At 72.0% G+C, this 92,630-nt stretch carries 75 protein-coding genes and 10 pseudogenes (1 of these 85 running past the window's edge); 44 read left to right on the forward strand and 41 right to left on the reverse strand.

Features of this window, described 5'->3' with window-relative positions:
• Positions 1-416 carry the 3' portion of a Dyp-type peroxidase gene (locus tag ABZ154_RS00890; RefSeq protein WP_356827730.1) on the forward strand. 802 nt of this gene lie to the left of the window's left edge, so only the last 416 of its 1,218 coding nucleotides appear in the window; its start codon lies off the left edge, out of view; its stop codon occupies positions 414-416.
• Here ABZ154_RS00890 and ABZ154_RS00895 read toward each other — a convergent pair.
• Positions 347-568, reverse strand: a pseudogene (locus tag ABZ154_RS00895) (ABC transporter ATP-binding protein); the annotation flags it as partial. The gene ABZ154_RS00890 and the pseudogene ABZ154_RS00895 overlap by 70 nt on opposite strands.
• A pseudogene (locus ABZ154_RS00900) lies at positions 564-1,120 on the reverse strand (AraC family transcriptional regulator); the annotation flags it as partial. The pseudogenes ABZ154_RS00895 and ABZ154_RS00900, both read right to left, overlap by 5 nt.
• Positions 1,121-1,376: 256 nt before the next feature.
• On the opposite strand from ABZ154_RS00900, the gene ABZ154_RS00905 reads away from it, so the two are divergent.
• Positions 1,377-1,910 (forward strand): EF-hand domain-containing protein, encoded by a 534-nt coding sequence (locus ABZ154_RS00905; protein WP_356827732.1) that lies wholly within the window; start codon positions 1,377-1,379, stop codon positions 1,908-1,910.
• Positions 1,911-2,011: 101 nt separating this feature from the next.
• Here the strand turns inward: ABZ154_RS00905 and ABZ154_RS00910 are convergent, their stop codons facing one another.
• The 6 genes and pseudogenes from ABZ154_RS00910 to ABZ154_RS00935 form a co-directional block, all read right to left on the reverse strand.
• The gene (locus ABZ154_RS00910) at positions 2,012-2,428 is read right to left on the reverse strand and encodes an acyl-CoA thioesterase (protein ID WP_356827734.1); all 417 of its coding nucleotides are present in this window, start codon (positions 2,426-2,428) and stop codon (positions 2,012-2,014) included.
• 331 nt (positions 2,429-2,759) lie between these two features.
• Positions 2,760-3,635 carry an aldose epimerase family protein gene (locus tag ABZ154_RS00915; protein WP_356827736.1) on the reverse strand — a complete coding sequence of 292 codons (876 nt, stop codon included), beginning with the start codon at positions 3,633-3,635 and terminating at the stop codon, positions 2,760-2,762.
• A gap of 45 nt (positions 3,636-3,680) precedes the next feature.
• Complete coding sequence (locus ABZ154_RS00920) at positions 3,681-4,709, reverse strand: LacI family DNA-binding transcriptional regulator (RefSeq protein WP_356827738.1); 1,029 nt, start codon at positions 4,707-4,709, stop codon at positions 3,681-3,683.
• A gap of 66 nt (positions 4,710-4,775) precedes the next feature.
• Positions 4,776-5,411: pseudogene (locus ABZ154_RS00925) on the reverse strand (ABC transporter permease); the annotation flags it as partial.
• Between the two features lie 123 nt (positions 5,412-5,534).
• Positions 5,535-6,866: pseudogene (locus ABZ154_RS00930) on the reverse strand (LamG-like jellyroll fold domain-containing protein); the annotation flags it as partial.
• 5 nt (positions 6,867-6,871) lie between these two features.
• Positions 6,872-7,318, reverse strand: a pseudogene (locus ABZ154_RS00935) (alpha/beta hydrolase); the annotation flags it as partial.
• Between the two features lie 75 nt (positions 7,319-7,393).
• On the opposite strand from ABZ154_RS00935, the gene ABZ154_RS00940 reads away from it, so the two are divergent.
• The 5 genes from ABZ154_RS00940 (at position 7,394) to ABZ154_RS00960 (ending at position 12,767) form a co-directional block, all read left to right on the forward strand.
• Positions 7,394-7,999 carry a sigma-70 family RNA polymerase sigma factor gene (locus tag ABZ154_RS00940; protein ID WP_356827740.1) on the forward strand — a complete coding sequence of 202 codons (606 nt, stop codon included), beginning with the start codon at positions 7,394-7,396 and terminating at the stop codon, positions 7,997-7,999.
• A 106-nt stretch (positions 8,000-8,105) separates the two neighbouring features.
• Positions 8,106-8,522 carry an ATP-binding protein gene (locus ABZ154_RS00945; RefSeq protein ID WP_356827742.1) on the forward strand — a complete coding sequence of 139 codons (417 nt, stop codon included), beginning with the start codon at positions 8,106-8,108 and terminating at the stop codon, positions 8,520-8,522.
• Positions 8,523-8,603: 81 nt separating this feature from the next.
• Positions 8,604-10,967 carry an ATP-binding cassette domain-containing protein gene (locus tag ABZ154_RS00950; RefSeq protein ID WP_356827744.1) on the forward strand — a complete coding sequence of 788 codons (2,364 nt, stop codon included), beginning with the start codon at positions 8,604-8,606 and terminating at the stop codon, positions 10,965-10,967.
• A gap of 9 nt (positions 10,968-10,976) precedes the next feature.
• On the forward strand, positions 10,977-11,744 hold the full coding sequence (locus tag ABZ154_RS00955; protein WP_356827746.1) for a hypothetical protein: 768 nt from the start codon (positions 10,977-10,979) through the stop codon (positions 11,742-11,744).
• A gap of 6 nt (positions 11,745-11,750) precedes the next feature.
• Positions 11,751-12,767, forward strand: coding sequence for a serine/threonine-protein kinase (locus ABZ154_RS00960; RefSeq protein WP_356827748.1), 1,017 nt, complete (start codon positions 11,751-11,753; stop codon positions 12,765-12,767).
• Here the strand turns inward: ABZ154_RS00960 and ABZ154_RS00965 are convergent.
• Positions 12,764-14,071 carry a streptophobe family protein gene (locus tag ABZ154_RS00965; RefSeq protein ID WP_356827750.1) on the reverse strand — a complete coding sequence of 436 codons (1,308 nt, stop codon included), beginning with the start codon at positions 14,069-14,071 and terminating at the stop codon, positions 12,764-12,766. The genes ABZ154_RS00960 and ABZ154_RS00965 overlap by 4 nt on opposite strands.
• A 181-nt stretch (positions 14,072-14,252) precedes the next feature.
• Between ABZ154_RS00965 and ABZ154_RS00970 the strand changes: the two genes are divergently transcribed.
• Positions 14,253-15,575: a DUF6777 domain-containing protein gene (locus ABZ154_RS00970; protein ID WP_356827752.1), complete on the forward strand. Its 1,323-nt coding sequence runs from the start codon at positions 14,253-14,255 to the stop codon at positions 15,573-15,575.
• A 38-nt stretch (positions 15,576-15,613) separates the two neighbouring features.
• Here the strand turns inward: ABZ154_RS00970 and ABZ154_RS00975 are convergent, their stop codons facing one another.
• From ABZ154_RS00975 to ABZ154_RS00990, 4 genes are all read right to left on the reverse strand, one after another.
• Entirely contained in the window at positions 15,614-15,967 is a 354-nt protein-coding gene (locus ABZ154_RS00975; RefSeq protein ID WP_356827754.1) for a YkvA family protein, read from the reverse strand.
• Positions 15,968-16,015: 48 nt separating this feature from the next.
• On the reverse strand, positions 16,016-16,273 hold the full coding sequence (locus ABZ154_RS00980) for a WhiB family transcriptional regulator (protein WP_356827756.1): 258 nt from the start codon (positions 16,271-16,273) through the stop codon (positions 16,016-16,018).
• 81 nt (positions 16,274-16,354) lie between these two features.
• Positions 16,355-17,479 carry a PP2C family protein-serine/threonine phosphatase gene (locus tag ABZ154_RS00985; RefSeq protein WP_356827758.1) on the reverse strand — a complete coding sequence of 375 codons (1,125 nt, stop codon included), beginning with the start codon at positions 17,477-17,479 and terminating at the stop codon, positions 16,355-16,357.
• A gap of 69 nt (positions 17,480-17,548) precedes the next feature.
• Positions 17,549-18,382: a Scr1 family TA system antitoxin-like transcriptional regulator gene (locus ABZ154_RS00990; protein WP_356827760.1), complete on the reverse strand. Its 834-nt coding sequence runs from the start codon at positions 18,380-18,382 to the stop codon at positions 17,549-17,551.
• Positions 18,383-18,550: 168 nt separating this feature from the next.
• On the opposite strand from ABZ154_RS00990, the gene ABZ154_RS00995 reads away from it, so the two are divergent.
• Positions 18,551-18,961 carry an ATP-binding protein gene (locus tag ABZ154_RS00995; RefSeq protein ID WP_356827889.1) on the forward strand — a complete coding sequence of 137 codons (411 nt, stop codon included), beginning with the start codon at positions 18,551-18,553 and terminating at the stop codon, positions 18,959-18,961.
• A 65-nt stretch (positions 18,962-19,026) separates the two neighbouring features.
• Here the strand turns inward: ABZ154_RS00995 and ABZ154_RS01000 are convergent, their stop codons facing one another.
• On the reverse strand, positions 19,027-19,734 hold the full coding sequence (locus ABZ154_RS01000) for a ribonuclease H (RefSeq protein ID WP_356827762.1): 708 nt from the start codon (positions 19,732-19,734) through the stop codon (positions 19,027-19,029).
• A 252-nt stretch (positions 19,735-19,986) separates the two neighbouring features.
• On the opposite strand from ABZ154_RS01000, the gene ABZ154_RS01005 reads away from it, so the two are divergent.
• Positions 19,987-21,876, forward strand: coding sequence for an ABC transporter ATP-binding protein (locus ABZ154_RS01005; RefSeq protein WP_356827764.1), 1,890 nt, complete (start codon positions 19,987-19,989; stop codon positions 21,874-21,876).
• 16 nt (positions 21,877-21,892) lie between these two features.
• Here ABZ154_RS01005 and ABZ154_RS01010 read toward each other — a convergent pair whose 3' ends face one another.
• Entirely contained in the window at positions 21,893-22,153 is a 261-nt protein-coding gene (locus ABZ154_RS01010) for a hypothetical protein (protein ID WP_076966994.1), read from the reverse strand.
• A 162-nt stretch (positions 22,154-22,315) separates the two neighbouring features.
• Between ABZ154_RS01010 and ABZ154_RS01015 the strand changes: the two genes are divergently transcribed.
• Positions 22,316-23,023: a class I SAM-dependent methyltransferase gene (locus tag ABZ154_RS01015; protein ID WP_356827766.1), complete on the forward strand. Its 708-nt coding sequence runs from the start codon at positions 22,316-22,318 to the stop codon at positions 23,021-23,023.
• Between the two features lie 558 nt (positions 23,024-23,581).
• Entirely contained in the window at positions 23,582-25,051 is a 1,470-nt protein-coding gene (locus ABZ154_RS01020; RefSeq protein WP_356827768.1) for a SulP family inorganic anion transporter, read from the forward strand.
• A gap of 384 nt (positions 25,052-25,435) precedes the next feature.
• Here the strand turns inward: ABZ154_RS01020 and ABZ154_RS01025 are convergent, their stop codons facing one another.
• The 3 genes from ABZ154_RS01025 to ABZ154_RS01035 form a co-directional block, all read right to left on the reverse strand.
• Positions 25,436-25,870, reverse strand: coding sequence for a DUF2267 domain-containing protein (locus tag ABZ154_RS01025; RefSeq protein ID WP_356827770.1), 435 nt, complete (start codon positions 25,868-25,870; stop codon positions 25,436-25,438).
• A gap of 97 nt (positions 25,871-25,967) precedes the next feature.
• The gene (locus tag ABZ154_RS01030) at positions 25,968-26,363 is read right to left on the reverse strand and encodes a DUF2267 domain-containing protein (protein ID WP_356827772.1); all 396 of its coding nucleotides are present in this window, start codon (positions 26,361-26,363) and stop codon (positions 25,968-25,970) included.
• Positions 26,364-26,473: 110 nt separating this feature from the next.
• Entirely contained in the window at positions 26,474-26,905 is a 432-nt protein-coding gene (locus tag ABZ154_RS01035; protein WP_356827774.1) for an Hsp20/alpha crystallin family protein, read from the reverse strand.
• A 128-nt stretch (positions 26,906-27,033) separates the two neighbouring features.
• Between ABZ154_RS01035 and ABZ154_RS01040 the strand changes: the two genes are divergently transcribed.
• Positions 27,034-27,717: an HSP18 transcriptional regulator gene (locus ABZ154_RS01040; protein WP_356827776.1), complete on the forward strand. Its 684-nt coding sequence runs from the start codon at positions 27,034-27,036 to the stop codon at positions 27,715-27,717.
• Positions 27,718-27,771: 54 nt separating this feature from the next.
• Here ABZ154_RS01040 and ABZ154_RS01045 read toward each other — a convergent pair whose 3' ends face one another.
• The 5 genes from ABZ154_RS01045 to ABZ154_RS01065 all read right to left on the reverse strand — a co-directional run bounded on the left by ABZ154_RS01045 (position 27,772) and on the right by ABZ154_RS01065 (position 32,618).
• Positions 27,772-28,557 carry an SAM-dependent methyltransferase gene (locus ABZ154_RS01045; protein ID WP_356827778.1) on the reverse strand — a complete coding sequence of 262 codons (786 nt, stop codon included), beginning with the start codon at positions 28,555-28,557 and terminating at the stop codon, positions 27,772-27,774.
• 404 nt (positions 28,558-28,961) lie between these two features.
• Positions 28,962-29,444, reverse strand: coding sequence for an NUDIX domain-containing protein (locus tag ABZ154_RS01050; RefSeq protein ID WP_356827780.1), 483 nt, complete (start codon positions 29,442-29,444; stop codon positions 28,962-28,964).
• Positions 29,445-29,473: 29 nt separating this feature from the next.
• Positions 29,474-31,066: an apolipoprotein N-acyltransferase gene (gene lnt, locus ABZ154_RS01055; RefSeq protein WP_356827891.1), complete on the reverse strand. Its 1,593-nt coding sequence runs from the start codon at positions 31,064-31,066 to the stop codon at positions 29,474-29,476.
• Positions 31,067-31,194: 128 nt separating this feature from the next.
• Entirely contained in the window at positions 31,195-31,785 is a 591-nt protein-coding gene (locus ABZ154_RS01060; protein WP_356827782.1) for a hypothetical protein, read from the reverse strand.
• Between the two features lie 47 nt (positions 31,786-31,832).
• A complete protein-coding gene (locus ABZ154_RS01065; protein ID WP_356827784.1) occupies positions 31,833-32,618 on the reverse strand; it encodes an aspartate/glutamate racemase family protein in 786 nt (261 codons plus the stop codon).
• A 58-nt stretch (positions 32,619-32,676) separates the two neighbouring features.
• Between ABZ154_RS01065 and ABZ154_RS01070 the strand changes: the two genes are divergently transcribed.
• Entirely contained in the window at positions 32,677-33,876 is a 1,200-nt protein-coding gene (locus ABZ154_RS01070; protein WP_356827786.1) for a glycosyltransferase, read from the forward strand.
• A 40-nt stretch (positions 33,877-33,916) separates the two neighbouring features.
• On the opposite strand, the gene ABZ154_RS01075 is transcribed toward ABZ154_RS01070, so the two are convergent.
• The 3 genes from ABZ154_RS01075 to ABZ154_RS01085 all read right to left on the reverse strand — a co-directional run bounded on the left by ABZ154_RS01075 (position 33,917) and on the right by ABZ154_RS01085 (position 36,816).
• Positions 33,917-35,251, reverse strand: coding sequence for a TerD family protein (locus ABZ154_RS01075; RefSeq protein ID WP_356827788.1), 1,335 nt, complete (start codon positions 35,249-35,251; stop codon positions 33,917-33,919).
• A 74-nt stretch (positions 35,252-35,325) separates the two neighbouring features.
• Positions 35,326-36,006: a 2-phosphosulfolactate phosphatase gene (locus ABZ154_RS01080; protein WP_356827790.1), complete on the reverse strand. Its 681-nt coding sequence runs from the start codon at positions 36,004-36,006 to the stop codon at positions 35,326-35,328.
• A gap of 183 nt (positions 36,007-36,189) precedes the next feature.
• On the reverse strand, positions 36,190-36,816 hold the full coding sequence (locus tag ABZ154_RS01085; protein WP_356827893.1) for a hypothetical protein: 627 nt from the start codon (positions 36,814-36,816) through the stop codon (positions 36,190-36,192).
• A 319-nt stretch (positions 36,817-37,135) separates the two neighbouring features.
• On the opposite strand from ABZ154_RS01085, the gene ABZ154_RS01090 reads away from it, so the two are divergent.
• The 4 genes from ABZ154_RS01090 (at position 37,136) to ABZ154_RS01105 (ending at position 41,798) form a co-directional block, all read left to right on the forward strand.
• The gene (locus ABZ154_RS01090) at positions 37,136-37,624 is read left to right on the forward strand and encodes a DUF6643 family protein (protein WP_356827792.1); all 489 of its coding nucleotides are present in this window, start codon (positions 37,136-37,138) and stop codon (positions 37,622-37,624) included.
• Between the two features lie 71 nt (positions 37,625-37,695).
• Positions 37,696-38,520, forward strand: coding sequence for an MOSC N-terminal beta barrel domain-containing protein (locus ABZ154_RS01095; RefSeq protein ID WP_356827794.1), 825 nt, complete (start codon positions 37,696-37,698; stop codon positions 38,518-38,520).
• Between the two features lie 36 nt (positions 38,521-38,556).
• Positions 38,557-39,147, forward strand: a complete 591-nt coding sequence (locus ABZ154_RS01100) for a hypothetical protein (RefSeq protein WP_356827796.1) — start codon at positions 38,557-38,559, stop codon at positions 39,145-39,147.
• 209 nt (positions 39,148-39,356) lie between these two features.
• Positions 39,357-41,798 carry a right-handed parallel beta-helix repeat-containing protein gene (locus ABZ154_RS01105; protein WP_356827798.1) on the forward strand — a complete coding sequence of 814 codons (2,442 nt, stop codon included), beginning with the start codon at positions 39,357-39,359 and terminating at the stop codon, positions 41,796-41,798.
• Here ABZ154_RS01105 and ABZ154_RS01110 read toward each other — a convergent pair.
• Positions 41,768-44,206 (reverse strand): hypothetical protein, encoded by a 2,439-nt coding sequence (locus ABZ154_RS01110; RefSeq protein ID WP_356827800.1) that lies wholly within the window; start codon positions 44,204-44,206, stop codon positions 41,768-41,770. The two genes, ABZ154_RS01105 and ABZ154_RS01110, sit on opposite strands and share 31 nt — an antisense overlap.
• Positions 44,207-44,480: 274 nt before the next feature.
• Between ABZ154_RS01110 and ABZ154_RS01115 the strand changes: the two genes are divergently transcribed.
• The 4 genes from ABZ154_RS01115 to ABZ154_RS01130 all read left to right on the forward strand — a co-directional run bounded on the left by ABZ154_RS01115 (position 44,481) and on the right by ABZ154_RS01130 (position 48,337).
• Positions 44,481-45,341 (forward strand): DeoR/GlpR family DNA-binding transcription regulator, encoded by an 861-nt coding sequence (locus ABZ154_RS01115; RefSeq protein ID WP_356827802.1) that lies wholly within the window; start codon positions 44,481-44,483, stop codon positions 45,339-45,341.
• Positions 45,342-45,421: 80 nt separating this feature from the next.
• Entirely contained in the window at positions 45,422-45,877 is a 456-nt protein-coding gene (locus tag ABZ154_RS01120; protein ID WP_356827804.1) for an SRPBCC family protein, read from the forward strand.
• Positions 45,878-46,212: 335 nt separating this feature from the next.
• On the forward strand, positions 46,213-47,799 hold the full coding sequence (locus tag ABZ154_RS01125) for an SDR family oxidoreductase (protein ID WP_356827806.1): 1,587 nt from the start codon (positions 46,213-46,215) through the stop codon (positions 47,797-47,799).
• A 58-nt stretch (positions 47,800-47,857) separates the two neighbouring features.
• A complete protein-coding gene (locus ABZ154_RS01130; protein WP_356827808.1) occupies positions 47,858-48,337 on the forward strand; it encodes an SRPBCC family protein in 480 nt (159 codons plus the stop codon).
• A gap of 15 nt (positions 48,338-48,352) precedes the next feature.
• Here ABZ154_RS01130 and ABZ154_RS01135 read toward each other — a convergent pair whose 3' ends face one another.
• Positions 48,353-49,498: a PLP-dependent cysteine synthase family protein gene (locus ABZ154_RS01135; protein WP_356827810.1), complete on the reverse strand. Its 1,146-nt coding sequence runs from the start codon at positions 49,496-49,498 to the stop codon at positions 48,353-48,355.
• Between the two features lie 261 nt (positions 49,499-49,759).
• Here ABZ154_RS01135 and ABZ154_RS01140 point away from each other — a divergent pair, with 261 nt between their 5' ends.
• Positions 49,760-50,077: a hypothetical protein gene (locus ABZ154_RS01140; RefSeq protein ID WP_030574987.1), complete on the forward strand. Its 318-nt coding sequence runs from the start codon at positions 49,760-49,762 to the stop codon at positions 50,075-50,077.
• Between the two features lie 256 nt (positions 50,078-50,333).
• Entirely contained in the window at positions 50,334-50,852 is a 519-nt protein-coding gene (locus ABZ154_RS01145) for an ATP-binding protein (RefSeq protein WP_356827812.1), read from the forward strand.
• A 53-nt stretch (positions 50,853-50,905) separates the two neighbouring features.
• Here the strand turns inward: ABZ154_RS01145 and ABZ154_RS01150 are convergent, their stop codons facing one another.
• Positions 50,906-52,120 carry an ROK family protein gene (locus ABZ154_RS01150; RefSeq protein ID WP_356827814.1) on the reverse strand — a complete coding sequence of 405 codons (1,215 nt, stop codon included), beginning with the start codon at positions 52,118-52,120 and terminating at the stop codon, positions 50,906-50,908.
• A 214-nt stretch (positions 52,121-52,334) separates the two neighbouring features.
• Here ABZ154_RS01150 and ABZ154_RS01155 point away from each other — a divergent pair, with 214 nt between their 5' ends.
• From ABZ154_RS01155 to ABZ154_RS01165, 3 genes are all read left to right on the forward strand, one after another.
• On the forward strand, positions 52,335-53,459 hold the full coding sequence (locus ABZ154_RS01155; RefSeq protein ID WP_356827895.1) for an MFS transporter: 1,125 nt from the start codon (positions 52,335-52,337) through the stop codon (positions 53,457-53,459).
• Between the two features lie 37 nt (positions 53,460-53,496).
• The gene (locus tag ABZ154_RS01160) at positions 53,497-54,279 is read left to right on the forward strand and encodes a maleylpyruvate isomerase family mycothiol-dependent enzyme (protein ID WP_356827816.1); all 783 of its coding nucleotides are present in this window, start codon (positions 53,497-53,499) and stop codon (positions 54,277-54,279) included.
• A 101-nt stretch (positions 54,280-54,380) separates the two neighbouring features.
• Positions 54,381-54,698, forward strand: coding sequence for a DUF6332 family protein (locus ABZ154_RS01165; RefSeq protein ID WP_356827818.1), 318 nt, complete (start codon positions 54,381-54,383; stop codon positions 54,696-54,698).
• A gap of 18 nt (positions 54,699-54,716) precedes the next feature.
• On the opposite strand, the pseudogene ABZ154_RS01170 reads toward ABZ154_RS01165, so the two are convergent.
• Positions 54,717-55,091, reverse strand: a pseudogene (locus ABZ154_RS01170) (TetR-like C-terminal domain-containing protein); the annotation flags it as partial.
• A gap of 1 nt (position 55,092) precedes the next feature.
• On the opposite strand from ABZ154_RS01170, the pseudogene ABZ154_RS01175 reads away from it, so the two are divergent.
• Positions 55,093-55,194 (forward strand): annotated as a pseudogene (locus ABZ154_RS01175) (deazaflavin-dependent nitroreductase); the annotation flags it as partial.
• Here ABZ154_RS01175 and ABZ154_RS01180 read toward each other — a convergent pair.
• Both ABZ154_RS01180 and ABZ154_RS01185 read right to left on the reverse strand, forming a co-directional pair.
• On the reverse strand, positions 55,178-55,903 hold the full coding sequence (locus ABZ154_RS01180) for an alpha/beta hydrolase (protein WP_356827820.1): 726 nt from the start codon (positions 55,901-55,903) through the stop codon (positions 55,178-55,180). The pseudogene ABZ154_RS01175 and the gene ABZ154_RS01180 sit on opposite strands and share 17 nt — an antisense overlap.
• Positions 55,904-55,914: 11 nt before the next feature.
• The gene (locus ABZ154_RS01185; protein ID WP_356827822.1) at positions 55,915-57,129 is read right to left on the reverse strand and encodes a geranylgeranyl reductase family protein; all 1,215 of its coding nucleotides are present in this window, start codon (positions 57,127-57,129) and stop codon (positions 55,915-55,917) included.
• A gap of 195 nt (positions 57,130-57,324) precedes the next feature.
• On the opposite strand from ABZ154_RS01185, the gene ABZ154_RS01190 reads away from it, so the two are divergent.
• Positions 57,325-58,689: a dipeptidase gene (locus ABZ154_RS01190; RefSeq protein WP_356827824.1), complete on the forward strand. Its 1,365-nt coding sequence runs from the start codon at positions 57,325-57,327 to the stop codon at positions 58,687-58,689.
• 132 nt (positions 58,690-58,821) lie between these two features.
• A complete protein-coding gene (locus ABZ154_RS01195) occupies positions 58,822-59,511 on the forward strand; it encodes an MBL fold metallo-hydrolase (RefSeq protein ID WP_356827826.1) in 690 nt (229 codons plus the stop codon).
• Positions 59,512-59,789: 278 nt separating this feature from the next.
• Here ABZ154_RS01195 and ABZ154_RS01200 read toward each other — a convergent pair whose 3' ends face one another.
• Positions 59,790-60,827 (reverse strand): NUDIX domain-containing protein, encoded by a 1,038-nt coding sequence (locus ABZ154_RS01200; RefSeq protein ID WP_356827897.1) that lies wholly within the window; start codon positions 60,825-60,827, stop codon positions 59,790-59,792.
• A gap of 466 nt (positions 60,828-61,293) precedes the next feature.
• Between ABZ154_RS01200 and ABZ154_RS01205 the strand changes: the two genes are divergently transcribed.
• A complete protein-coding gene (locus tag ABZ154_RS01205) occupies positions 61,294-61,440 on the forward strand; it encodes a hypothetical protein (protein ID WP_356827828.1) in 147 nt (48 codons plus the stop codon).
• A 71-nt stretch (positions 61,441-61,511) separates the two neighbouring features.
• Here ABZ154_RS01205 and yicI read toward each other — a convergent pair whose 3' ends face one another.
• Both yicI and ABZ154_RS01215 read right to left on the reverse strand, forming a co-directional pair.
• Positions 61,512-63,779, reverse strand: coding sequence for an alpha-xylosidase (yicI, locus tag ABZ154_RS01210; protein ID WP_356827829.1), 2,268 nt, complete (start codon positions 63,777-63,779; stop codon positions 61,512-61,514).
• Entirely contained in the window at positions 63,776-66,718 is a 2,943-nt protein-coding gene (locus tag ABZ154_RS01215; protein ID WP_356827831.1) for a glycoside hydrolase family 3 C-terminal domain-containing protein, read from the reverse strand. The genes yicI and ABZ154_RS01215 overlap by 4 nt, the downstream gene beginning before the upstream one ends.
• Positions 66,719-67,128: 410 nt before the next feature.
• Between ABZ154_RS01215 and ABZ154_RS01220 the strand changes: the two genes are divergently transcribed.
• From ABZ154_RS01220 to ABZ154_RS01250, 7 genes are read left to right on the forward strand one after another with little or no spacing between them, the layout of a single operon-like run.
• Complete coding sequence (locus ABZ154_RS01220; RefSeq protein ID WP_356827833.1) at positions 67,129-68,802, forward strand: extracellular solute-binding protein; 1,674 nt, start codon at positions 67,129-67,131, stop codon at positions 68,800-68,802.
• Between the two features lies 1 nt (position 68,803).
• Positions 68,804-69,829: an ABC transporter permease subunit gene (locus tag ABZ154_RS01225; protein WP_356827835.1), complete on the forward strand. Its 1,026-nt coding sequence runs from the start codon at positions 68,804-68,806 to the stop codon at positions 69,827-69,829.
• A 5-nt stretch (positions 69,830-69,834) separates the two neighbouring features.
• Positions 69,835-70,770, forward strand: coding sequence for a carbohydrate ABC transporter permease (locus ABZ154_RS01230; protein WP_356827837.1), 936 nt, complete (start codon positions 69,835-69,837; stop codon positions 70,768-70,770).
• A 55-nt stretch (positions 70,771-70,825) separates the two neighbouring features.
• Positions 70,826-73,075, forward strand: coding sequence for a 1,4-beta-glucanase (locus ABZ154_RS01235; protein ID WP_356827839.1), 2,250 nt, complete (start codon positions 70,826-70,828; stop codon positions 73,073-73,075).
• Positions 73,076-73,116: 41 nt separating this feature from the next.
• Positions 73,117-75,093 (forward strand): beta-galactosidase, encoded by a 1,977-nt coding sequence (locus ABZ154_RS01240; protein ID WP_356827841.1) that lies wholly within the window; start codon positions 73,117-73,119, stop codon positions 75,091-75,093.
• The gene (locus ABZ154_RS01245; RefSeq protein WP_356827843.1) at positions 75,090-77,309 is read left to right on the forward strand and encodes a glycoside hydrolase N-terminal domain-containing protein; all 2,220 of its coding nucleotides are present in this window, start codon (positions 75,090-75,092) and stop codon (positions 77,307-77,309) included. The genes ABZ154_RS01240 and ABZ154_RS01245 overlap by 4 nt, the downstream gene beginning before the upstream one ends.
• 33 nt (positions 77,310-77,342) lie before the next feature.
• Complete coding sequence (locus ABZ154_RS01250; RefSeq protein ID WP_356827845.1) at positions 77,343-78,050, forward strand: hypothetical protein; 708 nt, start codon at positions 77,343-77,345, stop codon at positions 78,048-78,050.
• Positions 78,051-78,181: 131 nt separating this feature from the next.
• Here ABZ154_RS01250 and ABZ154_RS01255 read toward each other — a convergent pair whose 3' ends face one another.
• Positions 78,182-79,189: a LacI family DNA-binding transcriptional regulator gene (locus ABZ154_RS01255; RefSeq protein WP_356827847.1), complete on the reverse strand. Its 1,008-nt coding sequence runs from the start codon at positions 79,187-79,189 to the stop codon at positions 78,182-78,184.
• A gap of 912 nt (positions 79,190-80,101) precedes the next feature.
• Between ABZ154_RS01255 and ABZ154_RS01260 the strand changes: the two genes are divergently transcribed.
• The 3 genes from ABZ154_RS01260 to ABZ154_RS01270 all read left to right on the forward strand — a co-directional run bounded on the left by ABZ154_RS01260 (position 80,102) and on the right by ABZ154_RS01270 (position 84,609).
• Positions 80,102-82,057 (forward strand): family 43 glycosylhydrolase, encoded by a 1,956-nt coding sequence (locus ABZ154_RS01260; RefSeq protein WP_356827849.1) that lies wholly within the window; start codon positions 80,102-80,104, stop codon positions 82,055-82,057.
• Positions 82,058-82,508: 451 nt separating this feature from the next.
• Positions 82,509-82,775, forward strand: a complete 267-nt coding sequence (locus tag ABZ154_RS01265; protein WP_356827851.1) for a hypothetical protein — start codon at positions 82,509-82,511, stop codon at positions 82,773-82,775.
• Positions 82,776-82,938: 163 nt separating this feature from the next.
• Positions 82,939-84,609: a DUF262 domain-containing protein gene (locus ABZ154_RS01270; protein ID WP_356827853.1), complete on the forward strand. Its 1,671-nt coding sequence runs from the start codon at positions 82,939-82,941 to the stop codon at positions 84,607-84,609.
• Between the two features lie 688 nt (positions 84,610-85,297).
• Here the strand turns inward: ABZ154_RS01270 and ABZ154_RS01275 are convergent.
• Positions 85,298-86,983: a cellulase family glycosylhydrolase gene (locus ABZ154_RS01275; RefSeq protein WP_356827855.1), complete on the reverse strand. Its 1,686-nt coding sequence runs from the start codon at positions 86,981-86,983 to the stop codon at positions 85,298-85,300.
• A 977-nt stretch (positions 86,984-87,960) separates the two neighbouring features.
• Here ABZ154_RS01275 and ABZ154_RS01280 point away from each other — a divergent pair.
• Positions 87,961-88,137 (forward strand): hypothetical protein, encoded by a 177-nt coding sequence (locus ABZ154_RS01280; protein WP_356827857.1) that lies wholly within the window; start codon positions 87,961-87,963, stop codon positions 88,135-88,137.
• A gap of 76 nt (positions 88,138-88,213) precedes the next feature.
• Here the strand turns inward: ABZ154_RS01280 and ABZ154_RS01285 are convergent, their stop codons facing one another.
• Positions 88,214-89,143: an ROK family protein gene (locus tag ABZ154_RS01285; protein WP_356827859.1), complete on the reverse strand. Its 930-nt coding sequence runs from the start codon at positions 89,141-89,143 to the stop codon at positions 88,214-88,216.
• A gap of 239 nt (positions 89,144-89,382) precedes the next feature.
• Between ABZ154_RS01285 and ABZ154_RS01290 the strand changes: the two genes are divergently transcribed.
• Positions 89,383-90,411, forward strand: coding sequence for a LacI family DNA-binding transcriptional regulator (locus tag ABZ154_RS01290; protein ID WP_356827861.1), 1,029 nt, complete (start codon positions 89,383-89,385; stop codon positions 90,409-90,411).
• A gap of 9 nt (positions 90,412-90,420) precedes the next feature.
• Here the strand turns inward: ABZ154_RS01290 and ABZ154_RS01295 are convergent.
• Positions 90,421-90,620 (reverse strand): annotated as a pseudogene (locus ABZ154_RS01295) (alpha/beta hydrolase); the annotation flags it as partial.
• Between ABZ154_RS01295 and ABZ154_RS01300 the strand changes: the two are divergent.
• A pseudogene (locus ABZ154_RS01300) lies at positions 90,618-91,002 on the forward strand (ABATE domain-containing protein); the annotation flags it as partial. The pseudogenes ABZ154_RS01295 and ABZ154_RS01300 overlap by 3 nt on opposite strands.
• Positions 91,003-91,067: 65 nt before the next feature.
• Here ABZ154_RS01300 and ABZ154_RS01305 read toward each other — a convergent pair.
• Positions 91,068-92,366, reverse strand: coding sequence for an aldolase/citrate lyase family protein (locus ABZ154_RS01305; protein WP_356827863.1), 1,299 nt, complete (start codon positions 92,364-92,366; stop codon positions 91,068-91,070).
• Between the two features lie 163 nt (positions 92,367-92,529).
• A pseudogene (locus ABZ154_RS01310) lies at positions 92,530-92,630 on the reverse strand (electron transfer flavoprotein subunit alpha/FixB family protein); the annotation flags it as partial.

Raw genomic sequence — 92,630 nt, forward strand, 5'->3', positions numbered from 1 at the left:
CCCTCGGCGAGCAGGAGCGGATCTTCGGCCGCCGCAAGTCGACGGGGGCGCCGCTCGACGGACGTGAGGAGAGCGACCTGCCGGACTACGGGCGGGACCCGGAGGGCCGGGTCACCCCGCTGGACTCGCACATCCGCCGGGCCAATCCGCGGACTCCCGGAAGCGAGGACTCGGTGCTGCTGCGCCGGAGCTACAACATCGACCGGGGCCTCGCTCCGGACGGCACACTCGACGTCGGGCTGGTCTTCTGCTGCTACCAGCGGGATATCGCCCGGCAGTTCGCGACCGTGCAGAAGCGGCTGGAGGGTGAGCGGTTCGCCGACTTCAGCACCGCGACGGGCGGCGGCTACTTCCTCGCGCTGCCGGGCGTGACCGGCTCCTCGGACTGGTACGGCTCCGCGCTGCTCGGCTCCTGAGGGCGCGGCCTCTCCCGCACGTGGTGGCGGCCGATCGGGAGCATCGGGGGCCGGCCGGAGACCGGGTCCTCGATGACGTGGCTCCCCAGGCCGAAGACCACGCGGACGGTCTCCTCGGTCAGCACCTCGGCCGGGGAGCCGGCGGTGTGGATCCTCGCGGACCGCGTCCGCGACGGGGCGCAGGAGGCCTGAGGCGGGCACCTGTAGGAGCAGCTCGCGGGGCGACGGCGCGAGGACGTCGAGCACCAGCGCCTCGGTCGCGGCGCGGGAGGAGGGGGCGAGGCCGGGTTCGCCGAGCCGTTCCAGCAGGAGGCGCAGCAAGGGGGGTGATCTCGACGGTGACCGGGGTGCCGGAGATCGACGACGTCGTGCGGAAGCCGAAGAAGCTTGCGCGGAACCAGGTCCCCGCCGTCGCCGATCCGGAGTGCGGGGTCCCGGCGGGCATCCACAGGCCGAGGGCGGGGTGATCGTCCAGATGCGTTCGCCGACCACCGCCGAGAGACGCCCCGCTCGTTCCGGAGCAGTTCGAGTTCGTGGAAGGGGTGGGAGTGCGCGTCCCAGAGGGTGCCGTGGGAGACGACCTCGTCGTAGCCCTTGGTGACGAAGGGGGTGTCGACCGCACCGGGCGCGTGCGCGGGCAGCGACCGTATCTCCCTGGTCGTGGACGGTACGGCCTCTCCGGTCGCGGCGGGCATCACTCTCATCCGGCCAGCCCAGAAGGTGGGCGCTCAGGCGGGTTCCCCGCTCCCCCGGTACGACGCGGTCGTCCACGGCCCGTGCCGGGGCGTGCGGGGCGCTGGGCCCCGCTGTCTGCCTCAACTCGACGTTTACGCGGGGGCGGTTACGTCCTTCAGGTGAAAGGGATACGGCTTTCGCCGTGCCCGCCGCCCTTCGGGCGGACAGTGGGTGGGCCGACCGGGCTCCGGTCGGCGGGACCGTACGGCGAAAGGTGACGGATTCATGACCACTGAGGCCACCCGGCGGGTCGCGCTCGTCTTCTCCCTGTTCGATGCCAACGCCAATGGGGTCCTGGAGGCCGACGACTTCGAGCTCATGGCCGACCGCGTCGTGCGCGAAGCGCACGCATCGGACCAGGCGGCGAAGGACGCGATGCGGGGAGCGTTCCGGCGGTACTGGACGACCCTGCTCACCGAGCTCGACGCCAACGGGGACGGCGAGATCAGCTTCGAGGAGTTCACCGCCTGTGTGCTGTCGCCGGAGCGGTTCGACGCGACCGTCGCCGTGTTCGCCGAGGCGCTCGCCGCACTCGGCGACCCGGATGGCGACGGCCTGATCGAGCGCCCCCTGTTCATGGCGCTGATGACGGCGATCGGGTTCGAACCCGCGAACATCGACGCGCTCTTCGACGCGTTCGAGCCGACGGACGGAGACCGGATCCGGGTGGAGACGTGGGTCGCCGGGATCAAGGACTACTACGCGCCCGGCAAGGCCGGCATCCCCGGCGACCACCTCGTCGTCGGCACCCCCGTCTGACCGGAGGCTCCTGACCGGTGAGCGGGGTCATGCGCAGGTCGCAACACGCTGCTCGTGGACGCCCCGCCCATGGGGAAGGGCGTCCGCCCTCCCCGCCCTGCTCAGCCGGTCAGCAGGTCCGGGTTGCCCGCCAGTGCGGCCAGGCGGCCCTGCGGGTCCGGGACGAGGCGGCGTTCGGTCAGGTCGAGGACGCCGGCCACCCCGGTGATCTCGGCGGCGACCGTGCCGTCCTCCTTGATGACCTGCTGGGCCAGGGTGAACGTCTTCCCCGTGCCGTAGTCGAAGCGGCAGGTGACCCGTACCCGCTCCCCGCCCCGCAGCTCGCTGCGGTACTTCACGGTGACCTCCAGCTGCACCGGGCCGATGCCGTCCGCCAGCAGCTTCTCCTGGGGAAGCCCGGCGGCCCGCAGCAGCTCCCAGCGGGCGTGTTCGGCGTACTGGAGGTAGACGGCCTGGTTCAGATGGCCCTGGGTGTCGAGCTCGTAGCCGCGCACGGTCACGTCAACGGAGAAGGTCATGCCCGTGCGAACGCCTCCGCCCGGCGGTCCATTCCGACGAACCGGTTCTGCCCGATCCCTTCACGGGCCTGTCATGCACCGGTTTGCAGCAATGTTCCGGCAGGGCTTTCCGCCGGATCGTGTTCACTCGCCCGAAACTCGAGGCGCGTCCGGGTTCTCCGGCGGGACCGCCATCGGCAGCCGCCGGGGCCACCCGCCCGCGGCCCCTCCCCTCGAGACACGCCTGAGAAGGCTCAACCAGGTGCGGCGCGCGGTGCCCGCGCTGCAGACGGGCCAGTCGGCCTGTCTGCTGGTCCGGGAAGTAGATCAAGGGGCTGCCGGGAGCCGCAAACTATCTCTCTTCCGGGCGCAGGTGCGGAAAGCGCCATTCGGTGCGGCTGCGCAGGGTTTCGCCGGGGCGCAGCACCGTGCTGGGGTGGGCGGGGCGGTTGGGTGAGTCGGGCAGGTGCTGGGTCTCCACGCAGAGCGATCCGTGGCGCTCGTGGCGGCGGCCTGTGCCGTCGGTGAACGCGCCGTCGAGCTGGTTGGCGGTGTAGACCTGGATCCCCGGCTCGGTGGTCCAGAGCTCCAGGGTGCGCCGGTCGCCGGGGGCGGTGAGGCGGGCTGCCCTGCGGAGAGTTCCGGGGGCCGGGTCGCGCAGCACCCAGCAGTGGTCGAAGCCGCCGGCCGGGGTGACTTGGGGGTGCGGTCGGGTCAGGCGCTCGCCCACCGGCTGCGGGGCGGTGAGGTCGAAGGGTGTGCCGGCCACGGGGGACGGAGAGCCTTCGGGGATGGAGTCGGCGTCGACGGGGAGGTAGTGGTCGGCGTCGACCTGGAGGGTGTGGCCGAGATTGGTGCGGTGCCCGGCCGCCTCCCAGACCCTGGTGTGGAAGCCGTCCGGGCCGCCGTGCAGGGCGTGGCCCCGGTCGTTGGCGGGGATGCGGTGTGTGGTGCCGTCAAGGGTGAAGCGGCCGTGGGCGATGCGGTTGGCGTACCGCCCGACGACGGCCCCGAAGTAGCGGTTCTTGTCGGTGTGGTCGTCGAGGGCGGGCAGCGAGCGGACGACCGGGCCCGGGGCGCCGGCGGTGTCCGGCACGGTGAGGCTGTGCAGGATGCCGCCGTAGTTGAGGATCTCGGCCCGTACCCCGGTGCCCGATGCGAGGGTCCAGAGGTCGATCTCGCTCTGCCCGTGGGCGTGGCCGAACGGTTTGCGGTGCACGGTGGGCATGCGGAGTTCCTTGGGGATGGGTAAGGGAAGGAGGGGCCTCGGGCCTCAGCAGGGTCCGGAAGCCTGACGGGGCGCGGTGGATTCGCGGACGACGAGGCGGTAGCCGGGGCGCGGCCGCCGGGGTGCGGCGACCGAGGTGCCGGCGAGGCGCTCGACGAGGCTGTCGACGGCGAGCCGGGCGATGGCCGCCTTGTCGGGCGCGATGGTGGTGAGGGTGGTGGTCCCGTACCGGCTCTCCTCGATGTCGTCGAAGCCGACGACGGCGATGTCGCCCGGGATGGTGAGGCCGCGCTCGGTGATGGTGCGCATGGCGCCGATCGCGATCATGTCGTTGTACGCGAACACGGCGTCGGGCCGCTCGCCCCGGTCGAGGAGCGAGGCCATGGCGGCCGCGCCGTCCTCCCTCCCGTAGCCGTCGGTGACGACGACGAGGGACTCGTCGGGGGTGATGCCGGAGGCGGCCAGCTCCTCGCGCCAACCGCGCAGCCGGAGGTGGGCGGGCTGGCGTTCCTGGCCGGTACGGGAGCCGAGGAAGGCGATCCGCCGGAGGCCGAGGGCGATGAGATGGGCGACGGCCTGGCGGGCGGCGGCCACGTTGTCGATGGCGATGTGGTCGTACGGGGCCTCGTACTCGCGCTCCCCGAGCAGCACCAGCGGTGCCGTCTCCGTACGGGCCATCAGGTCCTCGGTCTCCAGGTGGATGGGGCTGAGGATGAGCCCGTCGATGACATGGGACCGGAACCCCTGGCTGACCAGCAGCTCCTTCTCGCGCAGGCCGCCGGTGTGGTCGACCAGGACGGTGTAGTCGTGCCGGGCGGCCGCGTCGACGACCTCACCGGCGAGCTCCGCGAAGTACGGGTTGCCGAACTCGGGCACGGCCAGCGCGATGATGCCGGTGCGGCCCTTGCGCAGGTGGCGGGCGGTGAGGTTCGGCCGGTAGCCGAGTTCGTCGATGGCCTGCTGCACCTTGGCGCGCATCTTGGGGGTGACGTGCTGGTAGTTGTTGACCACGTTCGAAACGGTCTTGATGGACACGCCCGCCCGTTGAGCCACGTCCTTGAGGCTGACGCCCACGGCACTCCTTGTACTCGGTTCGACTCGCCCCTGTCCGGCCCGTCCGGCCCGTCCGGCCCGTCCGGTTCAGGTGGTTCTCCGGCTTGGCGCGAGGTAACGCTGCGCCACCACGACAACGATAAGGAAGCCGCCGCTGACCACCGACTGGTACGAGGAGTTGAGCGAGCCGATCTGGTTGATGAGATTCTGGATCACGGCGAGCAGCAGGATGCCCCAGAGGGTGCCGCTGATCGATCCGGCGCCGCCGATGAGGAGGGTGCCGCCGATGACGACCGCGGAGATCGCGTCCAGCTCCATGCCGACACCGACGATGGTGACCCCGGAGGAGAGACGGGCGGCGTTGAGCGCTCCGGCGAGTCCGGCGAGCAGTCCGCTGAGGGTGTGGACGAGGATCTTCGTACGGGCGACGGGCAGGCCCATGAGGGTGGCCGCGTCGCTGCTGCCGCCGACGGCGAAGGCGGAGTCCTTGGGGACCACGCAGGTGGTGGCGCCCTCGTCGGTGAAGGCGAGCAGGATGCCGCGCGCCGCGAGGAGGGAGGCGAGCGTGACGATGAACGGCGCCATGTTCGCGCGGGCGATGAGGAGGCCGTTGACCAGCCCGATCGCGCCGCGGACCACGAGGGGTACGAGCAGAGCGGCGAGGAAGCCCCATTGCGAGGCCCAGGCCGCCAGGACGCCCCCGAGGGCGAAGACGGAGCCCAACCGCTCGTGCGGGGCAATCCGCCGATCCGGTCCCGGCGCGGACCGCGACGACGACGACGTAACTGCACGCGGACAAGGGCTACGACTGCGATCACCTGCGGGAGCGGACCGATTCGCCTCCCGCTACGGCTGCCGGCCGCCGTGCAGGGCCGTGACCTCATCGGCCGTCAGGCCTTGTCGTACACCCCCACCTGGTCGACGGACCCGTTCCAGAAGTCGCCCTTCGCCCCGGCGTACTGGGCCCGGCCGACGGAGAGCGGGCCGGTGCTGACATTGGCGGGGCCGGCCTCGGTGGTGGCGGCGAGCTTCCCGTCGACGTACAGCTTCGCCTCGTCGCCCTGCCGCACCCCGACCAGGTGGTACCACTTCCCGGCCTCCGGCGTGATCTCCAGGCGGGCTCGCTTCCCGCCCGGGGTGGAGAAGGCGAACGCGCCCTGCCCGTACTGGAGATAGAAGGGGTTCTCGGTACGCCGGCCGTCCTGGCTGACGACGGTGGCGTAGTTGCCGGGCAGGGCGTCCATCGAGGCCCACGCCGAGTCGGTGTAGTCCTTGGTGGTGTCCACGACGGGTGCGGTGCTCTGCGCGTACTGGCCGTCCCCGGTGCACTTCAGCGCCGAGCCCGCGACGCCCGGCGTCCAGGACGCGCCGCCCTCCAGGGCGAGGTGGGCCTGGTTGGGGCCGCTGTCGCGAGCCGTGCTGCCCTTGTTCTCGTCGAGCGACCAGGAGCCGCCGCCCTTCAGCTCGTCGCGCTGACCGGTGTTCGCCCCGGCGGCGATGACCTGGTGGTTGATCTCCCGGACCTTCTTCGGGTCGGCCTTGATCTCGCGGCGATCGTACGTCCAGAGCCCGTTGAGCTCGTTCTCCAGGTCGCTGACCTGGGTGTGGACGGAGCCGGACAACTCGGCGCCGGCGGCGGCGAGGTAGTACGTACGGGTGTTGTCGACGTACTTGGCGGTGAGGGCGGCCTTGTCAGCGACCCCGCTGTAGATGCCCCTGGAGCGCATCGGTGATGTCGGCGCTGAACCCGGTTTAGCCGCAGGTGTGTTCGGCGACCTTGGTGCCGTTGACCCAGACGGTGGACCTGTAGTCGACGGCGTCGAAGTTGAGCTTGAGCCGCCTGTCCTTGCCGGACTCACCGGACTTGCCCTTGCCCTTGCCGACCGACCAGTTCTTCGGCACGGTCACGAGCTTGCGGTAGAACATGTGGTCCTCGTCGCGCTCCAGCCCGGAGAGCTGGGACTCGACCGGGAACGGCACGATGATCCGCTCCCCGAGCTTCCTGCCGAAGACCGGCTTCTCGCCCTCGGTGGCTCCGGCGTACTCCCAGGGCCCGTTGAGGTTCTTCCACTGCTCGCGGACCTGCTGCGGGCGCGGGTACTCGGGCAGCGGGTCGTCGACGTCCAGCTTGTCGCCCCAGGTGGTGGTGAGGCGGTGCGTGGAGAGGTTCTTCGCCGTGGGGCGGCGGGGAACCACGGCTCACCCTTCCGCCGCAGCGCGAGCGCGCGGCGCATCTCCCCGTCGACCTCCACGCCCACCGCCCGCACGCCGGGGCCGATCAGGGCGAGCCTGCCGACCCGCTGCGGGTGCCGGGCTACGTACCGCATCGCGAGGTTCGCGCCGCCGGAATGGGCCGGCAGATCGACCCGGGCGAGCCCGAGGTGCTCCCGCAGGGCTTCGACGTCCGCCACCTGACGGTCGCAGCGGTAGGAGGCGGCGTCTTCAGGCAGCGCCGACCGACCGGTGCCGCGCGGGTCGAGGAGGACGAGCCGATGATGTGCGGAGAGGCCGCCGAGATCACCCAGGTAGCGGGAGTCGGCGGGCCCGCCCGGGAGGCAGATCACCGGGTCGCCGTCGTCGGTGAAGCGATAGGAGAGCCGGGTTCCATCAGGTGCGGTGAAAGTCGTCATGGCAGCCATGATGATCCTCATAACCAGGTTGTACAACCTGGTTATGAGGATCGGGACGTGCGGTATAACCGAGCTATGACAGACAAGGGCGACGACCCATTCCCTTCCCGTTTCCTCAGCGAGGACCAGGCCGTACGCATGTTCGCCACCATGAACGAGGTCATCCGGGCGGGCGAGGAGATGCGGCAGCTGCGCAGCGAGATGGTCGCGCTGTTCGCCGGATCGGGCTGGACCCAGGAGCGGATCGCCCGGCTCACGGGCATGAGCCAGCCCGCCGTCTCCAAGCAGGTGACGAAGCACGCGCCGGGGAGCCCGCCACCCCCGGCGGAGTTCGCGCTCGACCAGTACGACACGCCCTGGCTCGAAGGGCGCCTGTGGGGCCTGGCCGAGGGAATCTCCGAGTCCCTGCGCCACGAGGCCCGCTGCACACGTTTCGTCGAGGCCCTCGGTCGGGGAAGGAAACGCTTCACACCGCCGAACGTCGACGCGCTGCGACGCCTCGTCGAGGAGGACCTGAGGCGGCACCGGGCGGACCTCCCCGGCGCCTACCGATCGGCGTACGACACCATCAGCCGCGGCCTCGACGTTCCCGACCGGGCGACCACAGCCACCGGTTCCGCCTCGGTGCGCCGCACCCTGGCCCACCGCATCCAGCGGGACCGGCTCGGGGGCGGGACCTGAGGGGTGACGGGGCGGTTCACCCATCCCCCGCGGCCACTTTCCATGAAATGCCGTTCCGGGGGTATCCGGACTGCAGCCAGAAAGCTCACGCGACGGGGTGACCGCCATGAACGACCGCATGCTGATGACACTCTCGCCGGACGGGGAGACCCGCACGGACTACGTCTGCAGGCCGGAGAAGGCCGCCGAAGCGCGGGACGCGGTCAGCAGCTTTGTCGCACGGCTGCACCCGGCGCCGGCCGCGCACGTGGTGCAGAACCTGCTGCTCCTCGTGACGGAGCTGGTCACCAACGCCCTCCGGCACGCGGGAACGGTTACGGCGCTCAGGCTGACCGCGGACCGCACGGGCGTCCATGTGCGGGTCACCGATCCCAGTCCGGCGCACCCGCAGAACCGCACGCCCGACCTGACGGGCCGCACCGGCGGCTTCGGCTGGCCGATGGTCCAGCGGCTGTCCCAGGAGATCACGGTGCGCGATTCGGCGGACGGCGGGAAGGTCATCCTCGCCACCGTGGTCCGCTGACAGCGAGGGCCCCGGACGGCGAGAGCCCGTCCGCCCCGGCCGCAACGGGCGCCGATCGTGACGTCTCGATAGAATTCGGACATGGCAGAGCGGCCCGCAGCGCCGACGGCGCCCGAGCTCGTCCTGGAGACGGATATCGGCTCCACGGTGATGAGTCCGAGCCGGGACTACCATGTCGGGCGCGACCCCGAGAGCGACATCGTCATAGACGACGACCGGGTCTCCTGGCACCACGCGGTTCTCCACCCCGAGGCCGGTCACTGGACGCTCCACGACGAGGACAGCACCAACGGCACGTACACCGGCGGTCACCGGATCCATGAGTCGGGCGTCGGCGCCGGCAGCATCATCCACTTCGGCAACCCGAGCGACGGCCCCCGCGCCGTCCTGCGGGGCCGGGAAGTCCCCGCTCGCCCCGCCGCCGCGGACCGGCCGTCCGCCGTCTCGATGCCCGCCGCCACCGGCACCTTCCGGCAGCCGACCACCGTACGGCCGCTGCCCGCGAAGACCGTGCGCATCGGCCGTGACAGCGGCAACGACCTCGTCATCGACGACCTCGTGGTCTCCCGGCACCACGCCGAGCTGCGGGCGCTTCCCGACGGTCGGCACGAGATCGTCGACCTCGGCAGCCACAACGGCACCTTCCTCAACGGGCAGCCCGCCGCCCGGGCCGTCATCGGCGCCGGCGACATCGTCGGTATCGGCCACTCCGCGTTCAGCCTGGTCGGCGATGTGCTCCAGGAGTTCGTGGACACCGGTGAGGTGTCCCTGGACGTCCAGGACCTGGAGGTCACCGTCGGCAAGGCGGGCAAGGGCGGCAAGACGCTGCTGGACGGCGTCTCCTTCCCCGTCGGCGAGAAGTGCCTGCTCGGCGTCGTCGGGCCCAGCGGCGCCGGGAAGTCGACGCTGCTCAACGCCCTCACCGGGCTGCGGCCGGCCGACACCGGCACCGTCCTCTACGACGGCCGTGACCTCTACCGCGACTTCGCCGAGCTGCGCCAGCGCATCGGCCTCGTCCCGCAGGACGACATCCTCCACTCCCAGCTGACCGTACGCAAAGCCCTCGGGTACGCCGCGGAACTCCGCTTTCCGCAGGACACGGCGAAGGAGGAACGGGAGGCCCGCGTCCTGGAGGTCATCCATGAACTCGGCCTGGAGCAGCGGGCGAACCAGCCGATCCACAGCCTCTCCGGCGGACAGCGCAAGCGGGTGAGCGTGGCCCTGGAGCTGCTGACGAAGCCCTCGCTGCTCTTCCTGGACGAACCGACCTCGGGACTCGACCCGGGGATGGACCGCTCCGTCATGCACATGCTGCGCGGCCTCGCCGACGACGGCCGTACGATCGTCGTCGTCACGCACAGCGTGCTGAGTCTGGAGGTCTGCGACCGGCTCCTCGTCCTCGCGCCGGGCGGGCGCATCGCCTACTACGGCCCGCCGGCGGACGCTCTTGCCTTCTTCGGCTTCGAGGAGTGGCCGGAGGCGTTCGAAGCCTTCGAGAACGACCGGGAGCGGGACTGGGCGGCCACCTACGCGGACTCGCCCTTCCACCAGCAGTACATCGTGAACGCCTCGGCGCAGCCCCAGCTTCCCCCGGCCTCGCCCGGGGCGTCCGTCGCCCCGCCGCCGAAGACCCGTAACTGGGGTGCGCAGCTGGGCACCCTGGTCCGCCGCTACGCCTCCGCGCTCGCCGCCGACCGTACGTTCCTGATCATCATGATCGCGCTGCCCTTCGTCATGGGGGCGATGGCCCGCGCCCTGGCGGGCAGCAGGCTCACCCAGGAGACGGCGATGAACGCGCTGCTCATCCTGTGTGTGGGCGGCGTGCTGACCGGCGCCGCCAACGCCGTGCGGGAACTGGTCAAGGAGCGGGTGATCTACCAGCGCGAGAGAGCGGTCGGCCTCTCCAGATCCGCGTACCTGATGTCGAAGATCGTGGTGCTGGGGACCATCACGGTCCTCCAGGCCATCGTGCTGACCCTGGTGGGCCTGGTGGGCGTCGACCTCAACGCGCCGGGCGGCGAAGGAGTGTTCCTGCCACCGCTCGCGGAGATCACCCTGGAGGTCGCCCTGTTGTCGTTCACGGCGATGATGCTCGGCCTCCTGGTCTCCGCGCTGGTGCGCAAGGAGGAGGTCACGATGCCGCTGCTCGTCCTCCTCGCCATCGTCCAAGTGGTCTTCTGCGGGGCCCTGCTCAAGCTGAACGGGGTGCCGGGGCTCGAGCAGCTGTCCTGGCTGATCCCCTCCCGGTGGGCGCTGGGGGCGATGGCCGGCACGATCGATCTGTCCCGCATCGTGCCGGGCGAGCTGACGTCCGACCCGCTCTTCGGCCACTCCGCGGGCGTCTGGCTGCTCAACATGGGCATGCTGGTCGTCCTCTCCGCCCTCTTCGGTTACGTCGTCGCGAAGCTGCTGCGGCGCCATGAGCCCGCGGTCATGCGGAAGTAAGGCGGTTCCATGGCGACCCCGGAGTTCCGCCCCACCCATGTCGTCCCCCCGGACGGGCTGCCCGCCTGGGAGGCGCCCGATACCGCCCGGCCCACCGACCCCCTGGACGCCCTGCTGCCGGTGCAGCTGGCGGAGCGGCGCGGGGACTGGGCGCACGTCCTCTGCTCCAACGGCTGGGCGGCCTGGGTCGACGGGCGGCTCCTCGTCTCCGTACCGCGCACTCCCCCGGCTCCCGGTCAGCCGCTCGCCCGCACGGCGGACCCGCGGCCCCTGCTCGCCCGGGCGGAGGAGGCCCTCAACCAGTACCGGCGCGCCGCCCAGGACCTGGCCGAGGGCCGCGGCGACGGAGAGAGCTTTCAGCAGCGGACGCGGGGAATGCGGGTGGGCCTGGTCGTGGACGGGGAGTCGGTGTGGCTGTACGACGCCGAGCACGAGCGGTGGGTCTTCTGCGACGGGACACAGCTCAGTACGTACGCGGCGGAGGCGGGGCCGGGATCGGGGGCGGCGTTCACGGGGGCGGGCGCGGGACCGGAGCCGACGCGGGCGGCTGGTGCGGAGGGGCCGCCGGAAGCGACCCGCGTGGTCACCGCGGACGGGCCACCGGAGGCAACGCGCGCAGTCGCCGCGGACGGGCCGGAGCCGACTCAGGTGGTGACGCCCGACGGGCCCCGGCCCACCCAGGTGATGACGCCCGACGGACCCGGGCCCACCCACGTGATGGCGCCCGAACCGACTCGCCCGGTCACACCCGACGATGCGTCGGACGACAGGGGGTGACAGGCCGTGGCACCTCCCCCGCCTCCCCCCTCGCACGAAGCCGGGCTTCCGGCCGGCCGGGACGACGAGCTGATCGGCCAGCGGATCGCGGGGTATCTGGTGGAGGCCGAGATCGGCCGCGGGGGCATGGCAGTGGTCTACCGGGCCAAGGATCTGCGGCTGGACCGGATCGTCGCGCTCAAGCTGCTCGCCCCGGAACTGGCCCGCAACGACACCTTCCGTCAGCGGTTCACCCATGAGTCGCGGGTGGCGGCCGCGATCGACCACCCCCACATCGTGCCGGTCTTCGAGGCCGGCGAGACGGAAGGTCTGCTCTACATCGCGATGCGCTACGTGGCCGGCGCCGACCTGCGCGTGCTGATCGACCGGCGCGGGCCGCTCGACCTCACCGCCGCCGTCCGGATCGGCGGGCAGGTCGCGTCCGCGCTGGACGCGGCGCACGACCACGATCTGGTGCACCGCGACGTGAAGCCGGGCAACATCCTGGTGGCGGCGGGGACCGACAGCGACCATCCGGAGCATGTGTATCTGACGGACTTCGGGCTGACGAAGAAGTCACTGTCGCTGACGGGGTTCACCACTGTCGGCCAGTTCGTCGGGACGCTCGACTACGTGGCGCCGGAGCAGATCTCGGGGAAGCCCGTGGACGGCCGGTGCGATGTGTACAGCCTGGCGTGCGTGGTGCAGGAGACCCTCACCGGAGCCCCGCCCTTCCAGCGGGACGACGACATGGCCCTGTTGTGGGCCCACCAGTACGATCCGCCGCCTCCGCCGACCGGGCAGCGGCCGGATCTGCCGGGCGCGGTGGACGGCGTACTGGCGAAAGCGCTGGCCAAGTCGCCGGACGACCGCTACGACACCTGTCTGCGGTTCGTGGCGGCGCTGCGGGCGGCGTCGTCGGGGGTCCCGGCCGGACGCCGCGCGCCGACCCGGGTGGACGCGCGGGCCGGTTCCTGGTCCGCGACGCCGGAGCCGCCGCCCCGGCCCCCGCGCTGGGCCCGCCCGGTGTTCTCCGAGCCTTAGGGGGTGTCCGGCGGAATCTCGCCGCGCCGGTGCATCCGGGAGGCGGCGAGCGCGCCCAGGAATCCGGCGACCAGGCCCCACAGGAAGGCGACGCCGAGCGCGGTCCACAGCCGGGGTCGCAACGAGAGCTCGCCGCCGAGACCGCCGCCGAGGTCCCCGATGCCCAGGAGGGACAGGCCGTACCGGGCGGAGACCGCCGCGGTCAGGCCGATGAGGAGCACGGTCAGGGTGAGCGCGACCGCCAGGTGCAGGGCGTGCTGCCAGGGCCGCATGCGGGCGGGCGACCGGACCGCCATGAGGAACGCGGCGGCGAGCACGAGCAGGGCGGTGACGACGAGCAGCCACCAGACGCGCCCGTCCTGGGCGGCCAGGGTGCGCAGGTTGACCGTGGAGAGGTCCGGCGTACGGAGTACGGAGTCGAGCACCTGGGGCATCGGCAGTCCGAAGGGGCCCTGCACCTTGCCCTCCCAGGAGGCGCCGAGGCCCAACGTGAGCGCGAGCCAGACCAGGTTGGGCAGTCCGAGGAGGATCACCGCCACGGTCTGGGCGGGATGTCCGCGCACGACCATCACGACGAGTCCGGCGACGACGCCCAGGGCGACGGAGGCGAGGAGCAGCGCCACCATGGCGGACGCGGCCGGGCGCACGGTCTCCTGGAAGCGCACCAGCCGGGCCGGGAGGGGGGCCCGGCGCGAGACGAGGAGCGCCAGCACGAGGACGCCGGCCAGCCACACCAGGCCGATGACCACCGTCAACGGGATGTCGGCCCGGAAGCCGACCCGCGCCGAGTCGCCCATTACGTCGCCGAAGGCGTCACCGGTTCCGTCCCCGCTTCCGTCCCCGGTGAGGCTTTCGGCCGGGAGAGTGAACGTGTGCCGGGCCAGAAGCGAGAGGACGACCAGTACCGCGGCCCAGACGACGGCGACGCGGCCCGCCCGGCCCGCCAGCTCCCGGCCTCCGGCGACGGCCCGGTGGCGCAGGGGGCGGAGAAACCCGTAGGCGATGGGGAGCGCACCCGCCAGGGTCACCGAGAGCGGGAGCACCGAGAGGCCCGCCTGCGCCCCCACCAGGGAACCGGCGTCGCCCGCCAGCCCGACGGAACCGCCCGCCGCCATCACGACGACGGCCGCGACCACACGGGGGAAGGCGCCGCCGGGCAGCCCGGCCGCACCGGCGGCCCACAGGCCGAGGGCGGCCGTCACCAGCATGGCCAGGGTTCCGGCCAGGATCGCCACGAGGGCGTCGCGCCAGCCGTGCGGTGCGCGCGTCGCGCTGTTCGTGTCGTTGCTCGCCCGGACGTTCACGCTGCCACGCTAAGCAGCGGCCCGGCACTTCGCTCCCCGGGGAAAACGGTCGCTCCCTCCGCTTGCGGGGAGCACGCGGGCGGCACACACAATGAGTGCGATAAAGCCCGGATTGCCCAGAGATCCCCCAGCGATGGGAGCGGCGGTCCGGGACGGGTCCCAAACTCGGGGAGCAGAGCCCGTGAGTGAACAAACGCCGTCCTCCGGCCGCCCCACGGGACCGCCTTCCGGTCCCCTCTCGGGCCCCTCCCGGTCCGGGCCGACGCCCCCGCCCCCCACAACCGTGTCCGGCGCGCCGCCCGGTCCACCGAGCGGTGGTGACCACGGCGGCTCGCAGGGCCCGGGCGGTTCGGGCGGCTCCGGTGGTTCAGGAAGCGGTGCGGGAGGCGGCTCCGGCTCCGGTGCCGCCCCCGGCTCCGGTCCCGGGCGCCCCTGGTGGCGGTCCGTGCCCCGGATCGCCGCGATCGCGACGGCCCTGGTCGTGGCCGTGGTGCTGGTCGTCTTCCTGACCCGCCCCGACGACGGCGGCGGTTCGAAGGCGGGCGGCGAGGTGTTCCTCCAGGCGGCGGGCTCCTCCGGCCCGGACCCGTTCACGGAGTCCACGGCGCGCGAGAACGACACCGAGCCGGCGACCGCCTCCCCGTCCGCGGTCCCGAGTTCCTCGGCTACGGGGTCGCAGGTGACGCGTGGGGTGGACGGTGCGGCGCCCGGTCTCTACGGGGGCACCCGTAAGGTCGCGAGCTGCGATGTGGAGAAGCAGATCAGCACGTTGCGGGCGGCTCCGGACAAGAACCGGGCGTTCGCCTCGGTCCAGGACATCGAGCCGTCGGCCGTACCGGACTATCTGCGCGCTCTCACCCCCGTACAGCTGCGTATGGACACCCGCGTGACCAACCACGGCTTCCGGGACGGGAAGGCGACGTCCTATCAGGCGGTGCTCCAGGCCGGTACGGCGGTGCTCGTCGACGACCGCGGGGTGCCCCGGGTGCGCTGCGCCTGCGGGAATCCGCTGGTGCCGCCCGTCGCCCAGGAGGCGCCCAAGCAGACGGGGAAGGCCTGGCCGGGGTACCGGGCGTCGGACGTGGTCGTGGTGGAGCCGGCGTCGAAGCCGGTGGACGAGTTCGTGATGGTCGATCCGGAGAGCGGTGACTGGTTCACCCGTCCGGCGGGAGACACCGGCGGCAAGGACAAGAAGACCGATCCGCCCAAGGACAAGAAGAAGGGGGAGTCGCCCTGCCCGCCGGGATCCGGCGACGACGGCTCCTGCCGTCCGAGCCCGGGCGAATCGCGGCCCGAAGGCGAATCCCCGCCGCCCGGCGAATCCCCGCCCCCTGCCGACGACGGGGTGACACCGCCGCCGGACAGTCCGCCCGCCAGCGACCCTCCGCCCCCCGACAACCCGCCCGGCGACTCGCCCGACTCCCAGCCCGCCCCGCCTCAGGAGCAGCAGCCGGAAGAGCAACCGCAGCAGCAGCAACCTCAGGAGCAACAGCCCAACTCTTAGCGCACGCGCGAACAACTGGCGCACGCGAACGCGAACGCCTAACGCACCGCGTCCGGCCGGGGCCTGGCCGTCTTCTCGGGCTTCGGGATCTCCACCGGGGCACCAGCCCCCTTGGCCCGTCCCAGTCCGGCCGACGCTGCGGCGGCGTGCAGGGAGCGCAGCGCCAGCAGCAGGAAGCCGATGTCGTCGAGGTAGACGGGGTCGGGCAGCAGGTCGACCGGGGAGACGGTGTAGACGACGGCCGCCCAGACGAGCGCCTTGTCGCGCAACGGGATCCCGGCGTCGACCAGGAGCTTCCTGGCCTTGAAGACGCGCGCCAGCAGTACGGCGGCCAGGGCCAGCATGACCAGTGCGGCGACGGCGGCGACAACGAGCCAAACGGTGGTGTCCATGGCTCATCGTCTACCCACTCGGCCGTCGATGACGGGATTACGGGGAAGTCAGCCGGCGGTGTTCCTGGTACGCCGGCGGCTGCGCCGCTTCAGGGCGCGCCGTTCGTCCTCGGCGAGGCCTCCCCAGACGCCGGAGTCCTGGCCGTTCTCCAGGGCCCACTCCAGGCACTGGGCCTGGACCGGGCAGGTCCTGCAGACCGCCTTGGCCTCCGCGGCCTGGACGACGGCGGGCCCGGACGTCCCGATGGGGAAGAACAGGTCCGGGTCCTCGTCGCGGCAGGCCGCGTGCGTGCGCCAGTTGTCCATGCTGCTCACTCCCGGTGTCGGATGCGTGCCGTAGGCGCCTGCCGTACGGCCGTAACGTCCGGGTGACCGACGATCGGCACCTCAAACACCTGGCCGCCGGGGAACCGGGGCGGCTTTCGGGGCGGGGCGGTGCAGGGCGAGGAGCGCCTGGTCGTCCTGGACCCGGCCGCCGGTGTGGCGCCCGACGTCCTCGATCAGCAGCTGGAGGATCTGCGCGGGGGCCGGCGGGCCGCCGACGAGCGAGCGGTGGCGCAGGAGGCGGGGCAGCCGTACGGCCGCGTCGTAGAAGACGCCGGCCTCGTCGCGGGCCTCGGTGACACCGTCCGTGTAGCACAGGAGCGTGGAGCCCGGCGGGAAGGGGAACGTGTCGACCGGGAACGACCAGGTGCCCAGAGCCGCCATGCCGAGCGGGGGCGCCTCCTGGGACGGTTCCAGGACGGTGGCTGTGCCCTCGGCGTCCAGCAGCACCGGGGGCGGATGGCCGCGGTTGACGATCCGTACGGCGTCCAGGCCGGCGGTGAACTCGGCGATCAGCGCCGTGGTGAACCCCTCGTCCTGCTCCTGGCCGCCCCGCCGCCCGCCCTCGCGCAGCAGAGCCCCCTCCAGCGCGGTCACCAGGCGGGGCAGGTCCTCCGCCTCATCAGCTGCGTACCGGAAGGCACCCAGGTCCGCGCAGACCGCGCTGACGGCGCCCAGCCCCTTGCCCCGGACGTCCCCGACCATGACACGCACCCCGTGCGGGGTCTCCTGCACGACGTAGAGGTCGCCGCCGATCATGGCCTCGTCCTCGGCGGGGATGTAACGGGCGGCGATCTTGAGGTCACCCAGCCGTGACGGGGGCCGGGGCAGTACGGCGGCCTGCGCCACAGCGGCGACCTGGCGGGCGCGCCGCATCCGGGCGCTCTGGCCCTCCAGGGTGCGGTGGATGAGGACGGCGAGCACGGTTACGGCCAGAAGGGTGAGCTGGTTGGCGACGCCCCGGTGCCAGCCGAAGGTGCCGTCGACCCAGGCGAGGACCGCGTGGACGGCCATCGAGAGGGCACCGACCGCGATGATGCCGGGCAGCCGCAGCAGGGGTGCGGCTGCGACGGGCGCGGCCATCAGCAGGGGCGCGGAGGTCACGTCCGTCGGTGTCGCCAGGTCGATCAGGACAGCCAGCACGATCACCCCGACCGGGATCCACCGGGCCCTGCGCAGCTGCACCACTCCCCCACGCTGGACGGCCCGGGCGCGCACCGCATCCCGACGGCGCCCGTCCGGGCCCGGGGCCGGGCTTCAGAGCGGCAGCGGGGTCCCCGGGGGCGGGGCGGCGGCGCACGCGGCGTCGAGCCGGATGCGGTGGGCCATCACGGCGTCCGGGTCGTCGACCAGGTCGACGCGGACCCCGGGCGTCTCCAGGACCGCCTGGTCGCCGATCTCCGGGACGGGCACCCGCAGCAGGTGCAGGGGCGGCATGGCGGTCATGGCGTGCGGCGGATGGTCAAGCGGCACCACCTGGACGGTGATGTGCGGCTGTTCCATCGCCTCGGCCAGCGCCCGGTGCTGCCCGGCCATGGTCTCCGCGTCGCCCACCCGGGTGTGCAGGGCGGCGGCCGGGAGCAGGGCCCACAGGGCGGTACCGCGCTCACCCAGCCGGCGCCGGCGCTCCCGCAGCAGCTCCAGGCGGCGCTCATGACGGGCGGGGGTGTCGTCGGCGTACCGCATCCGGTACAGCCCGGCGGCGTAGGCGGAGGTGCGCAGCAGCTCGGGCACGAGGGCGGGATGCCAGGTACGCACCAGGCTGGCCGAGGACTCGACCCCGATGACGTCCTGCTGCCAGCTCTCCATGGCGTCCCGCCAGTGGTGCCACCAGCCGGGCAGGTTCGCGGCTCCGAGCCCGGTCAGGATCGGCTCGGCGACGGCGGGCGGAGCCCCGTAACAGCGCAGCAGCGCGGCGACCTGCCGGGCGTCGAGCCGGGTCTCGGCCCGCTCGATCCGCCGTACGGTCGCGGGGTGCGCGTCCAGCGCGTCGGCGGCGGCCCGGAGCGTGACGCCGGCCTGTTCCCGCAGTATCCGCAGCCGGGCCGCCAGGACGCGGTGCTGCACCGTGGGGCCGGAGCGGGGTCGCATGCTCGTACCTCGTTCGTCGAGCCCCGGGGCGGAGCCGTGGACACTCTGTCGCTTGCAAAGTATGCACTTTGCGCCGAGAGTACATACATGTCGGAAATAGTCAGTTGCGCGGAACGCGCTACGGAAGGCGGGGGAGTCAGAGGTGCACACAGCTGGTGGGTCCCCCGGCTGCCCGGGGGCGTTCCCGAAGCCCGTCACCGGGTGCAGGAGGCGATGCACGCGTGGGGAGAACCCGCGGAACGCATCGAGGCCGCGGCGCTGATAGTGACCGAACTGGTCACCAACGCCGTCCAGCACACCAGCACCCGCCGGATCCGCTGTCGGCTTCTCCGCTCGGCCGAGGGGGTCCGGATCTGCGTGTGGAACCGCGGCCGGGCCCGTATCCCGGCGCCGGCGTCCCCGGCCGACTCCGCGGGACTGCCCGTCGAGGCGGCTCCACCGGCGGACGGCCCCGACGGTGACGATTCACTCGACTGTCTGACCGAGGACGGCAGAGGCCTCCTGCTCGTGGACGCCCTGGCGGCCCGCTGGGGTACGCGCGCGGCGCTGGCCGGCCGGCTCGTCTGGGCCGACCTCTGACGCTCCCCGCGCGATCAGGGAACGGACTTCCCCACATGGCCGGAGTCCGAAGCTCCCCCACCTGATCAGGCAGGGGCGGTACGGCACTCCGGGTGACCCCAGCCGTTCGGGTTCTTCGCGATCGGCTCCTTCGCCGCGTACGTCTTCCCGCAGTGGCATCGCCCTGCGAACCGCGCCTTGATCGTGCCGTTGGACCGCCCGGTCCGGGTCGCGCCCCCCGCGGCCCCGGCCTCACCCGCGCCGCCGCCCGTCTCCGTACGCCCCTTCGTGGAGCGCGCCTGGGCCGGTACGGGCAGGGCGGTCGCGCCGTGCGCCGTACCGGCCGGCCGCTGCGCCACCGCCGCCTCGCTGGCGGCCTGGTCGGCGAGCGCGTTGAGCGGGTCACCGTCCACCTGGTGGGCGGGCACATAGCGGAACGTCACCGTACGGGCGGTGAGCAGGGCGTCGATGCGGGTGACCAGCTCCCGGTTGGCGACCGGCTTGCCCGCCGAGGTCTTCCAGCCGTTGCGCTTCCAGCCGGGCAGCCATTTGGTCACGGCGTTCATGGCGTACTGCGAGTCCATCCGCACCTCGACGCGGACCGCCGGGTCGGTGGACTCCAGCAGTTCGGCCAGGGCGGTGAGCTCGGCGACGTTGTTCGTCGCGGTGCCCAGCGGACCCGCCTCCCAGCGCTGCGGGCTGCCCTGCGCGTCGGCGACGACCCAGGCCCAGGCGGCCGGTCCGGGATTCCCCTTGGACGCTCCGTCACACGCGGCGATAATGCTCTCGTTCATCCCCCGATCATGCCAGCCCCGCATGACCGCTCGGACCGGTGGCCGGGACACCCCCGTCCAGGGTCGAGTCGACCTCGGGGCACGATCGGGTCGCCGGATGCCGCGCGGGCCGCCGTGCGCACGCCCGGGCTCGCACCGGCCGGGCGGCGGCGCCCGACGGGGTGCGGCGCGCCCCGTTGACCTCAACCAACCTTGAGGTTCTAGTGTTCTCAGAAGTCCGCACACCCAGGTCAGCAGAGTTCGGAGCGCCCCATGGACATGGAAGTCACCGCATGGACATCGCTGCACAGCGCGATGAACGCCGAGCAGGACCGGCGGCCCTTCTCCAAGGCGACGCTACGGCGCATCCTGGTCTTCGCCCGACCCCATAGGAGCCGTATCAACCGGTTCCTCCTGCTCAGCATCGTCACCGCGCTGCTCGCGGTGGCCACCCCGGTCCTCGCCGGGCGCGTCGTCGACGCCATCGTGCGGGGATCGGACTCCGGGACGGTCACCCGGCTCGCCCTGCTGATCGCCCTGATCGCGGTCGCCGAGGCCGGGCTCGGGCTGCTCACCCGCTGGTTGTCGGCCAACCTCGGTGAGGGGCTGATCCTCGATCTGCGGACCGCGGTCTTCGACCATGTGCAGCGGATGCCGGTCGCCTTCTTCACCCGTACCCGGACCGGCGCCCTGGTCAGCCGGCTCAACAACGACGTGATCGGCGCCCAGCGCGCATTCAGCAACACGCTCTCCGGTGTCGTCTCCAACCTCGTCACCCTGCTGCTGACGCTCGCCGTGATGCTCACGATCTCCTGGCAGATCACGCTGCTCTCGCTGGTCCTGCTGCCGGTGTTCGTCGTGCCGGCCCGCCGGATGGGGGCCAGGATGGCCGGACTCCAGCGGGAGGCGGCCAATCACAACGCCTCGATGGGCACCCAGATGACCGAGCGGTTCTCCGCCCCCGGCGCCACCCTCGTCAAGCTTTTCGGCCGCCCGTCGAGGGAGTCCGCCGAGTTCGCCGAGCGGGCCCGCCGGGTGCGGGACATCGGGGTCCGCTCCGCCATGGCCCAGTCCACGTTCATCACCGCCCTCACTCTGGTCTCCGCCCTTGCCCTCGCCCTGGTCTACGGCCTCGGCGGCCACTACGCGCTGCGCGGCACGCTGGAACCGGGGGCCGTGGTGGCGCTGGCCCTGCTGCTGACCCGGCTGTACGCCCCGCTGACCGCGCTGGCCGGGGCCCGGGTCGAGGTGATGAGCGCGCTCGTCAGCTTCGAGCGGGTCTTCGAGGTGCTGGACCTGAAGCCGCTGATCGCCCAGAAGCCGGATGCCCGCGAGGTGCCGGAGGGTCAGGTCTCGGTCGAGTTCGAGAAGGTCTCCTTCGGTTACCCGTCGGCGGAGAAGGTCTCGCTCGCCTCACTTGAGGAGGTCGCCACGCTGGACAGCCGGGGCGGCACCCCCGTCCTGCACGAGGTGTCCTTCCGCGCCGAACCGGGTCAGATGATCGCCCTGGTGGGCTCCTCGGGCGCGGGCAAGTCGACGATCGCCCAGCTCCTGCCCCGGCTGTACGACGCGGACGCCGGTGCCGTACGGCTGAACGGGATCGACGTACGCGATCTGAGCGCCGACTCCATCCGCGACACCCTGGGCATGGTGACCCAGGACGGGCACCTCTTCCACGAGTCCGTACGCGCCAACCTGCTGCTCGCCCGGCCCGACGCCTCTGAGGACGACATCTGGGACGCCCTGCGCCGCTCCCGCCTGGAAGAGCTGATCGCCTCACTGCCGGAAGGCCTCGACACAGTGGTCGGCGAGCGCGGTTACCGGCTCTCCGGCGGTGAGCGCCAGCGGCTCACCATCGCCCGGCTGCTGCTGGCCCGTCAGCGGGTCGTCATTCTGGACGAGGCGACCGCGCACCTCGACTCCACCTCCGAGGCCGCCGTCCAGGAGGCCCTGGCCGAAGCACTGGAGGGGCGGACCGCCGTGGTGATCGCCCACCGGCTCTCCACCGTACGGGCGGCCGACCAGATCCTGGTCGTCGAGGCGGGCCGGATCGTCGAGCGCGGCACCCACAGCGAACTGCTCGCGACCGGGGGACGTTACGAGGAGCTGTACCGCACCCAGTTCGACCGGCCGTCGGCGGACGAGGCACAGCCGGTCGGCTGAGCCGGCCCGGCGTACGTCAGCGGCGGACGAGGCGGAGACGTTCCGTGGTGCGCAGGCGCCGCAGGGCGTCTCCGCCGCAGCTGCGCCACTGCTTCGGCGAGACCCGGGGGCGGTTGGTGCCATTGGTGACGAGCGCGTTCACCGAGGTCATGGGGTCCGCCGCCATGGACTTGGCCAGGAGCACACCGACCACCAGCGGCAGCAGCGTGACCGCCAGGGCGGTGCCTGCGGTGGTGACGTGCTGGATGCGGGGGCGGCGCTGCGCTGCGGAGTCCATGGCCTCATTCGAACAGCGGGCGGGCGGCGGGACATCGGGGCGGGTACTCAGCGGTGCAGGCCGCGCATACTCAGGCGCGCGTACGGGGACGCTGGGGGCGCGGCCCCGAACGGCGGGGACACGGCCGCTGGACGGCCGCCGGGCTACGGAAGGACCACGCCGATGAGCGAGCACCACGGACAGCCGGCGGAGCGCCCGGACGGGGTCCCGGCCGAAGAACCGAGCGGGGTCCCGGCCGCGCATGAGGCCCATGGCCTCTCCGCCGCGACGGTGTTCGACGCGCTGGGGGCCGAGTATGAGCGCGCGTTCGCCGGTTCGGCCGCCCACCGCGCCTCGCTGGACCGGCTTCTGGCGCACCTCGCGCCGGGCAGCCGGGTCCTGGACGTGGGCAGCGGGACAGGGGTGCCGACCGCGCGGCGGCTGGCGGCGGCCGGACACCGGGTGGTGGGCGTCGATGTCTCCCCGGTGATGAGCGCCCTGGCGGCGCGGCAGGTGCCGGACGCCGAGTTCCGGTGCGGCGACATCCGGGAGCTGCCGTGGGCGGACGGGGAATTCGACGCCGTCTGCGTCTACTTCTCACTGCTGCAGATGTCACGCGGTGAGCAGAGCGAGCTGCTGGGCCGACTGGCGCGGGCGGTGAAACCGGGCGGCCGTCTGGTGGTGGCCACCGTGCCGGTGGACGTGGCGGACGTGAGCGCCGTGTTCATGGGGCAGCCGGTGGTGGTGTCGAGCTTCGGCGAGGAGGAGTTCGCCTCCGTGGTGGCCGGGGCCGGGTTCGCGGTGGAGGAGCGGCACAGCGTGCTGTTCACCCCGGACCACCCGGCGGGCACACCCGAGCCGCATCTCTTCCTGCACGGCCGTCGCATCTGACGCCCCTGCCCCACATTCTTTCGCAATCACAAAGAACAAGCCGAACGAATGACAAGAATGGCGCATTCGCGTTCCTTCACGAGAAGGTAATGCGATAGCAAAGTCCTGGTCTATATGCTGAGCTGTAGTCGTATCCGTCCAGACGCGGACCGCGCGTCCGGACGGGCCATATGTTCGGAAGAACGCGAGGTGGAACACACTCTCCCCTCCGAACATTCGTACGGATTCAAGCAGCGCATTCGCCAATATGACCCGACCACACCGCTCCCCGGCCCCGCCGGATGCAGGAGGCAGGCCACCCATGAAGTCCCTTGTCGCATTCGCCCGGACTCTCCCCGAGCACGACACCGCGAACGCAAAGGAGGCCGGGCTCCCCACACACGCCCGGCCCCCGAGACCTTTCCGTGCGAGCCGCGGCGTGATGCACCCCGGCTCGATCAGCGTTCACCGGCCGGAAAGCGGCCCGTCGTGCGGCCGCCTCTGACGGCTTCCCGCCCCCACCCATCCGCGCCCGGTCCCGGCCGGGCGCGGATCTGACCCTCAAGGGAATCGTCACCCGTGATCTCCGTGAAGGAACTCAAGAACCCCCACGTCGTACGACGTGACCTGCTGGCGTCACTCGTCGTCTTCCTGGTCGCCCTCCCCCTCTGCATCGGCATCGCCGTCGCCTCCGGCGTACCGGCCGAACTCGGCCTGGTCACCGGCATCGTCGGCGGCATCGTCGTCGGCCTGCTGCCGGGCAGCAGGCTCCAGGTCAGCGGCCCCGCAGCCGGCCTCACGGTGCTCGTCTACGAGGCGGTCACAGAATTCGGTCTCGGCACGCTGGGGCCGATCGTCCTGGCCGCCGGTCTGCTCCAGGTGGTGCTGGGCGTGGCGCGCTTCGGCCGCTGGTTCCGCGCCATCTCCGTCTCCGTGGTGCAGGGCATGCTCGCCGGCATCGGCCTGGTCATCGTGCTGGGCCAGGTGTACGCCATGGCCGACACCGAACAGCCGGGCACCGCGCTGGCCAAGCTCGCCGGACTTCCGGGCCTGGCGGCCGAGATCGCCACGGACAACGAGGCCCTGACCGCCTTCGGCTTCGGCGCCGGGACCGTGGCCGTGCTGCTGCTCTGGCCGAAGCTCCCCGCCGCCGTACGGATCGTCCCCGCGCCCCTCGCCGCGGTCGGCCTGGCCACCGCCGTCGCCGCCCTGACCGGGCTGCGGCCTCTGGTCGCCGATGTGAACGGACTGCTGCAGGCCATCGACCTGCCCGGCGCGGCGGAGTTCGGCAACCTGGCGAACGTGGCCGTCGTCGGCACCGTCCTCGCCTTCGCCCTGATCGCCTCGGCCGAGAGCCTCTTCAGCGCGGCTGCCATCGACCGGATGCACGACGGGCCCCGAACCGACTATGACAAGGAGCTGGTCGCGCAGGGCGTCGGCAACACGATCTGCGGGGCGCTCGGCGCACTGCCCATGACCGCCGTCATCGTCCGCAGCGCGGCCAACGTCCAGGCCGGGGCCACGACCGCGCTCTCCCGGGTCGCCCACGGGCTGTGGCTGCTGCTCTTCGCCGCGCTGCTGCCCGCCGCCATCGGCATCATCCCGCTCGCCTCGCTCGCCGGGATCCTGGTGCACGCCGGGTGCAAGCTGGTACCCGTCAAGGAGTTCGGCCCGCTGTGGCGCGAACACCGCGGAGAAGCAATGCTGTTGGCGGTCACGGCTCTGGCCATCGTGGTGACCAACCTCTTCGAGGGCGTGGTGCTGGGCCTGCTGCTGGCCGTGGTCAAGTCGGCCTGGGAGACCTCCCACGTACAGCTCTCCAGCCGCCAACTCACCGGCGGCCGGGTCGTGGTGACCCTCACCGGCAACGCGACCTTCCTGCGACTGCCCCGCATCCTGGAGCAGTTGGAGAAGCTGCCGCAGGACCAGCCCATAGAGCTGGACCTCAGCGGCCTGCGCCATCTCGACCACGCCTGCCGGGTGGCGCTGGAGAACTGGGCGCGTCGGCACAACGACGCGGAGACCGACCCGGTGACGATCCGCCGGTAGCCGGGTCCGCTCCTCGGAAGGTCCAGGCCCGTCCTGCCTTGCGACGGGTCCCTGCTCGGTGGGGCAGATCGGCCCCACCGAGCAGCACCGGAACGTGGGTGCGAGAGCCGGTGATGCGGGCGCACTGCGGTCTCGGGGGCGGGTCCGGCGTCGGGCTTCCGAGACCGGCGTCGGTCCGCCGTGGTCCACCGAGGCGTTTCCGGACACGGCCGACGACGTACGGCAGTCCCTGCGGCAGATGACGAACAGTCCGTTCGTCCCGCGCGCCCGACCGGGTCTGCGGCTTCGTCCTCGATGTCGCCACCGGGCGCCGCGACGCGGTCGGCTGACTGCCGGGGCGGCGGCCGCCGCCCTTGGCGACGGCCGCTGACCGGGTCGGCCCGCTCAGGCCGCCGTGGTGAGCTGCGCGCGGCCGAAGAGCAGGGCGTAGCCGGTCGGCAGGGCCTCGATGATCCGCGTGACCAGGGCCGGGTCCATCAGCGCGCCGACCGCGGCCAGTACGGTGCCCGCGTCCCAGCGGGCGGTCGCGGGCGTGCCGCCGGTCCGCACGGCCAGGTCGTCGACGAACCGGGCGGCCGGGGACGGGTGGATGCCGGGGACCTGGGCGGCGAACACCCCGGCGGCCTCTCTGGGGAGCGCGGCGGCGAACGCGACCCGCTCCTCGCCGGTGAGCTGGGCTCCGAGGCCGCCCAGTACGGCACGGAGAGCTTCCTCGGCCCGCTCCCGGGTGGGGTAGGCGCCCTCGTATCGGATCTTCTCCAGCAGCCGGTCGAACGTCATGGCCTTCGGGGCGGCGATGGTCCGAGGCTCAGGAATCATGGCGGCGGCAGCCCTTCTTGTCGTCGTGCGGTGTCGGTTGTCTCTGGCTTCTTCTCCGAAAGAGCCGCCGTACACCCCCTGGGGGGGTACCCGGTGCTCACAGGAGCTGCGGGCGGCCGAAGAGCAGGTCGTACCCCGTCGGCAGCTGCATCAGGACGCGGCGCAGGAGGTCCTCGCCCGCCGCGTCCGCGGCGACGCTGAGAACGGCTCCCACGTCCCACATGGCGGTCCGCTCGGTGGCGCCCTCGATCCAGGCCGCCGTGGCGCGGACGAAGCGCTCGGGCGAGAGCGGTTCGGCGGCCTGCAGCGGGCTGAGCAGGATCAGGGCCATGGTCTCGGGGAGCCGGGCGGCCAGTTCGGCCCGCTCCGTGCCCACCAGATGTGCGCCGAGAAGGGCCAGCACGACGCGTGCGGCGCGCTCGGCCTCTTCCCGGCTCTCGTACGTGCCGCGCTCCTGGACCCGGTCCAGGAACGCCTCCCATCGCAGGGTCACGGTGACCGCTCCCTCGGGCTGTCCCCCCTCGGGCGGGGACGGGCGCCGGGCCGGGAAGGGGAGAAGGGGAGGTCCGGCCCGGCCCCCGTCACGAAAACGGGCGTACCGGTTCAGCCCTTGATCTGCTTGCGCGAGGAGTCCCCGCCGATGGAGATCTTGCGGGGCTTGGCCCGCTCGGCGATCGGGATGCGCAGGGTCAGTACACCCGCGTCGTAGCCGGCGTCGATGCGCTCGGTGTCCAGGGTGTCCGCCAGGACGATCTGCCGGGAGAACACACCCAGCGGACGCTCGGAGAGCTCCATCTGCACGTCGTCGGTGTCGACGGCCGGCCGGCGCTCGGCCCGGACGGTCAGCATGTTGCGCTCGACGTCGATGTCGATCGCGTCCGGCGAGACGCCGGGAAGATCGAACGCCACCACGTAGTCCTCGCCCTGGCGGTACGCGTCCATCGGCATCGCCGAGGGCCGCGACCATGTGCCGGGGCGCAGGATCTGCTCGGTGATCCGGTCGAGTTCACGGAAGGGGTCGGTACGCATGAGCATGGCGGAAACACCTCCGGTCGGTCGGGCGGTAGCCCGCGCGTTTCACCTGAATCTGTTGTAGCATGTCATCCATTCGATGACAAATGGAATGTCACCGAAAGGATGACAGTCACGACGGAGGAGCGACCGTGGCAGCAGCGGAACAGCCCGATCCGGCCCACCACCGCGATCCGGACGCCGTCTCCCTCCTTGCCGCCGCGGCGGCGCTGGGGGCCATCGACGACGCGGTCCGGGGGGCCAGGGCCGCCACGGCGGGTCGGCCCGACGGTTCGGCGGCCGATCCCGACCGGGCCCAGGCACTGGCCTCGCTCCAGCTGCTGCGGGAGGTGCGGGAGCGGCTCGCGGGCTGGGAGACCGGGCTGATCGAGGCGGCCCGCGCGGCGGGGGCCAGCTGGGCCGACCTGGCGGACCCGCTCGGCGTCGCCAGTCGGCAGGCGGCCGAGCGCCGCTATCTGCGCCTGCGCCCGGGCTCCCTCGGCTCCACCGGGGAGCAGCGGGTCAAGGCCACCCGGGACCGCCGCGCCGCCGACCGCACCATCATCACCTGGGCCAGGGAGAACGCGGCCGAACTACGCTCGCTCGCCGGCCAGGTCACGGCCCTGACCGGCCTCCCCTCCCCCGCCGACCCGCCGCTGGACCGTCTGCGCCGGGCGCTCGCCGCCGACGACGCCGCCCTCCTCGTCGCCCCGCTCACAGCGGTCCGGCCCCATCTGCGGTCGGGGCATCGGCAGTTGGCCGACCGGATCGACTCGCTCACCCGTCTCACCGGCGAGCTGCGTGAGGACACCGCGGCCCGGCGGCAGAACAGCTGAGCGGCGGAGGGCTCCGGGAGCCTCCGCCGCTCAGTACACCGCCCGGGTCACCGCCTACGGCTTGCGGGCCACCAGCCCCCACTGGTCGACCAGCACCGGGTCGTCCTCCTCGGGGCGCCACAGCGCGATCGACAGGAAGCCCGGCTCGATGATCTCCAGGCCCGCGGCGCAGCCGGTGATCTCCTCCGGCTCCCGGACGAGGTACGGCGGGTTCTCGCCGGAGTCGTACGCCTCCTGCGCGGCCAGCGTCTGCGGTGTCGTCACCGTGTCGCAGAGGACCAGGTAGCTGCCCGACGGCATCCGGGCCATGTACCGCTGGACCACATCGATGCCATCCGCCGGAGGCAGGTGCCCCAGCGTCGAGAGCAGGAGGACGGCGACGGGCTCGGACAGGTCGAGCGTCTTCGCCGCCTCGTCCACCACCGTGTCCGTGTCGGACAGGTCGGCGTCCACGTAGGCCGTCCGGCCCTCCGGGGCGCTGGTCAGTAGAGCGTGGGCGTGGGCGAGGACGATCGGGTCGTTGTCCACGTAGACGATCCGCGCGTCGGGCGCGATGCCCTGTGCCACCTCATGGGTGCTGTTCGCCACCGGCAGGCCGGTGCCCACGTCCAGGAACTGGCGGACGCCCAGCGAGGCGAGGTGCCGGATCGCGCGGGCCTGGAACGCACGGGAGGCGCGCGCGATGTCGACCATCTGCGGGTAGGCCGCGCTCACCGCGTCGGCCAGCTCGCGGTCCACCGGGTAGTTGTCCTTGCCACCCAGCCAGGCGTTCCACACCCTCGCCGAGTGCGGGACGTCGGAGCGGATCCTGCGGCGGAACTCGACGTCGTCGACGCTCATGTCTCTCCTCTACTCACTGTCCGTGCAAGGCCGTTGACCACACAACCGCCGGTGAAAGCCTTGAGCTGACCGTACATCGCCATCCCGGTTCCCGCCGACCGCCCCTTGCTCGGACCACGTCCGCGTCCAGACCGGTCAGGAGCGCCGACTCCTCCCGCAGCATCCCCGGCACCCAGACCGTCCGGCCCGCAGCCGTCAGGTGCTTGAGGATCATGGCCGTGGTCGGGCTCGGTGGGCCGTCCTCATCTGCGTGGGCCTGGTGCTGCTCCAGGAGCTGCTCCTGGTCTGCTTCGCGCTTCGCGGGTACGGCGGCCTCGACCGATCGGTCTGGTGGCCCACCCCTTCCTGCTCCACGAGACGGCGGGGCGGCCGCCGCGCGGCGGGGGCGGGACAAGCAGGAGGGGTCAGGCCTCGACCGACGTGGGCTGGAACCAGGCCGGCCCCTCCGTGAGCGCCTGCTTGATCCGGAAGAGGGCGAACTCGGCGAGCGGTGGCAGCCCGTCCAGCGGGAACCAGCCCACCTCCAGCGACTCGTCGTCGTTGACCCGGGCCTCGCCGCCGGTCGCCCGGCAGCGGAAGGTGATGTCGACGTACTGGCAGCGGTCGCCGTTGGCGTACTGCACGGGCTGCAGTGCCTGGGTGAGCACGAGCCGCTCGGCCACGCAGTGCACGCCGGTCTCCTCCAGCACCTCGCGCTCCGCCGTCCGCGCGGGCTCCTCCCCCGGGTCCGAGATGCCGCCGATCACCGACCACTTACCGGTGTCCGCCCGCCGCCCCAGCAGGACGCGGCCCTCGTCGTCGAAGACGATGGCGGTCACCCCGGGCAGCAGTAGCAGCTGGTGTCCGGCGGTGGCGCGGATGGTGCGGATGAAGTCGGGGGTCGCCATGGATCCGAGCCTACGTGGCCGGTCCGGGCCTACCTCACGGTCCCCCGCACCCTCCGCGCCCGTGCCGCCGACACGCCCGCCCAGCCCAGACCCGCCACGGCCAGCAGGGCGATGATGCCCTCCGGCAGCGGGCCCATCCGGGTGGCGGGGGTGAGCGAGGAGCGCAGCGGGACCTCGGCGACCAGTGCGTCGGGGGTGAACATGCCGCTCCGGTCGGTGATCGTGCCGTCGGGCCGGATGACCGCGCTGACACCGCTGGTGACGGGGACGACGACGGACCGCCCGTGCTCGACGGCCCGGACCTGGGACATCGCGAGCTGCTGGTAGGTCATCTCGCTGCGGCCGAAGGTGGCGTTGTTGCTCGGCACGGCGATCATCTGGCCGCCGTGGAGGACGGTGTCGCGGGCGGCGTCGTCGAAGGCGGCCTCGTAGCAGGTCACCAGCCCCACCTTCGTACCGGCGAGGTCGAAGACGCCGACCTCTGTGCCGGGGACGAACTCGCGCTGTACGCGGTCGACGTCCTCGCTGAAGAAACGGGCGACCTTGCGCATCGGCATGTACTCGCCGAACGGCTGGATGTGCCGCTTGTCGTAGGTGGCGACGGGGCCCTTGTCCGGGTCCCATTCGATCAGGGTGTTGCGCAGACTGTCCGAGCCCTTCTCGACCACCGAGCCGACGACCGTGGGAACGCCGATCGCCTTCACCGCGTCGTCGATGACCCGGCGGGCGTCGGCGTTGAGGTACGGGTCGAGGTCGGAGGAGTTCTCCGGCCAGAGGACGAAGTCGGGCTGCTTCGCCTTCCCGGCCCTGACCTCGTCGGCGAGCTGGGTGGTGCGCTTGGCGTGATTGTCGAGGACGGCGCGGCGCTGGGCGTTGAAGTCGAGGCCGAGACGGGGCACGTTGCCCTGGATCGCGGCGACGGTGGCGGTGCCGTCCTCGGCGGAGTCGTCGACGAGCGGGAGCGAGGCGAGCGCGGCCACGACGGGCACGAGGACGCAGGCGGCCGCTCCCGCGACCGCGGCGCGGGGCACCGCGCCGGTGGAGCGGTACGTACGGAAGCGGCGCACGGCCTCGTAGAGCCCGAAGCCGCACAGCACGACGGCGAAAGAGAGCAGCGGGGTGCCGCCGAGCGCGGCGAGCGGCAGGAACACGCTCTCCGCCTGACCGAAGGCGACCTTGCCCCAGGGGAAGCCGCCGAACGGGATCCGGGCCCGGACCGCCTCGTCCAGGGTCCAGACCGCGGCCGCCCAGAAGGGCCAGTACGCGAGCCGGGTCACGGCGGCGATCCCGAGGCAGCCCACCGCGATGAAGAGCGCCTCGGCGGTGGCGAGGGCGAGCCACGGCACCGGGCCGACGTCCTCGCCGGTCCAGTGCAGGAGCGGGAGCATGAAGCCGAGCCCGGACAGAAGCCCGAGGCCGAAGGCGGCGCGCAGCCTGCGCCCGTACAGGACCCAGCCGAGCAGGGCGAAGCCGGGCAGGACGAGCCACCAGAGCGGCCGGGGCGGGAAGCTCGCGTAGAGCAGCACCCCGGAGAGGGCTGCGGCGGCCGGGCGCAGGAGCCGCGGCAGCAGTCCGGCGGTCGGGGGCGTCGGCGCGGGCTGCGGGTCGTCGACGGGGGTCATAGTGGCGCTCACCTGGCGGAGTCTACGGTGGGCGGCTGTGGGCGGGGGCCCGGCCTGCGGGGCCGGGGCGGTTCTGCCGGGGCCTTTCGCCGGGCGGGCTCCCGGCCGGGGGCACCGGCCCGGGGCTGTCAGGAGCCTGCGGTGCGTCCGCGTGGCCGGTCCCGGTCCCGCTCCGCGGCGGCGGCCAGGTGCATGCGTTCACGGATGAACCGTACGGCGCTCTCCGCGTGGTCCACCGTGACGGTGAAGGTGCGGCCGTCACCGAGCCGGAGGGCCACGCCCTCGCCCTTGCGCACCACGACGGCGGTGCCCTGCTCGGGGCGCCAGCGGTAGCCCCAGCCACCCCACTGGCGCGGGTTGACCTTGGCGACGTAGTCCGCGCCGACCACATGGGTGAGCAGGATCCTGCGGCGCGGCAGCCCGGCGTGGCCGCAGCGGACCTCCAGGGCGTCCCCGTCGACCTTCACGGCCACATGGACGAAGGCGAGCGTGCCGAAGAGGATGAGCAGTCCGGCGGCGAGGCAGCCGATGACGGACATCAGCAGCGGGGCGAACCCGGAGGACCAGGTCGAGCCGACGGCGAGCTCGATGCCCAGAGCCATGCAGCCCGCGCCCGCCAGGGCCAGGAGCCATTGGATGCGGTTGGTCGCGCGGCCGGTCCAGACGGTGGACGGTGCCTGCGACGAGCCGTGGTGCGCGCTCTCGGGGTGGTCCGTCATATGCGCAGCGTACCCACGTTCGGGCCGCCCGGCCCGGGGCTGCGGGGTCAGCGGGCGGGGGCCGCGGCCTGGAGGGCGCGGCCTTCCGCGTAGGCCAGAGCGGGCTCCGGCAGGGTGCCGGGGCGGCCGGCGAGCAGGACCGTGAGCGTGCCGGACGGTTCGGCCGTCGGGGCGGCCTCGGCGCCGATCCGGCGCAGCGCCTGTGCGGCCACGGCCCCGGCGGAGCCGTGCAGGACCAGCGGCGGATGGCCGGGCCGCTGAACGGCGGCGCGGATGCGGGCGGCGACCAGCTCGTAGTGGGTACAGCCGAGGACCACGGCCCGTACGCCCGGCGGAGTGAGGGCGGCGGCAGCGGCGACGGCGCGGTCGATGCCCGACTCGTCGCCGTGCTCGATGGCGTCGGCGAGTCCGGGGCACGGGACCTCGGTGACGTCGACGGAGCCGGCGAACTCGGCGATCAGCCCGCGCTGGTAGGTGCTGCCCGTGGTGGCCGGGGTGGCCCAGATGGCCACGGGACCGCCGCCCGCGGCCGCGGGCTTGATGGCGGGGACGGTGCCGATGACCGGCAGCGCGGGCTCCAGCGCGGCGCGGAGCGCGGGCAGGGCGTGGACGGAGGCGGTGTTGCACGCGACGATCAGGGCGTCCGGCCGGTGGGCGGCGGCGGCGCGGGCCACGGCCAGCGCGCGGGCGGTGACGTCCTCGGGGGTGCGCGGGCCCCAGGGCATGGAGCCGGGGTCGGAGGAGACCACCAGTTCGGCGTCGGGCCGCAGTCGGCGAACGGCGGCCGCTGCCGCCAGCAGGCCGATTCCGGAGTCCATGAGCGCGATCTTCACCCGGTCACCCTAGCCGACACCCCTTGCGGACCGGGCTCGGTGGGGCAGACTGCGGCCAATGAGCGCCGTTGCCTGGATCGCCGTGGGTTCACTGATCGCATGGGCGTGGCTGCTGCTGGGGCAGGGCTTCTACTGGCGGACCGACCAGCGGCTGCCCCGGCGCACCGACCCGGCGCGCTGGCCGTCGGTGGCGGTGGTCGTACCGGCCCGCGACGAGGCGGACATGCTGCCGGTGAGCCTGCCCTCGCTGCTGGTCCAGGACTACCCGGGCGAAGCCCGGATCATCCTGGTCGACGACTGCTCCGGCGACGGCACCGGGCAGCTGGCCCGGGAGCTGGCCGCCCGGTTCGGCGGCCTTCCGCTGAGCGTCGTGGAGCCCGGGGAGCCGGAGCCCGGCTGGACGGGCAAACTCTGGGCCCTGCGGCACGGCATCGCGCTGGCCCGGCTCCAGAAGCCGGACTTCCTGCTGCTGACCGACGCGGACATCGCGCACGAGCCGGACAGCCTGCGGGACCTGGTGGCCGCGGCGGGGACCGAGGGCCCGGACGGCTTCGACCTGGTGTCGCAGATGGCACGGCTGCGGGTGGAGAGCTTCTGGGAGCGTCTGGTGGTGCCCGCCTTCGTCTACTTCTTCGGGCAGCTCTACCCGTTCCGCCGGGTGAACCGGGCCCGTTCGCGGACGGCGGCCGCGGCGGGCGGCTGCGTGCTGCTGCGGACGGAGGCGGCCGAGCGGGCGCGGGTCCCGGAGTCGATCCGGCAGGCGGTGATCGACGACGTGTCGCTGGCCCGTGAGGTGCGGCGCGGCGGCGGCCGGATCTGGCTGGGGCTCGCGGACCGGGTGGACAGCGTGCGGCCCTATCCGGGGCTGAGGGACCTGTGGCGGATGGTGGCGCGGAGCGCGTACGCGCAACTGCGGCACAGTCCGCTGCTGCTGGCTGGGACGGTCCCGGGGCTGCTGCTCGTGTACGTGGCTCCGCCCGCGACCCTGGTGGCCGGACTGCTGACGGGGGACGCGGCGGCGGCCTGGGCGGGTGGCGCGGCCTGGTCGGTGATGACGGTGACGTACCTGCCGATGCTGGCGTACTACCGGCAGTCGCCGTGGCTCGGGCCGCTGCTGCCGTTCACGGCGGTGCTGTACCTGCTGATGACGGTGGACTCGGCGGTGCAGCACTACCGGGGGCGGGGGGCCGCATGGAAGGGCCGTACCTACGCCCGGCCCGATCCGGACGGAACGCCCGGGGCCGCGCCCGGCCGGTGACGCCACGGGGGCGCCTGTTCCGGCCGGGCGGGCTCGCCGGTCACTTGCGGCCGGGGGTCCAGTTCATGCCCCAGCCGTAGGCGGCGTCGATGGTGCGCTGCGGGCTGACGCCGCGGTCGGGCACGAGGTAGCGCGCCTCGCGCTGCACGGTGAGGTCGCCGCCGTTGTTGGTGATCAGTGCGAGCGCGCAGACCGTGGAGGGCACGGTGCACTCGTCGAGGGAGAAGTCGATCGCCGCGCCGTTCTGCGGCTGGAGGGTGACCGTGGCGTGCAGGTCGGCGAAGCTCCGGGCGCCCTCGTAGATGGTGACGAAGATCAGGACGCGGCGGAGCTGGTCCTTGCGGTCGAGGTTGACGGTCATGTTCTCACCGGTGGAGAGCGCACCGGTGCGGTCGTCGCCGTCGAGATGGATGAAGGGCGGCTGGGCCAGTGAGCCGAAGGCGTTGCCGAGGGCCTGCACGACTCCCTTGCGGCCGTCGGTCAGTTCGTACAGTGCGCAGAGATCGAGGTCGAGATCCCCGTGCATCGCGACGGCCCGGCCGAGTTTCGCTCCCCAGCCCTTGAACTGCTTGCGCACCTCCCAGTTGAGGTTGACGCGAAGCGTGCCGGAGGTCCCGCCCTGCTTGGCGAGGGAGACGGACGGGGCCTCCTTGGTCAGCGTGACCTTGGACAGCCGCACGGGCTGCGGGGGCGCCGGGGCGGGTGGTACGGGAGGCGCCACCGGGGCGGGCGGGGCAGCGTGGACGACGGGGGCCGGTGCGGGCGCCGGCGGCGCGGGGGCAACGGGAGCGGGCGCCGCGGTGACCGGCCGTGACGGCGCGGGCGCGGGTGCCTGCTGCGGTTCGTCGACGGAGATGCCGAAGTCCGTCGCCAGCCCCTCGAGCCCGGTGCTGTAGCCCTGCCCGACCGCACGGAACTTCCACGCTCCCTGGCGCCGGTACAGCTCACCGAGGATGAACGCGGTCTCGATCGTGGCGTCCGTGGCGTCGAAGCGGGCCAGCTCGGCGCCGCCGGCCGCGTCCACGACCCGTACGTACAGGCCGCTCACCCGGCCGAAGCCGCCACCGTCCGCCGAGGCCGCCACGACGATGCGGTCGACCGCGGGCTCCACCCGGCCGAAGTCGACGAGGAGGGTGTCGGTGACTCCGTCACCGACGGTCCGCCTGCCCTCGTGGCGGACGGCGCCGGAGGCGTGGGCCGGCTGGTTGTAGAAGACGAAGTCGGCGTCGCCGCGCACCTTCCCCGACACCAACAGGAGTGCGGAACCGTCGACATCAGGGGTATTCGCGGCGGCACGCCACCCCAGTTCGACGCGCACGGTGCCCGCCGGCACCGGAACGTTGGTTCCCTTTTGCATGGTCATGCTCGCCCCCATCACACTTCCGGCTGCCCGCAGGCCTTCCTCACAACCTAATCCCTCCGTCGAGCGGTCAACGGAAGGGTCGACGGCTACCTGTCGCCCGTGTGGGGACGCAGGACCATGAGGGAGTCCTCCGAGGTCGCCACCATGGCGAACGGGAACCGGTCGAGTTCGAGACAGAGGGCGATGTCATCAGGATGCACTCCCCGACGCACGCCCTCCGCCAGCTCGCGGGCGGCGCGCGATGTGCCGGCCCGGCGGAGGAAGCCGTCCGCCTCCGTCCCGTCCTCGGTGACCCTCCGGGCGATGTACTGGGCGCACGCGAGATCTTCATCGGCGCGCCCGTCCTCGCCCGTGACCACGAACGTGACGCTGTCACCGCCACGTGCGCGCAGGAGCCGGGCCGTGGCCTCCGCCACGACGAAGCCCGCGCACAGCACCAGCGACGCCTCCTTGACCGCGAGGGCGCCGACCGTCCCCGCCGTGGTCTTCTGCACGACGGTCCGTCCGCCGAGGCCGACGGAGCGCAGCAGGCCCGGCGAGTTGACGGCGTCGAACCCGGGCGCGGGAGGACCGTCCTTGAGCGCCACCCAATCCGGATGACGGGTCTTGAGCGCCAGGGCCTCGTCCAGCGACTCGGCGAGAACGATCTTCTCCGCCCCCTGGGCGAAGGCCCAGGCGGCCACCGTGTAGGCACGCATGACGTCGACCACGACCGCCACGGGCGGAGTTTCGGTCAGTTCGGGGATGCCGAGGAATCGAGTTTTCATCCGATCATGATCGCGGACACCCGAAGCAGCAGGACGGCTGCGCGGCAGTTCACCGGCTGGGCATTCAAATCAGGTCCCTATTCAACGAAGTCGAGCACGCCGACGTCGGCGCCGTCCTTCGGTTTGCCGGCCGGGACCGGAGAAGTGCGGTGAACAAGCCCTGGCTCGAAGCCGCGTGACTGTCTATGAGTTCGGCAGCCGCAAGCCGAGAACGCGGGCGAGGGCGACTGTCACGGGAGCGCGATGGCCGGGCAGATACCTCGCGGCCCAGACGGCCGCCAGGGCGAGGAAGCCGGCGAGGTCCCGCTCGACTCCGGCCAGCAGGCGACGGAGCTCGGATGCGGACAGCTCGATCACGGGACTGTCGCACTTCTCCGCGTCGACGGTGAGCCGGACCGTGTCGCCGAAGCGCTCGGCGACCGGGGACACCGGGTCGTGGCCGAATCCGAGTCGGCCGCCGTGGTCGGCCAGCCGGTGCCAGTCGCGCCGGTCCCCCAGCCCGTCGCAGCAGCCGGACAGAAAGGTGACGCCCGTGGAGTGGTCGGTGACCCGCAGGCCGCCGGCCGCGAAGAGGTCGTCGAAGGTCAGCAGTCCGTGGAGGAACGAGCCCGGAGCTGTGGCCGGCCTGGGCGGGCGGTCGCCGTCGGGGTCGATGTCGATGTCGATGCAGCCGGCGATGGCCATCACCGCCGTCCCCACCTCGGCGGACGAGAGCTCACCGCCGAGAGGCAGAAAACCTGACGGCGTGGTCCCGGCCACCGGCCACAGGCCGAAGCCGTCGGGTGCGGGTACCTCCAGGACGGGCTCCATCGTGATCACCCGGCGAGGTGTTCCGCATCCCGCACCCCAGTCGCCTCCCGGATACTCGGTCGCCACCCGAAAGCACCGCACGCCCGAACGGGCGTGACCGGCCGAGCCTGACCGCTCTTCCCCGAAGCGGGCCTGCTGTCGCCCTTTGTGACCCGCCCGCCACTTCTCGTCGGCAATGGCCCCGCGGAGAGGGAATGCCTGCGATAGGGGAGGGATTAGCGGCGTTCTGGTGGTCCCGGCCGACAGAACGGGCGTAAAAACGGATGACCCTAAGATTGGGGCTCCCCAACCGGCACATCGTGGGCTTAACTTAGGTGCCATGACCTCCCCTCGCTCCGCCTTCGGCGGCGGCTACTACGCCGCGTCGTTCCCCGACACTCCGATCTACGACTCCCTGGTCGCGGAGCGGGGCACCCCGCAGATCGCACCGATCCGCGTCCCTGCCGCGTACGACACGTCCAGCAGCTATCTGCCGGCCCTGCCGTCGGCGCTGCCCGCCCTGCCCGCGGCACCCTCGCAGCCCGCCGGTTCCTACGGCTACCCGCAGCAGCACCAGCCGATGCCGCAGTACCAGCAGGCCCCCGCGCAGCAGGCGCCGATGTACGCGGCCGGACTGCAGAACGCGCCGGCGCCGTACATCCCGCAGCAGCCCTCGGCGGTCCGCGGCTATCCGCAGCAGCCCCAGCCGCAGCGCCCCGCGCCCGCCACCGGGTACGAGTCGATGCGCCCGGCCTCGCCGCGGCCCGCGCCGGCTCCGTCGCCGTACGAGGACCCGTACAACCGGCCTTACCAGAGCCGGGGGTACTGACCCGTCCGCTCCGGCGGACTCGGCGAACAAACCGTGCGTACGCGTGGATAAGTGGCTGGCAGGATGGGCACATGGCCTTCTCCGTGCTCCGGTCCGTCCACCTGTATCCGGTCAAATCGCTGGGCGCCCAGACATCCGACGAGGTTGCCGTCGAGCCATGGGGACTCGACGGCGACCGCCGCTGGATGCTGGTCGACAAGGCGGCCCGGGTGATCACCCAACGTCAGCAGCCGTTTCTGGCGCGGATCTCCGCCGTGCCGCTGTCCGGCGGCGGGATCGCCCTCTCCGCCCCGGGCCACCCGCCGCTGCGGGTGGGGGTGCCGGGGCCGGAGCGACTGGTCGGCGTGGAGCTGCACCGGGACACCGTCACGGTCGCCGAGGCGGCCGGCGAGGCGCACGCCTGGTTCAGCGAGGTCCTCGGCTCGGAGGCCCGGCTCGTACATCTCGACGATCCGGCGCGCCGCAGACCCGTCGACCCCGCGTACGCGCGCCCCGGCGACATGGTCTCCTTCGCCGACGGCTATCCGCTGCTGCTGACCACCACCGCTTCGCTCGACGCCCTCAACGCCCTGATCGCGGCGGGCGTCCGGCCGCACGAGGGGCCGTTGCCGATGGACCGCTTCCGGCCGAACGTCGTGATCGACGCCACCGAGGCATGGGCCGAGGACGACTGGCGGCGGATCGCCATCGGCGATGTGCCCTTCTCCGTGGTGAAGCCCTGCGGCCGCTGCGTGATCACCACCACCGACCAGCGGACCGCCGAGCGTGGCAAGGAACCGCTGCTCACGCTGGCCCGCCACCGCCGGGTCGGCAGTCAGCTGCTCTTCGGCCAGAATCTGATTCCGGACGGGACGGGGGTGATCCGGGTCGGGGACCCCGTCAAGATCCTCGACTGAGGACGCGGGGGACCGGGGGGACCAGGGGGGAAGAACATGGGACTCGGAGTCCTGCTTCGGCGGCGCAATCCCCTGTGGCGCGCCACCGACCGCCGCGAGGCATGGGTGACGCTCGGCGCGCTGGTGCTCCTGGCGCTGGGAGCGCCGGCCGCCGGATGGGCGGGCGGCGCGCTCGCCGACGCCTCGCTCCGGCAGGAGATACGGGCCCAGCACGAGGAGCGGCGGCCCGTCACCGCGGTCGTGGTCGGACCGGTGCCGAAGGTGCGGCGGTTCGCCGGCGACCCGGGCGCCGGGTCGGGGCGGAGCTCACTGGTGGCGGCCTGGCGGGCGCCGGACGGCACCCCGCGCACCGGAGAGGTCACCACGTCCGGGGCCCGGGAGCCCGGTGCGCCGGTGCGGATCTGGACGGACGCGTCGGGGCTTCCCGTACCGCCGCCGATGGACGCGGGCGCGGTCCGTACGCACGCGGTGCTCGGCGGGGTCGGCGCCTTCCTGCTCGCCGCCGGGTGTGTCGAGGCGGGCAGGCGGCTGATCGTGGGGCGCATGGTGCGACGGCGGTACGCACTCTGGGACCGGGAGTGGGCCGAGGCGGGCCCGGACTGGGGCCGGACCGGAACGGGCAGCTGACAGCGGGCGTCCGCCTCGGCCACGCACCGCAGGCGGCAACATCACCCCGGCGGCCCGAGTCGTCAACTCCCGCACCTCCCGCGCGCTACGGTGGTCCGACCGCGTCCGCCTCCTCGACAGGCGGACGGACGGACCCAGGGCATCACGGACCCGGGGCATCACAGCACGACCCGAGGCAGCACAGCACGAGGTGGGGGCAGAGCAACTCCATGGCACAGGGCACGGTCCAGGTGACGCACACCGGCACATCGAGATGGCGCCGCCGCACGGGCGAGTACGCCTCCCTCTCCGCGGCCCTGGAAGCGGCGGCCGACGGGGATGTCCTCACCGTCGCGCCCGGGACCTACCGGGAGAACCTCCTCCTCCACCGCGCGGTGACGCTGCGCGGCCCCGAAGGCTCGGTCGGCTCCGTGCGGATCGCGCCGGTCGACGGCGTACCGCTGACGGTGCGCGCCTCCGCGATCGTCCAGGATCTGCACATCGAGGGGCAGGACTCCGCCGCCCCGGCCGTGCTGGTGGAGGACGGCACCCCCGAGTTCTCGGATCTGCGGATCGTGACGCGGTCGGCCGCAGGCATCGAGGTGCGGGGAGCGGCCCGGCCCACCGTGCGGCGCTGCACCGTCGACAATCCGGCCGGCGTCGGCATCGCCGTACTCGACGGTGCGGGCGGAGTCTTCGAGGAATGCGAGATCGTCTCGGCCGGGCAGTCCGGCGTCTCGGTCCGGGACGGCGGGCACCCCCGCCTCGACCGCTGCCGCATCCACCACTCCTCCGGTGCGGGCATCGGTGTCACCGGCGAGGGCAGCGGTCTGGAGGCGATCGGCTGCGAGGTGTACGAGATCAAGGGCAGCGGCGTCCAGGTCACCGCCCGCGCCACCGCGCACCTCACCGACTGCACCGTGCACCGCACCTCCGGCGACGGCGTCACGCTGGACACCGACGCGGTGCTGACGCTCGCCGACTGCGACATCCACGACATCCCGGAGAACGCGATCGACCTGCGGTCGCGTTCGGTGCTCACGCTGACCCGTTCCACGGTCCGCCGCTTCGGCCGCAACGGGCTCTCGGTCTGGGACCCGGGCACCCGCGTGGACGCCAACCAGTGCGAGATCCACGACAGTACGGGCGACTACCCGGCGGTCTGGGTCAGCGACGGGGCGACGGTGATACTGGACGCCTGCCGGGTCCACGACGTGCCGGACGCCCTCTTCGTCCTGGACCGGGGATCGCGCGCCGATGTGGTGGACAGCGACCTCTCCCAGATCCGCAACACCGCCGTCTCCGTGAGCGACGGCGCCACCGCCCAGCTGGACGACTGCCGGATCCGGGAGGCCTCCACCGGCGCCTGGTTCCGCGACCACGGCAGTGGCGGCACGCTGAACAACTGCACCATCGACGCGGCCCAGACCGGGGTCATCGTCACCAAGGGCGCCGACCCCGTCATCGAGCGGTGCACGGTCACCAACCCCGCCGAGGCCGGGTTCTACGTCTCCGCCGAAGGGCGCGGCACCTTCGACAGCTGCCGGGTGACGGGCAGCGAGGGGTACGGCTTCCACGTCATGGACGGCTGCCGCACCACGCTGACCCGCTGCCGCACCGAGCGGTGCGCGCGCGGCGGTTACGAGTTCCCCGAAGGCTTCGCCGGGCAGGCGGGCGACGGTTCGGGGGGCTCCGGCCCGGTGGTCACGGACTGCACGAGCGACGAGAGCGGACTGCGTACGGCACCGGCTCCGGCCCCCGCCGTGCTGACGGCCACGCAGGCGACGCCCGGCCTGCTCTCCACCATGCCCGGCCAGCGGGCCGTGGAGCCCGAGCCGGTGGCTCCGGCGGCCGAGCCCGCCCGTGACTCCGCGGCGGTCCTCGGTGAACTGGACGCGCTGGTGGGCCTGGAGAGCGTCAAGCGCGAGGTGCGGGCGCTGACCGACATGATCGAGGTGGGCCGCCGCCGCCAGGAGGCCGGGCTCAAGGCCGCCTCCGTCCGCCGCCACCTCGTCTTCACCGGCTCCCCCGGTACGGGCAAGACCACGGTCGCCCGGCTGTACGGGGAGATCCTGGCCTCCCTCGGGGTGCTGGAGCGCGGCCACCTGGTCGAGGTGTCCCGGGTGGACCTGGTCGGGGAGCACATCGGCTCGACGGCGATCCGGACCCAGGAGGCGTTCGACCGGGCGCGCGGCGGGGTGCTCTTCGTGGACGAGGCGTACGCCCTCTCCCCCGAGGACTCCGGCCGCGACTTCGGCCGGGAAGCCATCGACACGCTGGTGAAGCTGATGGAGGACCACCGGGACGCGGTGGTGGTGATCGTCGCCGGGTACACCCACGAGATGGAGCGGTTCCTCACCGTCAACCCCGGGGTCGCCTCCCGCTTCTCGCGGACCATCACCTTCCATGACTACCTCCCCGAGGAGCTGCTGCGGATCGTCGAGCAGCAGGCCGAGGAGCACGAGTACAGCCTGGCGGAGGGGACCGGGGAGGCGCTGCTGAAATATTTCACCGCTCTCCCCAAGGGCCCGGCCTTCGGCAACGGCCGCACCGCCCGGCAGACCTTCGAGTCGATGGTGGAGCGGCACGCGGGCCGGGTCGCCCAGCTCGCCGAGACGAGCACGGACGACCTGACCCTGCTCTACCCGGAGGATCTCCCCGAGCTCTTCTGACTCCCCTGGCCCTTCTGGAGCTTCCCCTCTCCCTCCGTCTGCCGGGGCAGCCGCGGTCCGAGCTCTTCGAGGAGGGCGGCCCGTTCCTTCGCGAAGACCGGGTCGGCCTGGTAGTCGGAGTGGCCGAGGATCGGTTCGGGCAGCGGGAGCGCGGTGGTACGCCCGTACGCCAGCGGGTCCTTCAGCGGCCCCCGGTCGACGCCGGGGTCGGGGTCGGCGCTCAGCCGGACGGGCCCGCCGATCGGGTCGGTGGCCCGGAAGAGGTTGCGCCAGCAGTGCACCGAACGGTTCAGCCCGAGCAGGGGTACGGCTCCGAAGTAGGCCGGGAACCAGCGCCCGTACAGGCGCTCGATCGGGGAGCCGTAGGTGAGCAGGCCGACCCGGCGGCGGGCCGTGTCGGGGAGCTGCCAGACCGCGGCGGCCGCGAGGACGCTGCCCTGTGAGTGGCCCGAGATGATGAGCCGGCCCCGGGTGGTCGCCGTCCAGGCGCACATACGCGATGCCAGGTCGGGGACGGCGCGCTCGGCGTAGCAGGGGGGCGCGAAGGGGTGGGCGGCACGCGGCCAGAAGGTGCCCACGTCCCAGAGGATGCCGATGGTGCGCCGGGCGGAGGCATCCCGGTAGGCGCGGCGCCCGCCCGCGACGAACAGTATGAAGCCGAAGCCGATCAGCCAGGAGCCGGTCGACTGGGCGGCCTCGACGAGGGATTCGACGGGAGCTGCGGCCCCGTCCGTCGCGAGGCCGGGCACTTCGCCGCTGGTCCAGGAGCCCGCGACGGCCGCCGCGCCGAGGAGCAGGGTGGCGGCGGAGACCACGCCGACGATCCAGGGGGCCGAGTCGGTGAGGGCGGCGGTGGCGCGGATGCGGGCGATCCGCCGGGTGCGGGCGGGATCGGGCGGCTCGGGAGCGTACTCCGCCTCGATGTCCGGGCCCATGCGGCGGGCACGGCGCGCGGTGCGGACGGTCAGGAGGACGACCGGGACGAGCAGCAGGAGCAGGAGTACGGGGATGACCGAGGCCTGCCAGCTGAGCAGGACGGGCGGGCCCTCGATGATGGAGCCGCGTCCCATGCCCGGCGTGCCGGGGCCGTCCAGCCAGTCCGCGACGCGCTGGGCCAGGCCGCCGGTCATCACGCCGCCGAGGGCGCAGGCGAGCATGGCGACGGACGGGCCGCCGAGGCCGTACAGCGTGGTGCGGGGTTCGGGGGTGCGCCGGTAGAGGCTGCGGGCGACCAGGGCGAGGATCACCACGAGGAGGCCCTGCCCGAGGGCGAGGAGCCGGAAGGCGGTCTCGCCGGGGAGGCTGCCGGTGGACTGCCACGCGGGACGCGACCAGCCGGCGTGGAGGACGGCGAGGCCGAGCAGGGTGAGGGCGGAGCCGGGCAGGTACGTGATGAGGGCGCCGTCGACGCGGGTGTCCCGGACGCTCTCGCTGCGGCCCCGGCGGCAGATGACCCAGACGGTCACCGCCGCACAGAGCACGAGGGCCCCTTCGATGACCAGGCCGAACACCTGCGGCACCGGGCTGTCGGCGGTCCGGTCGTGGCGGGCGGCGGCGCCGGTGACGGCCGCGGCGACGGTGAGGAAGCCCGCGGCGGTGTGCGCGGCGCGGAGCCGGGCGACGAGCCGGCGGCCGTACCAGAACCCGGGCCTGCTGAGCGCGGGCGGCACCGGGCGCGCGGACTCCGGGTCGTCGGCGTTGTCCGGGGAGCCCGGCCCGTGGACCTCCTCCGTCCCGTCGGGGTCGCAGGCGTCGTCGTCCGTGGCGTCCAGGGGGCTCTGGGACTCGTAGGCGCTCCAGGTCCGGTTGGAGAGGTACCACAGGAGGCCCACGAGGGCGGCGGGCACGGTGGCCGCGAGCGCGAGCCGGCGCCCGGGCTGGGACCACCAGCCGCCCTGATGACTCGACAGGAACCCGAGCCAGGAACGCCTCTGGGAGCAGTCGGGTGTGCCCGCGCACTGCCAGGCCACCAGGTCCAGCGCCACCTCGCAGGCGGCCGCGGTGAGCAGCACGGTGAGGCTGAGCGCGACGAGCCGCACGACCACTCCGTACAGCCGGACCGCGCGGGTGCGGCCGGAGGCTGTGGGGCGCATCCAGTGAGCGAGGTTGACCACCATGAACGGCAGGAGCAGCAGCCACAGGGCGCGGGAGCCGTTGCCGGAGGTGAGCCCCGACCAGCAGTACGCCTCGGCGACGGGCTCGTCCCGGTAGCGCTCGGGGTGCTTCTCGCCGTGGGCGTCCTCGGTACGCCGGTACACGGCGGCGGTCGCGTCCCCGGTGACCCGGACGGTACGGGGATCGCCGAGCATCTCCTGCGGGGTGGCGCCTCCGACGCCGTGGACCAGCAGTTCCAGCGCTGCCCCGGTGTTCTGCGGAGGTCGCGGCGGGGGCGGGATGGCAGGGGCCAAGGCGGCACTCTCTCTCGGGCGCGCCGGCCGCACGGGCCGACGAAGACATGACAGGGGCGGGCGAGGGCGTGGCAGGGGTCGGGCAGAAGGGATCTCGGGAGCCGTGGACTGCGGCCCGTGGCCCGGCCCCAGAATCCCGGAGGCGCGGCGTGTGCGTGAGCGGTCTCACGGAATCTCCCCAGGCGGTACGCCGGACATGCCTGCGTGGCAGGATGAGCGTGTCTCGCAGGCCGCTGCGGACCTTGGGAGCAGAGGGAAGGACCGGGCGACCGCCTTGAGCGAGAACCAGAACCTGCTCGCCGAGCAGCGACGTGCCCTGATCCTCGACGAGGTGCGCAGGCGCGGCGGGGTCAGGGTCAACGAGTTGACCCGCAGGCTGAACGTGTCCGACATGACGATCCGTCGGGACCTGGACGCGCTGGCCCGGCAGGGGGTCATCGAGAAGGTCCACGGCGGTGCCGTCCCCGTGGTCGAGGCGAGCACCCACGAGCCCGGCTTCGAGGTGAAGTCGGCGCTGGAGCTGAGCGCCAAGGAGGACATCGCGCGGACTGCGGCGGCGATGGCCCAGCCCGGCAGCGCGATCGCCCTCTCGGGCGGTACGACGACCTACGCTCTCGCCCGGCATCTGCTGGACGTACCGGATCTGACAGTGGTGACCAACTCGGTGCGGGTGGCGGACGTGTTCCACGACGCGCAGCTTCCGGCAGCCGGGCGGCAGGCGCGCCCGGGGACGGCGACGGTGGTGCTGACGGGCGGGGTGCGGACGCCTTCGGACTCGCTGGTGGGGCCGGTCGCGGACCGGGCCATCGACTCCCTCCACTTCGACCTGCTCTTCCTCGGCGTGCACGGGATCTCGGCCGAGGCCGGTCTCTCGACCCCCAACCTCGCCGAGGCGGAGACCAATCGCCGCTTCGTCCGGTCGGCCCGCCGGGTCGTAGTGGTGGCCGACCACACCAAGTGGGGCACGGTGGGGCTGAGTTCCTTCGCCACGCTGGACGAGGTGGACACCTTCGTGACGGACGCGGGGCTGGCCCCCGGGGCACGTGAGGAGATCGGCGAGCATCTGCCGGGCCTGGTGGTGGCGGGCGAGTCGCCCGAGGAAACCGTCTTCCCCGGCCGACCAGGACGCGGCTGACCGCTGAACCAGTGACCGGGATACGGCTGTCCGGATTCCGTTCAGGTCGCTGTAGCGCCGTGACGTCCTAGGATCGAAGAATGGCCGTCTTCCGGATCGAGCGCTTCTCCCCCCTCCCCCCAGCCGAGGCCTGGCGCCGGGTGACCGACTGGGAACGGCACACCGACCATGTCCCGTTGACCGCCGCCTCGGTAAAGGGCGGGGCGCCGACCAGGGTCGGGACAGTGTTCACGGCGCGTACGGGGGTGGGCCCGCTGGCCTTCGACGATCCGATGGAAGTGGTCCGCTGGACGCCGCCCGCCGGTGGCCGGGCCGGGATCTGCCTGCTGGAGAAGCGCGGGTCCGTGGTGCTGGGCCGGGCCTCGATCGACGTGCTGCCGACGCATGCCGGTTCCCATGTGGTGTGGGTGGAGGAGCTGCGGGTGCGGCTGGTGCCGCGGTGGGGCGACCCGCTGCTGGCCTCCGCCGGGCGGCGGCTGTTCGGCGGGGTGCTGGACCAGCTGCTGGCCTCGCCGGGCGGCCGGGAGAGTGGCTGAGCATCGGCAACGGCCCGGCGGGCGTCTGGGGAGTGCGGCAGCGAACGGGCAGCCGGCCCGGTGTGGGCGATGCGACCGCCACACGATGGACGCGTATGACGCTCCCCGCCAGGCCCCCGGAAGGCACCGAACTCATGCCGACCCTGCAACCGCAGTAACGCTCCGCGGCCGCACGGAGCGGTTGCCTGGGCGTACGACAGGGCCACCGGCCCGATGCGGGGCGCGGCGGGCGGCCCGACTCCGGCGGCGGTGCGATCAGCCGCCGATCACGCGCGCTCCGCCGTACGGAGTCCTCGTTCCGCCCTCGTGGACGATCCGGTGCGAGACTCGGACAGGTGACAGATCTTCCTGAAGAACCCGGCGTACATGGTTCCTCCGACGAGCCTTCCGGCCAGGCCGAGCTGCGCTGCCTGGTCACGGGTGCCACCGGGTACATCGGCGGCAGACTGGTGCCCGCTCTGCTCGACGCCGGCCACCAGGTCCGCACGCTGGCCCGGACGCCGCAGAAGCTGCGCGACCACCCCTGGGCGGACCGGGTCGAGGTGGTGCGCGGCGATGTCACCGACGCCGGCTCGCTGACGGAGGCGATGCGGGACGTCGATGTGGCGTACTACCTGGTGCACGCCCTGGGCTCCGGTTCGGACTTCGAGGAGACCGACCGCCGGGCCGCCCGGAACTTCGGCGAGAAGGCGCGCGCGGCCGGGGTGCGGCGGATCGTCTACCTGGGCGGGCTGACCCCTGCGGGGGTGGACGAGAAGGAGCTGTCGCCGCATCTGCGTTCGCGGGCCGAGGTGGGGCGGATCCTGCTGGACTCCGGGGTGCCGACGGCGGTACTGCGGGCGGCGATCGTGATCGGTTCGGGGTCGGCCTCGTTCGAGATGCTGCGCTATCTGACCGAGCGGCTGCCCGTGATGGTGACCCCGAGCTGGGTCTCCACCCGGATCCAGCCCATCGCCGTACGGGATGTGATCCGGTACCTGGTGGGCAGCGCCACCCTGCCGCCCACGGTGAACCGGACGTTCGACATCGGCGGCCCGGACATCATGACGTACCGGGACATGATGCAGGGCTACGCCCGCGTGGCGGGGCTGCCGCGGCGGGTGATCGTGCCGGTCCCGGTCCTCACCCCGACACTCTCCAGCCACTGGATCGGGCTGGTCACCCCGGTCCCCCGGTCGATCGCCCGGCCGCTCGCGGAGTCGCTGCGCCACGAGGTGGTCTGCCGGGAGCACGACATCATCCGGTACGTCCCCGACCCGCTGGAAGGGCCGATCAGCTTCGACCGGGCGCTGAGCCTCGCCCTCCAGCGGATCAAGGAGGCCCGGGTGGACACCCGCTGGTCCTCCGCCTCGCTGCCGGGCGCGCCTAGCGACCCGCTGCCCACCGACCCCGACTGGTCGGGCGGCAGCCTCTACCGGGACGAGCGGGAGCTGACCGTGCCGGTGGACCGGGCGGACCTGTGGCGGGTGATCGAGGGCATCGGCGGCGAGAACGGCTGGTACTCCTTCCCGCTCGCCTGGGCGGTGCGCGGCTGGATCGACCGGATCGTCGGCGGGGTCGGGCTGCGGCGCGGGCGGCGGGACGCCCACCGGCTGCGGGTGGGGGACTCGCTGGACTTCTGGCGGGTGGAGGAGATCGTGCCGGGCGAACTGCTGCGGCTGCGGGCGGAGATGCGGTTGCCGGGCGCCGCCTGGCTGGAACTGTCGGTGGCCACCGACGACCAGGGGCGCACGCTCTACCGCCAGCGCGCCCTGTACCACCCGCAGGGGCTGCTCGGCCATGCGTACTGGTGGGGCGTGTCGCCCTTCCACGCGGTGGTGTTCGGCGGGATGGCCCGCAACATCGCGGGGGCCGCCGGGACCGCCGCCCGGGCGCGGAAGGAGGGCCGGGAACCGGTGGCCGGCAGTGGTACAGACAACTGACGCCCCGGCCGCTATGGTGTGCCTCCCCATAAGCGCAGACCACCGGGAGGTGCACAGGATGGCACGCCGACTCCGTACCGTAGGAATGGAGTTCACCGACTCGGCGCCGATACGTCTGGTGTTCGCCGCCGAGGTGTCCGCGCCCCCGGACGTGGTCTACCGGGCGCTCGCGGACGATGTCGCCTCCTGGCCCTGCTGGTTCACCGCCGTCACCCGGGCCACGCCCACCGGCGGGGGCGCGGGCCGGGAGGTGCGGCTGCGCGGCGGGGTCCGCTTCCGCGAGACGGTCGTGGCCGCCGAGCCGGGCGAGCGGTACGCCTACCGGGCCGACGAGACGAACGCCCCCGGCCTGGGGGCCCTGGTGGAGGAGTGGCGGCTCACCGCGGACGGGACCGGGACGCGGGTGCAGTGGACCTTCGCCGCCGACGGGACGGGCCTGTTCCGCTCGGTGCTGGGGGTCGCGCGCCTGGGGATGGGCCGGTCCTTCCGCGACGCGGTGCGCCGGCTCGACGGGCGGCTGACCGCGCCGGCGGCCTGAGCGTCCCCCGGCGCCTCAGCCGGCCAGGGTTCCGGTGGCGAGGAAGCCGTCGATCGCCGCGCTGTACGGGGCGATGTCGAGGCTCTGCTCCTCCAGCCAGGAGTCGGAGTAGTACTTGTCCAGGTAGCGGTCGCCCGGGTCGCACAGCAGCGTGACGACGCTGCCCCTCTCCCCCCGCTCCACCATCTCGGCGATCAGCTTGAAGGCGCTCCACAGCCCGGTGCCCGTGGAGCCGCCCGCCTTGCGGCCGATGGCCCGCTCCAGGGCACGTACGGCGGCGACGCTCGCCGCGTCGGGCACCTTCATCATCCGGTCGACGGCACCGGGCACGAAGCTCGGTTCCATGCGGGGGCGGCCGATGCCCTCGATCCGGGAGCCGCAGTCGCTGCTCGCGTACGGGTCGTTGCGGGTCCAGCCGTCGAAGAAGCAGGAGTTCTCCGGGTCGGGCACGCAGACGCGGGTGTCGTGCTGGAGGTAGTGCACGTAGCGGGCGATGGTGGCCGAGGTGCCGCCGGTCCCGGCGGTGGCGACGATCCAGGTGGGTTCCGGGTAGCGCTCCAGCTTCAGCTGCTGGTAGATCGACTCGGCGATGTTGTTGTTGCCGCGCCAGTCGGTGGCGCGCTCCGCGTAGGTGAACTGGTCCATGTAGTGCCCGCCGGTCTCGGCGGCGAGGGACGCGGACTCCTCGTACATCTTGCGGGAGTCGTCGACGAAGTGGCACTGCCCGCCGTGGAATTCGATGAGCCGGCACTTCTCCGGGCTGGTGGTGCGCGGCATCACGGCGATGAACGGCACACCGATCAGCTTGGCGAAGTACGCCTCCGAGACGGCGGTCGATCCGCTGGACGCCTCGATGACCGGCTTGCCCGGCCGGATCCAGCCGTTGCAGAGCCCGTAGAGGAAGAGCGAGCGGGCGAGCCGGTGCTTGAGGCTGCCGGTGGGATGCGTCGACTCGTCCTTGAGGTAGAGGTCGATGCCCCACTCCTCGGGCAGGGGGAAGCGCAGCAGGTGGGTGTCGGCCGAACGGTTGGCGTCGGCCTGGACCTTGCGGACGGCTTCCTTCAGCCAGGCCCGGTACTCCGGGTCGCTGCGGTCGATGTCCACCGTCTCCACGACCGCCCCCGTGGCCCCGCGGTCACGTCCCAGCTCATCGGTGCCCATCGCCGTGCTCCTGTTCGTCCGCCATGCGTCGTTGCCCGTCCGCGCTCGTCCGCCCGGTGCTCCTGCCTCCACGATATGCCCCCGACCTGCACAAACCTTGACTTTGATGGTCCATAGCCCTGCCTTTGACCAGGCCTTTCGGGGCAGTTGGGGCGGACGGTGCGAGCAGCCCGCACCGCGCTTCCGCGCCCTCTGGCGGTCGGGGGCGCGGCCGGGCACACTGCAACAGGAGAAGTGGTGACGAAGGGGGGCGAAGCCGCGATGGCGGACGCCGAGTTCAGTGCGTCGGGGGTCAGGATCGAGCGGTTCACCCGGTCGCTGACCAGGGCCGGTCAGGTGGTCGTCAAGGACGGCCGGCTGTCCCTGCTGATGAGTAACGGGCGGGAGATCGACAGTGCCCCGGTGGGCACGGTCAGTGCGGGGAAACGGTGGTTCTTCGCGGCGGATTCGGCCATCGCCCGGGTGAACGGCGTGCGCTACCGGTTGACGATGGGGCAGCGCAACCGCAGACGTGACGGGGCGGCTCCGCTGCGCCGCTTCCTGGAGGCGCTGCGCAGCGCGGGCGGCCGCCGGGGCTGAGTCCAGGGACCCGTCCGTCGGGCGCCCCTACGCGGCTCCGCGAGTTGCGGAGCCGCTCCGGCTGGGCCACGCTGAACCCACGTCACTGAAGGTGCATCATCGGTGACAGAGCGATCCACTCCTTCGGGACACCGCGGGACCGGATCGTGCGACACGAGCAGACACGACAAGAGCAGAGCGGATTCGGCAGTCAGTCGTCCCGCCGGCTCCGTTCGTCCGTCTTCTTCTTCCGGACCTATTTCGGGGAGTCGCAGCCGTGATCAGCGAGCCAAGCAGGCACTGCACGGTGGAGCTCCAAGCCCTGCCGTCGCGGATCGGTCAGGTCCGCAGAATCATCTCGGCGCAACTGCGCTACTGGCATCTCGATCCCCTGATCGACCAGGCAGCCCTGGGCGTCACCGAACTCCTGACCAATGTCCACCGGCACGCACAGCCGGACAAGTCATGCACCGTCGACATCGAGCTGCTGCTCGACCGGTTGACGGTCTCCGTCCACGACCACGACCCCCGTGTCCCCACGGTGAACGAGGCGGATTCCTTCGCCACCTCGGGACGGGGTCTGGCCCTGATCGCCGCGGTCAGCGAGAGCTGGGGCGTACGGCCGAGCGGCGCGGCCGGAAAGGCCGTCTGGTTCACCTTGCCGGCGGTCTGCGACACCTCGACCCTGCCGCCGCTCGCGGTCTACGGGTCGACGACCGACGGGCCGTTCGGGTCCGTCCCCATCAGCCCCGAGGCCGTAGCGGCCGCCCCTGCCCGGTCTGCTGTCGTCGGCTGACGAGCCGGGTGCGGCGGTGCGGTGAGCGTGATGCCACACCGGCCGCACCCGGCTCAGGCGAGGACGGCGAGCGGGTCGTCGAGGACCGGCTGCCAGGCCAGTTCGGCCGCGCCGACGAGGCTGTTGTGGGACAGAGTGCAGGGCAGGATCGGCACGCTGCCGCTGCGGCCCCACAGGCTGCGGTCGGCGACGACGGCGCGCAGTCGCTCCGGGTCCGCCTCCAGCAGGTCGCGGTGGAGCCCGCCGAGGATGATCCGGTCCGGATTGAGGATGTTGACGAGCCCGGCGAGGCCCAGACCCAGGCGGTCGATCAGCGCCTCGGCGGCGTTACGCACGTCCGCGTCCTCGTACTCCGTGCGCAGCAGATCGCCGGCCTGCTTGAGGAGCGACTCCTCCGGGCCCGGGTCGCGGCGCGCGGTGGTGAGGAAGGCGAGCGGGTCGGTCTCCACGTCGAGGCAACCGCGTCCGCCGCAATGGCAGGGCCGCCCCTCGGGGTTCACGGTGAGGTGTCCCACCTCCAGCGCCAGCCCCGAACTCCCGCTGTGCAGGCGGCCGTCGAGCACCAGGGCCCCGCCGACGCCCCGGTGGCCGGTGGCGACGCAGAGAAGGTGCTGGGCGCCGCGTCCGGCACCGTGCCGGTGCTCGGCCAGGGCGGTGAGGTTGACGTCGTTGCCGGTGAAGGCGGGACCGGCGATGCCCGCGTCACGGACGCAGGCGGCGAAGATGTCACGGACCGGCGAGCCCGCGGGCCAGGCGAGGTGGAGGGGGTTGAGCGCGGTGCCTTCGGGTTCGGCGACCGCCGACGGTACGGCGAGCCCGGCGCCGACGCAGCGCAGCCCGCTCGAGCGCAGCAGCTGTGCCCCCGCGGCCACCACCTCGCCGAGCACCTGCGCGGGGTCGGCCATCACCGCGACGCAGCCCGGCGATGTGGCGACGATCCGGCCGCCGAGCCCGACGAGGGCGGCCCGGAAGCCGTCGGCGTGGACCTGGGCGGCGAGGACGACAGGGCCGGCCTCCAGGACGGAGAGCCGGTGCGAGGGGCGGCCCTGCGAACCGGCCGCGGAACCCGGGCGGGAGTCGACCCGGATCAGCCCGAGCGCCTCCAGCTCCGCGGCGACCGCCCCGGCGGTGGCCCGGGTGACGCCGAGCTCGGAGGTGAGGACGGCGCGCGTGGGGGCGCGCCCGGTGTGGACCAGCTCCAGTGCGGGCCCGAGCGCGCTGCGGCCCCTCTCCAATTTCGTCCGGGTGGTGGTCGCCTTGCCGTTCATGAGGGCGAGTCTCCCATGATCCGGAGGCGTCCCGGACGCCGAGGGAGCCCGCCGGGACCGGCGGAACCCGCCTTTGTCAGCCATGTTGCGTCCGCTCTCCGCCCGCCCCTATGCTGAGTTTGTGCCGCAACTAAACAAACTGCGGACGGCCCTACCCGTGGGACCTGGCGGAGACACCGCCCCACCCTCGGCCCGCCTCCGTACCGCGCTGACCGTGTTCTTCGCCCTCGACGGTTTCCTCTTCGCCGGCTGGGTGGTCCGTATCCCGGCCATCAAGCAGCAGACCGGCGCCTCCGCCTCCACCCTCGGCCTCGCCCTGCTCGGTGTCTCCGCGGGCGCCGTGATCACCATGATGCTCACCGGCCGCCTCTGCCGCCGCTACGGCAGCCACGCCGTGACCGTGGCCTGCGGGGTCCTGCTCCCGCTGAGCATCGCCCTGCCCGCGCAGACCCATTCGGCGCTCTCGCTCGGCCTCGTCCTGCTCGTCTTCGGAGCGGCGTACGGCGGCATGAACGTGGCCATGAACAGCGCGGCCGTCGACCTGGTCCTCCAGCTCCGCCGGCCGGTGATGCCGAGCTTCCACGCGGCGTTCAGCCTCGGCGGCATGGTCGGTGCCGGACTCGGCGGCCTGGTGGCGGGCGGCCTCTCCGCCTCGACCCACCTGTTCCTGCTGGCCGCGACCGGCCTGCTCGTCACCGCGGTCGCGGGTCCCGCGCTGCTGCGCCACCGCCCGTTGCCTACGGCCCCCGAACCGCACACGTCTCAGGCGCAGCCCCAGCAGAAGCTCGCCCCGCGAGCCCGCCGGATCGTCGTGCTCTTCGGCGTGATCGCCCTGTGCACGGCGTACGGGGAAGGCGCGCTCGCCGACTGGGGCGCGCTCCACCTGGAGCAGGACCTGGACGCCGCCCCCGGCCTCGCCGCCGCCGGATACGCGCTGTTCGCCCTGACGATGACCGTCGGCAGGCTCACCGGGACGCTGCTGCTGGAACGGCTCGGCCAGACCCGCACCCTGGTCCTCGGCGGTGCGGTCGCCGCGGCCGGAATGCTGCTGGGCGCACTGGCACCGACCGTCTGGCTCGCGCTGGCCGGGTTCGCGGTCACCGGCCTGGGGCTGGCCAACATCTTCCCGGTCGCCGTGGGCCGGGCCGGCGAACTGGCCGGACCGAGCGGGGTGGCCGCCGCCTCCACGCTGGGCTACGGCGGCATGCTGCTGGGCCCGCCCGCGATCGGCTTCCTGGCCGACTGGTTCTCGCTGCCGATGGCGCTGACGACCGTGGCCCTGCTGGCTACCGCGGCCGCCGTCCTGGGGTACGGGGCCCGCAACGCGACGCACGCCTGAGCGGAGGCCGGCTTCCCACCCCTGGCACAATCCGGCCATGGAGATCACCGAGCACATCGTGTCCCTGTCCGAGGAAGGGCGGCTCCTCGCGGCGGCCGCCGAACAGGCGGGCCCCGGGGCCTCGGTCCCGACCTGCCCCGGCTGGCAGATACGCCACCTTCTGCGCCACACCGGCATGGTGCACCGCTGGGCCGCCGGGTTCCTCACCGAAGGGCACACCACGCCCCAGCCGGACGGCGGGGAACCGGATCTCGACGGCGCCGAACTCCTCGACTGGTTCCGGGCGGGCCACCGCCATCTGGTCCGGTCGCTGGAGGCCGCCCCCGGCGACCTGGAGTGCTGGGCCTTCCTGCCCGCCCCCTCCCCCCTGGCGTTCTGGTCCCGTCGCCAGCTCCACGAGACGACCGTGCACCGGGTCGACGCGGAGTCGGCGCTCGGCGGGCCGTTGACGACGGTGGGCGCCGACCGGGCGGCCGACGGCATCGACGAGCTCCTGACCGGCTTCCACGCGCGCCCCAGGAGCCGGGTGCGCTCCTCCGTCCCGCGCACGCTGCGGGTGCGGGCCGTGGACTGGGACGCGGTGTGGACCGTACGGATCTCTGACGAGCCGCCGCAGGCTGTACGTACGTCCGTCACCGGCGGCGGGAAGGGCCCGGCCGCCGACCCCGACAGCGGCGCCGACCGCGTGGACTGCGAGCTGAGCGGGACGGCTCAGGGGCTCTACCTCACGCTCTGGAACCGTCTGCCGCTCGCCGCCGTGACCCTGCGCGGCGACCGCTCGGTGGCCAGGCTCTGGACGGACAACTCCGCGGTCACCTGATGGACTGGGCGGACGCGGGAAATGGGGTCGGGCGGCCGGTGCGGGCCGGGGACGGGGCCGTACGCTTGCCGGGAGCGCGGCGGGCCTGTGACACTGCGGACATGGGGGAACGGCGGACGCAGGCGGAGCGGGACGCGATGACGGTCGAGATCGGCTATGCGCTGGTCAGTTCCGCCGTACTGGCCGGTCTCACCTTCGCGGCAGCCTCCGCACCCGCCCTGCTCCTCTTCGACCCCGGCCGCACAGCACGGACGATGGTCCTCGGCCTCGCCACCGCGGCCGCCGTACTGGCCTTCGCCGTGCGGGTCGTGCATGTCCTGTGGCGCTTTCCGCGGCGGGAGGGCCGCCGCCTGGGCGGCCCGCCCCCGGACAGGCCGGGCCACTTCGGCTCCGCCGACTCCGCCGACTCGGCTACGTAGGACGCCGCATACCGCGACTCAGCCGGCTGCCGGGCCCCCGCGCAGACCGACCGAGCGGGCGAGCTCCCCCGCTGCCTGGCTAAAGAGCTGCTCGCGCGCCTCGACCATCCGGTCGAACTGGCCGAAGAGCTCGAACGAGATCAGGCCGAAGAGCTGGGCCCAGGCGGCGACGAGGGCGAGCGCGGCGGCGGGCGGTAGGTCCGGGGCGATGTCGGCGGTGATCCGCTCGGCCTCGGGACGCAGCTCCGCCGCGAGCGGCGGCACCGCGAGACCGTCGGCCCAGAACGCGTCGCGTACGAGGCCGATGAGGACCAGGCCGACCCGGGAGGCGGGGCCCACCGTGTCCCTGGGGGCGCTGTAGCCGGGGACGGGGGAGCCGTAGACGAGGGCGTAGGTCGACCAGTACTTCCAGGGCGTCACCGCGAAGTCCACGGACGCCGAACTCCTGGCCGCCTGCCCGGACCACCCGGTCTTCCGCCTCACGTTCGAGAGCTGACCGCGCCGAGCAGCTCCGCCACCAGGTCCACCACGAGCGCGGGCCGGGACACGAACGGCGAATGGCCCGTCCGCCACTCGCGTACACCGGTGCAGCGGGCGGCCAGCGTCCGTTGCAGGGCGGGATCGACCGCCCGGTCCCCGGCGCAGACGACATAGGTCGACGGGGTCCGCTTCCAGCTGTGGTGCACCGGGACACCCCGCCCGCACCCCGGGGCCTGCGGCCGCAAGAGACCGACCGCGCGGGCGGCGAGAGGTTCGGGGCAGTCGTCGTAGAGGACCTCGGCCGCCCGGCCGGAATCCAGACGCGTCGTGCCCTCGGGCCCCTCCCCCGGCACGACCGCGTCACGGAGCTGCGGGGACGCCCCGCCCAGAGCGGCTGCGCTCTCGCCCACGTCCGGTACGAAGGCCGCCAGATAGACGAGGTGGCGCGCTCCGCGCACCCCGGTGATCACCGACCCGCCGTAGGAGTGGCCGAGCAGGAGCGGAGGCTCCGCCAACGCGTCGACGGCGGCCTGGACCGCCGCCGTATCCGCGGCCAGGGAACCTCGGTGGAGCTCGGGAACGGCCACCTCGACCCCCTGCGCCCGCAGACCGTCCGCGACCGGGGCGAAGTGGCCGGGACGGTGGTAGAGGCCGTGGACGAGCACCGCCGTGGGCCCTCCGCCCGCGCCCCTCACCCCGCCGACCGCACGCCTCTCGCCCCCCACCGACCCGTCGCTCAGCGGTCCATCGCGCTCAACGCCCGCTGCGCCAGCGGGTGCGTACGGACGAGCTCGGCGAGCGACGTCGTGCCCCGGGTGATCCCCGCGAACGCCTTCCAAGCCGGCCGGAAGCCGGTCAGCACCGCGTGCAGCACCCCCGGACGGCGCTCGAACAGCTTGAGCATGCGGCGGCCCACGCCCATCTCCACGCCGAGACCGGCCTTGACGGCGAAGGCGTAGTTGAGGGCCTGGCGGCGGGCGTCCACCGCGTCGTGCGCCTCGGCGATCCTGACGGCCCATTCGCCCGCGAGCCGGCCGGAGCGCAGCGCGAAGGAGATGCCCTCCCGCGTCCACGGCTCCAGGAGCCCGGCCGCGTCGCCGCAGACCACGACCCGGCCGCGGGAGAGCGGAGAGTCGTCGCTGCGGCAGCGGGTCAGGTGGCCGGAGGAGATCGACGGCTCGAACCCGGCGAGGCCGAGGCGGGCGATGAAGTCCTCCAGATACCGCTTGGTGCCGGCGCCGTCGCCGCGCGCCGAGATCACCCCGACGGTCAGCGTGTCGCCCTTGGGGAAGACCCAGCCGTAACTCCCGGGCATCGGACCCCAGTCGATGAGGACCCGGCCCGCCCAGTCCTCCGCCACCGTCGCCGGAACGGGGATCTCCGCCTCCAGGCCGAGGTCCACCTGGTCGAGCTTCACCCCGACATGTGCTCCTATCCGGCCCGCGCTGCCGTCCGCCCCGACGACCGCCCGCGCCAGCACCGTCTCACCGCCGGCCAGCACCACGGCGACCGTACGCCGGTCGGGCACGGCGGGCCCGTGCTGCTCCACCCGCACCACCGAGACGCCGGTGCGCAGTTCGGCACCGGCCTTCTGCGCCTCCTCCACCAGCCCGGCGTCGAACTCCGGGCGGTTGATGAGCCCGAAGAGCATGCGCCGGGAGCGGCGGGTACGGGAGAGCTTCCCGTTGAGGGAGAAGGTGACCGCGTGGATACGGTCCTTCAGGGGCAGTTCGAACCCCGGTGGCAGGGAATCCCGGGAGAACCCGATGATGCCGCCGCCGCAGGTCTTGTAGCGCGGCAGTTCCGCCTTCTCCAGCAGCAGGACCCGTCGGCCCGCCACGGCTGCCGCGTACGCCGCCGATGCGCCGGCCGGTCCGGCGCCGACGACGACGACATCCCAGACCGACGACTCTTCGTTCTCCGCCCCGGCGTCTGCGTTCTCGCTGCTCACGATGTGCTTCTGCTCCCGATCCGACCAGTGGCCCCAAGCTGCTCACGGCATCCTACGGCGCGCCCCGGCCGAGCCCCCCTGTGGGAGGATCGGCCATGAATGTGTCCTGCACGCGACCCCGCACCCACGGTGTCGCGGACGGGCGCGTACACACCGTGCCCTACCCATAACGTCGCACCCACGAGGAGCGTGCCCATGACCGCCCGCCCGATTTCCGAGACCGTCGCCTCGCTGATGCCCCGTGCGCGGGCGGAGCTCGCCGAGCTGGTCGCGTTCCCGTCGGTGGCGGACCCCGCGCAGTTTCCGAGGAGCGGGTGCGAGGCCGCGGCGAACTGGGTCGCGGACGCCCTGCGCGCCGAGGACTTCACGGACGTCGCCCTCCTTGACACCCCCGACGGTACTCAGTCGGTCTACGGTTACCTGCCCGGCCCGGCCGGTGCTCCGACCGTACTGCTCTACGCCCACTACGACGTGCAACCGCCGTTGGACGAGTCGGCGTGGCTCTCCCCGCCGTTCGAGCTGACCGAGCGCGACGGGCGCTGGTACGGCCGGGGCGCGGCGGACTGCAAGGGCGGGTTCATCATGCACCTGCTCGCGCTGCGCGCCCTCAAGGCGAACGGTGGCGTTCCGGTCTCGGTGAAGGTGATCGCCGAGGGTTCCGAGGAGCAGGGCACCGGCGGTCTGGAGCGGTACGCGGAGGCGCACCCGGAGCTGCTGGCGGCCGACACGATCGTCATCGGCGACACCGGGAACTTCCGGGTCGGGCTGCCGACGGTCACGGCGACGCTGCGCGGGATGACGATGCTGCGGGTGCGGCTCGACACCCTCGAAGGGAACCTGCACTCGGGGCAGTTCGGCGGCGCCGCCCCCGACGCGCTGGCCGCGATGATCCAGCTGCTCGCCTCACTGCGTGACGAGAACGGGACGACGACGGTCGACGGTCTGACCGGGGACGCCGACTGGGACGGACTGCAGTACCCGGAGGCGGAGTTCCGGCAGGACGCCAAGGTGCTGCAGGGGGTCGAGCTGATCGGTACGGGGACGGTCGCGGACCGGATCTGGGCGCGTCCCGCCGTCACCGTCATCGGTATCGACTGCCCGCCGGTGGTCGGCGCCACGCCGTCCGTGCAGGCGAGCGCACGCGCCCAGATCAGCCTGCGGGTGCCGCCCGGCCACGACGCCGCCGAGGCGACGAAGCTGCTCACCGCCCACCTGGAGTCGCACGCCCCGTGGGGCGCGCGGGTCGCGGTGGAGCAGGTGGGCCAGGGCCAGCCGTTCCGCGCCGACATGAGCAGCCCGGCGTACACGGCGATGGCGGACGCGATGCGGGAGGCCTACCCGGGCCAGGAGATGCAGTCCGCCGGCATGGGAGGCTCGATCCCGCTCTGCAACACCCTGGCCTCGCTCTACCCGCAGGCGGAGATCCTGCTGATCGGGCTGAGCGAGCCCGAGGCGCAGATCCACGCGGTGAACGAGAGCGTGTCGCCCGAGGAGCTGGAGCGGATGTCGGTCACCGAGGCGCTGTTCCTGCGCAACTACGCGGAGTCGAAGAAGGCCTGAACCTTGCGAACGCCCCTGTCGGCGGCCTCTCCCGGCCGCCGCTGGGGCATCGCGCGGGACGCTGCGCCCTCGGCGAAGTCGCCGGGAGCGTAGTTCCCTACGGTGGGTCCCCCGGCTGCGTACGTTCGCGGCATGGATCTCATCGAGGTACTCCCCCGCCGCCTCCATATGTTCCGCTTCCGGATCGGCCAGGCCTATCTCTGGCGCGACGGAGCGGACCTGACGCTCATCGACGCCGGGGACACAGAGGCGGCGTCGGCGATCGAGGACGCGGTAAGGGGTCTGGGGCTGGACCCCGGCCGGATCGGCCGCATCGTCCTCACCCACGGCCACCGCGACCACTACGGCGCGGCTCAGGAGCTGGCGGACCGCCACGGCGCCGAAATCCTCGCCCACCCGCTGGACGCGCCGGTGATCCGGGGTGAGCTCCCCGTACCGGAACCGGACCTGCTCGACTGGGAACGGCCGCTGTACGAGAACGGGCTGACGGTCCCCGAGGCGCCGCCCACCCGGGTCGACCGCGAGGTGGCCGGCGGCGAGGTGCTGCCGTTCGGGGACGGCGCGCGGGTGGTCCATGCCCCCGGCCACACGCCGGGCTCCATCGCCCTCCATCTGCCGCGCCACGGGGTCCTGTTCACCGGGGACTGTGTGGCGAGCGTCGAGGAGGTGATGCTCGGCGTGTTCAACGTTGACCGGGCGCAGGCCCAGGAGACCTTCCGGCGGCTGGCCGCGCTGGAGGCCGGTACGGTCTGCTTCGGGCACGGCGATCCGCTCACCGAGGACGCGGGGGAGGCCATGCGGGCGGCGGCCGGGGGCGGGTGAGGGGCCGGGTGCGGACGGGTGCGCTCGGACCGCAGGGGGTCCGGGCGCCCACGGGCCATGACGCGTGGTGCCTTTCCGCCGGACCCGTCCAGGGGCTCAGGGGCGCGGTGCCACGACGCCGGTCACCGTGGCGGTACCGGCGACCGGCCGGGCTTCGTACATTGCTCCGTCGGCACGGCGGTTGCCGATGTCCCACATGGGCCGGAGCCGGCCGTCGCCGGAGAAGGCCGTCCGGCGCAGGCCCTCCTCGTCGCATCGAACCCCACCCCGCGCACCCGTCAGCCCACCGGGACACCCGCCTCCAGATTGAGCACCGTGGACCGCTGCCGCGCCCGCAGGGCCCAGCGCAGCCGCTCGTAGCGGGTCGGGGGCAGCATCCCCGCCGCTTCCTGCTCCGTGACGAAGCGCCAGCCGCGCAGCTCGGAGCCGGGGAGCAGCAGCCGGCCGGCGTCCTCGGACCGCAGCAGTCCCCCGTCGAAGAGGAAGCGCAGTCCGCCGTAGCCGGGCGGGGAGGGCGGCTCCCAGTCGACGAGGAGGAGCGTGGGGAGCCGGTCGAGCCGGAGCCCTATCTCCTCGGCCACCTCCCGTATCCCGGCCTGCGCCGGGGCCTCGCCCTCCTCCACGACCCCGCCGGGGAACTCCCAGCCCGGCTTGTACGTGGGGTCGACGAGGAGCACCCGGTCCTGTTCGTCGAAGAGCAGCACCCCCGCGGCGACGGTCGCGGCGGTCGGCTCGGGGCTCTGCACGATCTCGCACGCGCCGGCGGCACCGCTGCGGACGGCTTCGGCGATCCGCTCGGCGGTCTCGCGCGGGGTGAGGGCACCGTTGTCGACGACATGGGCGTCCTCGGTGAGCCAGCCGAGCGCGTCCCGGTAGGAGCCGATGTGGTCGTACGCCCACCGGTTGACCCGCTCGCTCTGCTCGCGGTCGCCGGGGTACTCCACCCGACCCGCTATCCGGCTGCGCAGGATCGTTTCGTCAGGTGAGAGCAGCACATGCCGGACCGGGATGCGCCGGGAGGCGAGGCCGCCGAATATCTCGTCCCGGTACTCCTGTCTCAGCAGGGTCATCGGCACCACCAGCACCCCGGGCACCTCGGCGAGCAGCGCGGCCGCCGTGTCCACCACGAGCCGCCGCCAGATCCTCAGGTCCTGGAAGTCGCCAACCTCGGCCAGCTTCTTCTGGGGCAGCAGTCCGCGCAGCGCCGCCCCGGTGTGCTCCGGGTCGTACAAGGTGCTGTTCGGGATCAGATCGATCAGTTCGCCCGCGACGCTGGTCTTGCCCGCGCCGAACGCACCGTTGATCCAGACAACAATCACGAGTACTCCAGGATGGGAAGGCCGCTGAACAGCGACGGAGTGGATTCGCGGGATCGTCCGGGAGACGGATGGGAGAAGGCAGTGTCCACAGCCCGGCTCCCACCCACTTCCTTCTCCCACACCTCCTGGAGATACCCAACTATCCGCTCCTCGATCGCGAGCGTCACCTCGCTGTGCGTACCCTCCACGAACTGCGAGACCGCGACGGACCGTGCTGCTACGACTCGGCGAGCAGCCCTCACCCGTTCCCCGCCGGTCGCCGATCTGTTGCTGGAGCCGCTTCCCCCGTCCTCTGAGCGGAGGGCGCCAGGTAAGTTGATCGTTTGGGCGGGTCAGCCCGCCGGGGTGGCCCGGAGGAAATGCGAAGAACTTTCTCTGTGCCGGATGTCGAGGAGAGGTTCCCGGCTCCGGCTGACGGGTGGAAGCGCGCCGACCGGGTGCGCGGGCCACAAGGGGACACCTGATGAAGTACGTCGCGATGATCTACGGCAACCAGGCCAAGTGGGAGTCCTTCCCGGCCGACGCCTGGCCCGAGGCGATCGCCAGGCAGGACGCGTTCAACAAGAAGTACCGCGACAGCGGTGAACTGCTCGGCGCCTACGGTTCCTGACCCGTGGAACGAGCAGCCCGCTGGGCGCCCCTGGCGGGGGCCCAGCGGACTGCCGTAGTGGTGGGCGGAGCTCAGGCGACGACGACCGTCCCGGACCCCTCCCCCTCCGCGCCGGATCCGTCGACGGTCACCCGGAAGACCCGGTCGGTCCCCTCCGCCGTGACACGGGCCCCGGCCCCGTCCCGCAGGACATGGAACTGTGCCGCCGGGGCGCCGGTCAGGTCCGGCACGGTGACCGTGCGCTCGTCCGTACCGGTGCCGAAGACCCGCAGGGTGAGGCCGTCCAGCCAGTCCCCGTCCGGGCGCTGGTCGTCGGCGCCCCACGGCAGCACGGCTCCGTCCCTGACCAGCAGCGGCAGGCTGTCGAAGCCGTGCGTCTCGTGCCGCCAGGCGGGGCCGGTGACACGTTCGCCGGTCAGCAATGAGGTCCAGGTGCCCTCGGGGACGTAGTACTCGACCTCGCCGTCCTCGGTGAAGACCGGCGCGACCAGCAGGTCCGGGCCGAGCATGTACTGCCTGTCGAGGGTGCGGGAGGCGGGGTCGCCGGGGAACTCCGCCAGCATGGGCCGCATCATCGGGATGCCCGTACGGTGCGCCTCGGCGGCCACTCCGTAGAGGTAGGGCATGAGCCGGTGCTTGAGCAGGGTGAACTTCCGCGCCACGTCGACGGCTTCCTCGCCGAACGCCCACGGCACCCGGTAGGAGACGTTGCCGTGGAGCCGGCTGTGCGAGGACAGCAGGCCGAAGGCCAGCCAGCGCTTGAAGACCGCCGGGGCGGGGGTGCCCTCGAAGCCGCCGATGTCGTGGCTCCAGAAGCCGAAACCGGACAGACTCAGCGACAGCCCGCCGCGCAGGGACTCGGCCATGGCTGTGAAGGAGGCGAAGCAGTCACCGCCCCAGTGCACCGGGAACTGCTGTCCGCCCGCCGTCGCCGACCGGGCGAAGAGCACCGCCTCCCCCGCTCCGCGCTCCTTCTCCAGCAGTTCGAAGACGGTGCGGTTGTAGATCTGCGCGTAGTAGTTGTGCATCCGCTCCGGGTCGGAGCCGTCGTGCCAGACGACGTCCGTGGGGATGCGCTCGCCGAAGTCCGTCTTGAAGCAGTCGACACCCTGGTCGAGCAGCAGACGCAGCTTGTCGTTGTACCAGGCGCGAGCGGCCGGGTTGGTGAAGTCGACGAGCGCCATCCCCGGCTGCCACAGGTCCCACTGCCAGACGTCACCGTTGGCGCGCCGCACCAGGTATCCGTGTTCGGCGCCCTCCGCGAACAGGGCCGACTTCTGGGCGATGTAAGGGTTGATCCACATGCTGATGCGCAGGCCCCGCTCCTTGAGGCGGGCCAGCATCGCCTCGGGGTCGGGGAACACCTCCGGGTCCCACAGGAAGTCCGACCACTGGTACTCGCGCATCCAGAAGCAGTCGAAGTGGAAGACGCTGAGCGGGATCCCGCGCTCGGCCATGCCGTCGACGAAGGAGGTGACGGTCTCCTCGTCGTAGGACGTGCAGAAGGACGTGGTCAGCCACAGGCCGAAGGACCAGGCCGGCGGCAGCGCGGGTCTGCCGGTCAGGGCCGTGTAACGGGACAGGACGTCCTTCGGCGTCGGGCCGGCGACGATGTAGTACTCCAGCGTCTGGTCCTCGACGCTGAACTGCACCTGCCCGACCGACTCCGAACCGACCTCGAAGGAGACCTTGCCGGGGTGGTTGACGAAGACACCGTAGCCGCGTGAGGACAGATAGAACGGGATGTTCTTGTAAGCCAGTTCGCTGCTGGTGCCCCCGTCGGCCTGCCAGATGTCGACGGTCTGCCCGTTCTTGACGAACGGGGTGAAGCGCTCACCGAGTCCGTAAACGTACTCACCCACGTCCAGGCCCAGTTGGGCGATCATGTGGTGCGTGCCGTCGGGCGTGGTCGCGAACGCCGTGCCCTTCGGGTCCACCCCGGTGAGGCGCCGGCCGTCGGCATCGAGGAAGGTGATGCCCCAGGGGCCGTCACCGTCCATCCGCAACGTCAGTGGCCCGCTGGTGAGTTCCGTTGCCGTACCGTCCTGCCGGGTACGGACCGCGGGTGCCGTGGTGTCGTCCGGCAGGACCGTGAAGTCCGGCCCCCGCCGGGCCTTGCCCGCGTGATGGGTGGTGCGGACGCCGATGACACCTTCGGCCGGGGAGAAGCACTCGACGGTGATCAGCGGGGTGTTGAGCGTGTCGCCGCGCGCCGCGACACGCTTCACCGCGGCGTACGCGGTGAAGCGGTCGGCGTCGACGCGCAGATCACGGATCTCGGTCGCGTACGAGGCTCGGACGCCCTCGCGCATGAGCCAGAAGCCGTCGGTGAACTTCATGCGGTCTCCTTCTTGGCGGGAACGACGTCCACGCGGGCGAGGCGCACGGCGCCCTTGAGGCCGATACGCATCTCGTGGACGCCCCGGAGGTCCAGCGCGGCCTCGAAGGTGCGGTACACGTACGGTCCGCCGGTGTCCGGGACCTGGAGCGCCAGACTGTGGCCGCCCACTCTCACGGTGACGCTCCCCTGCCCCGAGGCCAGGAACGTCAGTCCGGGCACACCCTCACCGAAGTCGCACGCCCTGTAGACGAGGCTCCCCTCCGTGGCGGCGGACGCGGGCGCCACGACGTCACCCTCCGTCTTCGTACGGTCGAGGATCTCCGTGTCCTTCTGCCGGTCGTAGTCGACGGCCTCCAGACCGTGCGTCGCCATCGGGCGGGGGCCTTGCGCCTTACCGTCGATGACCGCTGTCGCGATGAGCCGGATGTCGGCGCTCGACGCTCCCGCGAGGACCTCGTAGGCTCCCGGCTCGACGGTCCACCGGCCGTGCGCCACGCTCCAGTGTCCCAACTCCTCCATGAGTACCTGGAACTCGATGCGCTCCGCCGCGCCGGGCGCGAGGTGCACCCGACGGTGGGCGACCAGCTTGCGCCGCGGCAGGTCCTGGGAATCGCCGAGGCCCGCTAGCCGGCGCCCCAGGCCCTCGGGGACGGGTTCGGCCGCCTCGGCGGGCCCGGCCGCGCGGACGTAGAGCTGCACCACCTCGTCGGCGGCGAGCCCGCCGTCGTTGGTGACGGTCAGTGACACGCGCAGTCGCTCGCCGTCGGCCTCCGTGCACAGGGACGAGTACGTGAAGTCGGCGTAGCCGAGGCCGTGGCCGAACGGGAAGAGGGGCGTGCCGTCGAAGTAGAGGTACGTCTGCCGGGAGCCGATGACGTCGTAGTCGAGCAGGCCGGGCAGATCGTCGTCGCTCGCGTACCAGGTCTGCGGGAGCCGGCCCGCCGGGGAGACGTCGCCGGCGAGTACGCGGGCGAGCGCGGTGCCCGCGGCCTGTCCCCCGTGCGCCGTCCAGAGCAGGGCCGGCAGTCCGTCCGCCGCGTCGCCGACCGCGTAGGGGTAGGCGGAGGCCAGGACGAGGACCGTACGGGGGTTGGCGGCGTGCGCGGCGCGCCACAGCCGGTCCTGCTGGGCGGGGAGGGCGAGGGTCGTACGGTCCTCGGTCTCACGGCCGTTGATGTGGGGGTCGTTGCCCGCCACGACGACGACGGTGTCGGCGGCCGCGGCTACGCGGGCCACCGCGTCGGCGCCGTGCTCGACGGTCTCCCGTTCGAAGACCGTGGCGTCATCCCGGGAGATCTTCTCGCCCGATGCGGCAACCTTCGCGCCGTCGGCGGCGACCGACACGTACCCACCGGACCCGATGTGCAGAAGGCGGTGCCCGCCGTCGTGTCCCTCCACCGCTTCCAGGCGGAACGTCTCCTGGACGACCCAGCCGCCCGGCTCGTCCACGGACGCCCTGACGTACCCGTCGTCGGCGACGGAAAGGTACAGCCCCTCGTCGGTACGCAGGGTCAGGACGCCGTCGCCCCAGTCGACGAGGGCCAGTTCGGTTGCCTCGTCACCGCAGGTCAGCGGGGGCAGGTCGGTGCGGCCGGCGAGGAGGGCCGGGTCGAGGGCTCCTTCCGTGCCGCGGGCCTCCCGCTCCGTCGCCGCGTCGCCGGCGGGCACGTGGAGCCAGCCGTCGGAGCTCTTGAGCCTGACCCGGTCCACCCCCTCCGCGAAGAGGACGTTCTCGGCGCCGTACCGTGTGCGGATCCCGTCGAGCGGCGTCGAGCGGTGCATGAGCGTGCCGCTGTACCAGTCGAGCTTGCAGGCGTCCGCGAGCAGTCCGACGACCGCGACGGTCCGGCCCTGCTTCGGCTCCAGGGGCAGCAGTCGGTCGTTCTTGAGCAGGACCACTGCCTGCTCGGCGGCTTCCAGGGCGAGGGCCCGGTGCTCCTCGGTGTCCAGGTCGTCGACCTGCGCGTACGGGTCGAGTTCCGGGTCGAGCTCCCCGAGCGCGAGGCGCATGGCGAGCAGACGACGGACCGCCGTGTCGATGTGGCTCTCGTCGATGAGCCCCTTCGCGAGCGCGTCGCGGATGCGTCCCGTCATGACGGTGGAGTCCGTGCCGTGGTCGGTGAAGCTGTCGACACCCGCCTTCAGGGAGGCCGCGGTGGCCTCCTCGTGGGTGTCGAAGTAGTGCTCGGAGTCGACCAGGTTCGAAGGGGCGCCCGCGTCCGAGCAGACGACCAGCGGCTGGTCGGTCCAGCGGCGCAGGTACTGCCCCAGGAGCGGGGAGAGGTGGTTCGGGCGGCCGTTGACCAGGTTGTAGGCGGGCATGACGCCGGCCACCGCCCCCGCCCGCACCGCGTCGCGGAAGGCCCGCAGGTCGTACTCGTGCAGGACACGCGGGCGGACCGAGGAGGAAGCGGTGTCGCGGTCGGTCTCGTTGTTGTGCGCGAGCCAGTGCTTGAGCACGGGGGCGGTGCGCCAGTAGCGGGGGTCGTCCCCGCGCAGTCCCCGGGTGTACGCGACGGCGATGGCGGAGGTGAGGGCCGGGTCCTCGGAGTACCCCTCCTCACCGCGGCCCCACAGCGGGTGGCGGAGCAGATTCACGGTCGGTGCCCAGACGTTGAGCCCGACGCGGTCGTCCTGGGCGCGCTTGGCCCGCACTTCGTTGCCGACGGCCTCGCCGATCCGGCGGACCAGGTCGTCGTTCCAGGTGGCGCCGAGGCCGACGGCCTGCGGGAAGACGGTGGCCGGCCCCATCCAGGCGACCCCGTGGAGGGCCTCCTGTCCGGTACGGAACGGGCCGAGCCCCAGACGCTCCACCGCCGGGGCGAACTGGTGCAGCATCGCGATCCGCTCGTCGAGCGTGAGCCGTCCGAGCAGATCGTCGGTGCGCCGTGAGAAGGACAGCTGCGGGTCGCGGAAGGGAAGCGGATGGTCCGTCACGTGCGGGTCCCCTTGGAGAGGTGGGAGGTGTTCCGGTCTGCCGACGCCGAGTCATCCTTCGGCACGAGGAGAAGATCCTCGAAGCGCTTCGATGCTCTTCGGCCGACCCTGCGGGTGTCAAGGGTACGACTGCCCCAAAGGGCTCTTCCGGGCGCATCAGTGCGTCAGCACGCCCGGAAACGGATCCGAAACAGGTGGGAGGAATATCGAAACGAACTCTTGTGCGGCCGACACCCGTCACTTAGCCTCGCTGCAATATTGAAGCGCTTCGACGAGGCAGCCCGTAGACCGCTTCAGCTCAGCCGGTGCAGTGCCGACCGGCTCGGCGGGTAACGCCCCTACCTCAGACACAGGGCCGAGCGGCAGTCGCCGCCGCGGGCCGTCCTGTTGGACCACGAAGGGTTGACGCAATGACGCCGAACTCCCCCTCCGCTCCCAGCCGGAGACGATTCCTCGCCTCCTCCGTGGTCGTCGCGGCAGCCGTGGGCGGCGGGGTGCCGCTCCTAGCCGCCTGCGGCGGCGGTTCCGGTGGCTCGAAGAACGAGGGCACCACCACGGGTCAGAAGCTGAAGGACATCCTTCCGGCCTATGTGCCCTCGAAGGCCGTCACCCCTGACATCCCCAGCAAGAACGGCTCCGCCGACGGTTTCACCACGGCGCTCCCCGCCGACAGGCTGGCGGTGTCGGTCCCCGAGAAGCTGGGCAGGGGCAGCGAGATCAGCATCATGGCGCCGCTCTGGGGCACCTCGCCCGGCGAGGGCAACGCCTACTGGACAGCCATGGACACGGCGGCCGGCGTCAAGGTCAAGTGGCAGAACCAGGACGGCAACGTCTACGGGCAGAAGCTCGGCGCGGTGCTCGCCTCCAGCTCCCTCCCGGACGCCGTCGTCATCCCGGGCTGGGAGCTCGGCGGCAAGATCCCGAGCGCCATCGCCAACAAGTTCGCCGACCTGGGCCCCTACCTGTCGGGCGACAAAGTCACGTCGTACCCCAACCTGGCGGCCATTCCCACCGGCGCCTGGCAGCGCGGCGTCTTCGCCGGCCGGCTGCGCGGGATCCCCATGCCCGCCGAGGCCACGCCCAACATCACCCCCTTCTACCGCGCCGACATCTTCGAGGAGAAGGGTTACGAGGTCCCGACCACCACGAAGGAGTTCTACGACCTCTGCAAGGAGATCAACGCGCCCAAGAGCAAGGTGTGGGCGTGCAGCGACATGACGTGGTCGGCGTTCGTCTTCTTCGGCGTGCTGCCGGAGAAGCCCTACTACTGGCAGTTGGTCGACGGCAAGCTGGTGAACCGCTACGAGACCCAGGAGTACCTGGAGGCCCTGGAGTGGTCACGCTCGCTGTACTCGGCCGGCTTCGTGCACCCGGACGCCAAGGCGGAGACGGGTGACATGCGCACCACCTTCTCCTCGGGCAACGTCATGATGTACAACGCGGACATCTCGGACTGGTACGCCGCGACCGCCGTGCAGCGGCTGGACAAGCCTGACTTCCGGATGGGGGCGATGGACTTCTTCGCCCACGACGGCGGTGACCCCGTCATCTACGAGGCCTCCCCCTCCAACATCTGGTGCTTCGTCAGCAAGAAGGCCGACAAGAAGGTCGTCGAGGACCTCCTCGCTCTGGCGAACTTCACCGCCGCGCCGTACGGGAGCAAGGAACAGCGCCTGCGGGCCTACGGTCTGGAGGGCACCCACCACAGCCTCGAGGACGGCGTCCTCGTCAAGAACGCGCAGGGCAACAACGAGGTCTTCGCCACCTACGAGTACATCGCCACCTCCAAGCCGTACCGCGCCTACCCGGACCACCCGGACGTCGCCAAGGGTGTCATCGAGTGGCAGCAGCGCCAGGGCGCGCACCTGAAGAAGCCGCTGTTCCACGGGATGCAGATCCAGGAACCCACCCGGTACACCGAGCTCAACGCACAGTTCGAGGCCATGGAGAAGGACATCGTGCGCGGCCGCAAGAAGGTCGGTGACATGCAGCAGCAGGTCTCGGACTGGAAGACCAAGGGCGGCGACAAGCTGCGCGACTGGTACAAGAAGCTGCTCGACGAGACCGGTGAGTCGGCCTCCTGACATGTCACTGAGTACGGATGACCGGCGCGCGCAGGGACCCCCCGTGGCGCCGCCGACCGAGAAGGACGGGGCGGCCCCCGCAGACGTACGGGTGACCGCGAAGGTGCCCCTGCGGCACCGGTTGCGGCGCGACCGGACGTTGCTGCTGATGACCCTGCCGGCGACGCTGCTGCTGCTGGTCTTCGCCTACATCCCCCTGGCGGGCAACGTCGTCGCCTTCCAGGACTATGACCCGTACATCGCGGACAACGCCTTCCAGGCGATTCTGCAGAGCCCCTGGGTCGGCTTCGAGTGGTTCCAGCAGATGGTGAACGACCGGCTGTTCTGGTCGGCGCTGGGCAACACGCTGACGATCTTCCTGTTGCAGCTGACGCTGTTCTTCCCGGTGCCGATCCTGCTCGCGCTGTTCATCAACAGCTTCGTGCGGCCCCGGGTCCGGGCTGTGGCGCAGGCGATCCTCTACCTGCCGCACTTCTTCTCCTGGGTCCTGGTCATCACGGTCTTCCAGCAGATGTTCGGCGGCGCGGGACTCATCGCGCAGACGCTGCGGGAGAGGGGCCACGAGGGCTTCGACCTCATGACGAACCCCGGTCTGTTCAAGTTCCTGATCACCTTCGAGATGATCTGGAAGGACGCCGGCTGGGGCGTCATCGTCTTCCTCGCCGCGCTGGCCTCGGTCAGCCCGGAACTCTACGAGGCGAGCGCGATGGACGGTGCGAACCGCTGGCGCCGGATGTGGCACGTCACACTGCCCGCCCTGCGCCCGGTCGTGGCCCTTCTGCTGGTCCTCCAGGTGGGCAACGCGCTCACCGTGGGCTTCGAACAGATCCTGCTCCAGCGCACGGCCGTCGGCCCGGGCGCCTCCGAGGTCCTCGATACCTACGTGTGGAACGTGGGCATCCAGTACGGCGGCTTCAGCTATGCGGCGGCCGTCGGGATCGTCAAGGGAATCTTCGGTCTGCTGCTGGTCCTGGGGGCCAACAAGGTCGCCCATCTCATGGGTGAGCAGGGGGTGTACAGGAAGTGAGCGGCATGCTCCACCGAATGACCGGCGTGGCCGGGATCAAGCCCGGTACACGTGGCCGGCTGCGGCCGGTGTGGGAGGAGGAACCGACGAAGGCGGGGCTCGCCTCCAAGGGCGTGGTCCTCGTCCTGGCCTGTCTGGCCGTGCTCTTCCCGCTCTGGGTCGTGATCGTCACCAGCCTGTCCTCGGTGCGGACCATCACCGACGCGGGCGGGCTGGTGGTGATCCCTCGCGGCGTCACGTTGGTCGCCTACCAGGAGCTCCTCGGCGGCGGCCAGGTCACCCGGGCCGCGGTGGTCAGCATCTGCGTGACCGTGGTCGGGACGCTCTTCAGCATGGCCGTGTCGGTCATGTGCGCCTACGGCCTGTCCCGGCCGGGGTCGGTGCTCCACCGTCCGCTGCTGCTGTTCATGCTCGCCACGATGTTCTTCGGGGCGGGCCTGATCCCCACCTACCTGGTGGTCCAGGGACTCGGCCTCACCGACTCCTACCTGGCCCTGATCCTCCCGAGCGCGCTGAACGTCTTCAACATCCTGGTCCTGCGTGCCTTCTTCATGAGTACGGCCCAGGAGCTCGTCGAGAGCGCCCGCATCGACGGGGCGGGTGACTTCCGCATCCTGTGGCAGATCATCATGCCCCTGTCCCGCGCGGTCATCGCGGTGATCACGCTCTTCTACGCGGTCGGCTACTGGAGCGCCTGGTTCAACGCGTCCATCTACATCAGCGACCCGGAGATGATGCCGCTCCAGAACGTGATGAACCAGCTGGTCCTGAAACAGGAGCGGCCCACCGGTCTGACGCAGGTCATCAACACCGGCCACCTGTCACTGCTCGCCATCCAGATGGCGGTCATGGTGCTGGCGCTGATCCCGGTCGCCGTCCTCTCACCGTTCGTGCAGAAGCACTTCAAGGAAGGCATGCTCACCGGCGCCGTCAAGGGCTGATCACCGCCTCCCGCACCGCACTCACCCGTCTTTCCCCCACCGGAGGGTCTTCGTCATGCGCGCTTCGTCCGTCCCGCAGCCAGAACCCGCCCCCCGTCCCCGGCGCCGGACCGTCCTGGCCGGTGCGGCGGTGGTCGCGGCCTCGGCCTCCGTGCTGCCGGCCGCGGGCACGGCCTCGGCCGCCCGGCGGCCCGAGAAGACCCAGCCGCACCGCTGGCGCACCGCGGCGATCGGCGGGACGGGCTTCGTGACGGGCGTCCTGTTCCATCCGGCCGTGCGGCATCTCGCCTACGCCCGCACGGACATCGGCGGCGCCTACCGCTGGGACGACCGCAGGTCCCGGTGGACGGCGCTCACCGACCACATCGGCTGGGACGACTGGAATCTGATGGGCGTCGAGGCGATGGCCGTCGACCCGGCACACCCCGACCGGCTGTACCTGGCCCTCGGGACGTACACACAGGCATACGCCTCCCCGGGTGCGGTGCTCAGGTCCGAGGACCGCGGGGCGACATGGTCACGCGCCGATCTCACCGTGCGCCTCGGGGCCAACGAGGACGGCCGGGGCTGCGGCGAGCGGCTCCTCGTCGATCCGCGGGACGGTGACACGCTCTGGCTCGGGACGCGCCACGACGGGCTGCTGCGCTCCACGGACCGGGGTGCCACCTGGGCCGCCGACACCTCCTTCCCGGCCACGCCGTCGGCGAGCGGCCAGGGCGTCACCCTGCTGGTGGCGGCCGGCCGGACGGTGTACGCGGGCTGGGGAGACGCCGGCACGGTGCTCTACCGCAGAGACACCGCCGGCGGCTGGGAGGCCGTACCCGGGCAGCCGTCCGCCGGAGCCGCGACGAAGGTGCCGGTCCGCGCGGCGTACGACGCGGGCAGCCGCGCGCTGTACGTGAGTTACGCGGACGGGCCGGGCCCGAACAACCAGGCCGACGGCTCGGTGCACCGCCTCGACACGGTGACCGGAGCCTGGAGAGACGTGACTCCGGTGGCCCCGGGCGACGGCGACGCGTTCGGGTACGGCGGAGTGGCCGTGGACGCGTCCCGCCCCGGCACCGTCGTGGTCTCCACGAACAACCGCTGGGGCCCCGTGGACACCCTGTTCCGTTCCACGGACGGCGGAGCGAGCTGGACCTCCCTCAAGGACACGGCGGTGCTGGACGTCTCGGAGACGCCGTATCTGAAGTGGGGCGGGGAACCCAAGTTCGGCTGGTGGATCCAGGCCCTGGCCGTCGACCCGTACGACTCGCGGCACATCGTCTACGGCACCGGCGCCACGGTCTACGGGACACACGACCTGGTGCACTGGGCTCCCGAGATCCGGGGACTCGAGGAGTCGTCGGTACGGCAGCTGATCGCACCACCCTCGGGAGCCCTGCTGCTCAGCGGCCTGGGTGACATCGGGGTCATGCGTCATGACCGGCTCACCGTGTCCCCTTCGCGCGGCATGGCGTCGAACCCGGTCTTCGGCACGGCGACGGGCCTGGCCCTGGCCGCGCTGAAGCCGTCGTACGTCGTGCGGACGGGCTGGCCCTCGGGATCCGACTCGGCCGGCGCGTACTCCCGCGACGGCGGTGCGAGCTGGCAGCCGTTCGCGTCCCAGCCGGCCATCGCACCTTCGGCTCCGGGCCCGGTGGCGGTCTCCGCCGACGGGGCGACGCTGCTGTGGTCGTTCACCCACTGGGACGGCACCAAGTACGCCGCACACCGCTCCACGGACGGCGGGGCCACGTGGACGGAGGTGGCCACGTTCCCCAAGGGGGGAACACCGGTCGCCGACCCGCTCGATCCGAGGCGCTTCTACGTGTACGACACGGACACGGGGGCGGTCTTCCTCTCCACGGACAAGGGTGCGACCTTCACCGAGGGCGCGACCGGACTCCCTTCGGGGGACGTCCAGTTCCGCGTGGCCGCGGCTCCTGGGTGCTCCGGAGATCTCTGGCTCTCCGCCAAGGACAACGGCCTCCTGCGCTCGAACGACGGCGGCCGCACGTTCACGCCGGTGGCCGGCTGCCAGGCCTCGTACGCCCTCGGCTTCGGCAGAGCCGCCCCGAGGAAGGGACGGGCGGGCTACCCGGCTGTCTTCCAGACCGGGCGGGTCACGGCGACGTACGACGGCGTGGCCGTGCTCCGCTCGGACGACGCGGGCACGACCTGGGTCCGTATCAACGACGACGCCCACCGGTGGGGGTGGACCGGCGAGGTCATCACCGGCGACCCCCGCGTCCACGGCCGTGTCTACCTGGGCACCAACGGCCGCGGCATCCAGTACGCCGATCCCAGTAGCGACCTCCAGTAGCGAATCCCCGTAACGACTCCCCGCAGAGGAAAGAGACGTCCATGCCGTCCCTGCACGACGCCACCCGTGGCCGCATCCTCTTCGGCGGCGACTACAACCCCGAGCAGTGGCCCGAGGGGGAGTGGGCCGACGACGTCCGGCTGATGAAGGAGGCCGGGGTCAACTCCGTGACCGTCGGTGTCTTCTCCTGGGCGAAGATCGAACCCCGCCCCGGCGCACGGGAGTTCGGCTGGCTGGACCGGCTGCTGGACCTCGTGCACGCAGGCGGCATCGGCGTCGTCCTCGCCACCCCGACATCCTCACCACCACCGTGGATGGGGGCCCTGCACCCGGAGACACTGCCGCGCACCGAGGACGGCGCTGTCGTCAACTACGGCTCCCGGCAGCACTTCTGCCCCAGCTCACCGGTGTACCGGCGCTATGCGGCGGCCCTCACGGAGGACCTCGCGGCGCGGTACGCCGGCCATCCCGCGCTGACCGTGTGGCACGTCAACAACGAGTACTGCACGTACTGCTGGTGCGACGAGACCGGCGCACACTTCCGACGCTGGCTGGCCGCCCGGTACACCACCCTGGAGGCGTTGAACGAGGCCTGGGGCACAGCGTTCTGGAGCCAGCGCTACGACACCTGGGCGGAGATCCTGCCGCCGCGCAAGGCGCAGTACAAGCGCAATCCGGCCCAGGAGCTGGACTTCAAGCGCTTCACCTCCGACGCCCTGATGGAGTGTTACGCCTCCGAGCGGGACATCGTCGCCCGGCACACCCCGCACATCCCGGTGACGACCAACTTCATGCCGCTGTGGTCGGGCCAGGACGCCTGGGCCTGGGCCGAGCAGGAGGACATCGTCTCCGTCGACGTCTACCCGGACCCGACGGACCCGCGCGCCGGACAGTACAACGCGATGCTCGCCGACATGACCCGCTCGCAGGCCCGCGGGCCGTGGATGGTGATGGAACAGGCGGCCGGGTCGGTGAACTGGCGTGACGTCAACCATCCCAAGCCCGCCGGCCTCAACCGGCTCTGGTCGCTCCAGTCGGTGGCGAGGGGTGCCGACGCACTCTGCTACTTCCAGTGGCGGCAGTCCCGGCAGGGGGCGGAGAAGTTCCACTCCGGGATGCTGAGCCACGCCGGTGAGAGCGGCCGCACGTTCGGGGAGGTCAAGCGCATCGGCGCCGAACTCGCACTGATCGGCGCCGAGGTGAGCGGCACCGGGGTCCCGGCCGAGGTCGCCGTGCTGCACGACTGGGACGCCTGGTGGTCGAGCACCCAGGAGGGCCGGCCGTCCTTGCTCGTGTCGTACCCGGAGCTGCTACAGGCCTGGCACCGGGGGCTGTGGGACAGCGGTATCGGCATGGAGTTCGCCCGCCCCCAGTCGGATCTGAGCGCGTACCGGATGGTGCTCGTGCCCCAGCTCCAGCTCCTCGGTGACGCGGCGATCGACAACCTCGTCGGGTATGTGCGAGGTGGCGGCACCCTCGTGTGCGGGTTCTTCACCGGCGTCGCGGACCTCGACGACCGGATCAGGCCGGGTGGCATGGACGGCAGGCTGCGTGAGCTGTTCGGTATCCGTACGGTGCACGAGTGGTGGCCACTGGACGCGGATGCGACGGTCGCGTGCGACGGTTTCCGGGGCACGCTGTGGTCGGAGGAGCTGGAACCCGACGGCAGCGCGGAGACGGTGGCCGCCTACCGAGAGGGTGAGCTGGAGGGCCTTCCCGCGGTGCTCCGCAAGGACGGCGCATGGTACGTCTCGACGCTTCCCGAGCCCGAGTCCCTGCGGGACCTGCTCGGCCGGGCGGCGGCCGAGGCCGGCGTGCGCCCCGTGCTGGAAGGGCTGCCCTCCGGGGTCGAGGCGGTGCGGCGCGGCGAGCTGCTCTTCCTGCTGAACCACGGCCGGGCACCGGCCGGGGTGAAACTGCCGGGCCGGCACCTCGACCTGCTCACGGGGGCCGAGGCCGACGGCGGTGTGGAGCTGGACCGCTACGGCGTCGCCGTGCTCAGAGACGTCCCGGCATGATCGACGGCACGTGGGAGCCCTGTCCGGCCACCCGCTGGGAGGACGCGTTCCTCAGCGGAAACGGCCGTCACGGGGCGATGGTGTACGGAGACCCGGCCGACGACCAGGTGATCGTCAACCACCACTCCCTGGTGCGGCCCAACGGCAGCGAGGACCTGCGCCCGCCGGAGCTCGCCGACCGGCTCCACCGCCTCCAGGACGCGCTCCTGTCCGGGGACACGACGGCCGCGGAGGACTTCGGCGCCGGCCGCCCGCTGGTGTGGGTGCAGCCCTTCCACCCGGCGTTCCGGACGTGCGTGCGCCGCAGGCGGGGGCTGCACGAGGCGGTCGCCGGATACAGGCGCGAGGTCGACTTCACTACGGGCGAGGTGACCGCGTCGTACGAGGCGTGGAACAGCAGCGTCTTCGTGTCACGGGCCGACGACGTGATCGTGCAGCACATCACGGACCTCGGACTGACCGCGGACGTCGTCCTGGACCACTCGCTGCCCGGCGCCCCCGCGCGGCTGGCGGTCGGCCGCTCCGCGGTCCGGACCCCGGACGGTGCGCACCTGGCTCTGAGGGTGGGCTATCCGGGCGGCGGCCTCGGGTACACGGGCGTCACCGTGGCGCGGGTGGACGGCGGCCGTGTCTCCGTGGCCGGCGAGGGAATCCGGATCGAGGGGGCGCGGAGCCTCACCCTGACGACCCGGGTCGTCAGGGGTGGCGACCGCCCCGGCCTCGCGGAGCTGTGGGCCGCTCTGCCCCGCGAGGACTACGCCACGCTGCTGGAGCGCCACCGGCCACCGCACCGGACCGCGTACGGGCGTGCCTCCCTCACGCTGCGGGACGCGGCGCCGGAGCGGGAGCTGTCCGGCAGCGAGCTGCTGCGCACGCCGAAGTCCCCCGCGCTCCTGGAGCGGCTCTTCGCGGCCGGCCGCTACCACCTGCTGTCCTCCTCGGGGGTGCTGCCGCCCCGGCTGACCGGTCTGTGGACCGGCGACTGGGACACGGCCTGGTCCGGGGCCTTCACCACGAACGCCAACCTCAACCTCCAGGTGGCCTCCGCCGCGGCAGCCGCACTCCCGGAGGTCACCGAGGCCCTCGCGTCCCTCGTGCACGGGCAGTTGTCCGACTGGCAGGACAACGCCCGCTCGCTCTTCGGGGCACGGGGCATCGTCGCGCCGTCCCACACCGACGGCGTGTCGGGCCACACACGGCACTTCCAGCGCGCCTATCCGCTGCACCTGTGGACGGCGGGAGCCGACTGGCTGCTGCAGCCGCTGCTGGAACACGCCGAGGTCACGACGGGCACCCCGGACGCCGCTCTGACCGGCGCACTCGTCGAAGCGGCGCTGTTCTACGAGGACTTCCTCAGCCGTGAGGATGCGAACGGGAACCTTGCGGTCGTGCCCTCGTACTCCCCCGAGAACCGGCCGGCCAACGCGAGCTGGGGGACGGTGAACGCGACAATGGACATCGCCGCGGCCCGCCACGCCCTGACGACAGCCGCCGGACACGCCCCCGGGCACCCGTCCGCCGCACTGTGGCGGTCACTCGCGGCCCGGCTCCCGGCGTACCTCGTGAACGAGGACGGGGCGCTCGCCGAGTGGGCGTGGCCGGGTCTGCGGGAGACGTACGACCACCGCCACCTGAGCCACCTCTATCCGGTGTGGCCGCTGGACGCGATCAACCCGTACGACACCCCGGAGCTGGCCACGGCCGCGCACCGCGCCTTGGAGCTGCGCGGCTCGGAGAACGACTCCGCCCACGGGCATCTGCACCACGCCCTGATCGCCGCCCGGCTGCGGGACCCCTCCAGGGTGTCGGCGGCGCTGGACGCGGTGCTGGGCGGCGACTTCTTCCACGACTCGTTGATGAGCGCGCACTACCCGTCGCGGAACGTCTACAACGCGGACGCGGCCCACAGCCTGCCCGCCGCCGTGATCGAGTCGCTCGTCCAGTCGACGCCCGGCCGCCTGGTGCTGCTGCCGGCAGTCCCGGCGGCGTACCCGGCCGGTGAACTCCGCGGCGTACGAACGCGGTTCGGCGCACACCTCGACCTGTGCTGGTCGCAGGACGGCGCCACCGCCGTGCTGCGCCCCACCCGCGACGCCCGGGTCGATCTGCGTACGGGTGACGGGCTCGCCCTCACCGAGACCTCCGCCGGAAACCCCCCGGCTCCGCTGGAGCTGACGGCCGGCGTGGACCGCGTCCTCACCCTGAGGTCGCGGTAGCACTCCTCCATCCCCACATGGAAGGAACACCCCGTGGCACATTCCACCCTGACCAGGCTCCTGCTGGCCCCGGCTGCAGCCGTGGCCGCGCTGATCGGCTTCGCGGCGGCTCCCGCCCACGCCGCGATCTGGACCTCGTCGGAGCAGTGGGGCAACTACACCACGTCCGACAACTACATCCTCTACAACAACATATGGGGCTCCGGAGCGGGCACCCAGTCCATCTGGGCCAACTCGTCGAGCAATTGGGGCGTGACGGCGAACCACCCGAACACCGGCGGCATCAAGTCGTACCCGAACGCGAAGAAGATCGTCAACAAGTCGATCACGTCACTCTCGTCGCTGACCAGCGGCTACGACGTGACGGTCCCGTCGTCCGGTGCGTACAACACGTCGTACGACATCTGGGACACGGACTACGACTACGAGGTGATGCTCTGGGTGAACCACAACGGTGCGGTCGGTCCGCTAGGCACCTCTCAGGGAACGGTCACCCTCGGCGGGCACACCTGGGCCGTCTACAAGGGTGACAACGGTGCCAACGAGGTCTTCTCGTTCCTGCGGACCTCCGACTCGTCCGCCGGCACCGTCGACATCCTGCCGATCCTGAAGTGGATCAAGGACACCAAGGGCTGGTGGGGCAACGAGACCATCGGTGACGTCCAGTTCGGCTATGAGATCACGTCGTCCGTCGGCGGGCTGAACTTCACGACCAACGGGTTCAACGTCTCGTCGAGCTGATCCGGACGGACGCCGGGCCCGGGGATGCCCCGGCCCGGCGTCCGTGCGCCGTCAGCGGGCCTGCCCGAGCGTCGCGGGGCCGCCCGCCGACAACTGGGCGGTCTGCCCGGGCCCCGTCGCCCCGTCGACACTCAGGCCGGCGCCGGTCCCGTGCTCGCACGCACCGTGAGGACGGGCTCCAGCAGTTCCACCTCGTCGGTACCCCGGCCGGCGAGCTTCGCAACCACCTGTTCCACTGCGCGGCGCCCCATCTCCTGTGCCGGGATGGCCACGGAGGTGAGCCGCACCGAGGCCTGCGTGGCCACCTGCTCGGGGCAGACGGCCATGACGGACACGTCCTCCGGCACCGCTCGCCCCTGCTGCTGGAGCAGGTTGAGCAGAGGCTCGACCGCGGCCTCGTTCTGGACGATGAATCCGGTCGTTCCGGGCCGTTCGTCGAAGATGCGGCCCAGTGTGCCGGCCATCGCGGCGTACCCGCCCTCGCAGGGACGGTGCAGGATCCGCATCCCTGCCTTCTGCGCCTTCGCCCGTACGCCGTCCACGGTCCGTTCGGCGAAGCCGGTGTGCCGCTCGTAGACGGCGGCCGCCTCGCCGATCACCGCCACCTCGCGGTGTCCGAGTCCGGCGAGATGGTCCACGCAGAGCGCACCGGTCGCCTCGAAGTCGAGGTCTACACAGGTCAGCCCACCGGTGTCGGCCGGCAGGCCGATCAGGACGGCGGTCCGGCCCGACTCACGGAGCAGCGGCAACCGCTCGTCGTGCAGTTCGACGTCCATCAGGATCATCGCGTCCGCCAGAGAACTCCCCGCGATCCGCCGGACAGCCGCCGGCCCCTCCTCGCCGGTGAGCAGGAGGACGTCGTAGCCGTGCGTACGGGCACTGGTGGCGACGGCGATGGCGATCTCCATCATCACGGGCACGTACATGTCCGTGCGCAGGGGCACCATCAGCGCGATGATGTTGGACCTGCTGCTGGCGAGGGCACGGGCACCGGCGTTGGGGTGGTAGCCCAACAGCTGGATACTGCGCTCGACCCGTTCCCGGGTGGAGGCGGAGATCGACCGCTTGCCGCTGAGGACGTAGCTCACCGTGCTCGCGGACACTCCGGCGTGCTGGGCGACCTCGGCGAGCGTGACCATTCGACTTCTCCCCTACAGACGGCGACTACAAGGGAGAGCAGATGAAGCGCTTCGACAGCGCCTTGCTGTGCTCCCCTCACACTCTGACATGCACAGACATCGTGGAGCCTAGACTCGCTCACAACCCGTGTCCATAGGAGAATCGAAGCGCTTCGACCGGCCTTCACCGCATCGGCTCACTGCCGCACACCGTGACTCAGGACGGCGAGGCTGTCCAGCCTGCCGTCCGATCGGCGGTCTCCTGCCCCGTGGCCAGGGTGTCGCTGAGCTGCGGCCGGTGACGATCGCGGAGTCGAGGAAGACCTTGTCCGCGGCAGCCCGCAGGGATACGGGCTGGAGCCCGCTCATGTTCTGGTCGGCGATCGCGAGTCTCAGGCCGGGGAACCGTCCGAACAGCGCGGGCAGCGCGATGCAGACCACGTCCCGGACAGCGCAGCACCGTGGCGGATGCTGGGTGACATCGCGGCCGATGGCCCGGTATCGGCCGCCCCGGGGCCGGGCAGGAGCATGTCCCCGGCACGGATGGTCCGTCCGCCGAGTGCGTGTCGCGGACCGCCCAGTGCCCGGCGAGGATCCGGGGCGGACTCTCCTCCGGACCGCCGGACCCGGGGGTGCGGCCGGGGCACGCGTCACAGGTTTCCGCACGGCCGCCGTACCGCACCCCCGCCGGCTCCCCCGCTGAACGCCGGATGTGGTGGGAGTGGGGTGGACAGAGGGCAGCACCCATGTTCTTATGCTGCACGTCGCAGAATTTGCAACGTCGTACAACGGCCCGCCCGCCCCTGGGACCGGCTGGACTCGCACGCCCCGCATAGCTCCGACGGCAGACCGCCCCTCCAGTACGTGCGCACCCCGCCTTGCCACGCACCTCCGCCCGACAACGTTGTCGCATACGAGAAAGGCCCCGCAGACATGGTGCGCACCATCCGCAAGCTCTCCCTCATCGCCCTGGCCGCCGCCCTGCTGGCGAGCGTCGCCCCATCCCCCGCGGGAGCCGACGGCCCGGCAGCCGCCCGGGCGATCGAGGTACCGGTCCAGAGCACGGCCGAGGCGGGAAACCCACTGGTCGAGGGTTGGTACGCCGACCCGGATGTCGCGGTCTACGACGACCGTTTCTGGATCTTTCCCACCACGTCCCGCAGGTACGCCGAACAGACCTTCATGGACGCGTTCTCCTCGACGGACATGGTGACGTGGACCAAGCACTCCAAGGTGCTGGACATCGCCGACGTCTCCTGGGCCAAGTACGCGCTCTGGGCGCCCGCTCCGGTCTTCCGCGACGGCAAGTACTACCTCTACTTCGCGGCCAACGACATCCAGAACGACTCCGAGCACGGCGGGATCGGCGTCGCCGTCGCCGACCGCCCGGAGGGCCCGTACAAGGACGCCATCGGCGGCCCGCTGATCTCCCGGTTCCACAACGGTGCCCAGCCGATCGACCAGGACGTCTTCATCGACGACGACGGCCAGGCGTACATGTACTACGGCGGATGGGGCCACGCGAACGTCGTCAAGCTCAACCCGGACATGACCAGCCTCGACACCTTCCCCGACGGATCGACCTACAAGGAGATCACCCCGGAGAACTACGTCGAGGGCTCCTTCATGTTCAAGCGCGGGGGCTCGTACTACATGATGTGGTCCGAGGGCGGCTGGACCGGCCCCGACTACTCGGTGTCGTACGCCATGGCGGACTCCCCCACCGGCCCGTTCAAGAAGATCGACAAGGTGCTGGCCCAGGACTCGGCCGTCGCCCGCGGCTCCGGGCACAACTCGGTCGTCAACGTGCCGGGCACCGATATCTGGTACATCGTCTACCACCGCCGCCCGCTGAGCGAGACCGACGGCAACCACCGGGCCCTGGCCTACGACCGGATCCACTTCAACGAGGACGGCACGATCCGTCCGGTCACCATGAAGGTCAAGGACAACTTCGACGACGGCAACGCAGTCGGCTGGCGCACGTACGGTGGCGCCGGCTGGACTCCCGAGCGCGGAGCGTACTCCGCCGTATCCTCCTCCAGTGGTCTCTCGCTCCAGGACACCAACTTCTCGGACCTGATCTACGAGGCCGACGTGACCCTGCGGCACAGCCGGAGCGCATCGGGCCTCGCCTTCCGTGTCTCGCGACCGGGCACCGGTACCGAGGGCTTTTACGGTTACTACGCCGACCTCACCCCCAAGGGCCTGGTCCTCGGCAAGGCCACGGGCGGCGAACGGGCACCGCTGGCGACGGCCCGGCTGACGGGGGCGGTCGGCAAGACCCACCGGGTGAGGATCGAGGCCGTAGGGCCGTCCCTCAAGGTCTACGTCGACGACATGGCCGAGCCGAAGATCAGCACGACGGACTCGGCCTTCGCTTCTGGGGCCAACGGCCTGCACACCACCCCGTTGCCGCCGAAGGGCGGCACCGAAGCAGCACCGGGCAAGCCGTCCACCCGCTTCGACAACGTCTCGATCCGCTCCAACGTGTTCAGCTTCGAGGCGTCCGACGCCCCCAACCAGTTCATCCGGCACGCGTGGAGCCGTGGCCGGGTCGACCCCGATGTCACGCCCTACGCCGACATGCAGTGGAAGGTCGTTCCCGGTCTGGCGGACCCGTCGGCCGCGTCACTCGAGTCGGTCAACTTCCCCGGAACCTTCCTGCGGCAGCGGGACGGAGAGGTGTGGATCGACACGCGAACGGATGACGCCGACTTCCGGGTGGACGCCACATGGCGACGCGTACCCGGACTCTCCGACCGGACCCTGGCCTCGTTCGAGTCCTACAGCACACCCGGCAGTTACCTGCGGCACCGGGGCGCGCTGCTGTACAGCGAGCGCGTCAGCGCTGCGGATCGGCCGGACGCGACCTTCAGGCCCTGGTGAGACGGTGACCTGGTGACCCGGTGACCCGGTGAGATGGTCCGGCCGGACACACCGTCCGGGGTTCGGCGCATCCGCCGGTCGGACCGTGAGGAACCCGCGGGCCGCCGCCGCACCGGCTTCCGCGTCCCAGTCGGCGGCGGGGCCGACGGCCGCCACCAGGTCGGCATCGCCTCGCCGTCGGCGATCAGCGCGTCGATCTCCCCGAACGCGGGCCGGCTGCCCTCGGAGTCAGGCATCCGCCGGACGGTGACGAGGGATTTCCCCGGGTCACGGCTGTGGCGAGCACGGGCAGCCCCACACCGGTGAACCCGTCCTCGGTCCCGTGATCGGCGCGGAACCAGGCGTGCGTTGCCGTCGAAACCGTGCACGAAGCCGAGACGGAGCGCTGTCCGTAAGGCGGTTGGCCGTCGAAATGACGTCTCAACGCCCGGACACGGGGTACTGCGGGGACATGTTCTTCGTGAAGCGTGTTGCTCTTGCTCCTCGTGCGGTGCGGCAGCTGCGGCGCGTCCGCTCGGTGTACGTGGCGGGGATGCTGCTGTCCGCCCTCATCCTGTTCTCCTACGACGAATCAAAAGGGGGAGGCGGGCAGGCGATGATCGCGAGCGTCTTCCTCGTGGTGTTCGCCGCGCTCCTCACGCTGACCACGGTGCAGTTGTGGCGGCACGGGCGGGCCGAGCACTGCAGTACGGCGAAGAAGCTCACGCCGCTCGCCTGACGCCCATGCTGTCCGGCCCGTCGCCAGCCGCTCGATGTGTGGCCGGTGCGCCGCCCGCGGGCCTGTCCCGCTCGGCGTGAACGGCACACGGGCGGGCGGCGGGCTCCCCGGTCTTCTTCCACTTCGCTGCGGGGCATGTCCACGGTGCGGAATGATGAAGATCATGGCTCAGCTCGAAGCACGCGAAGTACCACTGCACAAAGTCTTCTGCAGTGACTACGACTTCAGGATCCCGGACTACCAACGTCCGTACGCCTGGCAGCCCGAACAGGCTCAGCAACTCCTCGCGGACCTCGAGGAAGCTCTCCTGAGAGGTGACGGGGAGCCCTATTTCCTCGGTTCACTGGTGCTCGTCAAGGACAGTCGCACCGCCGAGGCAGACGTCATCGACGGCCAGCAGCGTCTGACCACCTTGACCATCCTGCTGGCTGTTCTGCGTGATCTGGCTCAGCAGGCCGACGTGGTGACCAATCTGGTCGCCATGATCTCCGAGCCCGGCAACACGGTTCTGGGGCTGAAGGCCAAGCCCCGGCTCACTCTGCGCCCCAGAGACGCCGACTTCTTCCACCAGCACATCCAGACCGCCGGTTCCGTCAAGACGCTTCTGGACCTGAACCCGCACAACCTCAGGACGGACGCGCAGAGGGCTGTTCAGGCGAACGCGCAGGCGCTGCACACAGCCCTGGCCTCCTGGAGCGACGAGCAGCGTCTCTCGTTGTGCAAGCTGATGGGAGTCCAGACCTTCCTCGTCGCGGTGAGCACTCCCGATCTGGACAGTGCTCACCGGATCTTCAGCGTCATGAACTCCCGGGGCCTGGACCTGTCACCTGCCGACATCTTCAAGGCCCAGATCATCGGAGAGATCGACGAGGAGATATCGGAGGTCTACGCCAGGCGGTGGGAAGACGCGGAGGAGAGCCTCGGCCGCGAGGACTTCTCCGATCTCTTCCTCCACATCCGCATGATCTTCTCCGGCGAACGGGCGCGGCAGGAACTCCTCAAGGAGTTCCAGAGTCAGGTGCTGGTCCATTACAAGGGCGGACGGGCCGAGGAGTTCGTGAACCAGGTACTCGTTCCCTACGCCGAGGCGTCCGCGGTGATCCGGGACAGGGCGTACGCGGCCGGAACCGGATCGGACCAGGTCAACCTGTGGTTCCGCAGACTGCTGCAGCTGGACAACAACGACTGGTGGCCCGCCGCGCTCTGGGCGCTCCGGTCCCACGGAGACGATCCGTTGTGGCTGGGGTCGTTCCTCCGGCTGCTGGAGCGCCTCGCTGCGAGCATGTTCGTCCGACGCGTCTACACCACTCCACGCGTTTTCCGATTCGCCGAACTCCTCAAGGAGCTGAACGCCGGCAAGGGCCTCGAAGCGCCAGCCCTCCAGCTGACGGAGACCGAGCGGGCCGAGACACTGCGTCGGCTCGACGGCGAGGTCTACCACGAGTTGCGAACACGCCGGTTCATCCTGCTACGGCTCGACGAGCTGGTCGCCGAGGACGACATCGTGGCCACCTACCACGCCCCGCGGATCACGGTCGAACACGTGCTCCCCCAGAACCCCGGTCCGGAATCGCCATGGCGTGCGGACTTCACCGCGGACGAACGCACGCTGTGGACGCACCGACTGGCCAACCTGGTGCTGCTCAGCCGTGCGAAGAACTCGCAGGTGCAGAACCTCGACTTCACCGCCAAGAAGGAGCGCTACCTCAAGCGGGGCGTCGTCACCTTCCCCCTCACCACACAGGTTCTGGGGCAGGAAACCTGGACACCGGAGCACCTGGAGAAGCGCCAGTCGGAACTCCTCGGGCTGCTGGCCGAGGAGTGGCGCCTGTAAGGTCACGAGGCGCGTCGTTCCTGATGCGCCACATGTTGGCGGACACGCCTCACACCAGTCTCTTCGCGGCGAAGGCCGGCGGCCCTGGCGCCGTGCTTCAGCGGCGAGGCCGCCCAAGGACTGCGGCGGCTGCCGGAACACCCGTACTCCCCCGGACGCGGTGGCCCCCAGCACACGCCCGGAGCGCGGCCAGGGGCGGGCGTCTGGAGCGGTCCGCGCCGCACGTTCCGAAGTCCGCAAAAGCGTCCGGGAGTTGACTGGGCCAGGCTCCGGATGTCGGCGAGCAGGTGACCGTGGGCGGGGTCCTGGTGGTCGCGCACTCGGACAAGCAGGACGCCGCCCCGACCTGGAGGAAGGCCTACGGCCACCACCCGCTCGTGAGGCTCTTCGACCACGGCCCCGGAGAAACGCGCGCCTGCGGTTCCGCCTGTTCGCCACGGCAGGCCAGCTCGTCACCTGCCGACACCGCATCCTCGTTCGGGCTGTCGGCCGCCCGGCCCAGGACTTCGTGACCGCCGCCGTCGAGTACGCGATCCGCGGCCTCACACCCCGCGACGGGTGCACCGAAGACCGCCAGATCGGCGGGGTCGGCGACAACGGCGCCGACGCTCTGGCCATCGCCCCCCCCCTCGGCCGCACCTGGCCGGCAGGGAGCGGGGTTCCCCGCCGGCCAGCGCAACGGCCGTTCTCAGGCCGCCGTGCAGGTGGTGCCGCTGAGGGTGAAGGCCGTCGGCGCCGTGTTGGTGGTGCCCTTGGTGCCGGTGAAACCGAGCACGATGGAGCCGTTCACTGTGATCACCGCCGTGTATCCGGCGGGGGCGACGCTGACCGTCGAGCCGCTGTGCGTGGCGGTCCCGCCCCACACGTTGGAGAGCTTCTGGCCGTCGACGAAGGCGAAGGCGAGGTTCCACCCGTTGATGGCGGTGGTGCCGGTGTTACGGATGGTGATCTCACCCTGGAACCCACCGGGCCATTCACCGACCACCCGGTAGCCGACGGAGCAGCCCACGCCCGGCGTGGGGCCGTCCTTGTCCGTGGTGACGTTCACCGTGGCGGAACGGGCCGAGCGATTGCCGACCGCGTCACGGGCGTACACCGCGAACGTATACGCGGTGTCGGCAGCAAGGCCCGTCACGGTGGCACTGTTGGTGGCGGACGAGGCAGCCACGGCCTCGGCGCTGCCGCTCACCCGGACGACGTCGTAACCAACGACGGCAACGTTGTCCGACGCTGCGGGCCAGGTGAGGACGACTGAGGCCGCCGTCACCGTGGAGGCGACCGGAGCGCCGGGGGCCGTCGGGGCCTGCGTGTCGCCCGGGTTTCCGCCACCGCCGAAGACGGTGGCTTCCCTCGAGGTCTGGGCGATGCCGTTGGTTCCGTGGAAGACGCGCTCACCCCAGGAGCTCAGGCGGCTGGGATCGAAGTCGATGGCCAGGTCCAGGACCGGGTCGGTGTTGCCGCTCCAGGACCACGCCAGATATCCGAGGTCGAGTGCCTCGGCGGTGGCCATCATGGTGTCCTCGTCAGGGTCCCCCCACTGGTCGGCGGGTCCACCGAACTCACCTATCAGAAGGGGCAGCCCGGCGTCGACGAAGGCTTGCAGGTAGTCGGTGATCGCCTGAGGCGTGCTGTAGACGCTGTACATGTGGATCGAGAAGATCAGGTTGCCCATAGTGTCGGCCTCGTACACGGCTTGGGCGTTGGCGCGCATGACACCCTGCCAGTCCTGGCCCCAGTTGGGCGCGTCCACCATGATCGTGTGGGCGAACCCCGCGCCGCGCAGCTTCTGGACGGCGGCGGTGGTCGGCGCTGTCCAGCCGGCGGGGTCGGTGTTGCCCCAGGGTTCGTTGCCGATATTGATGACGACGTAGTCCTCTTCGCCGGCGAGTACGCCCTTGAGACTGATCCAGTAGTCGGCGGCGTGGTCGAGGGTGCCTGCCGCGGCGTCCTCGCCGTAGCCAGTGGTGTCGTGCACCTCCAGGACGCAGATCAGCCGGTTGGTCTTGCAGTCGTCGATGATGCCCGCGACTTCGTCCGGGCCGTTCCTCGTCCAGCGGTGTCCGTCGGAGAGGACGACACGAACGGTATTGGCTCCGAAGGCTTTGATGTCGGCCAGCGACTGCGTCTCGCCGGGGTACCAGGTGTGCGCGTGGTTGACCCCGCGCATGACGAAGTCGTTGCCGTTGGCCTCCAGCAGGCGGCCGTTGCTGATGTGCAGGCCCGTGGCCGAGACTTCCGCCCCGGCGGGCCGGGCCTGCGCTGCGGCGGGGCCGAGAGCGCCCAGCATGACGACGCCCAGAAGGGCGGCCAGACTTTTCAGCAGGACGTTCAAGGGCCTCTGCCCGCGACGTGCCGTACTCGTTGCTGGTCTCACTGCGACTCCAGGAAGTAGGTGCCGGTGATGTGAAGTTCAACGCGGATATGGGAGCGCTCCCATGAAGCCAGTTCGCCAGGAGCACGTCAAGGCGTAGCGCAGAGCCGCTGGACCGGCAGCAGGCCCGGCCCACCTTCTTTGTTGCCCGGAGCGGCAGATCCGGGTGATGGAAGGGCAGGCAGGCGCCCCAGGCTTCGTCGACGATCAGTGGCCGAAGCGGCGGTCTCGGATGCCGGCCGGGACTGGCGGTGCCCCGATCGGTGGGGGCGGCAGTACGCGTCCCCCGTCCCCCACCGGCTGTTCGCCGGGAGCCAGTCGCCACCGGTTGTTCGGCGGTAGTCAGTCGGCAGCGCAGCCGCGCCGAGCCACAGGCTGCAGAACAGCTGATCCGCCTGACCGCCGGACTACTCACCGCCCCAGTGGTGACCTCCGCCCAACTGTCCCTGCATCCGCAGCGGTCCCTGTCCAGCCTCGCCCGGGCGCCAACCCCTGCCAAGCCTGACCAGCCAGGAAAGTCGGCCCGGTCCGCCTCCCGGGTGGGCGCTCCTCTCTGGCTCCATGGACGGCCCCGGCGTAGCCGTCGGGGCCGTCCCCTGTTTCCCATGGGGGAGACAGACGGGAGAAGGACGTTCCCCACCAGGGCTGGCCGAAGCCGATGAAGGCCAAGGGAGGCTAGCCGGCGAGATGGATCTCAGCGGTTAGGCCGCCGAGCAGGCTCTTCGTCGACACGACCGTTGATCGAGACGATCACGGTCGCCCCTCTTCGTAGCCCCCTGTGGCTTGCCCGCAACACTCTGGCGGGGAAATTCACCGTGGCGACGGCGTTGCCGGACGGAGGGATCCGGACCGATTCGGGAGAGCCGACGGTACGGAGCCGGGTTTGGGGGCAGCCGTATCGATGACGAGCAGGGCTCGTTGATCAGGCAATCGCCTGGCCCGGGCGTGGGCCGGCGGCACAGGACAACTGGGGGTGCGCCATGCGGCGGACGATTCTCGAACGGTTCCCGGCAGGAGACCCCCGCGGCAGCCGTGCGGCCGAGGAGTTCGCGGCCGCACGCCGCGGGGAGGGCCTGGCGGCCGAGGTCGTGATGAACCTGGACCAGGACGTCTTTCTCGTGGTCGTCCCGCAGCAGCCGGCGGACGCGGGACTCTGAGGGGGCGTCACGCGGGTCCTCGGAGGGTGCCCGGCCTGACGAACCGGGCCCCCTTCGAGGGCCGTCGAGGGCTGCGTTACCGCAGCGCGATCGCCGCGGCCGCAGCGCCGACCAGCCCCGCGTCGGTGCCCATCACGGCGGGTGCGACGGTGAGCCCCCGGACGAACGAGAGCGTGGCGTAGTCGCGCAGGCTGCGGCGCAGCGGCGCGAAAAGCACCTCGCCGGCGCCCGCCACTCCCCCGCCGACCACCGCGATGTCGATCTCGACCAGGGTGGCGGTAGCCGCGATCCCGGCCGCGAGCGCTTGGGCCGCCCGCTCGTACGAGACGACGGCGACCGGGTCCCCGGCGCGCGCGGCGGCGGCCACCGCGGCGGCCGTGGTGTCGCCGTCCGGGCCGGGGAGCCAGCCGCTGTCCAGGGCTCGGCGGGCGATGTTCGGGCCGCTGGCGATGCGCTCGACGCAGCCGCGCGCGCCGCAGGGGCACAGGTCGCCGTCCAGGTCGACGCTGATGTGACCGATGTGGCCGGCGTTGCCGGAGGGGCCGGGGTGGAGGGAGCCGCCGAGGACCAGGCCACCACCGACGCCCGTCGACACGACGAGGCAGAGCGCGTTGTCGTAGCCGCGCGCCGCCCCGAGCCAGTGCTCGGCCGCCGTCATCGCGACTCCGTCGCCGACCAGAGCGACGGGCAGCCCGCCGATCGTCTTCCGCACCCGCTCCACCAGCGGGAAGTCGCGCCAGCCGGGAACGTTGACCGGGCTGACCGTGCCCGTGGCCGCGTCGACGGGACCCGCGCTGCCGATCCCGGCGGAGCCAGCGCGGTCCCACAGCGGTGAGGCCGTCAGCTCGCCCAGCACCTCGTCCACGGCGCCCATCACCGCCTCGGCACCCTCCCGGGCGGGCGTCGGCCGCTGCGCCCGTACGAGGAGGGATCCCCCACCGTCGACCAGCGCGCCGGCGATCTTGGTGCCGCCGATGTCGAGCGCGGCGACGAGGTCGGTATGCATCGGTGTGGCTTCTCCGGATGAGTGAAGGGCGGGACCTGCGGGTTCAGTCAATAGTCTGCACAGTCTCCATTGCGGTGACAACGTTGTCCAGGGCCTATGCTCGACGCCACAGCCTCCGTTCGTCTCCGCAGCAGGCTCCGCGGGCCGTCCGGAGGTGCCCGTATGCCGCCCGAATCACCGACCGCCGCCCACGCCCGACCCGCCCATCCCGCCCGTATCCGACGACAGGACAGCGCCCCGTGGACCGGACCACCCGTCATTCCGAGACCCGCTACGGCAACCGGCCGACCATGAAGGACGTGGCAGCCCGCGCCGGAGTGGGCCTCAAGACGGTCTCCCGGGTGGTGAACAGCGAGCCCGGCGTCACGCCCGACACCGAGCGCCGCGTGCAGGAGGCGATCGACGCGCTGGGCTTCCGCCGCAACGACAGCGCCCGGGTGCTGCGCAAGGGGCGTACGGCCTCCATCGGCCTGGTCCTGGAAGACCTGGCGGACCCTTTCTACGGCCCGCTGAGCCGCGCTGTGGAGGAGGTCGCCCGCGCCCACGGGGCCCTGCTCATCAACGGCTCCAGCGCCGAGGATCCCGAGCGCGAGCAGGAGCTCGTCCTGGCCCTGTGCGCCCGCCGGGTGGACGGCCTGATCGTGATCCCGGCGGGTGACGACCACCGGTATCTGGAGCCCGAGATCAAGGCGGGCATCGCCACGGTCTTCGTGGACCGCCCGGCGGGCCGGGTCGAGGCGGACATGGTGCTCTCCGACAGCTTCGGCGGCTCCCGTGAGGGCGTGGCCCACCTGATCGCGCACGGCCACCGCAGGATCGGGTTCATCGGCGACCAGCCGCGCATCCACACCGCCACCGAGCGCCTGCGCGGCTACCACGCGGCCATGACCGACGCGGGGATCGCCGTGGAGGACGGCTGGGTCTCGCTCGGCACCACCGACCCCGGCCGGGTCCGGGCGGCCGCCGAGGAGATGCTCGGCGGGCCCGAGCCGGTCACCGCGTTCTTCGCGGGGAACAACCGGGTGACGGTGACGGCGGTCCGGGTGATCGCGGAGCAGGAACGGCCGGTGGCTCTGGTCGGGTTCGACGACATCGAGCTGGCGGACCTGCTCGGCATCACCGTCATCTCGCAGGACGCGGCAGCCGTCGGCAGAACCGCTGCCGAGCACCTCTTCCGCCGGCTCGACGGCGCCGACCACGCCCCGGTCCGGGTGGAGCTGCCGACCACGCTCATTCCGCGCGGTTCGGGCGAACTGCCGCCCGCCTGAGCCCTGGCGTCAGGTCCCCGCGCGGAACTCCCGGGTGAGCAGGGCCAGGAGCCGCGCGGGCGCATCCTCAAGGTCGCGTGCCCCGCCCCCTCCGGCCAGTGCAGCTCGGAGTGCGGGATCAGCGCGTGCAGCTGCTCGGCGAAGGGCGCGGGAAGGGACCCGTCCTCACACCCCCGGATGATCCGGGTCGGCACCGGCACCGACCCCAGCCGGTCGAGGCGTTCTGCAACACCGCGACCCGTCTCCACGGCGAGGACGAGCTCGCCCGTCCGGCGACGACGGGCAGGTGGCTGCGGGCGGACGGCTATCCGCAGGCGGTCGCCCCGGCCGAGCTGGCGGCGCTCACGGAGCCCGGGAGACCCTGCGGGCTTTCCTCGTCGAGCGCTCCTCGCCCGAGGTGCTCGATGCCCTCAACCGGCTGATCCACTCCGTGGCGAGCGCCCGGCCGTGCGCCCGGACGGCACGCTCGCCCTGCGCCCGGCCACCGACGGGCCAGTGGCGGAGATCGTACGAACGGTACTCGAAGCCCTGCTCCGGGACGGCCTGACCGGGCGCCGCGCGACGCGGCTCAAGGCGTGCGCCGCGCCGGAGTGGGCGGGCCTGCACGCCCCGGACCGGCCGTACCGCAGCCGGGGCGCGACGCCTGCTGACGGCCCCTACGGAGCCGTGACTGTCAGGTCGCCCCGGCGCGGCGAGGCGAACGCGTCCAGGTCGGCGCGGGTCAGGCCGGTCAGCCTGGCGACCTCGGCGGTGTCGAGCGCGCCGCAGTCGATGCCGCGCAGCAGGTAGCCGCTGAGGGCCTTGGCGGTGGCGGGCTCGTCCATGACGTCACCGCCGGCCTTCGCGACGTACGCGGCGAGCCGGGCGGCGGCGGGCTCCAGGCCTTCGCGGTAGAAGGTGTAGACGGCCGCGTAACGCGTCGGCAGGTGACCGGGGTGCATGTCCCAGCCCTGGTAGTAGGCGCGGGCCAGAGCGCGGCGGGTGAGGCCGTAGTGCAGCCGCCAGGCCTCGTGGACCTGCGCGGTCGGGCCGACGGGCAGGACGTTGGTGGAGCCGTCGGAGACCCGCACGCCGGTGCCCGCGGCGGCGACCTGCATGACGGCCTTGGCGTGGTCGGCGGCCGGGTGGTCGCTGGCCTGGTAGGCGGCGCTGACCCCGACGCAGGCGCTGTAGTCGAAGGTGCCGTAATGCAGGCCGGTCGCCCGGCCCCCGGCCGCGTCGATCATGCGGGCGACGGCGGCGGTCCCGTCGGCGGCGAGGATCGACTGGCTGGTCTCGATCTGGATCTCGAACCCGATGCGTCCCGCGTCGAGGCCGTGGGCCTTCTCGAAGGCTTCGAGGAGCTGGACGAAGGCGGTGACCTGCTCGGGGTACGTCACCTTGGGCAGCGTCAGCACGAGCCCCTCGGGGAGCCCGCCCGCCTCCATCAGGCCGGTGAGGAAGACGTCCGTGGTGCGGATCCCCCGGTCGCGCACGCCGGCCTCCATGCACTTCATCCGGATGCCCATGTACGGGGCGGCGGTGCCGTCCGCGTACGCCTCGGAGACCAGCCGCGCGGCCCGGGCGGCGGCCTCGTCCTCCTCGGCGTCCGGGCGGGGCCCGTAACCGTCCTCGAAGTCGATGCGCAGGTCCTCGACGGGTTCACGCTCCAGCTTCGCGCGTACGCGGTCGTGGACGGGGCCGGCGAGCTCCTCGGGGATGCCGAGGACGGCGGCGAACGAAGCGGCGTCGGGGGCGTGTTCGTCGAGGGCGGCCAGCGCCTGGTCTCCCCAGGAGCGGAGGGTGCCGGGCTCGAAGACGTCACCGGGCACGTAGACGGTGTGCACGGGCTGGCGGGTGCCGGGGTCCCCGGGGTAGCGGCGGGCGAGTTCCGCGTCGACCGCCGTGAGGGAGGCGCTGATCTCCTCGCTGACCGTGCCGGCGAGGCTCGTTGCCACCTTCTCCTGCTGACCCATGACCGTACCCTCCACACTCTCGCTGTTTCCGCTTCCCGGAATCAACAATCCGTATAGTGAAGTTATAAGGCCGCTCGACCTGCGTCAATGGTGGCCGGGAACGGCGCTGGGCCGCGCGGTGGGGTGCACCGTGCGGCCCAGGGTGGGTGTTGCGGGGAGGGTGTCAGCTCTTGCGGGTGTTGATCTCTTCGGTGAGCTGGGGGACGACGGTGAAGAGGTCGCCGACGACGCCGTAGTCGACGAGGTCGAAGATCGGGGCCTCGG

Source organism: Streptomyces sp. NPDC006261, assembly GCF_040613515.1.
Lineage (GTDB): Bacteria > Actinomycetota > Actinomycetes > Streptomycetales > Streptomycetaceae > Streptomyces.

Bases quoted from the DNA above. Each gene is read 5' to 3' on its own strand.
- ABZ154_RS01280 (WP_356827857.1), top strand. From the start codon at position 87,961: ATGCGGCGGACGATTCTCGAACGGTTCCCGGCAGGAGACCCCCGCGGC.
- ABZ154_RS01225 (WP_356827835.1), top strand. From the start codon at position 68,804: ATGTCACTGAGTACGGATGACCGGCGCGCGCAGGGACCCCCCGTGGCG.
- ABZ154_RS01240 (WP_356827841.1), top strand. From the start codon at position 73,117: ATGCCGTCCCTGCACGACGCCACCCGTGGCCGCATCCTCTTCGGCGGC.
- ABZ154_RS01095 (WP_356827794.1), top strand. From the start codon at position 37,696: ATGGCCTTCTCCGTGCTCCGGTCCGTCCACCTGTATCCGGTCAAATCG.
- ABZ154_RS01105 (WP_356827798.1), top strand. From the start codon at position 39,357: ATGGCACAGGGCACGGTCCAGGTGACGCACACCGGCACATCGAGATGG.
- ABZ154_RS01205 (WP_356827828.1), top strand. From the start codon at position 61,294: ATGAAGTACGTCGCGATGATCTACGGCAACCAGGCCAAGTGGGAGTCC.
- ABZ154_RS01255 (WP_356827847.1), bottom strand. From the start codon at position 79,189: ATGGTCACGCTCGCCGAGGTCGCCCAGCACGCCGGAGTGTCCGCGAGC.
- ABZ154_RS01305 (WP_356827863.1), bottom strand. From the start codon at position 92,366: ATGGGTCAGCAGGAGAAGGTGGCAACGAGCCTCGCCGGCACGGTCAGC.
- ABZ154_RS01010 (WP_076966994.1), bottom strand. From the start codon at position 22,153: ATGGACTCCGCAGCGCAGCGCCGCCCCCGCATCCAGCACGTCACCACC.
- ABZ154_RS01220 (WP_356827833.1), top strand. From the start codon at position 67,129: ATGACGCCGAACTCCCCCTCCGCTCCCAGCCGGAGACGATTCCTCGCC.
- ABZ154_RS01015 (WP_356827766.1), top strand. From the start codon at position 22,316: ATGAGCGAGCACCACGGACAGCCGGCGGAGCGCCCGGACGGGGTCCCG.
- ABZ154_RS00990 (WP_356827760.1), bottom strand. From the start codon at position 18,382: ATGCGACCCCGCTCCGGCCCCACGGTGCAGCACCGCGTCCTGGCGGCC.
- ABZ154_RS01100 (WP_356827796.1), top strand. From the start codon at position 38,557: ATGGGACTCGGAGTCCTGCTTCGGCGGCGCAATCCCCTGTGGCGCGCC.
- ABZ154_RS01070 (WP_356827786.1), top strand. From the start codon at position 32,677: ATGAGCGCCGTTGCCTGGATCGCCGTGGGTTCACTGATCGCATGGGCG.
- ABZ154_RS00905 (WP_356827732.1), top strand. From the start codon at position 1,377: ATGACCACTGAGGCCACCCGGCGGGTCGCGCTCGTCTTCTCCCTGTTC.
- ABZ154_RS01265 (WP_356827851.1), top strand. From the start codon at position 82,509: ATGTTCTTCGTGAAGCGTGTTGCTCTTGCTCCTCGTGCGGTGCGGCAG.
- ABZ154_RS01160 (WP_356827816.1), top strand. From the start codon at position 53,497: ATGGAGATCACCGAGCACATCGTGTCCCTGTCCGAGGAAGGGCGGCTC.
- ABZ154_RS01165 (WP_356827818.1), top strand. From the start codon at position 54,381: ATGGGGGAACGGCGGACGCAGGCGGAGCGGGACGCGATGACGGTCGAG.
- ABZ154_RS01190 (WP_356827824.1), top strand. From the start codon at position 57,325: ATGACCGCCCGCCCGATTTCCGAGACCGTCGCCTCGCTGATGCCCCGT.
- ABZ154_RS01120 (WP_356827804.1), top strand. From the start codon at position 45,422: ATGGCCGTCTTCCGGATCGAGCGCTTCTCCCCCCTCCCCCCAGCCGAG.
- ABZ154_RS01090 (WP_356827792.1), top strand. From the start codon at position 37,136: ATGACCTCCCCTCGCTCCGCCTTCGGCGGCGGCTACTACGCCGCGTCG.
- ABZ154_RS01005 (WP_356827764.1), top strand. From the start codon at position 19,987: ATGGACATGGAAGTCACCGCATGGACATCGCTGCACAGCGCGATGAAC.
- ABZ154_RS01060 (WP_356827782.1), bottom strand. From the start codon at position 31,785: ATGACGGACCACCCCGAGAGCGCGCACCACGGCTCGTCGCAGGCACCG.
- ABZ154_RS01045 (WP_356827778.1), bottom strand. From the start codon at position 28,557: ATGAGCGTCGACGACGTCGAGTTCCGCCGCAGGATCCGCTCCGACGTC.
- ABZ154_RS01150 (WP_356827814.1), bottom strand. From the start codon at position 52,120: ATGAACGGCAAGGCGACCACCACCCGGACGAAATTGGAGAGGGGCCGC.
- ABZ154_RS01025 (WP_356827770.1), bottom strand. From the start codon at position 25,870: ATGATTCCTGAGCCTCGGACCATCGCCGCCCCGAAGGCCATGACGTTC.
- ABZ154_RS01085 (WP_356827893.1), bottom strand. From the start codon at position 36,816: ATGGAGCCCGTCCTGGAGGTACCCGCACCCGACGGCTTCGGCCTGTGG.
- ABZ154_RS01270 (WP_356827853.1), top strand. From the start codon at position 82,939: ATGGCTCAGCTCGAAGCACGCGAAGTACCACTGCACAAAGTCTTCTGC.
- ABZ154_RS01140 (WP_030574987.1), top strand. From the start codon at position 49,760: ATGGCGGACGCCGAGTTCAGTGCGTCGGGGGTCAGGATCGAGCGGTTC.
- ABZ154_RS01135 (WP_356827810.1), bottom strand. From the start codon at position 49,498: ATGGGCACCGATGAGCTGGGACGTGACCGCGGGGCCACGGGGGCGGTC.
- ABZ154_RS01080 (WP_356827790.1), bottom strand. From the start codon at position 36,006: ATGAAAACTCGATTCCTCGGCATCCCCGAACTGACCGAAACTCCGCCC.
- ABZ154_RS01230 (WP_356827837.1), top strand. From the start codon at position 69,835: ATGCTCCACCGAATGACCGGCGTGGCCGGGATCAAGCCCGGTACACGT.
- ABZ154_RS00975 (WP_356827754.1), bottom strand. From the start codon at position 15,967: ATGGACACCACCGTTTGGCTCGTTGTCGCCGCCGTCGCCGCACTGGTC.
- ABZ154_RS01130 (WP_356827808.1), top strand. From the start codon at position 47,858: ATGGCACGCCGACTCCGTACCGTAGGAATGGAGTTCACCGACTCGGCG.
- ABZ154_RS01035 (WP_356827774.1), bottom strand. From the start codon at position 26,905: ATGCTCATGCGTACCGACCCCTTCCGTGAACTCGACCGGATCACCGAG.
- ABZ154_RS01260 (WP_356827849.1), top strand. From the start codon at position 80,102: ATGGTGCGCACCATCCGCAAGCTCTCCCTCATCGCCCTGGCCGCCGCC.
- ABZ154_RS01285 (WP_356827859.1), bottom strand. From the start codon at position 89,143: ATGCATACCGACCTCGTCGCCGCGCTCGACATCGGCGGCACCAAGATC.
- ABZ154_RS01245 (WP_356827843.1), top strand. From the start codon at position 75,090: ATGATCGACGGCACGTGGGAGCCCTGTCCGGCCACCCGCTGGGAGGAC.
- ABZ154_RS01050 (WP_356827780.1), bottom strand. From the start codon at position 29,444: ATGGCGACCCCCGACTTCATCCGCACCATCCGCGCCACCGCCGGACAC.
- yicI (WP_356827829.1), bottom strand. From the start codon at position 63,779: ATGAAGTTCACCGACGGCTTCTGGCTCATGCGCGAGGGCGTCCGAGCC.
- ABZ154_RS01195 (WP_356827826.1), top strand. From the start codon at position 58,822: ATGGATCTCATCGAGGTACTCCCCCGCCGCCTCCATATGTTCCGCTTC.
- ABZ154_RS00915 (WP_356827736.1), bottom strand. From the start codon at position 3,635: ATGCCCACCGTGCACCGCAAACCGTTCGGCCACGCCCACGGGCAGAGC.
- ABZ154_RS00950 (WP_356827744.1), top strand. From the start codon at position 8,604: ATGGCAGAGCGGCCCGCAGCGCCGACGGCGCCCGAGCTCGTCCTGGAG.
- lnt (WP_356827891.1), bottom strand. From the start codon at position 31,066: ATGACCCCCGTCGACGACCCGCAGCCCGCGCCGACGCCCCCGACCGCC.
- ABZ154_RS01075 (WP_356827788.1), bottom strand. From the start codon at position 35,251: ATGGGGGCGAGCATGACCATGCAAAAGGGAACCAACGTTCCGGTGCCG.
- ABZ154_RS00940 (WP_356827740.1), top strand. From the start codon at position 7,394: ATGACAGACAAGGGCGACGACCCATTCCCTTCCCGTTTCCTCAGCGAG.
- ABZ154_RS00910 (WP_356827734.1), bottom strand. From the start codon at position 2,428: ATGACCTTCTCCGTTGACGTGACCGTGCGCGGCTACGAGCTCGACACC.
- ABZ154_RS00945 (WP_356827742.1), top strand. From the start codon at position 8,106: ATGAACGACCGCATGCTGATGACACTCTCGCCGGACGGGGAGACCCGC.
- ABZ154_RS01000 (WP_356827762.1), bottom strand. From the start codon at position 19,734: ATGAACGAGAGCATTATCGCCGCGTGTGACGGAGCGTCCAAGGGGAAT.
- ABZ154_RS00955 (WP_356827746.1), top strand. From the start codon at position 10,977: ATGGCGACCCCGGAGTTCCGCCCCACCCATGTCGTCCCCCCGGACGGG.
- ABZ154_RS00980 (WP_356827756.1), bottom strand. From the start codon at position 16,273: ATGGACAACTGGCGCACGCACGCGGCCTGCCGCGACGAGGACCCGGAC.
- ABZ154_RS01235 (WP_356827839.1), top strand. From the start codon at position 70,826: ATGCGCGCTTCGTCCGTCCCGCAGCCAGAACCCGCCCCCCGTCCCCGG.